The sequence below is a fragment of the Pseudomonas sp. KB_15 genome, assembly GCF_052114525.1.
In the GTDB taxonomy this organism is placed as follows: Bacteria; Pseudomonadota; Gammaproteobacteria; order Pseudomonadales; family Pseudomonadaceae; genus Aquipseudomonas.
Genome location: NZ_JBFREX010000007.1, coordinates 1 through 113,514, shown reverse-complemented (window position 1 = coordinate 113,514; position 113,514 = coordinate 1). Strand labels below are relative to the sequence as shown.

Here is a 113,514-nt window from a genome sequence, read left to right as displayed (position 1 = left end):
CTGGACTACCCGGACCTGGCCCTGATCCTCGCCCTGGTGCGCGGCGGCTCCCTGGCTCGGGCCGCGCAGCTGCAGAAGGTGGATGTCTCGACGGTGTTTCGCGCGGTGCGCCGGCTGGAGGCTGCGCTGGGTCAGCAACTGTTCGAAAAAAGCCGCGCCGGTTACCTGCCCACCACCCTGGCGCAGTCCCTGGCCGAGCAGGCCGAGCGCGCTGAGCAGGCGCTGGAGGCGGCGCGCATCGGTGTGGAGCTGGGCGGTGAAGTGATCAGCGGCATCGTGCGCCTGACCTGTACCGATTCGGTCCTGCAAGAATTGCTGTTGCCGGCGCTGGCGCAGTTCATGCCGAACTATCCGGCGCTGACGCTCGAGCTCAGCACGTCCAATGATTTTGCCAACCTCAGCCGCCGGGATGCCGATATCGCCCTGCGCCTGACCCGCACGCCACCGGAGCATCTGGTGGGACGGCGGCTGGCGGATATTGCCTACCGCGTGTGCGCCAGCGAGCGATACCTGCAATCGGTCAATACCACAGACCTGGCCTCATTGACCTGGATCGCCCCGGATGACTTCCTGCCTGATCACCCGACCGTTACCTGGCGTCGCCAGGCCTTGCCGGGCGTAACGCCGGGCTATCGCTGCAACAGCATGCTTTCGGTTACCGGGCTGGTGAGGGCGGGGCTGGGTGTAGCAGCGTTGCCGGACTTTTTGATCGGCGACGGATTACAGCCGCTGGGCGAGCCGTTGCACGGTTACGACACCGCGCTGTGGCTGCTGACCCGGCCCGACTGCCGCGCCTTGCGCTCGGTGGTCACGTTGTTCGATGAGTTGGGGCGGGCGCTGAAACTGCCGTGAAAGCGCTCAGGCCTGTGGCTCATCCTTGCGCACGAAGTGTTGATGCATTTCCGTGGTCAGGTTTTCGATGTGCTCGGTGAGGGCTTTGGTCATCTCCGTGAGGCGGGTGTTCTGTTCAAGCAGCTCCAGCAGTTGTGCGCTGTTTTTCGCGGCTTCTGCTTGGCGCTCACTGTTGGCGGTCGCCAGCGCTTCGCGGTGCTGCGCATCGGCATCGGATTGGGCTTTGTCCCGCGCAGCCTGACGAGTCTGGGCCAACAGAATCAATGGCGCGGCATAGGCCGATTGCAGGCTGAAAGCCAGGTTGAGCAGGATGAACGGGTACGCATCGAAGTGGGTGACACCGGACAGATTGAGGCACACCCAGACCACCACGATCAGCGTTTGTGCGCCAAGAAAAGTCGGTGTGCCGAAGAACCGCGCAAAGGCTTCGGCGCGCAGGGCAAACTTGTCATTGCCAAAGGTCGGCGCCAGGTGGGCATGAGGGCGATGGAAACGCAGGTGATCAACGTGGGCGGCGGTTTCGTGGCTGGTGGTGGTCATGATGTTCTCTGTCTGGCGCTGGGACTGAGGCTCACTATAGCCTCAGTGTCGGTTTCATTCTGAAACACATGCGCCGTTCAAATCAGAGCTATCAATCGTTCGCCACCGCCGTCGAGATTGTCATTTATTGCAATTGATAGCAGGCCAGAAACATGTCCAGCGCGGACTCGGCCACCTGGCGTTGTTCTTCGGGCGATAAGCCAGGCTTGCCCATGGAAATCTGCGGCCAGAAGGCAAATGACTTGAGCAGCCCCTGCACCTGCTGTGCGGCAAAATCAGGGGTAATGGCTTTGAACCGACCGTCGGCCTGAGCGGCACGAATCCACACCGTCAGCCCTTCTTCGCGTTCGCCCATCCGGGCCACCATGTCCTGCGCCCGTTCCGGGGAATGAATCGTCGCGGCTATCGCCACCCGAGCCAGATCGAGAAAATTGTCATCACCCAACATTTGCAGCTTGGCCATCAGCAATACGCGCAATTGGTCGCGCAACGGCAAGTCGGGACGGTAGGACGTTTCCTGTTCTGCCGTCACCCGGATCCATAACTGATTGAGGATTTCGGTGAACAACTCTTCCTTGCTGGGGAAGTGGTTGTACACCGTGCGCTTCGACACGCCGGCAGTGGCCGCAATCTTGTCCATGCTGGTGATTTCGAAACCGTTGTCACGGAATTCGTTGATCGCGGCTTGAATGATCGCTTGGCGTTTTCGGTCGGTGAGGCGCTGTGGAGCTGTCATAAGTACGCTTCGGCAGGAAGAAGGGGAGAATTACACTCAGCAGTTTACTTGTCATCGACTTTGATGCAACCTAGAAACTACACTGTGCAGTGTAATGTTTTGTTAATCCTGCCCAGTAAAAAATAGAAAGTCCGGCTGATGCGTGCGTGCCTTGGCCATTTATCGTCCCAAAGCGGAGAATCGCGTCATGCGCGGTTTTTCTGGAGTCATTCAGTCATGGCCAATTCAACTTCCTCCCCGGCGGACAACGCCTCCACACCTGAAGCGTCCCGACAGGCTCAAGGGCAGTATCAAAACTTCACGCCGGTTCAACGTTTGAGCTTTGGCAAAACCATGGGCATCCTGTGGAACGCGCTGTTCCACAAACCGCAAAACACCCGCCCGAGCGCCCCCGTCCCGGTGCAAGCCCTGACTCAAGCCGCACTGATCGCTGCGCCCAACCACAGCGTCTATCGTCTGGGCCACTCCACGGTGTTGCTCAAGTTGCGCGACAAATTCTGGATCACCGACCCGGTCTTCGCCGAGCGTGCCTCGCCCGTGCAATGGGCCGGACCCAAGCGTTTCCATCAGCCGCCGATCAGCCTGGAACAATTGCCACCGATTGAAGCGGTGATCCTGTCCCACGACCACTACGACCACCTGGATCATCAGGCCGTGCTGAAGCTCGCGGACAAGACCAAATACTTCCTTACACCACTTGGCGTAGGCGATACCCTGATCAAGTGGGGCATCGACGCCAGCAAAGTCCGCCAACTGGATTGGTGGCAAGGCACGGAAGTCGATGGCATCCAGTTCATCGCCACCCCGTCGCAGCACTTCTCCGGCCGTGGCCTGTTCGACAGCAACAGCACCCTCTGGGCCTCGTGGGTGATGATCGACGGCGACACACGCATCTTCTTCAGCGGCGACAGCGGCTACTTCGACGGCTTCAAACGCATCGGCGAACAGTACGGTCCATTCGACCTGACCCTCATGGAAACCGGTGCCTACAACGTCGACTGGCCGCATGTGCACATGCAGCCTGAACAAACCTTGCAAGCCCACCTCGACCTAAAGGGGCGCTGGCTACTGCCGATCCACAACGGCACGTTCGACCTGTCGATGCACGCCTGGTACGAACCCTTCGATCGCATCCTGGCCCTGGCCTGGGAGCGCAACGTATCGATCACCACACCGCAGATGGGTGAGGCGTTCAACTTGATGCATCCGCAGCGTGGTGGTGCGTGGTGGCTGGCGGTGGAAGGGGAGAGTGATCGGGTGGTAGCTCATAACGCGTAGAGTGATTAGTTGATTTGTAGACCTCAGCTAAAAACCACTTCAATTCGGCCCTCTTTGCGTGAGCGCGGGGCCGACTTGACCACGATTTGCACATCACGCCCGAGAAGTAACAGGCACTCCATCATCTTGGCCTCACTGATCCCACGAAATTTTCCGCGCAACATTTCAGATAGCTTGGGCTGTGACAGACCTAAAATTTCGGACGCCTGAACCTGGGTCAAGTGGCGAGCCTTGATGATTTCGCCAATTTTTGCGGCCAACTGGGATTTGACTCGCATTTCATTGGCGTGGGGTGTCCCGAGGTCTTCGTAGACGTTGCCGCTGCTTTCTTCGATTTCAATCATGTTCTGATCCTTTTGCGTGTTCCTGCGCCGCTTGAAGTCTCTTCCTGATCAAATCGATGTCGCACTGCGCGGTTTTGATTCCCGTAGTCGACTTTTTCTGAAAACAGTGCAGAACATAAACGGCATTGCCAAAACGAACCGTATAAACAGCGCGATAGGTGTTCGTATCGAAGTCCTCAATCAACTCAAGGACTCCGGCACCACCAAAGCCTTTCAGTGGTTTTGCATCTGGGTGCTTCTTGCTGCTTTGGGCCAGATCAAGAGCGTGGCCAAAAACGTCCTGTACATCTGCGGGCATCTGCTTGAGATCTTTTTTACTGCTGCTAACCCACAGGAGTGGCTTCCTTGTACTCATGTGAAAATATACCTATTTTGGTATAATCGTCAATCAATGAATTGGCTCACTCCACCATCGCAAAATCCGCCCGCCCAACCGGATTCGGCGTAGACCCTTTCACATTCATCCCTCGACCCGGCGCAAACCCGGGGAAGAACACCAATCCTTCCGATTCGAACCGATAGGCCAGCGCCAGGCGCGTGACATCCAGCACCTCCTGGCGTGCCTCGAAGCGTTGAATGGCATCTACCGAGACTCGGGACTCCCGCGACAGCTCTTCCACGCTCCAGCCCAGCATCGCTCGGGCCTGGGCGCAGTGGGCCGGGGTGAATTGAAAGAGGGCGATACGTTCCAGGGTGATTTTCATCGCTTGAGAGGCCATGGTGTTCTCCGGGCTCGAGAGTGTTGGTCAAAATATACTGTGTTTTTGTACAGTTGTTTTTGACCCGGATCAAACGCAATTTTTGATGTGTGCTCTCGGCCAGACGGACGGTGATTGTCCTGACTCACCTTGGACTCTGGTTGATCGAATCGAATCATCGTTCGATTTCAGGCTTGGTACAGGCAGGTTTTTTCGCAAGAATAGGTGTTCTTACGGTTCAAGCCTTTATGCAGGAGAACGTTATGTCGATCCCTGAAAGTGACTGGAAGAAATTCAAGGAACTCCACAAACTTGCGCTCGATCGTTTCTGCCAGGGTGTCCTGGCTGATGCCGAGACGATCGCTCAACACAGTGCGCTCTCCGCTCAAGCTAGATATGGAATGCTATATCGCCTGATGCGTGATCGAGACAAAGACATCGTGCGAATTTTCGACCCCTACAGTCGCTCCAGCGCGTTCAGCTCTTTGAGTATGATGGTCAAGTTCGATTTGTTGACCGATGCGGAGTTGTCGGTGCTTAGTGAAGGGATACGGGAGGTGATTGCAGACATTGTTCGCCAGCCCTACGAGCTTGAATGGGCTTATGAGATTGTCCGGCAGAACTGACAATCCCATTACCAAACTTAACAGAGAACCCTGGATGTTGATCTTCAACTGCACCGAAGCGGCCAGCAAATTCTTCAGTCGTGTACATAAGGGCAAAACAATCACATCGGTGGAGAAACCTCCATCGGCCATCATTGAAGACGATGAGCTTGATGAGTCCACCGAACAGTGGCTGGTCCACGCCGTCACTGTTCAACGCAAACATGTGCTGTTCGCCATCCACATCCCGACTCGTTACTGCATGATCTTCGCCGATGCCAAAAAGGCCGACGTCGAGGGGTTTGTTCAACGTTTTGCTGATCGCTGGATTAGCGGGCTGATACGCCATGCAGGGCAGTTCGACATCCTTCAGTGGGTCGATGACGAGCCGATGATGGAACGCTTTCAAGAAAGCTGCGGCCAATTCATCCTGTACCGACGCAGCCATCGCAGTGCGCAAAAACACATAGATGAAATCGCCTGGATTTTTCAGGATGTCGCGGCTGACCGGGGCTCTTTACCGCCGGACGAGTTTTCGGCAGAGCGCTTCGACGGCGATATGAATGACTGCCCAAGAAACAGCAAAGGGCATAAAGACTACTACTTCCCGGACTCGGAAATGATGGCCCACTGGTTACGTCGATACTGCGGCCTCGACGAATCAGGCATCCAGACTGCACTGGATCGACGTATGGAGGTGAAACGGGAGATCTGGGCATTGCAAAGGCAACTCGATTCGCAATGAACCAACGCTACCTTTCGTATTACTTGCCCGCCAACCCCGGCGCCTCCCGCACAATAAAGTGATCCAGATTCTCAATGTTGGCGCTGAATACCCCGAACGTCTGCTCGGGGTTTTTCTTGCTCGGCACCTGCTTCAACTCGGGCGTCACGCCATAAAAGAAGCAATACAGCTCCCGACCACTCTCGATGGCGTGCTTGATCTCTTCGAGGAACGCCTTGCGCTTGCGGTAGCTGTCGATCAGCTTCTTGCTCAGGTAAACATTGACCGAGTACGGCTTTTTCTCGAACCAGACCTTTTTCTCGAAGTCGATGCGAAAGCTCTGGGTGTAGTCCTTGATCTCCTTGATCTTGCCCCAGTAGATCAGCCCCTTGTTGTCTTGCAGGTATTCGATCTTCTTGAAAAACGAGGCGTAAGGCGCGGTGTGCTCGCCAATCTTCAGCGGCACGCGCTTGAGCAAATCCTTGTCGTCGAAGTTTGAAACAAAGCATTCCACCGGGTGGGCAAAGATGCTGGTCTTGTCCGGTGCCGATTCCCTGCCCGGTTGCTCGACATTGCCTGCCACCGACGGCGTTAGCGACTCATCACGCACCCCATCCGCCGCGACCTTCGGACTGGACGGCTTACGCACATACTCACGTCGAACCAGTAACAATTCCGACGGGAAATTTTCCTCGCGACTGTCATCCGTTTCCGCCTCATCCACACCCGACGCCGGCGTCTTCAAGCTGACATAAGGGCAGCCCTCGACATGCCGCGTACTCGGCAGGTTCTTGAAGTGCGGCGTACGCACGTAATTCACATTCTTGGCGTTGAACGTGCCCAGCTCATTGGCCGCATCGAACGCCAGGCGACAGGCATCGTTGGGGCACTGGAAGTGTTCCCTGGCGGAGTCGAAATCCATCGTCTCGTCGAAATTCAGATCCCGAACGTCGTAGATCGACAACTTGTCGTTGAGGCTGAGGCAGTAGGCGAGGTCGAATTTCATGTCGGCTTCCAAATCCTTTAGATGAACAGCTTCCAGTGATGGTGCATTCGAAGCAATAGCTACACTGAGATCACTTCGATATCGCCGAGCCTGCACAGTCCATCAAAGAGGGCGGATCATGAGCGATGGTCGTTAACGATGTAGCGTGTTTACTGACTTAACGCGGCGCTCTTGAGTCCATCGCGAGCAAGCTCGCTCCTACAATATTTTTAAATGAACAGCATTACATCAACGAGGGCGGTTTATGAGCCATTCAGATGCTTCGCCCCCCCTCCCGGAGCCGGGCCGGATAGCCCGCCGGGATGAACAGACCGGTTGGCGCCGCTGGCTACCGGGACTGGGCATGCTGCGCGAATACCAATTGGCATGGTTGCGTTACGACATCGTGGCCGGCCTTGTGCTGACCACGATGCTGGTGCCCGTCGGTATCGCCTATGCGGTGGCATCGGGGGTGCCCGGCATTTATGGCCTCTACGCGACGATCGTTCCGCTGCTGTTCTATGCCTTGTTTGGCCCCAGCCGAATTCTGGTGATGGGGCCGGACTCCTCCCTGGTGGCCGTCATCCTTGCTGTCATCATTCCACTCTCCGGCGGTGACCCGCAGCGCGCCGTCGCCCTGGCAGGGATGATGGCGATCGTGTCGGGAGCGGTGTGTATCCTGGCCGGTATGGCGCGCCTGGGTTTTATTACCGAGCTTCTGTCCAAGCCGATACGCTATGGCTACATGAATGGCATCGCACTGACCGTATTGATCAGCCAGTTGCCCAAACTGTTCGGCTTTTCGATTGAGTCCGCCGGTCCATTGAGAAACCTGGGGGCCATCGCCTCGGCGCTGATGGAGGGAAAAGCCAACTGGACCGCCTTCACGGTCGGCGCGCTCACCCTGGCGGTGATCCTGCTACTCAAAAGATGGCCACGACTGCCGGGCATCCTGATCGCTGTGGTAGGCGCGACGGTCGCCGTGGGTGTACTCGATCTTGCGGCACGCGCCGGTGTGTCGGTCCTCGGTTCGCTCCCGCAAGGCTTGCCCGGGTTCGCCATCCCCTGGATCACCACCGCCGATATCGTCCCGGTTTTGATTGGTGGTTGCGCCGTCGCACTCGTTTCGTTCGCCGACACCAGCGTGCTGTCGCGGGTCTATGCGGCCCGGACCCGAACCTACGTCAACCCGAATCAGGAAATGGTGGGCCTCGGCATCGCCAACCTGGCGGCCGGTTTTTTCCAGGGCTTCCCGATCAGCAGCAGCTCGTCGCGGACGCCCGTGGCCGAGGCCGCCGGAGCCAAGACCCAAATGACAGGCGTCGTCGGCGCATTGGCGGTTGCCTTGTTGCTGGTGATGGCGCCGGACCTGCTGCAACACTTGCCGTCCAGCGCACTGGCGGCAGTCGTGATTGCATCGGCCATTGGCCTGATCGAGGTCGCCGACCTACGGCGGATCTATCGCATCCAGCGCTGGGAGTGCTGGCTATCGATTGTCTGTACGGTCGGCGTGGCCGTGTTCGGCGCGATCGAGGGTATCGGCCTGGCCATCGTGATTGCGATCATCGAATTCCTCTGGGATGGCTGGCGCCCGTACTCCGCGGTATTGGGACGCGCCGACGGGGTCAAGGGCTACCACGACATCAAACGCTATCCCGACGCACGGCTGATCCCCGGCCTGGTCCTGTTTCGCTGGGATGCGCCCTTGTTCTTTGCCAATGCCGAGCTGTTCAACGACCGAGTGCTGGACGCCGTGGCGGCATCGCCCACGCCCGTGCGCTGGCTGGTGGTCGCCGCAGAGCCGGTCACCAGCGTCGACGTGACCTCCGCCGATATGCTCGCCGAACTGGACGACACCCTGCACGCGGCGGGTATCGAGTTGTGCTTTGCCGAGATGAAGGACCCGGTCAAGGACAAGCTCAAGCGGTTCGGGTTGTTTGCGCGATTGGGTGAAACGGCGTTTTTCCCTACGGTCGGGACGGCTGTGGATAGCTATGTCGAGATGTATTCGGTGGATTGGGTGAAAGGATAGGTGCTCCCGCCATTGGACAAGCCCCCATCGCCTGACTAGCGTTGTCTGGCAGATCGAATCGCCGCATGCCTCATGGGCAAGTGCCGGGCCAAGCGGACTCTCCAGCCGTCCAAGCCTTGATTGCGGTGAAACCCGAGAGGTCGAAATCGAGACTTCACAGCAAGGAGCGCACCATGCCGAACAACTGGCCCGCCGGGATTGAGCACGTTGTCGTGTTGATGATGGAAAACCGGTCATTCGATCATTTGCTGGGGGACTACACCCGCATCAACCCGGCGTGTGACGGTATCAACCGTAACGCGCCCAGCACCAATCCATTGAAGCTGGCCAATGGCAATTCGACGGTGATCACCCAGGCGTCGGAGTTCCCGGAAAACTACAGCCTGTGGGCGCCACCGCCCCCTCTACCTCCCGCGCTACCGCCGAGCAACAGTGAGGGTTTCGACCTTGGCCATGAGTTCGTCAACGTAGAGAAACAGTTGGGCGTCTCGTTCAAGACCAGCCCGGCCAACCCCAAGCTCGATGGTTTTGCCCAGGACGCCTACGACAAGGCCCGCACGGACCTGAAGGTGTACAAAACCTGGTCGCAATCCATGGCCCAACGGGCGATGAACTACATTCCGTTCGGTGCCACGCCAGCGGGGGATACGTTGCCGGCAATCCAGGGGCTGGCGCGCAATTTCATCGTGTGTGATCGCTGGTTTTCCTCGGTGCCAGGTCCAACCTGGCCGAACCGTTTTTTTGCCATGCTCGGCAGTTGCAATGGCCACTTGCTGATGCCCTCCACCGGCACGGTACTGGCCGGCATCAAAAGCCTGATCGCACAGTTCGGCAGCGAGAGTATTTTTTCGCTGCTGCGCAACAACGGCCACGACGCGCGCATTTATTCCGACGGTGCGGTACCGCTGGCGGCGCTGGTCAAGGGTGGTTTGCAGCACCTGAGCATCGATGATTTCAAGTCGGACGTCGCCGGTAACAAACTCCCCGAGCTGTCCTGGATCGAGCCGAGCTATGGCCTGCTCAACGGTAAACTCGGGCCCAACGTGTCCCATCATCCACCGGAGGACCTGCGCTTTGGCGATCAGTTTGTCGGTGAGGTGTTCAACGCCTTGTCGGCCAATACCGCGGTCTGGAACAAAACCCTGTTCGTGCTGCTGTACGACGAACATGGCGGCTTCCATGACCACGTGGTGCCACCGACTTGCGTGGCGACCGGTTCAACGGTCGATGTCCCATGGAAAAATCCCTTCACCCGTCTCGGCGTTCGTGTTCCGGCGATCCTCGCTTCGCCGTGGCTCAAGCCAGGCTTGATACCCTGGACGGGCAACGTCCAGGCGCAGCATTACGATCACACCAGCCTGCTGGCGTTTCTTTGCGATCACTTCAAATTGCCACGCAGTGCCCTCGGCCCACGGGTGATCGCGGCGCAGCACTTCGGCAATGCGCCTATCTGGCGCGCCGCACCGGGCGTAACGGCTGCGCCAAAGCTGGCGGCCACCGTGGTGCCAAGCCGTGCTGGCTTGCCATTGATCGAGTCCGAACTGGCGACCCAAAGTCGGCAGGTGGTGGACAGCGCCACCGGTTACCTCGACGGCCTCGATCCAGAGCAGATCTGGAAGAGCAGTGCCCAATGGGTCAGTGGCTTTCTCGGCAACCGCAGCCGTGCCTTGGCTGATCCGGCTCAGGCCGCGCTCACGCCCGCCGCGCCCAGTGCGGACAGCCTTGAGGCGAAACTGCGGCGCTTGCAGGATTTGATGGTCACTGCCCAAGGGCAAGCGGTGCCTCCGGTTGCGGCGCCTGCCAGCAAAGCCTTGGCAGAACCGGGATCGGAAATCGCATCAACGCGGCTGCGCGTCCTGTGCCTGCCCGGTGTGGGGTTCACGCCGGCCAGCCAGGGGCAGGGCGGCATCGATACAAACTGGCAGGACCAATGGCGCACATTGATCCGCAATCAACTGGCGCAGAACGATCGCCTCATTGACGACCAGGACATCGACTTTCTGTGCTTCGATGAGCAACTCAAGGAAGGGCCGGATTTCGCCCAGATCACCCGGGGCCTGGCGATGCTGAGGGCCGACGCCGGGGGCAAGGCCGACGAGAATTTCGGCAGTTGGGGCCTGCCGGTCAATCAGATGCTGCGCACCACGGTTGGCGCCATCGTGCAATGGATCGAAGACGCCGATTTGCGCACTGAGTTGACTCAACATCTGCTGACGAAGATCGAGGCATTCAATCCGCAGATCATCTTCGCCCAAGGGCTGGGCAGCCTGATCGGCTACGACGCCCTGCGCCGGTCGGTAGCGAAAAAAGGTTCGGCACTCAAGCGCATCGATGGCCGCGTGTTCGTCAGCTTCGGCTCACCGATTGCACTGCCACTGGTGATGCGCGAAGTGTGGGGCGGGCGGGTCCTGCGCCTGAGCGAAAACGGCCGAGGCATCCGCCGTTGGTTCCACCTCTACAACCCCAACGACGGCTTGCTGACCCGGCCGATCACCTCGCCGGACTCGGCGCGGGTCGACCTGCAAACCGAGTTCAGCGTGCCGTTGCGCGATGACCTGCTCGACCTCAATCACGCCGCCCAGGCCTACTTGTCGTCACCCACCAGCGAGACCGGCCTCTGGCCACAACTGGCCCGCGACGTGGTGGCCGCACGCGCACTGGAAGTGCCGGCGTTCCTGTCCCGCAGCGGCCAACGCAAACGCCGCGCCCTGGTGGTCGGCATCAACGATTACCCCGACCCGAGCGCACGCCTCGACGGCTGCATCAACGACACCTACCTGATCAGCCGCATGCTCCAGGAAAGCGGCTACGACGCCGGTGATATTCGCTTGCTACACGACGCCCGAGCGACCCGGGCCAACTTCGTCGAACGCCTCGAATGGCTGGTGGAAGGCGCCCGCGCCGGCGACGAGCGCGTGTTGTTCTACTCCGGCCACGGCACCCAACTGCCGGTCTACAGCAGCAGCGGCGAAGCCGACTGCATGGACGAAACCCTGGTGCTCCACGACTTCGACTGGGACGACGAAAGCACCCACTTCACCGACAAACTGTTCCGCCAGTTCTACAGCCACCTGCCATTCGACCCGGACGGCCACGGCGCCAAACTCACCGTCATGTTCGACTGCTGCTACGCCGGCGGCATGACCCGCGGCAACGGCCGCGTGCGCGGCATCACCCCACCCAGCGACATCCGCCACCGCATGCTGCGCTGGGACCCCTACGCCGGCGACTGGGACCGCCGCGTCTACGCCGTCGACGCCGACCGCCGCGACTTCAGCGAACAAGACAACAAAACCCGCGGCCTCACCCGCACCCGCACCACCCAAGGCGCCGCCACCGGCCTGCGCCCCGAGAAAAAAGCCCAACTGCTGCGTCAGGGCAAACTCTATGGTCACCATGGGCCCTACATGCCCCTGATGCTCTACGCCGCGCGGGAAAATGAAAAAGCCAATGAGTATGAGGTGGGTTCGAACAGCTACGGCGCCTTCACTTATGCCCTAGTCGAACAACTGCGCAAATTGCATCAGGAGGATGCCACGTTGGGGTTTGATCAGTTGATTGAACGGGTGGGGAGTGTGCTGAGTGCGAGGTCGTTGGGGCAGACACCGGAGATTGTCGGGCCGAGCGGGGTGAGGGCGGCGGTGTGTCCGTGGCGGATTAGTGGGTTGGGGAAATGATGCTTTAGCGGTATCGCGGGCAAAGAAAAAGGCCGCAGGAAAATCCAGCGGCCCTGATAACACCAACGTTCCCAAGCCAGCCGCCGAACCCCTGTGGGAGCGAGCTTGCTCGCGATTCGCAAGATCAACACAACAACCAAGCCAGCCACCAACCTTGTGGCGAGGGGGCTTGCCCCCGTTGGGCTGCGAAGCAGCCCTAAAATCCGTAACTCGCGGAGTATCAGACAAACCGAATGATGCGGATTGACGACTGCTGCGCAGCCGAGCGGGGGCAAGCCCCCTCGCCACGGGTTCTGTTTTGCTCGGTTATTCGGGTTTCAACCGTTTCACCTTTGTATAAAGCGAAGCGGTGAACTCCTCCCGATCACTCGAATGGTGACAACGGCGATGACAGTTCGGGCATAGCGCTACAGCATTGCTCGGACGGTCCGAACCTTCCTGGGCCAAATGCTTAACGTGGTGAACCTCAAGAAACGGCCTGCCCGACTTTTCAAACGGAGCAGGCTTTCCACATCCTTCGCATTTACCTTCAGCCTGCTGGCGGACCCACGCTCTCACTTCCGGATCGCGAACATACGACTTTCCGCTGGACTGAGTTTGCTCTGGTTTCTCAATCCCCTTCGGCTCGACTTTAATCGGTTGTCGCTCAAGCTTTGCAGCTCGCTGCTCCAGTGTGGCCTCGTCGGCTGTCGGGACGAAGTCTTCGGGAGTCAAAGGGCCTGGAGCATTGAGTGCTTCTCGAATGCTCTTCGCAACATTAGCGCCGACATTTTTAGCGGGCTTGTAGCCCTCAATGCGTTCACGCCCGAGTTCAACTAACACGGTCGAAATGTTCTGCATCCGAAACTCAACCGAACCTTTGGTCCGACCAGCCAAAGCACCCTCGCGCAGGACGCGATTTTCATGCGCCTTGTTGATCGCCTGACCGTTCTGCTCGCGAGTAAGCATGCTGAGATAGGCATCGACCGCAGCCTGAATCTCTACCTCACTCCAATCGCCGTTGCTCTTTTCCGTATCCATACAATCGCCGAGGGTTAAATACCCTCGGACGATACTGAGTGGCCACTACGACTGTCTACGAAAATTCCTACACAAAGAAGAGAAGGTTCTTGCAGGCGGTCCTACAAGCAGGGCACCTAACCCATCGAATGCTTCGACGACTGAAACACCTGCGCAATCTTCCGCCACCAAGGCTTAACCACCGGCATCCGCCGTTGCGTGTGATCGAGCAACAGATAAGGCATGTCCCGAAGCCGAATCCAACCTTCATCCTGCCAGTGCAGCAGGCTCAGCGACATTTCCGGCCAATCCAACAAACTCAACATCGGCCGATCCGTATTGTCCGACTGCTCCGCATCACGTAAGGCTGGCACCACTTGATGGGTGATCCACTCACGCAGCAACCGATTTCCTGGTGCGTAGTGATACACCAACAGCGCATAAACACCGGACTCACTGAGCATCAAATGCTTTTCCGGTCGCCGGTAATACTCAATCCACACCGTTTGGTGCTGGTCTTTGTCTAGCTTGTTGACCATGCGTTCACTCAGATGAAAACCCATCAAGCGGCCGATATCGCGGGCGCAGAACCATGGTTGGTTTTCTAGGAGGAGGGCATGGAGAGAGAGGTTGTGGCGGGTGAAGATTGTTGGATTGAAAGGATCAGCCGTGACTGATCGGTGTTGTGTTTCTGCAGGCATATCCATTCCCCCTACGTGTGAAATTGATGAGGGCCGAACCCGACGTAGAGGATCTAAGAAATCCCAACAAGCTGTTCCTTTCAGACACAGGATTACGCATATTTAGCTGATAACAGCATGCGGTCTGTGTAGCGAAGTTAGCTTCTACGTTGGGCGTTTCTTAGGCACCTGCGGTAGAGCTTAGAGTCGCTTTGAATGGTCATCAATGCGGAAGGAGCTGGAATTTCCGTAGGAGTTTTGGCGATTACTGAAGATGCGAGTAAGAGTTTTCCTACCCCACAAAAAAGCCCCGATCAGATCGGGGCTTTCAGATGTTCGATTTGTCGATTCAAGTCGTCAAATCGCGGTTAGCTTGGGAATTAATCCCAGCTAAGCGCACCACCAGTTTGGTACTCAATTACACGAGTCTCAAAGAAATTCTTCTCTTTCTTCAAGTCCATAATCTCGCTCATCCAAGGGAACGGGTTAGTCGTCCCTGGGTACTCTTCCTTCAAACCAATCTGGCTCAAACGACGGTTAGCGATGAACTTCAGGTAGTCCTCCATCATCGCCGCGTTCATGCCCAACACCCCACGAGGCATGGTGTCACGAGCGTATTCAATCTCCAGCTGAGTACCCTGCAGAATCATCTGCGAAGCTTCTTCCTTCATTTCAGCATCCCACAAATGCGGGTTTTCGATTTTGATCTGGTTGATCACGTCGATGCCGAAGTTCAGGTGCATGGATTCGTCGCGCAGGATGTATTGGAACTGCTCGGCGACGCCGGTCATTTTGTTGCGGCGGCCCATGGAGAGGATCTGGGTGAAGCCGCAGTAGAAGAAGATGCCTTCCAGGACGCAGTAGTAGGCGATCAGGTTGCGCAGCAGTTCTTTGTCGGTTTCGACGGTGCCGGTTTCGAACTTCGGATCGGAGATCGAGCGGGTGTATTTCAGGCCCCAGGTGGCTTTTTTCGCGACCGACGGGATCTCGTGGTACATGTTGAAGATTTCGCCTTCATCCATGGCCAGCGATTCGATGCAGTACTGGTAGGCGTGGGTGTGGATCGCCTCTTCGAAGGCCTGGCGCAGGATGTACTGGCGGCATTCCGGGTTGGTGATCAGGCGGTACACGGCCAGGACCAGGTTGTTGGCAACCAGGGAGTCGGCGGTGGAGAAGAAGCCGAGGTTGCGCATCACGATGCGGCGCTCGTCGTCGGTCAGGCCTTCCGGGTTTTTCCAGAGGGCGATGTCGGCGGTCATGTTGACTTCTTGCGGCATCCAGTGGTTTGCGCAGCCGTCCAGGTACTTCTGCCAGGCCCAGTCGTACTTGAATGGCACGAGTTGGTTGAGGTCGGCGCGGCAGTTGATCATGCGCTTTTCGTCAACGGCGACACGGGCGGAGGCGCCTTCGAGTTCGGCGAGGCCTTCGGCGACGTCGAGGGAATCCAGGGCAGCCTTGGCGCGGGCAACGGCGGCGGAGTCAGACGCGGTCACGGCACGGGCTTCCAGGGCGGCGGCACCGCCAGCGCTGTCGAGACGGTCCATGTTGGCTTCGGTGGCGTGGCCAGCGTTGGCGCTCTTGACTGCTACTTCCGTGTCTTCTTTGTCGAATTCGTCCCAGCTCAGCATGACGTGTCGTCTCCTGCGTGAGGGCCAGTGTGCCCGTGTGAAAATGTATAGGTCGGTTTTTCACACGGCCTTACTGGCCGCGTTGGATCTAAAGGAATCGTTTTTTGCAGCAGCTATACGCAGGCATCAAACAGAATTTTGTACGGGGTTCCGAGAGCCACTGATGGGCGCAGCAAGCTTTGATCGCTTGTGCGGGGCTTCAGACTGGCTTTCATCCCTGTAAGGGAATATTGCAGGCCCGTTTAAGGCCGCATTATAGGGAAGTTTTGCGTGCTGTGGTGCGGCGAAATGGCTCACGGATCGGTCGACGGCGACCGTTTTTCGGTCAGAGTGAGGGTTTACAGGGCTTTGAACGATGTTGGCGGGGGAAGATTTTTTTTCCTGATTTTTTGCCCTGGATTATTTTTGCTCAAGAAATAACCAAAAAAGGCTTTTTTCACTACATCTTGTGTTTCGGTGGGGTTTTCTCAGGCTCCAGACACAACTAAGCCCGACCGAAGCCGGGCTATGAAGTCACGCTGGCGGATCAGCTCAGGCGAGCGGCACCGACGTGATCAGTGCCATCGGCGGCGAGGCGGGCGGCACCGGTGCGATCAGAGCCGTCGGACGCGAGTTTGCCAGCGCCAACGTGGTCTGTGCCATCGGCTGCAAAGGACGCCGAACCTGTGTGGTCGTAACCGTCGGAAGCGACAGAGGCTTCAGTGGTGTAAGCAGCCGAGCCGGTGCGGTCGTAACCATCGGCGGCGAAGGTGTTGGCAGCCAGGACGGAGAGGGTCAGGGCGAGGATCAGTTGGGTTTTCATGGTCATTGCTCCAGTTTCGCAGGCGTTGTTTGTCTTGGGTTGCAATTGATTCTACGCCTGCTAATTCGATTAAAAAGCGCAAATAAATGCTTAAAACAATCGATTAAATCGATCATTAAGGTTCGGCACTTCATCTGCCTGATAGCGGCGGGTGGGTCGAACCTTTTGGGGGAGGGGTGAAGCAGGGAGTCAGCCGTTAGAGCAACCGTTGCCCATCATGCTGTAGCGCAGGATATGCCGTTGACCGTGGGAATCTTCGTATTCCATTTTCATTGGCACAACTTCACAAACGTTCGGGGCTTCGCTCATGGAGATCACTTTGGCGATGTCCAGATTCATTGAGTAAGTGTATTCCTCAACGGGCGGTTGTTGCTGCGCGACATCAGTCGGGACCTCGCTTGCCATGGCGGTTACGCACACGCTGCCGAGGGCCAGAACCAATAAAGCTTTCATTTGAATTTTACCTTTCCAAGGTCGAGAGGGGGCACGCAATCCTTTTGAGATTGCGTGTGGAACTTCAGTGCCAGAGTGTTTGATTAACTGCCTTCGTGGGGGCTGCAACTTGGTTAATCAGATTGCCTTGTTGGCGTGGCAGATTTTAGGCGTCGACGCTTCGTCCATATAGGCGTGGATTTGATAAACACTTTTGACAGATCCTGTAACAATCCCCGAATAGCCTCTTCTTTTGTAGGAGCGAGCTTGCTCGCGATGAGCCAGAGAGCGCCGCGGGGTGTCAGRTTGGGCGCGTTATCGTTGACGACCWTCGCGAGCRRGCTCGCTCCYACAGGTACCGCTTTTGTRGGAGCGAGCYTGCTCGCGATGAGTCAGAGAGCRCCGCGGGGTGTCAGGTYGGGCGCGTTATCGTTGACGACCTYCGCGAGCAGGCTCGCTCCTACAGGTACCGCTTTTGTGGGAGCGAGCTTGCTCGCGATGAGCCAGAGAGCRCCGCGGGGTGTCAGGTTGGGCGCGTTATCGTTGACGACCTTCGCGAGCGAGCTCGCTCCTACAGGTTCCGCGGCGGTAGTGGGTTTGACGGTTTTTCACGACATTTTGTAGGGGCTTGTTACTACCATCGTCGAATGGTTCTATAGGCCCGGCCCGGCTACAACGGGGTCATACAAAAACAACTATTCCACCGAGGTAAGAAAGATGAGTGCGGCTTCCCTGTATCCCGTTCGTCCCGAGGTTTTGGCTAACACGCTGACCGACGAGGCGACCTACAAGGCCATGTACCAGCAGTCGGTCGTCAACCCGGACGGCTTCTGGCGCGAGCAAGCCAAGCGCCTCGACTGGATCAAGCCTTTCACCACGGTGAAGCAGACTTCCTTCGACGATCACCATGTCGACATCAAATGGTTCGCCGACGGCACCCTGAACGTTTCCTACAACTGCCTCGACCGTCATCTGGCCGAGCGCGGCGACCAGGTCGCGATCATCTGGGAAGGCGATGACCCTGCCGAAAGCCGCAACATCACTTACCGCGAACTGCACGAGCAAGTCTGCAAGTTCGCCAACGCCCTGCGTGGTCAGGACGTGCACCGCGGCGACGTGGTGACTATCTATATGCCGATGATCCCCGAAGCCGTGGTCGCCATGCTGGCCTGTACCCGGATCGGCGCGATTCATTCGGTGGTGTTCGGCGGGTTCTCGCCGGAAGCCCTGGCCGGTCGCATCATCGACTGCCGCTCGAAAGTGGTGATCACCGCCGACGAAGGCATTCGTGCCGGCAAGAAGATCCCGCTCAAGGCCAACGTCGACGACGCGCTGACCAACCCGGAAACCAGCAGCATCCAGAAAGTCATCGTGTGCAAGCGCACCGGTGGCGACATCAAGTGGAACCAGCACCGCGACATCTGGTTCGAGGACCTGATGAAAGTGGCCGGCACCGTGTGCGCGCCGAAAGAGATGGGCGCCGAGGAAGCGCTGTTTATCCTTTACACCTCCGGCTCCACCGGCAAGCCGAAGGGCGTGCAGCACACCACCGGCGGCTACCTGCTGTATGCAGCGATGACCCATGAGCGCGTGTTCGACTATCGCCCGGGTGAAATCTACTGGTGCACCGCCGACGTCGGCTGGGTCACCGGCCACAGTTACATCGTCTACGGCCCGCTGGCCAACGGCGCGACCACGCTGCTGTTCGAAGGCGTGCCGAACTACCCGGACATCACCCGGGTGGCGAAGATCGTCGACAAGCACAAGGTCAACATCCTCTACACCGCGCCGACCGCGATCCGCGCCATGATGGCCTCAGGCACTGCCGCTGTTGAAGGTGCCGATGGCAGCAGCCTGCGTCTGCTCGGTTCGGTGGGCGAGCCGATCAACCCGGAAGCCTGGGACTGGTACTACAAGAATGTCGGCAAGTCCCGTTGCCCGATCGTCGACACCTGGTGGCAGACCGAAACCGGCGGCAACATGATGAGCCCGCTGCCGGGCGCTCACGCCCTCAAGCCGGGTTCTGCGGCGCGTCCGTTCTTTGGCGTGGTGCCGGCACTGGTGGATAACCTGGGCAACATCATCGAAGGCGAGGCCGAGGGCAACCTGGTGATTCTCGATTCGTGGCCAGGCCAGGCGCGTACGCTGTTTGGCGACCATGACCGCTTCGTCGACACTTACTTCAAGACCTTCCGTGGCATGTACTTCACCGGTGACGGCGCGCGTCGCGATGCCGATGGCTACTACTGGATCACCGGGCGAGTGGACGACGTGCTCAACGTCTCCGGCCACCGCATGGGCACCGCCGAGATCGAAAGCGCGATGGTCGCGCACCCGAAAGTCGCCGAAGCGGCGGTGGTTGGTGTGCCGCACGACATCAAGGGGCAGGGCATTTATGTCTATGTCACCCTTAAAAACGGTGAAGAGCCGAACGAGCAACTGCGTCTGGAGCTGAAAAACTGGGTGCGCAAGGAGATCGGCCCGATTGCGTCGCCGGATGTCATCCAGTGGGCACCGGGCCTGCCGAAGACTCGTTCGGGCAAGATCATGCGGCGGATTCTGCGCAAGATTGCGACGGCGGAATATGACGGGTTGGGGGATATCTCCACCCTGGCTGACCCGAGTGTGGTGCAGCATTTGATTGATACGCACAAGACTATGAATGTCGCGTAAGCGGCGGTTGTGAGTCACTGAAAGCCCTGTCAGGTGTTGAGCCTGGCGGGGCTTTTTTGTGCCTGAGGTTTTTGTGTTGGCTGGGCTGGCCTCTTCGCGGGCAAGCCCGCTCCCACAGGTATTTGTGGTGTGATTCAGATCGCATATACGCCGCAAATCCCTGTGGGAGCGGGCTTGCCCGCGATGGCGATCTGCTAGGCGCTGCAGCAACATCTACCAATAATTATCGGGTTCCTCTGTCGGCTTTTTCCTACTGTTACCTGTGTTCTTTCAGGTTACTGAATGTGTAACCGCATCGCTTCAATACGGGGCATTGGGAAACGCCAGGCCCCACATCAGGGTTGAAAAGGCACCGCTGAAAAATAAGACCCCACGCTGCGCTTGCCGGATTAGAAGGGTTTGCCAATAATAGGCCCGCAATTTGCAATACAGATCGGTTCAATGTCTTTTGCTCTTGCATGATTTTGCAGGGCTGTCAACGCGCTAAAACGGCTTTCTCGGTGCTTCTGTAATTAGTTGTCGCATTGAAGAAATATCGGCCTCGGGCCTGTCGTTAGAATGCCGATCACTCGCTCGTCGTTGCTCGTGTTGAAATTTCGCACACGCAATGTAGGACGCAGCACTGCTTTCCGGTTCAACTCACTCGCATATTGGGCTGTTGCTCACTCTGCCGTTTTTGCCCATTACCGATGGAGTCCCAAGATGAAGAAACTCGTGCTGCTTGGCGCCCTGGCACTGTCCGTGCTGTCCCTGCCAACCTTCGCCGATGAAAAACCTCTGAAAATCGGTATCGAGGCGGCTTACCCTCCGTTCGCGTCGAAAGCGCCGGACGGCAGCATCGTTGGTTTCGACTACGACATCGGCAACGCTTTGTGCGAAGAGATGAAGGTCAAGTGCGTGTGGGTCGAGCAAGAGTTCGACGGCCTGATCCCTGCCCTCAAGGTGCGCAAGATCGACGCGATCCTGTCGTCCATGTCGATCACTGAAGACCGCAAGAAGTCCGTGGACTTCACCAACAAGTACTACAACACCCCGGCTCGCCTGGTCATGAAGGCCGGCACTCAGGTCAGCGACGGCCTGACCGAGCTCAAGGGCAAGAACATCGGCGTGCAGCGTGGTTCGATCCACGAGCGTTTCGCCCGTGAAGTCCTGGCCCCGCTGGGTGCCGAGATCAAGCCTTACGGTTCGCAGAACGAAATTTACCTCGACGTGGCCGCCGGCCGCCTCGACGGCACAGTGGCAGACGCTACGCTGCTGGATGACGGTTTCCTGAAAACCGACGCCGGTAAAGGTTTCGCGTTCGTCGGCCCTGCGTTCACCGACATCAAATACTTCGGCGACGGCGTAGGTATCGCGGTTCGCAAGGGCGACACGGCTGAGTTGGGCAAGCTCAACGCCGCCATCGCCGCCATTCGCGAGAACGGCAAGTACAAGCAAATCCAGGACAAGTACTTCGCCTTCGATATCTACGGCAAGTAATACGTCCCGGCGACAAGTCCGAAATGGCGCAAGCAACAGGATCTCTGAGGTTTGCGCCATTTTTTCATCCCAACTTTCGAGGACCTGAATCATGTTGAAAGGCTACGGGGCTGTCATCCTCGATGGCGTTTGGCTGACGCTTCAGCTCGCCTTGTCGTCCATGGCCCTGGCCATTGTCCTGGGCCTGATAGGCGTGGCACTGCGTCTGTCGCCAGTGCGCTGGCTGGCCTGGCTGGGCGATCTGTATTCCACGGTGATCCGCGGTATTCCCGACCTGGTGCTGATCCTGCTGATTTTCTACGGCGGCCAGGACCTGCTCAATCGCGTCGCTCCGATGCTCGGTTATGACGAGTACATCGACCTGAACCCGTTGGTGGCCGGTATCGGCACCCTGGGCTTCATCTTCGGTGCGTACCTGTCGGAAACCTTCCGTGGCGCCTTCATGGCGATCCCCAAAGGTCAGGCCGAAGCCGGCATGGCCTACGGCATGAGCAGTTTCCAGGTGTTCTTCCGGGTGTTGGTGCCACAGATGATTCGTCTGGCGATTCCGGGTTTCACCAACAACTGGCTGGTATTGACCAAGGCCACCGCGCTGATTTCGGTGGTGGGTCTGCAAGACATGATGTTCAAGGCCAAGCAGGCGGCCGATGCCACCCGCGAGCCTTTCACCTTCTTCCTCGCAGTGGCGGCGTTGTACCTGGTGATCACCAGTGTCTCGTTGCTGGCATTGCGTCACCTTGAGAAGCGCTACTCGGTAGGCGTAAGGGCGGCTGATCTATGATCTTCGACTACAACGTCATTTGGGAGGCCTTGCCGCTGTACTTCGGCGGCCTGGTGACCACCCTCAAACTGCTCGCGCTGTCGCTGTTCTTCGGCCTGCTGTGCGCATTGCCGCTGGGCCTGATGCGCGTCTCGAAGAACTCGGTGGTCAACATGTCCGCCTGGCTCTATACCTACGTGATCCGCGGCACGCCGATGCTGGTGCAGCTGTTTTTGATCTATTACGGTCTGGCGCAGTTCGAAGCGGTGCGTGAGAGCTTCCTCTGGCCGTGGCTGTCCAGCGCAACGTTCTGTGCGTGCCTTGCGTTCGCGATCAACACCAGCGCCTACACCGCCGAAATCATCGCTGGCAGCCTGCGCGCCACGCCGAACGGTGAGATCGAAGCAGCGAAGGCCATGGGTATGTCGCGCTTCAAGATGTACAAGCGCATTCTGCTGCCGTCGGCCCTGCGCCGGGCACTGCCGCAGTACAGCAACGAAGTGATCATGATGCTGCAGACCACCAGTCTGGCGTCCATCGTGACCCTGATCGACATCACCGGTGCTGCGCGCACGGTCAACGCCCAGTTCTACCTGCCGTTCGAAGCCTACATCACGGCCGGCGTGTTCTACCTGTGCCTGACCTTCATGCTGGTGAAGCTGTTCAAGATGGCCGAGCGCCGCTGGCTGGGCTACCTGGCCCCGCGCAAGCACTGAATACCACTGACTGACTGTTTTTGTGAGAACCGACCGCATGTACAAACTTGAAGTCCAAGACCTGCATAAACGCTATGGCAGTCACGAAGTGCTCAAGGGTGTGTCCCTGAAAGCGGCAGCCGGCGATGTGATCAGCATCATCGGCTCCAGTGGCTCCGGCAAAAGTACTTTCCTGCGCTGCATCAACCTGCTGGAGCAGCCGCACGCGGGCAAGATCCTGCTCAACAACGAAGAGCTGAAGCTGGTGGCGAACAAGGACGGCGCGTTGAAAGCTGCTGATCCGAAGCAGCTGCAGCGCATGCGTTCGCGCCTGTCGATGGTGTTCCAGCATTTCAACCTGTGGTCGCACATGACCGCGCTGGAAAACATCATGGAAGCGCCGGTGCATGTGCTCGGCGTGTCCAAGGCCGAAGCCCGTGAAAAGGCCGAGCACTACCTGAACAAGGTCGGCGTGGCCCATCGCAAAGACGCGTACCCGGGCCACATGTCCGGCGGCGAGCAGCAGCGCGTGGCGATTGCTCGTGCGCTCGCGATGGAACCTGAGGTGATGCTGTTCGACGAACCGACCTCGGCCCTCGACCCGGAGCTGGTCGGCGACGTGCTGAAGGTCATGCAGGCCCTGGCCCAGGAAGGCCGGACCATGGTTGTGGTGACCCACGAAATGGGCTTTGCCCGTGAAGTGTCGAACCAGTTGGTGTTCCTGCACAAAGGTGTGGTCGAAGAAAGCGGCAACCCGCGTGAAGTGCTGGTGAACCCGCAATCCGAGCGTCTGCAGCAATTCCTGTCCGGCAGCTTGAAGTAATCAGGACTGCCGTTGTGCACCGCGATAGTGCATGCTTCGCAGTCTAAAGGCTGGCCCTGATCCCCTGTGGGAGCGGGCTTGCTCGCGAATACGGTGTGACATTCAACACAGATGTCGACTGATCCACCGCTTTCGCGAGCAGGCTCGCTCCCACATTTAGATCTTTGCCGGTTCTGAGATTTGCGTTCATTTACGGGCTAGCATTGGCCCATGCCTTCATCATTGTTCTCCGCTTCGGATTGCCCACCATGACTGCCCATCGAATTGGTTTCCTGATTTGGCCCAGCACTAAAGCACTGACGCTTGCGCTGGCTGAGGAGGCCTTGCGTGTTGCCCAGCGTGTGCATCCGGACGTGGTCTACGAACTGTCGTTCCTGCAGGCCGAACCTCCGAGCGAAAGCGCCTGGCAATTGCCGGGTGAAGCATGGACCGGCAAGCTCGAGAACTTTCAGAAACTGTTCCTGCTCGCTGACGAGCCACCGACTGCACTGGCGCCGGCACTCAGCAGTGCGCTCAAGCAGCTGGTGCGTTCCGGTTGCGTGATCGGTGGTCTGTCGGCCGGCGTGTACCCGTTGGCGCAGCTGGGTTTGCTCGACGGTTATCGCGCGGCCGTGCATTGGCGCTGGCAGGACGATTTCGCCGAACGCTTCCCGAAAGTCATTGCTACCAGCCACTTGTTCGACTGGGATCGCGATCGCCTGACCGCGTGCGGCGGCATGTCGGTACTCGATTTGCTGCTGGCGGTGCTGGCCCGCGACCACGGTGCGGAACTGGCGGGTGCGGTGTCCGAAGAACTGGTGGTCGAGCGCATTCGTGAAGGCGGTGAACGTCAGCGTATTCCGTTGCAGAACCGTCTCGGCTCCAGCCATCCGAAGCTCACGCAAGCCGTGTTGCTCATGGAAGCCAACATCGAAGAACCGCTGACCACCGACGAAATCGCCCAGCACGTGTGCGTGTCCCGTCGGCAACTGGAGCGCATCTTCAAGCAATACCTCAACCGCGTGCCGAGCCAGTACTACCTGGAGCTGCGCCTGAACAAGGCCCGGCAGATGTTGATGCAAACCAGCAAGTCGATCATCCAGATCGGCTTGTCGTGTGGCTTCTCCTCGGGGCCGCATTTCTCCAGCGCCTATCGCAATTTCTTCGGTGCCACGCCGCGGGAAGATCGCAACCAGCGGCGCAGCAGCAGCCCGTTCGAGTTGTCGTCGGTGCCGTCCGAGCGCGGTTGAGGTTCACTCGTCAGGCTCGGAATCTTCCGACGTCGACACCTCCATTTCCACTCGTTGGATGACGGCCTCTACACTAAAATCCGTGGTGGTTTTTTTGCAGTAGGCGATAAGGATTTGCAGGCTCTGTTCGTTTAGCGGATTGCCTCGCAGATTGATGCTTTCGGCGATTTCCAGCGGCAGCTCCAGAATGTCGCTGGGGATGTGAACGATCTGGTTGTCACTTAAGTCCACCAACTCCAATGACTTCAACTGCAATAAGCCAGCGGGCAGTTCACTGATGCCGGAGTCGTTCAGGATCAACGTTGCGAGGTCGGACATCTGGCTGACATCCGGTGCAAGTGCAAGCGGATTGTCACTCAAATCCAGATAGTCAAGGCGTTCCATTCCCGCCAATCCCTGGATGTCGTTCGTGCTCAGGGTGAGATTGCATTCGCTGAGCGTCAGCGCCGTCAGATCGCCCATTTTCAAGATCGCGTCTGGAATTTCCTGCAGTGAGTATTCGCGCACGGTCAGGCTCTTGAGGCGTGAAAAGCGTTGCAGAAACGGTCCGGCACCCGACGTCATTCCAGCGTCGCTGCGCAGGCTCAAGGCCGTGACATGACTGAAGTCGGCGCTCAGTGCGGGTAGATCACCAGTGATGATCGTGTTCAGGGTCATCTCATAAGTGAGTTCGGGCGATTCATTGAAGTCGTCCAGATCGGTTTCCCGGCGCCAGCAGCGTTCCATCAACAGCTTGAACTCATCGCGGTTGAGGTGCTCGAGCAAAAGTTGTTGAGCGGTGAAGGGTTGGCCGCTGTCGGGATGAACAGCCGGGATATCGGCGGTCCAGGCTGCCAGTTCGTTGCGCAAGGTGTCGTACTCGGTTTCCAGGCGTGCGAGATCGGTTCTACCGTCGGCGAGCGTACCGGGCAGGCGATAGATGAAGTCGCTGGCTTGCTCATGGTCCAGCCCTGGATAAAGCACTTGCAGGCGCTGGATGTCGGCCTGGCCGGCAAAGACGCCAAAGTCACGGCGAGTCTGGTTGAAGTGGATTTTTATCCGCTCGCGACCGGCAGCGGAAATCGGGTTGCCACCCAGGTCGAATCCTTCCTGCACGCTGTTCGGCAGACTGAACAGCGCGGCGGGAAGTTCGGTGATCCGGTTGTCGTTGAGCAGCGCGGTACGAAGGCGGGGGCGCGACATCAATCCGGGTGGCACTTCGGACAGGCCGGTACCGGAAACATCGATGTAGTTCAGGTCTGGCATGTTCTCCAGAGCTGGAACCAACCCAAGAGGGTTTTTATAAAGGTCGAGCACCTGAAGATTGTTCAGCGAGGCCACCACGGTCTGGCTGCGTGCGTTGAGGGTGACTGCGCAGTCGCTCAGGATCAGTTCATTGAGCTGTGGCCACTGCTCAATGGCGTCCGGCAGTTGACCGAGGTTGAAATTGCGCAGCGCCAGCCGATGCAGGCCGGTAAATCCCTTGAGGAATTCGTTCACGCCGTGGGTGGTGCGATGACCCTCCAGCATGAAATTGTGAACTTGCGCAAAATCGACGCTCAGCCTGGGTAGCTCCCCCCATATTGGCTGGGAGAACTGGAAGGAAACCTGTGCGTCATTGGCGCTATCCCAGGTGGACTGGCGACGCCAGCAATCCAGCAATTGTCCCATCAGCTGGCGACGGATGTGTTGCTGGTTGCGTATTTGGTCGGCGCTGAAGCTGAATTGCATGTCCGGAGCGAATCGTGGGACTTCAATGAACCAGTTATTGAGCTCTTCAAACAACTGCACGTGCTGGTTGATCAGCCGGTGCAACTGCGCACGGGGGCCGTCGGGATGCTGCTGCAAGCGCTCAACGAAGCGTTGCAGTTGCTCTGGCGTCAAATGCGGAAACAGTGAGTGAGTCCGGGTTTGGAGCGAGGGGGTATTGAGGGGCATCTGCCGATAGCCATCGGTGCCGCCAAGCAAACGCATCACGGTGGGATCGTAGGTGGTTTTAAGGATCGGGTGCTGTGCGAGCAGCAAACGCAATGCGTCACGATCCAGTGCGTGTTCACGAATCATTTGCTGGAGTCTTTCACCCTCGCCGATGTTGACGTTCAAGGCGATTCGCTCGCTGTCGGGCAACGCCTGCAACAGGCTTGAATACAGTGTGTCGGCATTGTTCAGAGGTTCTCCGTCAGCATCAAAGGCTTCATAGGCGCCTTCGGCGTTCAATGCCAGCACCTTGCGCGACGCAGCCTCTGGATTGCCGATGCTGTCGATCAGTGGACCGTCTTTTGTGTAGTTGCGGATTTCCAGCCGGACTTGTCCCGACCAGCCTGGCAGGCGTTCCAGCGAATGCAGGGCCAATCGATGGGTGTCAATGTTGTGGGGTGTCGATGGCAGATCGAGCCCTTCACAGGCGCGTGTAATCCGCACTTGAAGGTTTGCTTGCTGCGCCATCTCACGCAGGCGTATTGGCACTTTCCCATTTTCGATCTGACGCCGCTCTGCGGTATTGGCACTGTCGAGCAGCGCCTCGGCAACACTGGTGGGCAGGCCCGGTTCAGCGTCTTTGATGTGTTGCACCGATGAACTGACGCCATGTTCAAGCCTGCGGTAGCGTTGTTCGAACAAAATGTGCCTTTTTGTCTGCGCCAGCGTTGCCAGGTGGTGACGCAAGGTTCGGGCCCGGTTTGCAAGGCTGGGCGTGGGTGCACCGAACTCCTCCTGCATCAGTGTCCTTGCTTCGCTATCGCTCAGGGTTTGCAACACAGTCTGCAGCAAGTCGTTATCAACCAGTCGTGCCAGGTCGATCTGCACCAAAGGCTGGTCTGCGGCGACGCGCTCCCAAACGGTGTTCGCCCCGTCAACCAGGCGCAGCCCTTGATTCGCCGGCCAGTAACCGTAATCGCAGAGCAGTTCCAGTTGTGTGGCCGGGTCGGCACTGAGGTAGTCGTCGGCGCGTTGGCTGTCGATCCGCTCGATGAAAATCTGAAGATCCTGATCAATCTTGAAACGCTCGAGCGTGTCGGCCAGCAGTGGCGGCAGTTGTCCATTGCCCACATGCATTTTACGCAGGGCATTTTCGTGGCTGCCGCTGATGCTCAACATGCGTTCGCGCTCGCTCGATGAAAAGCGCTGCATGTCGGCACCGATGCGCCGCAGCAGGGTGGTCTTGTCCCAGGTCAGTGGTTGGTCGAGTGCCGTTTGCCAGGCGCCTTGGCCATTGTGCGCCAGGGCAGGTTGATAGGCGTCGGAGCGAGTGGGGTGTTCGATGCGATGCTGGCCGGTCAGCGGATCGTCAGTGACGGAATATTGTTTGCCTTCCAGCGAGAGCACGGTTTTGCCCTGGTGCCGATGCAGTCCCAGCGCATCAGTTTTTGCCTGCTCGGGCAGCGCGATGGATTGCTGGTACGTCGTCAGGTCCGGCTTCCAGTAACGGGCTTCGCCATTCGGCCGTTTGACTGAGTTGAAACGATCGATGAACTGTACGATTTCCCGTGGCAACACTGCACGAAATTCACCTGCTGCGATCACGCCGCCCGCAGCAAAGGTGCCCACTTGCACGGCGGATTCAACGGCGCCGATCAAATGCCCTATGGCTTCCCGGCCCTGGCCTTCGGCCCAGTCGATGATGCCTTCGAAGGTTTCATCGAGTAACTGGTACGCCATGTAAGCCATCATCAGCTCGCCAAGAAACGGTACGAACGGCAGCGCGATAAACGCTGCAATGTTCAGCAGCGCCGAGGCGATTTCGCTGAAGGAGTCCCACAGTGCCCAGCGCGCCTTGCGGTCGACTGTGGCGGTGGAAACGGCGATGACCCGAGCGTCGTTGAGGATCTTGTCGAGTTTGCGCTGGTACAGATGAACCCACAGGTCACCCTCGATCGGTGCCGATCCCAGTCCCAGGTTTGCGCGCGGATTTGTGGACTCTCTCCAGGTCGGGCGTGAATCGCCCGGTTCGACCGGTTGCCATGTAACAGGCGTGAGCGATTGGTTCAATTGCGAGAAAAAATACCCGCGATCTTCATGGTTGATGAAACGACTGAAAAACTGTTGATAGGCCGGGTCACGCAGGCGCTCGCCGAGTTCGAGCGCAAATGCCGCAGAAGAGGGATAGGTCTTGATTGGATGCCGCGGGTCATCGGGAATGTAGGCCACCACACTGACCGTTTCGCGAGCACCCTGCAGATCCGGCGCAAACATCACGATGCCCGTCAGGCGGGCATTCATGAGCGTCAATTCGTGAGCGCCCCATGCTTGACCGTGCAACCGCAAGTTCGGTAGCCCTTCGATCAGGCCCAGGATCAGGCGCTGGATACCGCTGCCCAAAAGTTTTTGCATGTGCGGCATGTGCAAGGCCGCTGTCAGCGCTGTTTTCTGGCTCTCGTGAATTTTGGGCTGCAGGATGGCTGCGACTACCGGGTTGCTGATGCCCAGATTTTCTTCCAGATAGGTTTTATAGCGCTCGCCAATGTCCAGGTCCCGGCACAGGCGGGTAAACGCCACGATGGGCATCTTTTCCAGAATCGTTGGCAGGGTGGTGAACTGCCTGGTGGAAGAGGGTGGTGTGATGTAGGTCGAGGCGGGTTCAAAGGCGTCAGTTTCGGTTTCAGCGTTTTCGAAGTTGTGCAGCGCCGCGTCCAGCAGCGACACGGTCCAGATGCGTGCAGCCCCGGACTTCATGCGCAGCCAGGGGATGTGTGCGGGAATATAAAGGCGCAGAAAGATTTTGCTGACGTCCAGTTCCAGGTCGAAACGACTCTTGAGTGCAGCTTTCAACAGCGGTTCGGCGAAGGCTGAGGGATTCAGCAGATTCGCCAGGGCCCGATCAACCCGACCCTGGCTCAGCGCATGGGTGGAAATCAGTTGGCCGAGTTCAGCGTGTTGATCTTGCGAGGCATCCTTGAGGCTGTCCGCCATTTTCGGATTGACGTTGCCTAGCGCTTCACGACGTTGTGGGGTTGCCTGGCGCAGCCAGGAAGGAATGATATTGAGCAGATGCTGATAATGCGCATCGGGCCTGGAAGCCTCGAGGGTGTCGCTGTGGTCGGTATTCATGGGGATAGGGGTCGTCGATGTTGAGAGGCGCCTAGGAAAACCCGTAAACACGAGCGACGTGCGGTACATATTTACTGCACGGGTCGAATCGGCATCGGTATCGACGATGCAACCTGCCGCAAACCTGCGCCGCCAGTTAAACTGCGCCTTTGCGACCCTATATGTCGCATTGCCGTAAACCCGGGAAAATCCGGGGTTTGCGCTATAAGAAGTTGTCGCTTGGCGGCAAGGCCGGGCTGAAAACTGTCCTTACAATCCTCACCAAGCTCGCCAGTTTCAGGCGAGTGTTTTCTCTTCAGGAGACTCCGATGTCCGTTGAGCACGCTGCGGTACAACGCGCCGATTTCGATCAGGTAATGGTTCCCAACTATGCGCCTGCCGCATTCATTCCTGTGCGTGGCGCCGGTTCCCGCGTCTGGGACCAGTCCGGTCGCGAGCTGATCGACTTCGCCGGCGGGATTGCCGTTAACGTATTGGGCCACGCGCATCCGGCGCTGGTCAGTGCCTTGACCGAGCAGGCGAACAAGCTGTGGCACGTGTCCAACGTGTTCACCAATGAGCCGGCCCTGCGCCTGGCGCATAAGTTGGTCGACGCCACCTTTGCCGATCGCGCCTTCTTCTGCAACTCCGGCGCCGAAGCCAACGAGGCCGCTTTCAAGCTGGCCCGTCGCGTCGGCTTCGACCGTTTCGGCAGCGAGAAGTACGAAATCATCGCGGCGCTCAACAGCTTCCACGGCCGTACCCTGTTCACCGTGAACGTCGGTGGCCAGTCGAAGTACTCCGATGGCTTCGGTCCGAAAATCACCGGCATCACCCACGTGCCGTACAACGATCTGGCCGCACTGAAAGCCGCCATTTCCGACAAGACTTGCGCTGTGGTTCTGGAGCCGATCCAGGGCGAAAGCGGTGTCATCCCGGCCGAACTCGAATACCTGCAAGGTGCCCGCGAACTGTGCACCGCGCACAACGCGCTGCTGATCTTCGACGAAGTGCAAACCGGCATGGGCCGCACCGGCCACCTGTTCGCCTACCAGCATTACGGTGTGATCCCGGACATCCTGACCAGCGCCAAGAGCCTGGGCGGTGGTTTCCCGATCGCCGCCATGCTGACCACCGAAGACCTGGCCAAGCACCTGGTCGTCGGCACCCACGGCACCACCTACGGCGGCAACCCGCTGGCGTGTGCTGTCGCGGAAGCTGTTATCGACGTGATCAACACCCCTGAAGTGCTGGCCGGCGTCAATGCCAAGCACGACAAGTTCAAGGCGCGCCTTGAGCAGATCGGCGAAAAATACGGCCTGTTCACCAAGGTCCGTGGCATGGGCCTGCTGATCGGTTGTGTCTTGAGCGATGCCTGGAAAGGCAAGGCCAAGGACATCTTCAACGCCGCCGAGAAAGAAGGCCTGATGGTCCTGCAAGCCGGCCCGGACGTGGTGCGTTTCGCCCCGAGCCTGGTGGTGGAAGACGCCGATATCGATGCCGGTCTGGACCGCTTCGAACGTGCCGCAGCAAAACTGACGCAAGCCTGATAGACCCTTCGACGCCTGAGTTTTCGGGCGTCGAACCCAATTTTTATGCCGGCCCCGCTTTTCTGTAGGAGCGAGCCTGCTCGCGATGGTGTGTCAGTCGACACCGATGTGGCTGACCCACCATCGCGAGCAAGCTCGCTCCTACAACGGGCCCGGCTTATTTTCCCCGAAGAGTTTTGAAAAGGAGTGACACCATGCTGGTGATGCGCCCCGCGCAAATGGCTGATCTGGGCGAGGTACAGCGTCTGGCTGCGGACAGCCCGATTGGTGTCACTTCCTTGCCGGATGACGTTGAACGCCTGAGCGACAAGATCGCGGCAAGCGAAGCTTCGTTCGCCGCCGAAGTGAGTTTCAACGGTGAGGAAAGCTATTTCTTCGTCCTCGAAGACTCTGCCACCGGCAAGCTGGTCGGTTGCTCGGCCATCGTGGCATCGGCCGGTTATTCCGAGCCGTTCTACAGTTTCCGCAACGAGACGTTCGTGCACGCTTCGCGTGAGCTGAAGATTCACAACAAGATCCACGTGCTCTCCCAGTGCCATGACCTGACCGGCAACAGCKTGCTGACCAGCTTCTACGTGCAGCGCGATCTGGTGGGTTCGCCGTGGTCGGAACTCAACTCCCGTGGCCGTTTGCTGTTCGTGGCCAGCCATCCGGAGCGTTTTGCCGATTCCGTGGTGACCGAGATCGTCGGTTACAGCGATGAAAACGGCGACTCGCCATTCTGGGATGCCATCGGGCGCAACTTTTTCGACCTCAACTACGCTGAAGCCGAGCGTCTGTGCGGCCTGAAGAGCCGTACGTTCCTCGCCGAACTGATGCCGCATTACCCGATCTACGTGCCCCTGCTGCCGGACTCCGCGCAAGAGGCGATGGGCCAGGTGCACCCGCGGGCGCAGATCACCTTCGACATCCTGATGCGCGAAGGCTTCGAGACCGATCACTACATCGACATTTTCGACGGCGGCCCGACCCTGCATGCCCGCGTCTCGGGGATCCGTTCGATCGCCCAGAGCCGTGTGGTGCCGGTGAAGATCGGCGAGCCGGTCAAAGGTGTCGGTCGCCAGTACCTGGTGGCCAATGCCCAGTTGCAGGATTACCGCGCTGTGATGCTCGAACTCGATTACGCGCCGGGCAAACCGGTGACCCTGGATCTGGAAGCGGCCGAAGCCCTGGGCGTCGGTGAAGGTGCCAGCGTGCGCCTGGTGGCGGTTTAACACCTGCTTTAAAGAATGCTTAGAAAGCAGCGAGTTTCACGGGTGGCGCAAGCGGCCCGTTTGAGGAGATAGCATGATCGTTCGTCCCGTACGCAGCAGCGATTTACCCGCTCTGATCGACCTGGCCCGCAGCACCGGCACCGGCCTGACCACCTTGCCGGCCAACGAAGAACGTCTGGCCCATCGGGTTGGCTGGGCCGAGAAGACCTTTCGCGGCGAAGCCGGGCGGGGCGATGCGGACTACCTGTTCGTGCTCGAAGATGACAACGCTCGCGTGGTGGGTATTTCCGCCATTGCCGGCGCCGTCGGCCTGCGTGAGCCCTGGTACAACTTCCGGGTCGGTCTGACCGTTAGCGCCTCCCAGGAATTGAACATTTATCGTGAAATCCCGACGCTGTTCCTGGCCAACGACCTGACCGGTAACTCGGAGCTGTGCTCGCTGTTCCTGCACGCCGATTACCGCAGTGGCCTCAACGGTCGCATGCTGTCCAAGGCGCGGATGCTGTTCATCGCCGAATTCCCGCAACTGTTCGGCAACAAGATCATTGCCGAAATGCGCGGTGTTTCCGACGAAGCCGGGCGTTCGCCGTTCTGGGAAAGCCTGGGGCGACACTTCTTCAAGATGGAATTCAGCCAGGCCGATTACCTGACTGGCGTGGGCAACAAGGCGTTCATCGCCGAACTGATGCCGAAATTCCCGCTGTACACCTGCTTCCTGTCGCCGGATGCGCGCAACGTGATCGGTCAGGTTCACCCGGACACCGAACCGGCGCTGGCCATGCTCAAGAGCGAAGGTTTCAGCTACCAGGGCTACGTCGACATTTTCGACGCAGGTCCTGCGATCGAGTGCGAAACCGGCAAGATCCGCGCAGTGCGCGACAGCCAGGCGCTGGTGCTGGCCGTAGGTACACCGGGTGACGACGCCACGCCGTTCATCATTCACAACCGCAAGCGCGAAGACTGCCGCATCACTGCTGCGCCGGCACGTCTGGCCGCCGGCACCCTGGTGGTCGATCCGCAGACCGCCAAACGTCTTCAACTCAACGCTGGCGATCAAGTGCGCGCCGTGGCGTTGTCCGCAGCTCGGGAGTCGAAATAATGAAGTCGCTTTATATCGCAGGTGAATGGCTGGCAGGTGGGGGCGAAGCCTTCGAGTCGCTGAACCCGGTGACCCAGCAGGTGTTGTGGTCCGGTGTCGGTGCTACCGCCGCTCAGGTCGAATCGGCTGTGCAAGCTGCGCGTCAGGCGTTCCCGGGCTGGGCACGGCGTACCCTGGAAGAGCGTATCTCGGTGCTGGAAGCCTTTGCTGCTGCGCTGAAAAACCATGCGGACGAACTGGCCCGCACCATCGGCGAAGAAACCGGCAAACCCCTGTGGGAAGCCGCGACCGAAGTCACCAGCATGGTCAACAAGATTGCCATCTCGGTGCAGAGCTACCGCGAACGTACCGGCGAGAAGAGCGGCCCGCTGGGCGACGCCACCGCTGTGCTGCGCCACAAGCCCCACGGTGTGGTGGCGGTGTTCGGTCCTTACAACTTCCCGGGTCACCTGCCGAACGGCCACATCGTGCCGGCACTGTTGGCGGGTAACAGCGTGCTGTTCAAACCAAGCGAGCTGACGCCGAAAGTGGCCGAACTGACGGTCAAGTGCTGGATTGAAGCCGGTCTGCCGGCCGGTGTGTTGAACTTGCTGCAAGGTGCTCGCGAAACCGGCATCGCTCTGGCGGCGAACCCGGGCATCGACGGTCTGTTCTTCACCGGCTCCAGCCGTACCGGTAATCACCTGCACCAGCAATTCGCCGGTCGTCCGGACAAGATCCTGGCGCTGGAAATGGGCGGTAACAACCCGCTGGTGGTCGATCAGGTCGCCGACCTCGATGCCGCGGTGTACACCATCATCCAGTCGGCCTTCATCTCTGCCGGCCAGCGCTGCACCTGCGCCCGGCGCCTTCTGGTGCCGCAAGGTGCCTGGGGCGACACGTTGCTGGCACGCCTGGTGGCGGTCAGCTCGACCATTGAGGTCGGTGCCTTCGATCAGCAACCAGCGCCGTTCATGGGCTCGGTGGTCTCCCTTGGCGCTGCAAAAGCACTGATGGATGCCCAGGAACACCTGCTGGCCAATGGCGCCGTGGCGCTGCTGGAAATGACTCAGCCGCAGGCCCGGTCGGCCTTGCTGACCCCGGGCATCCTGGATGTGAGCGCCGTCGCCGATCGTCCTGACGAAGAGCTGTTCGGCCCGTTGCTGCAAGTGATCCGCTACGCTGATTTTGATGCGGCGATCGCTGAAGCCAACGACACCGCATACGGCTTGGCCGCTGGTCTGCTGTCGGACTCCGAAGCGCGCTACCAGCAGTTCTGGCTGGAAAGTCGCGCCGGTATCGTCAACTGGAACAAGCAGCTGACAGGTGCTGCAAGCAGCGCGCCATTCGGCGGCGTCGGCGCCTCGGGCAACCACCGCGCCAGCGCCTACTACGCGGCGGACTACTGCGCGTACCCGGTGGCCTCGCTGGAAACGCCGAGCCTGGTGTTGCCTGCGGCACTCACGCCTGGCGTGAAAATGGCGTAGCGCCCATTCGCGGGCAAGCCCGCTCCCACAGTGGTTGAGTGGAACACAAGATGTGTGAACACCACCGAACCTGTGGGAGCGGGCTTGCCCGCGAAGGCCGCGCCTCGGTCTCAAATCTAGTTACTGAAGCCTATAACAACAGATTCTCGTGGAGCCTCGCTGATGAAATCCTATGAAGTCAATTTTGACGGTCTAGTGGGGCCGACCCATAACTACGGCGGCCTGTCCTACGGCAACGTCGCGTCCCAGAGCAACAGCCAGCAGTCTTCCAACCCCAAGGAAGCGGCGCTGCAAGGCCTGGCGAAGATGAAAGCGCTGATGGAAATGGGTTTCCAGCAAGGCGTGCTGGCACCGCAAGAGCGCCCGGATGTGGCTGCACTGCGTCGCCTGGGCTTTGGCGGCACCGATGCACAGGTGATCGAGCGCGCTGCCAAAGAGGCGATGCCGTTGCTGGTGGCCAGTTGCTCGGCCTCGAGCATGTGGGTGGCCAACGCCGCCACGGTCAGCCCGAGCGCCGACACCGCTGACGGTCGTGTGCATTTCACCGCTGCCAATCTCAACTGCAAATATCACCGCAGCATCGAACACCCGACCACCAGCCGCGTGCTGGGGGCGATGTTCGCTGACCAGAAACACTTCGCTCATCATGCTGCCTTGCCAGCCGTGGCGCAGTTCGGTGATGAAGGCGCGGCCAACCACACGCGTTTCTGCCGTGAATACGGCGAAGCTGGCGTCGAGTTCTTCGTATTCGGTCGCAGCGCATTCGACACCCGCTACCCGGCACCGCAGAAGTACCCGGCACGCCAGACCCTCGAAGCGTCCCAGGCCGTTGCCCGCTTGCACGGCTTGAGCGATGACGGCGTGGTCTATGCCCAGCAGAACCCGTCGGTGATCGATCAGGGCGTGTTCCACAACGACGTGATCGCGGTCGGTAACGGCGAAGTACTGTTCTATCACGAGGACGCGTTCCTCGAGACTGAGCAGATGCTGGCTGAACTGCAGAGCAAACTCGCCAAAGTCGGTGGGAAATTTCAGTCGGTCTGTGTACCGCGTTCCGCAGTAAGCGTGGAAGACGCGGTTCGTTCCTACCTGTTCAATAGCCAACTGCTGTCGCGTCCTGACGGCTCCATGCTGTTGATCGTGCCGGAAGAATGCCGTGGCAACGAGCGTGTCTGGCAGTACCTGCAGGGTTTGACCAGCTCCGGCGGCCTGATCCGCGAAGTGAAAGTCTTCGATCTCAAGCAGAGTATGCAGAACGGTGGTGGCCCGGCTTGCCTGCGGTTGCGCGTCGCACTCAACGAAACCGAACTGGCGGCCGTCAATCAAGGGGTTATCATGACGGCGCCGTTGTACGGCACACTGACCGAATGGGTCGAGAAGCACTACCGCGACCGCATGACCGAAAACGATCTGGCGGACCCGCAATTGCTGCTTGAGTGCCGGACGGCACTGGATGAACTGACGCAAATCCTTAAACTGGGCGCGGTTTATCCATTCCAGATCAATTGATCGACGGCGCGCCGCCCTCTACGGCAGCGCGCTGCTTCATCTCAAACGAGAGCGTAAAGATATGAGCGATACCCTGCAGCTGATCCTTGAAGACACCGACGGCACGCAACTGGAGACGTCCTGCACCCGCGTCGCGGTCATGTGGCAAGGCAAAGAGCTGTGGATCCAGCAGGATGGCCGCGGTCAGCTGCTGATCGGCGTGGACGTCGAAGAGGGCGACGCCGAATACGCCAACCTGCTGTTGCGCCCATTGGCGACTAATCTGGTAAGTCTGCAACTGGAGATGGAACCGGCTGACCTCACCGACGACGAGGAACACGTTCACGGCCCGGATTGCAACCACGACCACTAAGGAAACCGCTCTATGCTCGCCCTCGGCAAACTGCTTGAACTGACCCTCGCCGGCCGCGAACCGGCGGAGAAGACTCAACTGACTGTCGAAGGCGTGCGCATGCGCTGGTTGAGCGAAGGTGCGCTGGAAGTCCGGCCACCTGAAGCGCGTGACAACGGCCTGGACCTGCTGCTGTCGGCGGGGATCCATGGCAACGAAACAGCGCCGATCGAGCTGCTCGATCGCCTGTTGCATGACATTGCCCGCGGCGACCTGAAGCCGCGTGCACGTATTCTGTTCCTGTTCGGCAACCCCGAAGCGATTCGCAAAGGCGAGCGTTTTATCGAGCAGGACGTCAATCGACTGTTCAACGGTCGTCACGAACAAAGCAGCGGTTCCGAAGCCTTGCGTGCTTGTGAACTGGAACGGCTGGCGGCGAGTTTCTTCAGCCTGCCGGACCGCCAGCGCCTGCATTACGACCTGCACACGGCAATTCGTGGCTCGAAAATCGAGCAATTCGCCTTGTACCCGTGGAAGGAAGGCCGCCAGCATTCGCGCCTGGAACTGGCTCGCCTGCGTGCCGCCGGCATGGAAGCGGTGCTGCTGCAGAACAAGCCGTCCATCGTGTTCAGCGCCTACACCTACGACAAGCTCGGTGCCGAGGCCTTCACCCTGGAGCTTGGCAAGGCGCGGCCGTTCGGGCAGAACGCCGGGGTCAATGTCTCGCTGCTGGAGAGGAGCCTCAAGCAGATCATCGAAGGCACCGAGCCGGAACTGACTGGAGAAGCACTGGACGGTTTGCAGCTGTACAGCGTGGCACGGGAAATCATCAAGCACAGCGACAGCTTCCGCCTGAACCTGCCGGCGGACATCGAGAACTTCTCGGAGCTGGAAGTGGGTTACCTGCTGGCGGAAGACATCGCCAACACCCGCTGGATCATCGAGGAAGAGGGCGCCCGGATCATCTTCCCGAACCCCAAGGTGAAGAATGGTTTGCGTGCCGGCATCCTGATCGTGCCGACTACCGACGAAAACCTGGCCTGATCTCGGCCTCAAAATCTACAAAGAACCACTGTGGGAGCGAGCTTGCTCGCGATGGCGATCTATCAGTCGACAACTATGGTGACTGGTCCATTGCTATCGCGAGCAAGCTCGCTCCCACAGGTTATTGCGGTGTTTAGACCGCTACTGCGCGCGGTTCAGTACGACGCAGTGAGCGGATCTTCAGCAGCGTATCCGCACAGGTCTTCGCCGCTTCCTGGCCTTTATGCACGAAATGCTCGAAGAAGAACTTCTGGTGCTCTTCGCCGGCATGGAAGTGGTGCGGGGTCAGGGACACCGAGAACACCGGCACTTCGGTTTCCAGTTGAACCTGCATCAGGCCGCTGACCACCGACTGGGCGACGAACTCGTGACGGTAGATGCCGCCGTCCACCACCAGGGCTGCCGCGACGATGCCGGCATAACGACCGGTCTTGGCCAGCAGCTTGGCGTGCAGGGGCATTTCAAAGGCACCGCCGACTTCGAAGAAATCGATGTCGGATTCCTGATAACCCTGGGCAATCATTTCGGCGACAAAGCCTTTACGGCTTTGATCGACAATATCCTTGTGCCAGCAGGCCTGGATGAACGCAACGCGCTCGCCGTGATGGTGTTTGCTTTTGCTGTCGATTGCGGTGGGTTGCATGTTCTGACTCCTGTTTGTGTGAAAAACAGGGCGTTATGAATCGAAGGGGATTTTAGGGTACGCACGCTCGCACGAATGCCGGCGGACGGCCCTTTGGTGCCAATCCCGTTCTCTCTTCATCCGGACTATGACCGTCGGCCCCGGGATCACACCGGGTCTGCTGACCTTGCCGCCAGGCACCGCCGAAGCCGTGCTGTCACCAAGCGCTCGCGGGCTATGCGCATTGCGCGCAATTACCGCCGGTGGGGAGTTGCACCCCGCCCTGAGAACGTTTTTGCCGCCGGAATGTTTGGCGGCGCAGCGTTTTTATCACATATTTCCAGTATGCGCATGGCCCCTTTTGGATGATTGTCATCGACTTTTCCGTTGGTTTAATCGGCCTTTTCCTGCGCAAGGGTTGATTAATCGTCGCCATGYCCGCAGTAATTCCTTCATGAAAGGGATTTCCCCTGCTAACCGAGGCCAGATTCATGAGTGTTATCGATCTTCGCAGCGACACCGTCACCCAACCCTCCGCCGGCATGCTCGACGCGATGGCCAAGGCCGCCACCGGTGATGACGTGTATGGCGAAGACCCGACGGTCAATCATCTGGAGGCTGAGCTGGCCAAGCGCCTGGGTTTCGCCGCGGCGCTGTTCGTGCCGACGGGCACCATGAGCAACCTGTTGGGTTTGATGGCCCACTGCGAACGTGGTGACGAGTACATCGTTGGCCAGCAGGCTCACACTTATAAGTACGAAGGTGGCGGCGCAGCGGTGCTCGGTTCGATCCAGCCGCAGCCGCTGGAAGTACAGGCCGATGGTTCGCTGGATCTGGCGCAGGTCGCTACTGCCATCAAACCGGATGACTTCCATTTCGCCCGCACCCGCTTGCTGGCGCTGGAAAACACCATGCAAGGTAAAGTCCTGCCGCTGGAATACCTGGCCCGGGCACGCAGTTTTACCCGCGAACATGGCTTGCAGCTGCACCTGGACGGCGCACGTCTGTACAACGCGGCAGTGAAACTGGGTGTGGATGCCCGGGAAATCACCCAACATTTCGATTCTGTCTCGGTGTGCCTGTCCAAAGGGCTGGGCGCACCGGTCGGTTCGGTGCTGTGCGGCTCGGCCGAGCTGATCGGCAAGGCCCGGCGCCTGCGCAAGATGGTCGGCGGTGGCATGCGTCAGGCCGGGATTCTCGCGGCGGCAGGCCTGTATGCACTGGATCACAACGTAGAGCGCCTGGCCGATGACCATGCCAATGCACAATTACTGGCCGAAGGCCTGCGTGCGGCGGGCTTCGAGGTCGAGCCGGTACAGACCAACATGGTTTACGTGCAGATGGGCGACAAGGCTGAGGCCATCAAGGCCTTTGCCGCCGAGCGCGGGATCAAGCTCAGTGCCGCCGCGCGTCTGCGCATGGTCACGCACATGGACGTCAGCCGGGCGCAAATCGAGCAAGTCGTCGCGACATTCGTCGACTTTTCTGGCAAGTGACGGCGTTAACCGTCTAAATGAGTGTTTGCAACGTACAAACACACTGTACCTAGTCACTAACGCCGATATAATGCGGCCCTTTGCCGTCGCTTCGTCTGTTGACGTTTCGAACAGGCCTTTGGCCGCAGTCTCCGTGGAAGAACCTAATGAAAAGCGCAGAAATCCGTGAAGCCTTCCTTCGCTTCTTCGAAGAGCAAGGCCACACCCGTGTAGCCTCCAGCTCTTTGATTCCGGGCAACGACCCAACCCTGCTGTTCACCAACGCGGGGATGAACCAGTTCAAGGACTGCTTCCTGGGCCAGGAAAAGCGCGCGTACACCCGCGCGGTCAGCAGCCAGAAATGCGTGCGCGCCGGCGGCAAGCACAACGACCTGGAAAACGTCGGTTATACCGCCCGTCACCACACCTTCTTCGAAATGCTGGGTAACTTCAGCTTCGGCGATTATTTCAAGCGTGATGCCATCAGCTACGCCTGGAACTTCCTGACTTCCGACAAATGGCTGAACCTGCCGAAGGAAAAGCTCTGGGTCACCGTTTACGCCAGCGATGACGAGGCGTACGACATCTGGACCAAGGAAATCGGGGTTCCGGCCGAGCGTATGGTGCGCATCGGCGACAACAAGGGCGCACCTTACGCCTCCGACAACTTCTGGACCATGGGCGATACCGGCCCGTGCGGTCCTTGCACCGAGATCTTCTATGATCACGGCGCCGACATCTGGGGTGGCCCACCGGGCTCGCCGGAAGAAGACGGCGACCGTTACATCGAAATCTGGAACAACGTGTTCATGCAGTTCAACCGCACCGCCGATGGCGTGTTGCATCCGCTGCCAGCGCCGTCGGTCGATACTGGCATGGGCCTGGAGCGGATCAGTGCCGTGTTGCAGCACGTTCACTCGAACTATGAAATCGACCTGTTCCAGAGCCTGCTGAAAGCTTCGGCCAAGGCCATCGGTTGCACCAACGATGCCCAGGCTTCGCTGAAAGTGGTGGCCGACCACATCCGTTCCTGCGGTTTCCTGATCGCCGACGGCGTGCTGCCGTCCAACGAAGGCCGCGGCTACGTGCTGCGCCGGATCATCCGTCGCGCCTGCCGTCACGGCAACAAGCTGGGCGCCAAGGGCAGCTTCTTCTACCAGATCGTTGCGGCTCTGGTTGCCGAGATGGGCGAAGCCTTCCCTGAGCTGAAATCCCAGCAGGCGCACATCGAGCGCGTGCTGAAAGCCGAAGAAGAACAGTTCGCCAAGACCCTGGAGCAGGGCCTGAAGATCCTCGAGCAGGATCTGGCTGAACTGAAAGGCGACGTAGTGCCGGGCGACGTGGTGTTCAAGCTCTACGATACCTACGGCTTCCCGATGGACCTGACCGGCGACATCGCTCGCGAGCGCAGCCTGACCATCGATGAAGAAGGTTTCGAGCGTGAGATGGAAGCCCAGCGCGTCCGTGCCCGTTCCGCCAGTTCCTTCGGCATGGACTACAACAGCCTGGTCAAGGTCGATGTGGACACCGAATTCACCGGTTACACCGCTCACAGCGGTTCCGCCAAGATCGTTGCGCTCTATAAAGACGGGCAATCGGTTGACGTACTGAGCGAAGGCGAAGAGGGCGTGATCGTCCTCGATAAGACGCCGTTCTATGCGGAGTCCGGTGGCCAGATTGGTGATTGCGGTTTCCTCCAGGCTGGCGCTGCACGTTTTGACGTGCGCGACACCACCAAGACCGGTGGTGCGTTCCTGCACCACGGCGTGCTGGATTCGGGCAGCCTGATCGTAGGTACTCCGGTGGAGACTCATGTCGACGCCGAAGTGCGTCACGCGACTTCGCTGAATCACTCGGCGACTCACTTGCTGCACGCTGCATTGCGCCAGGTACTGGGCGACCACGTTCAGCAGAAAGGTTCGTTGGTCGACAGTCAGCGCCTGCGCTTCGACTTCAGCCACTTTGAAGCGATCAAACCTGAGCAACTCAAAGCGCTGGAAGACATCGTCAACGCCGAGATTCGCAAGAACTCCGAAGTTGAAACCGAAGAAACCGATATCGAAACCGCCAAGCAAAAAGGCGCGATGGCGCTGTTCGGCGAGAAATACGGCGACAACGTGCGCGTACTGAGCATGGGCGATTTCTCCGTCGAGCTGTGCGGCGGTATCCACGCCAACCGTACCGGCGACATCGGCCTGCTGAAAATCATCAGTGAAGGCGGTGTTGCATCGGGTGTGCGTCGTATTGAAGCCGTCACCGGTGCGCAAGCGTTGGCCTACTTGAATGCGGCCGAAGAACAACTCAAGGAAGCGGCCAGCCTGGTCAAGGGCAGCCGCGACAACCTGATCGACAAGCTGTCGGCTGTGCTGGAGCGCAACCGTCTGCTGGAGAAGCAACTCGAGCAGTTGCAAGCCAAGGCTGCCAGTGCCGCAGGCGACGATCTGTCGGCCCAGGCGCTGGACGTCAAGGGCGTGAAAGTGCTGGCCGTGCGTCTGGACGGTCAGGATGGCAAGGCGCTGCTGGCGCTGGTCGATCAACTGAAAAACAAACTCGGCCGCGCAGTGATCCTGCTCGGCAGTGTCCATGAGGAAAAGGTCGTTCTGGTTGCAGGCGTAACCAAAGACCTGACTGGCCAACTCAAAGCCGGTGATTTGATGAAGCAAGCCGCTGCGGCAGTGGGCGGGAAGGGCGGTGGTCGTCCAGACATGGCGCAAGGCGGCGGTACCGACGCTGGCGCACTGGATGCGGCACTGGCGCTGACCGTTCCGTTTGTAGAGCAGGGTCTATAAGGCAGTACTTGCGGCTCGTAGTCTAGTGGCGGGCCGCAACGCTGTTTGAGTGATTATTTGGGCGCCCTTCATGGGCAGAGGCGGCTTTGAAATGGCTTTGATCGTACAGAAATTTGGAGGCACCTCGGTCGGCACTGTCGAGAGAATCGAGCAGGTCGCCGACAAGGTTAAGAAATTCCGCGATGCCGGCGATGACCTGGTGGTTGTGCTGTCTGCAATGAGCGGCGAAACCAACCGTCTGATCGATCTGGCCAAGCAAATCAGTGGCGACGGTCAACCGGTTCCGCGCGAGCTGGACGTGATCGTCTCCACCGGTGAGCAGGTGACGATTGCCCTGTTGGCCATGGCGCTGATCAAGCGTGGCGTGCCGGCGGTGTCGTACACCGGCAACCAGGTGCGGATTCTGACGGATAGCGCGCACAATAAAGCGCGTATCTTGCAGATTGATGACCAGAAGATTCGCGGTGACCTGAAGGCAGGTCGTGTGGTGGTTGTCGCCGGTTTCCAGGGCGTCGACGAGCACGGCAACATCACCACCCTCGGTCGTGGCGGTTCCGACACCACCGGCGTGGCGCTGGCGGCAGCCCTGAAGGCTGACGAATGCCAGATCTACACCGACGTCGACGGCGTCTACACCACCGACCCGCGTGTGGTGTCCGTGGCTCAGCGCCTGGACAAGATCACCTTCGAAGAGATGCTGGAAATGGCCAGCCTCGGTTCCAAGGTGCTGCAGATCCGCGCGGTCGAGTTCGCCGGCAAGTACAACGTTCCGCTGCGCGTACTGCACAGCTTCAAGGAGGGTCCGGGCACCCTCATTACTATTGATGAAGAGGAAACCATGGAACAGCCGATCATTTCCGGTATCGCTTTCAACCGCGATGAAGCCAAGCTGACCATCCGTGGCGTGCCAGACATCCCGGGCGTTGCATTCAAGATTCTCGGCCCGATCAGTGCTGCGAACATCGAAGTCGACATGATCGTGCAGAACGTCGCGCACGATAACACCACCGACTTCACCTTCACCGTGCACCGCAACGACTACCAGGCGGCGCAAGCCGTGCTGGAAAAAACCGCTGGCGAGCTGGGTGCCCGTGAAGTCGTGGGCGACACCAAGATCGCCAAGGTGTCGATCGTTGGCGTTGGCATGCGTTCTCACGCAGGTGTGGCCAGCCGCATGTTCGAATCCCTGGCCAAGGAAAGCATCAACATCCAGATGATCTCGACTTCGGAAATCAAAGTCTCCGTAGTGATCGAAGAGAAGTACCTGGAACTGGCTGTGCGCGCTCTGCACACGGCTTTCGAACTGGACGCACCGGCCCGCCAGGGCGAGTGATGCGTTTGCCAAAAGGCGCGGTCTGACCGCGCCTTTTGTTTTTTTGAATGGCGGGGCTCCCGAGACTGTTCTTTTGCTCGCGCTAGTCAATACTCAGGCATGTAGGGCTGCGACCGCTCCGGTTGTGGGTCGAGTGCCTTTTTTTTGCAGACTGTTGTCCCTGAAATGAAATGCGTGAGGAGAAAGGTATGCTGATTCTGACTCGTCGGTGCGCAGAAAGCCTGATTATCGGTGATGGCGAAATCACCGTGACCGTGCTCGGCGTCAAAGGAAATCAAGTGCGCATCGGTGTTAATGCTCCCAAAGAGGTGGCTGTTCACCGGGAAGAAATTTACCTGCGTATCAAGAAAGAGAAGGACGAAGAACCAAGCCATTAATTTTTATCGTTTTTTATGTTTGCAAACGGGGAAGAAGCTGGTTAATATACGCCCCGTGTTGCGGAGAGCTGGCCGAGTGGCCGAAGGCGCTCCCCTGCTAAGGGAGTACACCTCAAAAGGGTGTCGGGGGTTCGAATCCCCCGTTCTCCGCCATTATTTGCGTAGTACGTTGTAATCTGGCTTTTTCGGTAAGTTGTTGAAATTACTAGAAAAAGTGTTTGACATAGAGATTAGACGGCCTATAATGCGCGGCAACAAATGCACTCGTAGCTCAGCTGGATAGAGTACTCGGCTACGAACCGAGCGGTCACAGGTTCGAATCCTGTCGAGTGCACCATTTAAGAGTTAGTTACAGCAATGTAAGTGACTTGGCTTCAACCAGTTGTGGTCTGGTCTAAAAACACAAAATGCACTCGTAGCTCAGCTGGATAGAGTACTCGGCTACGAACCGAGCGGTCACAGGTTCGAATCCTGTCGAGTGCACCATACAACAGAAAGCCCGCATTTAATGCGGGCTTTTTGCCGTCCGGGATTTGGCTTTTCCTTTCGTGCATCCCCTCTCGTCGAACTCCACCTGTGCGCTGCGACCTCGCTGGGCGTCGTAACGGTAGCTTGTCGCCGAATTGCGAATACTGATCTTGTCTGGCTTGCCGAGGGCGCTTTCGACGTCTTGCTGGCTCATGCCGGCGACCACTCGCTGATTGATGATCGCCTCTCGGCGCTCCCTGGCGCTGATCAGGTTTCCACACTTGTCCTGCGTCTGACCAACTACGGTCGGCTCTCTCCTTTTGATTTTCATGCCTGATGTTTCACTGGGTCCGGCTTCCGGCATAAGCGCCATCGTGCTGCCAGGTGTAAAGGTACGGACATCCTGAAGTGAAACGTTTTCTCCTGCGGCACAGCTCAGCGTGGTGAAGGTAATGCGCCCATTGGCCGCCTCGCAGCGGTGAACGGTGGTGGCGAGCGCCAGGGGCAGGGGGCTGAGCAGGCTGAACAGTAAAAGGAGTGGTGGAATGGATGGCATCAGGCGTCCTCCATGACGTTGCTTTTCAAGGGTAGCGGCTACAATTTTCGAAGGGGGGTGTGTTTTCTTTTCAGAATGCGTCGTCGCATTTTCATGGATCAGGACGATGCTCAAGTTTGTTGTGCAAGCGCTTGTTTCAGCCAAGATTTTTTAACGTTTAAAACCGTCAGGCGGTGTATCATTGCGCCCGTCAGCCCCGCCGGGGCTTGTGGAATATCTCCATGGACTTACCCAGTAGTTACTCAGTACCCCGTTTTACCAATCATGAATTGACTGATTGATCCTTCCGGCGTGCCCCGCTGCTGGGAGTGGAGTTCGCCTATGTCCGAAGTTGAAGTAAAGAAAACGCAGGAAAGCTTGCAGGATCGCCTGGCTCAGGTGGTTGAATTGCTGCAGCGCCAGCGAGTAGTAGAAGACCTGACTCACCGCCAGGAAGGCCCGCATCATGACCGGGTCGAGAACCTGGTCCACCGGCAGAACCTTGTCGAGTTGCAACGCAAGCTCGATGACCTGCACTCCGCCGACGTCGCCTACATCCTTGAAGCCTTGCCGCTGGACGATCGTCTGACGCTCTGGCAACTGGTCAAGGCCGATCGCGACGGCGACATCCTCCTTGAAGTATCCGATTCGGTCCGTGAATCGCTGATCGCCGACATGGACGATCACGAGCTCCTGGCAGCGGCCAAGGACATGGATGCCGACGAACTCGCTGACCTGGCCTCCGAGCTGCCGCGAGACGTCGTCCATGAGCTCATGGAGACCCTCGATCAGCAACAACGCGAGCGCGTGCGTTCGGCACTGTCCTACGATGAGGAACAGGTCGGTGCGTTGATGGACTTCGAGATGGTGACCATCCGCGAGGATGTCAGCCTTGAAGTGGTCTTGCGTTATCTGCGCCGTCTCAAGGAGTTGCCGGGCCATACCGACAAACTGTTCGTGGTCGATTACGACGGCGTCCTCAAGGGCGTGTTGCCGATCAAGCGTTTGCTGGTCAACGATCCGGACAAACAGGTTTCCGAGGTGATGGCCAGCGATCCGGTGAGTTTTCACCCGGACGAAGACGCCTACGATGCCGCCCAGGCGTTCGAACGTTACGACTTGATCTCCGCGCCCGTGGTCGACAAGAACGGCAAGCTGATCGGCCGTCTGACCATCGATGAAATGGTCGACCTGATCCGTGAAGAGAGCGAAAGCGAAGTTCTCAACATGGCGGGTCTGCGTGAAGAAGAAGATATTTTTGCGTCGGTCTGGAAATCCCTGCGTAACCGTTGGGCCTGGTTGGCGATCAACCTGATTACCGCGTTCGTGGCTTCCCGGGTCATCGGTTTGTTTGAAGGTTCGATCGAGAAGCTTGTGGCGCTTGCGGCTTTGATGCCGATCGTGGCGGGGATCGGTGGTAACTCGGGCAACCAGACCATCACCATGATTGTTCGGGCCATGGCGCTGGACCAGGTGAGCACCGGCAATACCTCGCGCCTGATGCGCAAAGAGTTGGCGGTAGCGCTGATCAACGGCGTGATCTGGGGCGGGGTGATCGGTGTGGTTGCCTATCTGCTGTATGGCAGTTGGTCTCTTGGCGTGGTGATGACCGCCGCGATGACGCTCAACCTGTTGCTGGCGGCATTGATGGGGGTCTTGATTCCGATGACCCTGGCGAAGATGGGGCGCGATCCTGCGATGGGTGCCAGTGTGATGATTACTGCCATGACCGACAGTGGCGGCTTTTTCATCTTCCTTGGGTTGGCGACAATCTTCCTGCTCTGATGTCCTGCTCACTGAAACCCGCCTTTTGGCGGGTTTTTTGTGCCCGGATTTCAGGCAAAAAAAGGTTGTTCAGGCAATCCCGGGAAACTGTAGGAGCCAGCCTGCTGGCGACGGACTCAAGTGCGCCACGTTCATCTAGTTCATACGCGTTATCGTTAACGACCATCGCTGGCAAGCCAGCTCCCACAGAGACCGCGTCTGTAGGAGCCGTGCCCATGCTTAAACCAATGAAATAATCAAAAAAAAAGCCAGCGATCAGGCTGGCTCGAGCTTTCTGGCTGAATCAGGACGCGTCGGCGGCCATTTCAGCGTCATGAGCGATCAGCGAAACCAGGGCGTTCTGCTGTCGATGGGAAAGTTGGCGGAAGCGTTGCAGCAGCTCCCGTTCGTGCAAGGAAAGCTCCGGGCTGTCCAAGCGCATGCTCAACTCTTCTCCCAGTGCGCCTTCCTGAATGAGACTCTGCTCAAGGCGCGCAATGATTTCGGAGTTCATGCTGCGATGATGATTGCGAGCCACCTCGGCAATGCGTTCACGCATTCCGTCTGGCAGACGTACGACGAACTTGTCAGCCGTACGGCTGGAATAAATTGCCTGTTTCAATGGGCGCATATATTTAACCGGTTAGTTCAGGGGAGCGGTTTTCGGGATTGGCCGCAGGATGTCTGGTAGGACAAGCGCTCTGACCAAATGTTCAACCTGAATTGATAGAGGCGCGCATCATGCCTCAAGCAAGCCAGATCCTTGGCGTCAATTCTGTGACAAATATTGAACTGTATAAAGGCTTTCTGCCAGCACCAATTATCAGAAATGCAGACTGGTTTGAAAAGTTCGACCGGGCCGTATCGCTTGGTGCTTTCTCCGCCCGGCGAAAGGTTTCTGATGGGCAGCAAATGCGGACTCGATCCCTCTCTCCTTGCCCTTACAGAATAGTGGCAAATGGCCGATTTACTAGGGGAAGTCGTATTGAGGGGCTGAATTCAGGATGGATGGCGAATGGCAGGCCCTTGCACTGAATCTGCCAAGCCAGGATTAACGCAGTACCGGATCGAACTTGATCTTGCGTCCGGCTATCAATGCGAGCACGAACAGCGCGGTGAATAAACCGCAGGCGATCAGGGGAAGGGTGACGACCAGGTGCTGGGTCAATGACAGATGAAGAATGCCGCTCAACAAGGCGAGGATGAAGAAACTCGCGGCTGATCTGGACATGCGGTGCTCCTGGTGGGGGATTCAAAATACCAAACGTTCGGATGAAGGCGCCTGTAGCAGGATGTTTTCCTGGCTCACTTGCTGACTGGCCAATCCGTGCCGATCACTCGATTGCGCCATTTGCGGTGTCTTCTGCAACTGAAGGTAATGCGGCATATGTTGGGCAACCTGCGTAGCGCTGCTCTCGGGAACAAAATGAAATGCCAGTAAAACTGCCAGTGCGATCGCATTCGAGAGTAAAAGGGTGCATTTCATGGCGCGGACCTCGGTTGTTCTGTGAGAACAGTAGAAGCAGCTCGCATGCCAGAGTCTATCGGCAATTAAATTCTTTAAAAACAATGAATTAAGTTATTTTTGGTAAAGCTTCATATTGCATTTTGCAATGATGGCTTTTTGCATTGATGCAATTTGCACGGTAAACAAGTCCGCGCCCGACAGAGGCATCTGCCTACACTTAAAAAAACCATGGACGACATGACAAAAGCAGGCTCGGCCGTTAACATGCACGCCGTCCATCGCGCCGCGTTTCTTGGCGGCCGACTTGTGTCTCAGTAGCTCAATTGGATAGAGCATCCCCCTCCTAAGGGGAAGGTTGGCAGTTCGAACCTGCCCTGGGACACCATCATTCATCAGCGTTTTGCTGTCCAAAAAGCCCCGCCGGAAAATTGATTCCGGCGGGGCTTTTTTGTGCGCTGCGTCTCGTTTTCAGTAACACCTTCACCTATTCAGAGGGAGCGTTGGGGCAGGTTCTCAAGGGAATGCCATGGCTGGCCGATAACCCGGACAGTTACGAGCTTCTTCGTCTCTGGCGGTCAGTGCGTGTGCTGATTGGCGATGAGAAACTGTTTGATGGCTAATGGCTACCAGCTATCATCTGCGCGCCAAATCAAGGGCTGCGAAGCTGAGTCCGTCTGTGTATTTGCCTTTGGGTTCTTCTTCTTAAATTGCCTGGAAATCTTCGATGCTGTCGTATCACCAAAAGCGTTTTCTGATCGTCGATGATTTTTCGGACTTCCGCAGTTCGGTTCGGTCGATGCTGCGTGAACTGGGCGTCAAGGAAGTGGACACTGCCGATACCGGCGAACAGGCGCTGAAAATGTGTTCGCAGAAGCAGTACGACTTCATCCTGCAGGACTTTCATCTGGGCGACGGCAAGAAGAATGGCCAGCAGGTGCTCGAAGACCTGATGGAAGAAAAGCTGATCAGCCATGAAGCGGTATTCGTCATGGTCACCGCCGAAACCAGCCAGGCCATGGTGCTCAGTGCGCTGGAGCATGAGCCCGATGCCTATCTGACCAAGCCGTTCAACCGTTCCAGCCTGGCCCAGCGCCTGGAGCGCCTGGAGCAGCGCAAGACCCTGCTCAAGCCGATCCTGCAGGCCCTCGATCGCGGCAAGCCGATGGAGGTGCTCAACGCCTGCATCGCCCTGTGCAAGCAAGACATCCGCTATTCGCCACTGTGCCTGCGCTATCGCGCCGATGCCCTGCGCGACCTCAATCAGAACGAAGCGCTGGAGCGGCTGTACGACGGCATCATCGCCGACCGTCCATTGCCATGGGCGTTTGCCGGGTTGGGCAAGTTGCTGTTCAAGCGCGGCCAGATCGGGCAGGCCAAAGGCATTTACGAAAAAGCCCTGAAGGTTTTCCCGATGATGCCGTCGCTGTATGACGGCATGGCCGACGTACTGGTCGCCGAAGGGGACACCAAGGGTGCACAGCGCGTTCTCGAAGAAGCGATTCGCCTGTCGCCGCTGGCGGTGCGCCGGCAAGCGTTGCTAGGCAAGCTGGCAATGACCAACGAGGACTTCGATACCGCTTCCAAAGCCTATCGTCAGGCTGTAGCCCAAGGCGCGCAGTCACGTTTCAAGGATCCTGAAAGTAACCTCGGCCTGGCTCACGCCTTGATCAGCAAGGGCAGCGCCAGAGGGCTGGATACCCGCACCCGACTGGAAATCAATACCACGCTGAGCGCAGTGGCCAAGGACAACCCTGGCGACCCTGGCCTGCAAATTCGTGCGCGCTTGATGAAGGCCACCAGTCTGCTGATCAACGATGCGGAAACGGCTGACAAGCTCACAGAGCAAGCCTTGTTGCGCCTCGATGGCATGGAGCAATTCATGAGCGCCGAAGCGGCATTGCTGGTGGCCAAGCAACTGAAAATGCTCGGGCAGACCGAGGCCGGCACCGCGATGCTGAAAAACTGCGTGGAAATCTACGGCGACGATCCGACGGTCATGAAGGACATCGCCAAGCAGACCGACGACCCGACCATCCTCAATTCCGGCAACGCCGCCGCGGAACTCAACCGTCAGGGCGTACGCGTGTACAAGACCGGCAACCTGGTGGAGGCCCGGCAGGTATTCCGCAAAGCCCTGGCGATGCAACCGAAGAACATCAGTATCGCCCTGAACATGGCGCAGTCGTTGTTGCATGGCACTGATACCGGCGTTCCTTCGGCGGAGCTGGAAGAATGCCGGGTCTGCCTGAAAATGGTCGGCCTGATGCCCGATACCGACGCGCGTTATCCGCGTTACCAGAAGTTGAAAAGCAAGGCGTTTGGCCAATGAACGACAACGAACAGGCACTGGATTTCTCCACGGTGATCGCCTCTACCGTGCACGACATGAAGAACTCGCTGGCCATGCTGATGCAGGCCCACAGTCAGTGGCTGGCGCGATTGCCGGAGTCGGCGCAGCAGACGCCGGAGCAGGGCGTGATCGACTTCGAGTTCGCCCACCTCAACGGCATGCTGGTGCAGTTGTTGGGGCTGTACAAGCTCGGCGTCAACCAGATGCCGTTGCAGCCGGCCTACCATGAACTGGACGACTTCATCGAGGCGCAACTGGCTTGCCATCAGGAAGTGTTCGCCAGCCGCGGCATCATGGCCACCTATGAAGTGGATCCGCTGAGCCCTTTGGGTTTCTTCGATCGTGAGTTGATCGCGTCGGTATTGGCCAACTGCATCAACAACGCCATTCGCTTTGCACGGCATGCGGTTTTGATCAGTGTCAGCGACGAAGCCGGGCAACTGGTGTTGACCATCAATGACGATGGCGAAGGCTATCCGGCGCAGATGATCGAGCGTCAGGCCGATTACGTGCAGGGCATCAATCAGAGCACCGGCAGCACCGGGCTGGGCCTTTATTTTGCCGGGCGAATTGCCGCGCTGCATCAACGCAACGGTGTGGGCGGACGCACCGAAATCAGCAATGGCGGTCCGTTGGGCGGTGGGGTGTTCCGCCTTTACCTGCCCTGACAGGTAGCATATTTATCGACGCTGCTTGAAATTCCGAACACGCGGAGCCTATTTTGTACGGTCGCCGTTCGCGGCCCGCACAATAACAAGGATAGCGTCATGAGGACCGTTGGCCTGAGTTCACTCGCGCAGCGATTGACGGGCATTGATGAAGTTGAATGTGTGACGCCGGATTTGAACGGCGTACCACGGGGCAAAGTGATGACCTGCGAGGGCTTTCTCGACGGTCGACGCTTGCAGATGGCGCGGGGTGTGCTGCTGCAATGCATCATGGGCGGATACCCGCCGGCGCGGTTTTACGGCAGCGATGATGGCGACCTGGCGCTGATCCCGGACCCTGCGCAAATCCACCGCTTGCCCTGGAGCAATCCACCGCGGGCCTTCGCCATTTGCGACGCGAATGAACTGGGGACTACCACCAGCTCCAGTCTGTCGACCCGTGGCCAGCTCAAGGCCGTGATTGCCCGTTACGCGGCCCGCGGCCTGGCGCCAGTCGTGGCGACCGAGCTCGAATTTTTTGTCTTCGCCCCCAACACTGATCCGACCCAGGCATTTCAACCGCCACTGGGGCTGGACGGTCGTCGAGAGGATGGGCGGTCGGCGTTCAGCGTCAGCTCCAACAATGGGCTGCGCCCCTTCTTCAATGAAGTCTACGAATGCATGGCGGCGTTGGGCTTGCCTCGCGATACCTTCATGCACGAAATGGGCGTCAGTCAGTTCGAGATCAATCTGCTGCATGGTGATCCGCTGTTGCTGGCCGACCAGACGTTCCTGTTCAAGCACTTGCTCAAGGAGGTTGCGCTCAAGCACGGGCTGAGTGTGGTGTGCATGGCCAAGCCGTTGGCGCATACACCGGGCAGTTCGATGCATATTCACCAGAGCGTCGTCGAGATCGATTCGGGACGTAACGTGTTCAGTGATGAGGCAGGGCAGGAGACGGCAACCTTCCGCCATTTCATTGCCGGCCAGCAGGCTTGCATGGCCGACTTCACCGCGTTGTTTGCGCCGAACGTGAATTCCTATCAGCGCTTGTGCCACCCTTACGCCTCACCGAATAATGCCTGCTGGTCCTATGACAACCGGGCGGCCGGCTTGCGCATTCCAGCCAGTTTGCCGGTGGCCCGTCGGGTCGAGAACCGCTTGCCGGGCGCCGATGCCAATCCGTATCTGGCACTTGCCGCAAGCCTGGCGGCGGGGTTGCATGGCATCGAGAACGCGTTGGAGCCGAGCGCGCCGATTCAGGGTGAATTCGAAGTACCGGAAAATCTTTCGTTGCCGTGTACCTTGCATGCGGCACTCGAGCGTCTGAAACGTAGCCAGTTGGCCAGGGAACTGTTGGGCACGGAATTCATCGAAGGCTACATCGCTTCGAAGACCCTGGAGCTGAGCAGTTTTTATGATGAAATTACTCCCTGGGAACGGCGTGTTTTAGCAGCCCAGGCCTGACGATCCGTCGACATCCGGCTATCGTTTAGCGGTAGCCGATTCTCACTGCAAGGAGCCGCTCGGAACGCCGATGCGCCAAATCTGGAAATCCTTTCGAGCGCTGTATTTCGCCTCGCTGATGATGTTGATCGGCTCGGGCCTGTTGAGTACTTACCTGGGCCTGCGCCTGGCGGCCGACCATGTCGACAGCCTGTGGGTGGGTGCGTTGATGGCCGCCAACTACTTCGGCCTGGTGCTGGGGGGCAAGATCGGTCACCGGTTGATTGCCCGGGTCGGGCATATCCGGGCCTATTCGGCCTGTGCCGGGATCGTCGGCGCGGCGGTGTTGGGCCATGGCCTGGTCGATTGGCTGCCGGCCTGGCTGTTCCTGCGGGTGATCGTCGGCCTCGGCATGATGTGCCAGTACATGGTGATCGAGAGCTGGCTGAACGAACAGGCCGAAGCCAGGCAGCGCGGGTTGGTGTTCAGCGGTTACATGATCGCCTCCTACCTGGGCCTGGTGATGGGGCAATTGATTCTGGTCATGCACCCGGCGCTGGGGCTGGAGCTGCTGATGTTGGTTGCCCTGTGTTTCGCCCTGTGTCTGGTGCCCGTGGCCCTGACCCGGCGGATCCACCCGGCACCGCTGCACCCGGCACCGATGGAGCCACGGTTCTTTATCAAGCGCGTGCCGCAGTCATTGAGTACGGTGCTCGGGGCAGGCCTGATCGTGGGGTCGTTCTATGGTCTGGCGCCGCTGTATGCCTCGCAGCAAGGGTTGTCCACGGAACAGGTCGGCCTGTTCATGGGTAGCTGCATTTTTGCCGGGCTGCTGGTGCAGTGGCCGTTGGGCTGGTTGTCCGACCGCTACGACCGGGCGGTGTTGATCCGCAGTTTCGCGTTCAGCCTGGCACTGGCCGCACTGCCGCTGGCGATCATGCCGCAGGTGCCGCTGGAGGTTCTGTTTCTCGCCGGTTTTGTCTGTTCGCTGGTGCAGTTCTGCCTGTATCCGTTGGCGGTGGCGTTCTCCAATGACCACGTCGAAGGTGATCGCCGGGTGTCCCTGACGGCGATGTTGTTGGTGACCTATGGTGTGGGTGCGAGCATTGGGCCGCTGGTGGCCGGGGTGCTGATGAAGCTGTTCGGCAGCCAGATGCTCTATGCGTTTTTCAGCTTCTTTGCGTTGGTACTGGTGTGGCGAATTCGTCCGAAAGCGGTGACCAACCTGCATCAGGTGGAAGATGCGCCGCTGCATCACGTGGCCATGCCGGACAACATGACGAGTTCGCCGCTGGTAGCCTGCCTCGACCCGCGGGTCGATGAGCAGGTGGTGCAGGATCAGATGACCGGTCCGGTCGGTCACGGCCCGGAGCCAGAACCTGAATCCGAAGCTGCGCCTGAAGCCGATCAGCCGCCAGAAGACCCGGATACAGGACGAGATCCCAACTTGAGCGAGGCCAGGCCTTAAATCCAGGGCACAAAAAAACGGGCAGTCACCGCAAGGGACTGCCCGTTTTTTGTTGACGCTCTGTCAGAGGTCGTCTTTGTCGAAGCGACGCGCTTCGCGTTGCAACTGGTAGACGAAGCGTTCGACCTGACGCTGCACCAGCCCGCTCATGTTGTGGAAGCGAACGCCGGCGAAGGTGGTGGAGATCTTTTCTTCGAAGTGCAGATAACGCAACTCGACCGGAGCGGTCATTTTGCCGAAGGGCAGTTCGGCGCTGAAACGGTCGTAAACCTGACCCAGTTGCAAGCTGCTGGTGATGTCGCCGTCGAAGCGCAGTTTGCAGCCGGTAGCGGAAATATCCAGCAGTTTGCCGCTGATCGAAGTCTTGAGCTTTTCGCCGTCCAGGTTGACGTTGACCAGTTGTGCCAGCTTCAGCGCGGCGCGGAACGCATTACGACGCTGGTGGTACACCACYTCATCGGGCAGGCTGCCGCGGTAGCAACGGCTGYCGCCGGAYTCGTCGATGGTCAATTGGCCGTTGCTTTCCCAGGCGATGCGCACGCCTTCGTGGAAGCCTTCGACCTTGAACGGTTCGCCCGCCAGCAGGTAGCGCTCGCCATCGCGGGGGATCATTTCGTCCAGGGCAATCATGTTGCTTTCACGGTCCAGCTCCACCAGATAGCTCTGGAAGCGCTGGCTGCGCTCGTGGAACGTGATGATCAGCGGGTCATGGCTTTCGAGCAGCTGGCGCAGGTTGCCGGAGATTTCCAAGGGCGTGGAGAGCACCTTGGGTGGCTGCGGAGCATCATCCACGGATAAGGCATTGGACACGGTTAATCAATCTCCAGACAAAATTTGACTACGACTAGCCAGCATTTTGCCAGCATCTTTCGCGTCTTGGATAGAGCGGGCTCATCGACCGGCCTAAGCCTGACTGAGCGGGCGTGGCTTAGCAAGCTTGGAGAAGGTTCCGCTGGCATCGTAAAGCGCCGGGGTTTCACCGCCGTTAAGGATTTTCAGCTGGGTGGCTGTAGCGGCTTGCTGAGTGAGAATCGACTGGCCGTTGTTGGCATTGATGGCCTGGCACTGGGCCAGGAGATTGGTCAGCACGTCACTTTGCGCCAGCAACTGGTCACCGATGCTCGACTGGCTGGCCAGTTGCTCCAGGCCGGTACGGTTGGTCGGCAGGTTGAGGCTGGCGAGAATTTCACTGCGCTTGCGGCCATGCTGTTCGAGCAGAACGACCAATGCCTGTTTCTGCGCCAGGATGCCCTCGAGCAATGGCATGTCGCGGCCATGCAAGGCGAGGGATTCGGTCTGCAGTAACTCCAGCAAGTGTTGCGCTGGAGCAAAGTCGTCGGTGATCAGTTGCAGTAAATGAGTGTCGTGCATGGCTGGCCTTGGGTTTTAAGCGTCCAAAAGCCTGGCGCCGGCGATGGCCTAGCGCTGGGCTTCGAAGTTGAGCAGTTTGCTGGCTACACGGTTGCTGTCGACTTTATAGCTGCCATCGGCAATCGCTGCTTTCAACTCTGCCACGCGGGCTTTGTCGACGGCAGGCTGATCGCGCAGCTTGTCAGTGACCTTCTGCAACTGTTGAGCCTCATTGCTGAGATGTACCGATTCCCCGCTTTTGACGGTACCGGCCTGTTCGGCCGCGGACTCCAGCGGCGCGGATTTGTCGGCTTCGGCGCTTTCCTTGCTGGCGCTGGTACGTGTACTGCCCGTAAGGGACGAGGAGCTGTTCAAACGGCTGAAATCGATGACCATGATAAAAAACCTCTGGGAATTTGGACGCTTGCCATGGTTTCGGCCATTCCCTGGAAAACTTTAGGCTCATTTATCAATGAACCTCGCGCGCGTCAGCGCTTGCCCTGCATGGAGCACAGTCTAGGGAACCGCCGCGGCAAGCGCCACATTCCGATGAACAGTGAGCTTTACATGGACACTTCCACCTGCCCCGGCGCCATCACCTGCGCCTTGATGACTCGCTGGGAATTGAGGTTTTTCACCCGGATCTGTTCGCTCAGGCTGCCGTTCGACAGGGCTTCGCCCGGCATGCGCACGCTGAGCGTACCGCTGCGGGCGGTAATCACCACCTGATCACCCTTGCGGATGACCTCGGCCTGTTCGATATGTACCAGGGTAATCACCTGGTCGGCGACCATTGGTCGGGTCAGTCGCTGTCCAACCGCCTGGTCGAGGGTGGTCAGGTAGCCCTGGCCGATCAGGCTGATATCGCGCTCGCGCAGGATTACATCCCCAGGCTCGACAATGGCGGCGCGGCGCAGTGGCCGGGCGGTGGTCACGACATCGCGAAACAGGCGGACTTGAGCGGGTACGAACACTGTCCAGGGGGAAGCGCCCTCGCAGCGGACCTTGACCGTGACCCGTCCCAGCGGCTTGGGACTCTCAAGGGTCGCTGTCAATTCCTTGTCGCACATGGGCATGTGCATGCGCGGGTCGAGCGGGTTGACCTGGATTTCGTAGCGACCTTCCGTTTGACTGGTGGCCAGATAGTCTTCTACGGTGAATTCAAGAAAGCCCTGAGTGACGCCGATAAGCATGTCAGGCAAGGTAACCGCGTCAGCAAGGGCAGGGCTGCCAGCGTTGAACAGGCAAACGGCCGCCAGCACGCCGAGCAATTTTCGGCAGGGTGTGGTCAAGTGTCGGAAAAATGTCGGTTCTGTGTTCATAACGATTAAAAAAGCAAGCGCCGTGCCGTTCAGTGATGAAGGCGCGTCGCAACAACACTTGGCGTTGGTGTAGGAGTCTGGGCATGGCTGGTGTAATGGATTCGGTGAACCAGCGCACGCAACTGGTGGGGCAGAATCGCCTTGAGCTGTTGTTGTTCCGTCTCGACGGCCAGCAGCTGTACGGGATCAACGTTTTCAAGGTTCGGGAGGTGCTGCAATGCCCCAAACTGACTCTGATGCCCAAGTCCAGTCCTGTCGTGTGCGGCGTGGCGAATATCCGGGGGGCGACCATTCCGATCCTTGATCTGGCGATGGCGACCGGCTCCGGTGCTTTGAAGGACAAGAACAATCCCTTCGTGATCATCACGGAGTACAACACCAAGACCCAGGGTTTCCTGGTTCGCTCGGTGGAGCGCATCGTCAACATGAACTGGGAGGAGATCCATCCGCCACCCAAGGGCACTGGACGCGATCACTACCTGACGGCGGTGACGCGAGTCGACAATCAGCTGGTTGAAATCATCGACGTCGAGAAAGTGCTGGCGGAAGTGGCACCGACGCCGGAAGCGATCTCCGTGGGTGTGGTGGATGTCGAAACCCAACACAAGGCGCTTTCGTTGCGTGTGCTGACGGTTGACGACTCGTCGGTGGCGCGCAAGCAGGTCACGCGTTGCCTGCAAACGGTCGGTGTCGAAGTGGTGGCGTTGAACGACGGTCGGCAAGCGCTGGATTACCTGCGCAAACTGGTCGACGAGGGCAAGAAGCCGGAAGAAGAGTTCCTGATGATGATCTCCGATATCGAAATGCCGGAGATGGACGGGTACACCCTGACGGCGGAAATCCGCAACGACCCGCGCATGCAAAAGCTTCATATCATCCTGCATACTTCGTTGTCGGGAGTGTTCAATCAGGCGATGGTCAAGAAGGTCGGTGCCGATGACTTCCTGGCCAAGTTCCGTCCTGATGACCTGGCATCCCGGGTGGTCGACCGGATCAAGGCAGCAGATATCAGCCAGGGGCCTGCACCCCTGGCAGTCAACACGATTTAAGAGGCGGCATCATTGTCTACGGGTAATTTGGATTTCGAACAGTTCCGGGTATTCCTGGAAAAAGCCTGTGGCATTTTGCTCGGTGAAAACAAGCAGTACCTGGTCTCCAGCCGTCTCAACAAACTGATGGAACAGCAAGGCATCAAGTCTTTGGGTGAGCTGGTTCAGCGCATGCAGACCCAGCCGCGTAGCGGTTTGCGCGAACAGGTGGTGGATGCCATGACCACCAACGAAACCCTGTGGTTTCGAGACACCTACCCGTTTGAAGTCTTGAAGAACAAGGTACTGCCCGAAGCGATCAAGGCCAGTCCCGGCCAGCGCCTGCGCATCTGGTCGGCGGCGTGCTCGTCGGGGCAGGAGCCGTATTCGCTGTCGATGTCCATCGACGAGTTCGAGCGGGTCAACCTGGGCCAGTTGAGGATGGGCGTGCAGATCGTTGCCACCGACCTGTCCGGGACCATGCTGAACAACTGCAAGACCGGCGAATACGACAGTCTGGCCATCGGTCGCGGTCTGTCGCCTGAGCGCCTGCAGCGTTATTTCGACCCGAAAGGGCCGGGGCGCTGGGCGATCAAGGCACCGATCAAGAGCCGGGTGGAATTCCGTTCGTTCAACCTGCTGGACAGCTACGCGAGCCTCGGCAAGTTCGACATCGTGTTCTGCCGCAACGTGTTGATCTACTTCTCCGCCGAGGTGAAGAAGGACATCCTGTTGCGCATCCACAGCACGTTGAAGCCGGGCGGTTACCTGTTCCTCGGTGCTTCCGAAGCACTGAACGGTTTGCCGGATCATTACCAGATGGTCCAGTGCAGCCCGGGGATCATTTACCAGGCGAAGTGATTTCGCTGGCGTCGGCAAAAAAAACGGGAGTCCTCAGGGGCTCCCGTTTTTTTGTGCCTGCTGATTTCTCACGGGTACCACCTACTCCCTGTGGGAGCGGGCTTGCCCGCGAAAGCGGTAGATCAGAAAAGTCATATCGGCTGACACGACGCCTTCGCGGGCAAGCCCGCTCCCACAGGGTCAAGTGTTGTCCTCCAAATCAAGTAAGGCGGCAGAAAAGCGACATCCGGCGGAAAACCGTTGCCGCTTTTCTGGCATTGCCGCGTTGCCATGGCCGGCAAAGCCCCGGTTTCCGGGCTTTTTTGAATTGGCATGGGGCTTGCTAAGTTGATCCTACGAAAAATCAGGTCACCCGAAGGTTTCCCGACATGAGCATCAGCTTCGATAAAGCGCTCGGTATCCACGAACAAGCCCTGGGCTTCCGCGCCCAGCGTGCCGAAGTCCTGGCCAATAACATCGCCAACGCCGATACCCCGAACTACAAGGCTCGGGACCTGGACTTCTCGAAGGTACTCGCCGAGCAGAACGAGAAAACCAAAAACGGCACCTTCGCCTTGAACATGACCAACAGCCGTCACATCGAAGCTGAAGGCCTGGGCAATGGCGACGAGTCGTTGCTGTATCGCACGCCGATGCAACCGTCGATCGACCAGAACACCGTGGACGCTCAGCTGGAACAGTCGAACTACGCGGAAAACGCGATCGGCTTCCAGGCCAGCTTCACCCTGCTCAACAGCAAATTCAAAGGGCTGGTGTCAGCCCTGCGCGGAGAGTAAGCCATGTCTCTATCCAGTGTTTTCAACATTGCCGGTAGCGGCATGAGTGCGCAGACCACGCGTTTGAACACCGTCGCTTCGAACATCGCCAACGCCGAGACCGTCTCGTCGAGCATCGACCAGACCTACCGCGCGCGTCACCCGGTGTTCGCCACCATGTTCCAGGGCGGCCAGAGCGGCGGCAGCGACTCGCTGTTCCAGAGCCAGGACGCGGCCGGTCAGGGCGTGCAGGTGTTGGGTGTAGTCGAAGACCAGAGCAACCTCGAGGCGCGCTACGAGCCGAACCATCCGGCGGCCGATGCCAAGGGTTACGTCTACTACCCGAACGTCAACGTGGTGGAGGAAATGGCCGACATGATTTCCGCGAGCCGTTCGTTCCAGACCAACGCCGAAATGATGAACACCGCCAAAACCATGATGCAGAAAGTCCTGACCCTCGGTCAGTGATAAGGGGCGACTCAGATGAGTGTTACCGATTCCACCAGCGGTTTGAGCCTCAACGACATCCTGGCCAATTCCTCGATCAAGACCAACCCCACAACTGATGGTCTGGCGTCGGCAACCGGCAAGTCTACGGGCAGCCAGGCCCTGGGCAAGGATGCGTTCCTGCAGTTGCTGGTSACCCAGCTGAAAAACCAGAACCCGCTGGAGCCTCAGGACAACGGCGCGTTCGTGGCCCAGTTGGCACAATTCAGCAGCCTGGAAGGTATTACCACGCTCAACGACACCGTGAGCGGCCTGGCCAGCAACTACAACTCGTCCCAGGCCTTGCAGGCGTCGTCGCTGGTGGGTCGTTCGGTTATCGCTCCGGGCGACAAGGCCGTGGTCGACACTACCAAGAGCCTCAGCGGCACGGTGGTCGTGCCGACTTCGGTGGCGTCCGCCACCCTGAAAATCACCGACGCAACCGGCAAGACCGTGCGCACCATCGACCTGGGTTCGCAGAAGGCCGGCAACGCCAGCTTCATCTGGGACGGCAAGAACGATGCGGGTGAGACGGTACCTGCGGGCACCTTCGCCTTCGGCGCCACGACCACCATCGATGGCAAGTCCGTCGCGTTGATCACCAACCTGCCCGCGACCGTCAACAGCGTGACCATCAGCCAGACCGGCGGGGAGTTGATGCTCAACCTGGCCGGGCTGGGCAGCGTTGCTCTGTCCAAAGTACAAACCATTGGTATGTAAAGCCGACTAATACGGCACAAAGGAGTGGATGATGTCTTTCAATATCGGCCTTAGCGGTCTCTTTGCAGCCAACAAGCAACTGGACGTGACCGGCAACAACATCGCCAACGTTGCGACCACCGGTTTCAAGTCGTCCCGTGCAGAATTCGAAGACGTGTACTCGGCGACCCGCCTGGGTACCGGCAGCAAGACCGTCGGCAGCGGCGTGCGTCTGGCCAACGTTTCCCAGCAGTTCACCCAGGGTGACGTGAGCAACACCGGCAACGTGCTCGACATGGGTATCCAGGGCAACGGTTTCTTCGTCCTGAACAACAATGGTTCGCTGACCTACACCCGTGCCGGTACTTTCAAGACTGACAAAGAAGGTTACGTTACCAATAGCGACGGTACGGCCCGTTTGCAGGGTTACGGTGTAGATGCCAATGGCAAGATTCTCAATGGCGTGTTGACCGACCTGCAAATCGACACCTCCAACCTGGCCCCGAAGGCCACCAACACCGTTTCGTCGACGATCAACCTGAACTCCACGGCTGCGGTGATCGATCAGACTGTGGCTACCAACAAGTTCGATCCGAGCAAGCCCGCCACTTACACCAAGCAGTTCACTACCCCGGTTTTCGATACGCAGGGTAACCAGCACCCCATGGACCAGTACATGGTCAAGACGGGTCCGAACACCTGGGATACCTACACCCTGATCGATGGTCGCAACCCGGATGGCAGCGACCCTGCTGTGACGGCTCCGATCCCTTCGACCATGACGTTCGATTCGAGCGGCAAACTGGTTTCGGTCAGCACGCCGGTACCGCCGACTGTTCCGCCGACCGTTCCGACACCTGCACCGGTTATCGGCAATGACCTGAAAATCACTGGCTGGACTCCGGGCTCCGTGACCGGCGGCGTCTGGACCCCCAACGGGGCAAGTGCCGACCCGGCAGGTGTGACCATTTCAATGGCCAATACCACGCAGTTCAACGCCGACACCGCGCGTTCGATTCCTGCGCAGAACGGCTACGCGACTGGCCAGATCACCAACCTGACCATCGACGGCAGCGGTGTGCTGCTGGCCAACTTCAGCAACAACCAGACCAAGGCGATCGGCCAGATTTCCCTGGCCAGCTTCACCAACGAACAAGGTTTGCAGCCAGTAGGCGGCACCAGCTGGAAGGAAACCTATGTGTCGGGTATTCCTGGTTACGATGCCCCGGAAACCGGCACCCTGGGTTCGATCGTTTCCAACTCCCTGGAAGAGTCCAACGTCAACCTGACCAACGAACTGGTCGACCTGATCAAGGGGCAGAGCAACTACCAGGCGAACGCCAAGACTATCTCCACCCAGAGCACCATCATGCAGACCATCATTCAGATGACCTGATGCTGGAATGTGCTGTGCAAGGAGCCCCTCATCAGAGGGGCTTTTTTGTGGCCTGAGGTTTTGTGTTGGATATGATGGCCTCTTCGCAAGCTTGCCCGCGAAGAGGTCATCACAGACTACACAGACCTCAACGCTTCTCCTGATTGCGCGGCCAGCTCAGGCTGAAACACGCCCCACCCAGACTCTTGCTCTTGCCGATCAACGCACGCCCGCCGTGCCAATGGATGATGCGCCGCACGATCGACAACCCCAGTCCATGCCCGCCCGACGCACGGGTGCGGCTGTCGTCGAGGCGCAGGAACGGCGTGAAGATCTTCTCCCACGCCGACTCCGGCACCCCCGGCCCGTCATCCTCGATATCCACCCGGCAGCGCTGCTGCCCCACCTGATAGCTGATGGTCACCCGTGATTGCGCATGGCGCATGGCATTGCTCACCAGGTTCTGGATCGCCCGGTGCAGATAACGCGGTTCGGCCTCGACCCAGGCATCGTCGTTATCGGCAGCCGACAGACACAAACCCCGCTGTACCGTGACGTCGGCACGCAACGGGGCCAGTTCTTCAATCACTTGATTGACCAAGGCATCCAGATCGATCCGCTGAAAATTCAGCGCCGGTGAGCCCTGCTCCAGCCGCGCGTAGGTCAGCATCTCGTCCACCAGCCGGTCGAGATCCTCGATGTCGTTGTCCATGCCCTGGCAGTATTTTTCCAGGGCTTGCGGCGTGGTGGCCGAGCCGATCATTTCCAGGCCAAAGCGCAGACGCGCCACCGGTGTGCGCAACTCGTGGGACACCGCGCGCACCAGTTCGCGTTGAATCGCCAGCAACTGTTGCAAGTGCTCGGCCATGCCGTTGAACGCCGAGGCCAGCCGCCCGACCGAGTCCGCGCCGCGCGCCGGCACGCGGGTTTCCAGGCTGCCCTTGGCAATGCGCGTGGCCGCCGCTTCCAGGCCACGCAAGCGCCGCTCCAGCTGACGCACCAGCAGATAGACGATCAAACCGATCAGCGTCAGGCCCAGCGCAGCAATCAGTACCAGCCACTCCGGCGGGTAAGGATTCATCTGGTACAACGGGCCGATTTCCAGGACCCACGGCGTGCCGACCATGCCGGCAAACACCCGGATCGAATCGCCTTCCTTGCCCAGCGCCATCACGGTGTCACCCTCGGACACCCGGCGGCTCTGGTCTTCGTCCATGTCCGCCTCGTCAACCGTGACCAAGCGCAGGTCGAAGCCAAAGCCCTTGTCTTGCTTCAATTGCGCCAGGCGCAAGGGCTGGTCGGCTACCGGGGTGCGCACCAGTTCATCGGTCAACAGGTAGATGGTCGCCCGGGCCAGTTGCTCGCTGATCTGTTGCACTTCCCCGGTGAGCATCAACTGCTCCTTTTCGCTGACCAGCTTGTAGACCTTCGCCGCGTGCGGTCCGGTCTGCTCCACCAATGCCTGGCCGCGCAACACACGAGTGCGTTGAGTCAGGTCAAGGTCAGTCTCGGCAAAGGTTTTCAGCGCCAGCGGAATCCCCAGCAGCCGCTCCCACACCAGCAAGGCCCGGTGGCGCTCGGTCTGGTTCATCGGCTGCAGGTTGTCGGCCATCAGCGAAAACGTGCCGTGGGCCAGGCGCTCGCGGTATTGCTCGCTGCGCACCTGATTGAGCAGGTGCAACGCCAGCACACCGAGCACCGCCACCAGAATCAGCGCGGCGCACATGCCGCCATAGATACGCAGGAAGATCGAGTTCACAGGGTCTGGTCTACGCAGGCCTCGGGAACGAACAGATAGCCTTTGCTGCGTACGGTCTTGATCAGCCGTGGATGCTCCGGGTCATCGCCGATCTTCGGGCGGATGCGCGAGATGCGCACATCGATGGAACGGTCCTGGCCGTCATAGCCGATGCCCCGCAGCGCGGTGAAGATCTCTTCCCGCGAGAGGATACGCCCGGCATTGGCCACCAATAGCCAGAGCAAGTCGAATTCGGCACTGGTCAGCTCGATGCCGTTGCCCTGCAGCCAGGCTTCGCGCAAGGCGTTGTCGACGATCAGCGGGCCGAACTGCAGACGCCGCTGTTTTTCCGGGGCGACTTCGGGCGTTTCACTACGGCGCAACAGGGCCTGGATGCGCGCCAGCAGCAGGCGCGGGCGCACCGGTTTGCACACATAGTCGTCAGCGCCCAGGTCCAGGCCGAGAATCTGGTCGGTGTCGTCGGTGCGGGCGGTGAGCATCAGGATCGGGCCGTCATAGCGGGCGCGGACCTTGCGGCAAATGCTCAGGCCATCTTCACCGGGGAGCATCAGGTCGAGGATCACCAGGTCCGGTTGTTCCTTGATGATGCGGTTCGCAGCGAGCGCACCATCTCCTTCGATCGATACACGCAGGCCATTGGCTTCCAGGTAATCGCGGGTCAGTTCGGCCAGTCGCTGGTCGTCCTCCACAATCAATACCTGCCAGGCTTCTTGCTCCACGGGTGACCTCTGCTTGCCAAAACCACTAATAAGGAAGGATCCACCCGTCTTTTTGTAATGATTCGGGGGGACAAATATGTATACACGCTGGGCCGATTGTATAAACGCCGCCCGTCGAGAACACAAGCGGGGAAATACGTTCGGACGACACGGTTTTTTGTGATAGGGTTCGCGCCCTTAAAAATCCGCCCGAGCGTTTTCGATCGCAGAAAATTGCTGAAAAAAGGTCCGGTCCAGCAGCATCGCGGCCTACACGCCGGTTCCCTCTTTCACACACAATTTACGCACAGGTTTATCCACAGGCAGTACGTTGCAATCGCCCCCCAAAACGCATTATCTTGTAGCCCGGCGCTAAAAAAACCCTAGATATAGGGTTTTGCGCGAAAAACCAAACACAAACCAGACATCAATTTCAAGCGCTTTTATTGCCTCTGTCCGGTTGAGCCAAACGTATTTTCGAAAGACCAAACCGCGCGTGCGGATGGCTACTGTATTTCGGCCCCGAGTGGTGAAAACGGTACGGGTGTTGCAGTCCCAACTGTCACCTATAACGGACCCCGGTTTCAGGCCCAAGGCGTGAGACCAAAGACTTCGGCATGGAAGCGGCGCCCGATAAAGCCCCCTTCCTACTGTCCCGAAGTTGTTATGCCCGGCGCTCGCCGGTTGTAGTGCTTCAGGACGGAACGGTGGGCACCGTGATGGTGCCCAAACAAACATAGAGAATGTGGAGACACTCCCCCATGCAAACCGACACAACTCGCGAGAACCCGCAGGGCACCTTGCCGCAGGCCGCTGATTCGAATTCGGATCTGTCCGCCACCGCGCCTGGCCAACTGCGCGTGATCAAGCGTAACGGCACTGTCGTTCCCTACACCGATGACAAAATCACCGTCGCCATCACCAAAGCGTTTCTCGCAGTTGAGGGTGGCACCGCTGCTGCCTCGTCGCGAATCCACGACACCGTTGCCCGCCTGACCGAACAGGTCACCGCGACCTTCAAGCGTCGCATGCCATCGGGCGGCACCATCCACATCGAAGAAATCCAGGACCAGGTCGAACTGGCCCTGATGCGTGCCGGCGAGCAGAAAGTCGCTCGCGACTACGTGATCTACCGTGATGCCCGTTCCAAGGAACGTGCCGTTCGTACCACCGAAGAGCCGGTACAAGCGCACCCGTCGATCCGCATCACCCGTGCCGACGGCAGCCTGGCGCCGCTGGACATGGGACGCCTGAACACCATCGTCACCGAAGCGTGTGAAGGCCTGGAAGAAGTCGACGGCGACCTGATCCAGCGCGAAACCCTGAAGAACCTGTACGACGGCGTGGCCCTGACCGACGTCAACACCGCCCTGGTGATGACTGCCCGTACCCTGGTCGAGCGCGAGCCGAACTACTCGTTCGTGACCGCGCGCCTGCTGATGGACACCCTGCGTGCCGAAGGCCTGGGCTTCCTCGGCGTCGCCGAAAGCGCCACTCACCACGAGATGGTCGACCTGTACGCCAAGGCGCTGCCGGCCTACATCGCCAAGGGTATCGAATACGAGCTGCTGAACCCTGAGCTGGCCTCCTTCGACCTGGAAAAACTGGGCAAGGCGATCAACCACGAGCGCGACCAGCAGTTCACCTACCTGGGCCTGCAAACCCTGTACGACCGTTACTTCATCCACAAGGATGGCGTGCGTTTCGAACTGCCGCAGATCTTCTTCATGCGCGTGGCCATGGGCCTGGCGATCGAAGAGAAAGACCGCGAAGCCCGTGCCATCGAGTTCTACAACCTGTTGTCGTCCTTCGACTACATGGCTTCGACCCCGACCCTGTTCAACGCCGGTACCCTGCGTCCACAGCTGTCGAGCTGCTACCTGACTACCGTGCCGGATGACCTGTCGGGCATCTACCACGCAATCCACGACAACGCCATGCTGTCGAAATTCGCTGGCGGCCTGGGCAACGACTGGACGCCGGTTCGCGCGTTGGGTTCGTACATCAAGGGCACCAACGGCAAATCCCAGGGCGTGGTGCCGTTCCTGAAAGTAGTGAACGACACCGCCGTTGCAGTTAACCAGGGTGGCAAGCGCAAAGGCGCTGTGTGTGCCTACCTGGAAACCTGGCACATGGACATCGAAGAGTTCATCGAGCTGCGCAAGAACACCGGTGATGACCGTCGTCGTACCCACGACATGAACACCGCCAACTGGATCCCTGACCTGTTCATGAAGCGTGTCTTCGATGACGGCAAGTGGACCCTGTTCTCGCCATCCGAAGTACCGGACCTGCACGACCTGACCGGCAAGGCCTTCGAAGAGCGCTACGAGTACTACGAAGCCCTGACCGAGTACCCGGGCAAGGTCAAGCTGTTCAAGACCATCCAGGCCAAAGACCTGTGGCGCAAAATGCTGTCCATGCTGTTTGAAACCGGCCACCCGTGGCTGACCTTCAAGGACCCGTGCAACCTGCGCAGCCCGCAGCAGCACGTCGGCGTGGTCCACAGCTCGAACCTGTGCACCGAGATCACCTTGAACACCAACAAGGACGAGATCGCCGTTTGCAACCTGGGCTCGATCAACCTGCCGAACCACATCGTCGACGGCAAGCTGGACACCGCCAAGCTGCAACGCACCGTGAACACCGCCGTGCGCATGCTCGACAACGTGATCGACATCAACTACTACTCGGTGCCGCAAGCAAAGAACTCCAACTTCAAGCACCGTCCGGTCGGTCTGGGCATCATGGGCTTCCAGGACGCTTTGTACCTGCAGCACATCCCTTACGGTTCCGATGCTGCCGTCGAGTTCGCCGACAAGTCGATGGAAGCGGTCAGCTACTACGCGATCCAGGCTTCCTGCGACCTGGCCGACGAGCGCGGCGCCTACGAGACGTTCCAGGGTTCGCTGTGGTCCAAGGGCATTCTGCCGCTGGATTCGCAACAGATCCTGATCGAGGCCCGTGGCCAGAAGTACATCGATGTCGACCTGAACGAAACCCTGGACTGGGCACCGGTTCGCGCCCGTGTACAGAAAGGCATTCGTAACTCCAACATCATGGCCATCGCACCGACCGCGACCATTGCCAACATCACCGGCGTATCGCAGTCGATCGAACCGACCTACCAGAACCTGTATGTGAAATCGAACCTGTCGGGCGAATTCACCGTGATCAACCCGTACCTGGTTCGCGACCTCAAGGCTCGCGGCCTGTGGGACTCGGTCATGATCAACGACCTGAAGTACTACGACGGTTCGGTGCAGCAGATCGAGCGCATCCCGCAAGAGCTCAAAGAGCTCTACGCGACTGCCTTCGAAGTGGACACCAAGTGGATCGTCGACGCCGCCAGCCGTCGTCAGAAGTGGATCGACCAGGCTCAGTCGCTGAACCTGTACATCGCTGGCGCTTCGGGCAAGAAACTGGACGTGACGTACCGCATGGCCTGGTACCGTGGCCTGAAAACCACTTACTACCTCCGTGCCCTGGCTGCGACCAGCACCGAGAAGTCGACCATCAACACCGGCAAGCTGAACGCTGTTTCCAGCGGCGGCAACCACGGTGAAGATTCGGTCCTGGCAGCGCCTGCCGGCCCTGCTCCAGTGCCGAAGGCTTGCGCCATCGACGAGCCGGATTGCGAAGCTTGCCAATAAGCTGAGCCGGTAAGCGCCGCAAGGCGCTTACTAAAAACCCCCGATCAGCCTCTGGCGGGTCGGGGGTTTTCTTTTGCTTCAAGGAAAGCGGTGACCGATCTGACGCTTTCGCGGGCAAGCCCGCTCCCACAGGGGACCGAGTCTTTCCAGATAAACACGATCAACTGTGGGAGCGGGCTTGCCCGCGATGGGGCCATACCAAACACCGAAAATCGTCAGGCCTTGATGCTGACCAGACTCAGCAACTGTCCGTCCTTGACCCCGAACTGCGCATCCAGCTCGGTGCCGCTGCGCCATTCGCTGGACAAATCAGTGAGCAGTCGCAACCGCACCTCACCCGACTCACTCCACTCCAGCACTTCAGCGTGTTCGAAATAAAAGCGTTGCTGAACGATCGGATAGAGCGCCTTGAACAGACTTTCCTTGACCGAGAAAGTCAGGGTGACCAGCATCGCCCGTTGATCGTGATCACCGGCCGCCATGCGCTGTAGCTCCGGCGGATTGAGGATTTCCCCGGCCAGGCGTTCAGCCCGTTCGGGGTTGAGCAGGTTTTCCAGGTCCATGCCCAGGCCGCGCCAATGGCTTTTGTTCGCCACGATCGCCGCGGCCCGGCCAGTGCTGTGGGTGATCGAACCAGTGATGTGCGCAGGCCAGACCGGTGCCCGGTCTTCACCGATGGCCGGGCTGAAGTCCAGGCCTTCCAGCTGTAGCAGCGCGGCCCGTGCACAGACTCGCCCGGCGAGAAACTCCGCCTGCCGTTTGGCCACCGAGCGCTGGATGCTCGCTGGCGCCTCGACGGCGCTGCGCTGAAAATCATCGCTGGCCAGTCGGGCGCTATCGAAGTGAGTACTCAGCAGGACCGTATCGGGCAGCACAAACGGCAGCGGCCAATGGTCATCGAGGGGCGTGCAGCAGACGGGCAGGGCGGGGGAGGCATTCATGTCGGGCATTTTGCCGGGTTGCCTTGGGACTGGGTAGTAGCAGATGGCTTTTGTGGCGAGGGAGTTTGCTGTGGCGAGGGGACTTGTCGGAATGCCCCCTCGCCACAGATGTCAGGGTTAACCAAAGATCTTTTTGAAGAAAGCCTGCATGTCCGCCCAGGACTTTTCATCCGCAGCCTTGTTGTAGCCAATGTCGGGCCCGCCATGACCGCCATGCCCCAACCGATCGGCATCCGGATTGGTGAAGCCGTGCTTGGCGCCGTCGAGACTGACGAATTTATAGTCGGCCCCGGCCTTGTCCATCTCGCTCTTGAAGGCGCTGATGGTCTCCGGGGTGACGATGCTGTCCAGCGCCCCGTGCTCCACCAGGATCTTCGCCTTGACGCTGCCCGGCGTTGCCGGCGTATTGGTTGCCAACGCACCATGGAAACTCACCACACCTGCCAGCGGCACACCCTGGCGCGCGGCGTTGAGCACCACGCCACCACCGAAGCAGTAGCCGATGGCGGCGATTTTGTTCGGGTCGGTTTGTGGCTGTTTCTTCAGCAAGTCGAGCCCGGCGTTAAACCTCGCGCTGCCCACGGCACTGTCTTTCGTCACCGCTTGCATAAAGGCCATGGCGTCTTTGGGGTGTTCGGTATTTTTGCCGTCACCGTACATGTCGATGGCCAGGGCGCTGTAGCCCAGGCCGGCGAGATCCCGGGCGCGACGCTTGGTGTAGTCATTCAGCCCCCAGAACTCATGCACCACCAAGACCCCGGGGCGCGGGCCTTTGATGGCATCGTCAAAAGCGTAATAGCCGATCATTTTCGTGCCGTCGGCACTTTGGTAGGGAATTTCCTGAGTCTTGATGGCGGCCTGACTGAGCCCGCTCAGGGCCAGTAGGAGGACGGCTAAGAACATGCGCATGGTCGGAACTCCTTTTGAAACGTGTCGAAACATTCGGGAGGGGGCGGTTCAGCCCAGGTTCAGATTGCGTTCAGGGGGAGTTCAGGGCGCGGTGCGTAACCTTGCCCCGTACCCAAAAAACAAACGGCACATGAGGAACTCCCCAATGACTGGATTCAAAAAACTGCTTCTGGCGTTCACCGTTCTGGGCGCGAGCACCGCGGCCTTCGCGTCTGACGACAACTTCGCCAGCCTTACTCTTGGACAGACCAGCGACAAAGTCAAAAAGTCCCACGCCCTGAATGACAACCTCAATCACCCGAACGCCGATGGCGTGATCGGCAAGGACACCACCTGGGGTGTGCGTCTGGGCCAGCAGAATAGCCAGGGCCGTTACTACGCCACTTACGACAACGTCTCGGGCTCGCACAACGGCATTAAACTGCGTCAGGAAAACCTCCTGGGCAGCTACGATCTGTTCTACCCGGTGGGCGGCAGCACCAAATTGTTCGGCGGCGCCACGGCCGGCCTGACCAAAATGACCCAGGAGTCGCCAGGCTTCAGCCGCGACAGCGATATCGGCTACGCCATCGGTGGCCAGGTGGGTGTGCTGCAACAGGTTTCGCAGAACACTTCGGTTGAACTGGGTTACCGTTACCTGCGCAGCAACGCCAGCACCGAGATGAGTGAGCGCGGTGGCAGCAAGCAGGGTTCGCTGGACCTGACCAGCAGCGCCCAGACTTACCTGTCGGCAAACTACGCTTTCTGACAAGGGTATGCGCCAACGCGAAGTCTGTAGGAGCGGGCTTGCTCGCGAAAGCGGTGTGTCAGGCAACATCAATGTTGGCTGTGCCGCCGTCTTCGCGAGCAAGCTCGCTCCTACAGTGAGCGTTGCAATGTTAGCTATTGAGGTGCGACGTTGTGCCTCTGGAGATGTTGATTTGCCCGGGAGAGCGTTATGAAACTGCTGGTCGTCGAAGATGAAGCGCTACTGCGTCATCACCTGAAAACCCGCCTGACGGAGAGCGGCCACGTGGTCGAGTCCGTGGCCAACGCCGAGGAGGGGCTGTACCAGACCGCGCAGTTCAACTTTGACCTGGCGGTGATCGACCTCGGTCTGCCAGGCATGAGCGGGCTCGACCTGATCCGCCAGTTGCGCTCAAGTGGCAAAACCTTCCCGATCCTCATCCTCACTGCGCGCGGCAACTGGCAGGACAAGGTCGAAGGCCTGGCCGCCGGCGCCGACGATTACGTGGTCAAGCCGTTTCAGTTCGAAGAACTGGAGGCCCGCCTGAATGCCTTGCTACGCCGCTCCAGCGGTTTTACCCAATCGACTATCGTTGCCGGTCCCTTGCTGCTGGACCTCAATCGCAAGCAGGCGTCCCTCGACGACCAGCCGCTGGCACTGACCGCGTACGAATACCGCATTCTCGAATACCTGATGCGCCATCATCAGCAGGTGGTGCCCAAGGACCGCTTGATGGAACAGCTCTACCCGGATGACGACGAGCGTGATCCGAATGTGATCGAGGTGCTGGTCGGCCGTCTGCGCCGCAAGCTGGAGGGGCCGGGTGGGTTCAAACCGATCGACACCGTACGCGGCCTGGGCTACCTGTTCAATGAGCGTTGCACTTGATCCGTTCGCTGCGCATTCGCTTGATGCTCGCCGCCACGCTGTTGGCGGTGTTGTTCATGCTGGCGTTGCTGCCGGCGATGCAGGGAGCCTTCAGCCTGGCGTTGCAGGACTCCATCGAGCAGCGCCTGGCATCGGACGTGACCACGTTGATCTCTGCCGCCCGGGTGGATAACAACAGCTTGCAGATGCCGGCGCAATTGCCCGACGAACGCTTCAACCTCACCGACAGCCGATTGCTTGGCTACATCTATGACCGTGAAGGGCATCTGGTCTGGCGTTCGAGGGCGACCCGGGAAGAACAGATCAATTACACGCCGCGCTACGACGGACGTGGCAACGAGTTCGCGCGGATCCGAGAAGCCAATGGCCAGGAGTTCTTCGTCTACGACGTCGAGGTCAAGTTGCTCGGCGGTAAAAGCGCGGCGTTCAGCATCGTGGCGCTGCAACCGGTTCGCGAGTACGAACTGACCCTCGAAGGCCTGCGGGAAAATCTCTATCTGGGTTTTGGCGCGGCACTGCTGGTGTTGCTGGCGTTGCTGTGGATCGGTCTGACCTGGGGCTTGCAGGCATTGCGGCGCTTGAGCCAGGAGCTGGACCAGATCGAAGGTGGCACCCGCGAAAGCCTTAGTGAAGAACATCCCCGGGAATTGCTGCGCCTGACCGGTTCCCTCAACCGCTTGCTGCACAGTGAGCGTGAGCAGCGCAGTCGCTACCGTGATTCTCTCGATGACCTGGCTCATAGCCTGAAAACGCCGTTGGCGGTGTTGCAAGGCGTCAGTGAAGACATGGCCCAGCGTCCTGAGGAACGCGATCAAGCCTGGGTGCTGCAAACCCAGATCGAACGCATGAGCCAGCAGATCGGCTACCAGTTGCAGCGCGCCAGCCTGCGCAAAAGTGGTCTGGTACGTCATCAGGTGCACTTGCGGCCGGTGCTGAAAAGCCTGTGCGACACGCTGGACAAGGTCTATCGCGACAAGCGCGTGCACGTCGCGTTCGATTTGCCCGACCCGTGTTACGTACCGATAGAGCAGGGCGCTCTATTGGAGATGATGGGCAATCTGCTGGAAAACGCCTATCGCCTGTGCCTCGGCGAAGTACGCATCAGCGTGCGCGAAACCCTCGGCGGCACCGAGTTGTGTGTCGAGGACGACGGCCCCGGCGTGCCACAGGATCAGCGCGCACGGATTCTCGAGCGCGGAGAGCGCCTGGACCGCCAGCACCCGGGGCAGGGCATCGGCCTGGCGGTGGTCAAGGACATCATCGAAAGCTACAGCGCCCAGCTGACGCTGGGGGATTCGCCAATGGGCGGGGCGGCGTTCCGGATTCACTTTCCGGTGGTTTAGTGGTGTTTTATCGGACGCCATCGCGAGCAAGCTCGCTCCCACAAAGGGTTGCGATAAACCTGTGGGAGCGAGCTTGCTCGCGATGAGGCCAGTGAATACTTCAAAAAAATTCGGCCTTGGAAATCAGTTCTCCTGCGCCCGATAGGCTCCCGGTGTCAATCCGGTCCACTTCTTGAACGCCCGGTGAAACGCCGACGGCTCGGAAAACCCCAGCTGCTCGGCGATCTGTTGCAACGACAGGTCGGCGCGGCTCAGGTGATAAATCGCGATGTCCCGGCGCAGCTGGTCCTTCAATTCCTGAAAGCTCGAACCCTCTTCCCGCAAATGCCGGCGCAAGGTTTGCGGGCTGATGTGCAAGTGGGCGGCCACGGCTTCGAGGTCGGGCCAGCGAGAACTGTCGCGGCTGAGCAAGCGCCGCAAGCGGCTGCTCAAACTGTCGCCGTCATCCGGGCGCGAGAGCAGGTCGGCGGGGGAGCGTTCGAGGAAATGCTTGAGGGTGCGTTCGTCCTGCAACAGCGGCATGACCAGGTAGCGGCTGTGGAACAACAGGCTGCTCTGGGGCCTGGAAAACTCAAGCGGACAGGAAAACAGCAGGTCGTACTCGGCGCCGTGTTCGGGCCTGGGGTAGCTGAATGTGGCCTGCTCCAGGCGAATGCGCTGGCCGATCAGCCAACTGCCGAATCGATGCCAGATCACCAACAGAGCCTCGCTCAGAAAGTGGTCCGGGTCCCAAAGTTGCGCGTCGTCCAGGCTCAGGCGGACCCATTCGTCCTCGCGGCTCAGGGTCAAACGCGGAGCCCCGGGGAATAGGCTATAAAACAATAAGCCACGATTGAGTGCCTTATCCAGATTGCGGCAGTGGATCACGGCATGACCCATCATCGCGAAGCTACCCGGTTTGCTCGGGGCTTGCCCGAACCCCAGGTACTCGTCGTCCAGTGCCAGCCATAAGGCCTGGATCAGTTGGGTGAATTGCTCCGGAGCGATGCGCGCCCGCGGTTCGTCCAGCAACTCGGGGCTGATGCCCAATTGCTGGAGCAGGCCCGAATAGTCGTAGCCATGCCGACGCGCACCACCCAGGGCGGCGCGGGCGAAATGACTGGCAATGGTGCGTTCGCGCATGGCAGCAGATCTGACCGTTGATCGACGGATGGTAGCTGCGCACTGCGGGCATGAACAGGGCGGATATCCGCCAAATTGCAGGGCGACTATTAGTGGAAGGGCGGAAACCCGCCACATGCTTGTAACCGTTCGCTGACAAGGAATTCGCTGCAACCCCTGATATCAAAAGGCTTGCAGGGTTTTTACGGAAGGTGGCACGGGCCTTGCGATACAACGAGCAGATGCCTGCCGTTGCGCAGCTCGAAAAAACAAATCCCTCCAGTGCAGGAGGGTTCGCAATTGCGGTGTTGCGGGCAACAGATGGATGTTGTCACCGGGCACCCTTGAGGAACTTTGCAATGACGACTCGTCAGCCACTGTACAAATCCCTGTATTTCCAGGTGATCGTTGCAATTGTCATCGGTATCTTGCTCGGTCACTTCTATCCGCAGCTCGGTGTGGCGGTAAAGCCGCTGGGTGACGGGTTCATCAAACTGATCAAAATGATCATCGCCCCGATTATCTTCTGCACCGTCGTCAGCGGTATCGCCGGCATGCAGGACATGAAAGCGGTCGGCAAGACTGGCGGTTACGCACTCCTTTACTTTGAAATCGTTTCGACCATCGCTTTGCTGGTGGGTCTGGTCGTGGTCAACGTCGTGCAGCCAGGCGCTGGCATGCACATCGACGTGAGCACACTGGACGCTTCCAAAGTCGCTACCTACGTCGCGGCCGGTGCCGATCAAAGCGTGGTCGGCTTCCTGCTCAACGTGATCCCGACCACCATCGTCGGCGCGTTTGCCACGGGCGACATCCTGCAAGTGCTGATGTTCTCGGTGATCTTCGGTTTCGCCCTGCATCGCCTGGGTGCCTATGGCAAGCCGATCCTCGACTTCATCGATCGCTTCGCCCATGTGATGTTCAACATCATCAACATGATCATGAAGCTCGCGCCAATCGGTGCCTTCGGTGCCATGGCATTCACCATCGGTGCCTATGGTGTCGGCTCGCTGGTGCAGTTGGGTCAGTTGATGGCGTGCTTCTACATCACCTGCCTGCTGTTCATCCTGATCGTGCTGGGCTCCATCGCTCGCATGCATGGCTTCAGCGTGCTGAAGATGATCCGCTACATCCGTGAAGAATTGCTGATCGTACTCGGCACTTCCTCTTCGGAATCGGTGCTGCCACGCATGCTGGTCAAGATGGAGCGTCTGGGCGCGCAGAAATCTGTCGTGGGTCTGGTGATCCCGACCGGTTACTCGTTCAACCTCGACGGTACCGCCATCTACCTGACCATGGCGGCCGTGTTCATTGCCCAAGCCACCGATACCCACATGGACATCACGCACCAGATCACCCTGCTGGTGGTGTTGTTGCTGTCCTCCAAAGGCGCCGCCGGTGTGACTGGCTCGGGCTTCATCGTACTGGCAGCCACCCTGTCCGCTGTTGGCCACCTGCCGGTTGCCGGCCTGGCGCTGATCCTCGGCATCGACCGCTTCATGTCCGAAGCCCGTGCCCTGACCAATCTGGTCGGTAACGCCGTGGCCACCATCGTTGTGGCCAAGTGGGTCAAGGAACTGGACACCGACGTGCTGCAAGCGGAGCTGGCCTCGGGCGGTCGCGGCATTGCCGACGAGCCTAAAGACGATGTTCTGGGCCACGTCGAAGGGGCAACCCCGACGAACGCCAAGTAAGCCTTGTTGTAATGAAAAACCCGCTTCGGCGGGTTTTTTGTTGCCTGTGATTTGAGCGCAACGGTCAGCGTGACTGGCGCATTAGGTGATTGCTGCAATGCGTTCGGCTGCCTAGTCTGGGGGCATCGTATAGGGAGAACGCTCATGCTCGGTCCACTGGCATCACTCAAGGTTCTGGATTTCTCGACACTGCTGCCGGGGCCGTTCGCCTCGTTGTTGCTGGCGGACATGGGCGCCGAAGTGCTGCGCATCGAATCACCGACCCGCCTGGACCTGTTGCGGGTGTTGCCGCCCCACGATCAAGGAGTGTCGGCCAGTCATGCCTACCTCAACCGCAACAAGCGCAGCCTCGCCCTGGATCTCAAACAGCCTGAGGCGCTGGAGGTGATCGGGACGTTGCTGCAGGACTACGACATCGTGCTCGAGCAGTTCCGTCCGGGTGTCATGGAGCGTCTGGGCCTGGGCTACGAAGCCCTGAAGGCGATCAATCCGAAACTGATTTATGTGTCGATCACCGGCTACGGCCAGACCGGCCCCTACAAGGACCGCGCCGGCCATGACATCAACTACCTGGCCCTGTCCGGGCTGGCGAGTTACACCGGCCGTGCCGACAGTGGGCCGCTGCCGTTGGGCATGCAGGTGGCGGATGTCGCCGGTGGCTCGCTGCACGGGGTGATTGGCTTGCTGGCGGCGGTCATTGCCCGGCAGCAAACCGGTCAGGGCCAGCACCTGGATGTCAGCATGACCGACTGCGCGTTCAGCATGAATGCGATGGCGGGTGCCGGGTATCTGGCCTGTGGCATCGAACCGGGTCCGGAAAATCAGGTGCTCAATGGCGGCAGCTTTTACGATTACTACCGCTCCCGGGATGGGCGCTGGCTGTCGGTGGGCAGCCTGGAACCGGTATTCATGAAACAGTTGTGCACGGCGTTGGGGCTGGAGGAACTGGCCGGCCTCGGCCTGTCACCGCAACCGGCAGATCAGAAACAGCTTAAAGACGCGCTGAGGGGCGAATTTGAAAAGCATGACTTTGCCGAGTTGCGCGCGCTGTTCGCCGAACTGGATGCTTGTGTCGAGCCGGTGTTGAACCTGGGAGAAGCGCTGCGTCATCCGCAGTTGCAGGCGCGGGAGCTGGTGGCCGATGTGCCACGGGGCGATGGTTCAACCCAGGCGCAGATGGCGTGCCCGCTGAAGTTTTCGCAAGGGTTGCCTGAGCATAGGCATATTGGCGCGGTGCTGGGGCAGCATACGGATCAGGTGTTGGGGGAGTTGGGGTTCAGTGCGCAGCGGATTGAGGCGTTGCGGCGGGCCAAGGTGATTCTCTAGTGCCTCAGAGGCCGCCATCGCGAGCAAGCTCGCTCCCACAGGGGATATTTGGCGAGATGCAAATCCAGTGTGGGAGCGAGCTTGCTCGCGATGAGGCCAGTGCAGTCACCAAAAAAACAACTACTCGACCCGCATCTCCCCACTGAACACCAAGGTGTGGCGACACCGCCGGCACAAATACCGCCGCCCTTGCCGAACCAGGCTGTGGCGCTGGGCCGAGAACGGGAAGTCGCTGTCGGCGCATGGGCACTTGTAGATGTAGCGGGTCACGCTGCGGCGTTTGACGTCATAGGTGTGGCAGCGGTTAGGCGGCAGTTCGTACACGCCGCGCATGATCAGTTGCCACTCTTCGCCATGGGGCTGGATGCGCTCGCCGAACAGCTGGTGGGCGATCAGGTGCGCGACTTCATGGGCCACGGTCTGCTTGAGGAAATCTTCGGTGTTTTCCCGGTACAGCTGCGGATTGAAGCGCAGCAGGTTCTCGTGCAAATGCGCGACCCCGGCTTTCTGCCCGCGCAGCTTGAGGCTCACCACGGGGCGCTTGAAAGGTCGTTTGAAAAAGGATTCGGCTAGTTGGAAACAGTCTTCGACGCGGGTATTGAGTTGCTCGGGCATGCTTGATGGATCTCCAGAGCGCTCGAGTATGCCGCAACCCTCGGGCCTTGCGAATCACCAGGTTGCCGAATGGTCGTGTGCCTTCTCGTTGCTGAAGATGAAAAGGCCGCCTTGCGGCGGCCGTTGTCGGCAGTTCTGATTTTCAGTGATGTGCGGCTAACTGGTGTAGACCGGCCCCACGCCGAGTCCCCAGACAATCACGGTGAACGCCATGATGGCGACCAGCACCACCAGGCCTACGGCGAGCACCGAACTTGAAAACAGGAAGCCCTCGTCAGATGGAATGTTCATGAATGTCGGTAATCCCACATACAGCAGGTACACCGTGTAGCAGATGGCTGCGGTGCCGACGATCATCCCCAGCCACAAGTGCGGGTACAAGGCGGCGAGGCCGCCGATGAACAGCGGTGTAGCGGTGTAGGTTGCAAACGCAATGCAGCGGGCGAGGCTTGGGTTGGCGTCATAGGTGCGGGCCATCCAGTGGATGAATGCGCCCATTACCGCTACACCACCGAGCATCGCCAGGTACGACATGATTGTCATCCATACCGCGCTTTCTACGGTAAGCATCACGGGAGGCCGATTGCCGATGACCCAGCCGACCTGTGTGGTGCCAATAAAGGCAGACACGGCGGGGATCGCCGCCAGGATCAGCGTATGGGTCAGGTACATGTGGCTGATGCTTTCCTCCTGGTCGCCACGGATTTCTTTCCATTCTTGGTCAGGGTGGGTGAAGAGCCCCACTACGTGATGGATCATGCCAGTCACTCCTCTTGTTTTTACCGTCGCCCCCCAGTGGAGCGCCTACAGGCCAATGCGGCCAAGCAAGTCATAGGTCTGAAGATAATATGCGACCTTATGTCGCAGTATAGGGAGGAGTTTCCCCAGAGGGAGTAGGGGCATTAGAGCAAATCGTGCTGTAAACCCGGTTGTTAATCGCCGCGGGGTCTGTGCGGTATGACACCTGTGGCGAGGCACTTCGCCCCTGAAGCGTTTTTGCGTAAAATGCGGGCCTTTCGTCACACCTCACGGATTTCGCGTCATGGGCACTCTCACGGTCAACCAGAACAAACTGCAAAAGCGCCTTCGCCGACAGGCCGGTGAGGCGGTTGCCGATTTCAACATGATTGAAGACGGCGACAAGGTCATGGTCTGCCTGTCCGGTGGCAAGGACAGCTACACCATGCTCGATGTGCTGATGCACTTGCAGAAGGTCGCGCCGATCAAGTTCGAGATCGTGGCCGTGAACATGGACCAGAAGCAGCCGGGTTTCCCGGAACACGTGCTGCCGGCCTACCTGAAAGAACTGGGTATCGAGTACCACATCGTCGAGAAAGACACTTACTCGGTGGTCAAGGAGCTGATCCCGGAAGGCAAGACCACATGCTCGCTGTGCTCGCGCCTGCGTCGCGGCACGCTCTACACCTTCGCCGATGAAATCGGCGCGACCAAGATGGCCCTCGGTCATCACCGCGACGACATCGTCSARACSTTCTTCCTGAACATGTTCTTCAACGGTTCGCTCAAGGCCATGCCGCCAAAACTGCGCGCCGACGATGGCCGCAACGTGGTGATCCGCCCGCTGGCCTACTGCAACGAAAAAGATATCCAGGCTTACTCGGACTTCAAGCAATTCCCGATCATTCCGTGCAACCTCTGTGGTTCCCAGGAGAACCTGCAGCGTCAGGTGGTCAAGGAAATGCTCCAGGACTGGGAGCGCAAGACCCCGGGCCGTACCGAGAGTATTTTCCGCAGTCTGCAGAACGTCATCCCGTCGCAACTGGCGGACCGCAACCTGTTCGACTTCACCAGCCTCAAGATCGACGAAAGCGCGGCTTCGCGCTTCGTCAATGTGGTCAACCTCTGATTAAAACTGTGGGAGCGGGCTTGCTCGCGAATGCGTAGTGTCAGTCGGCATCAATGTTGAATGACGCACCGCCTTCGCGAGCAAGCCCGCTCCCACTTTGGTTTTTGTTTCAATCCTCAGGAGAGGGCATGCGCGATTACAAGTGGCTCAATGAATACTGTCTGAACCGCTTCGGTTCGGCGGCTGAACTGGAAGCCCATCTGCCCGTTCCCAAGACTCCCGCGCAACTGCGCAATATCAGCGATGATCGCTACCTCTCGATGATGGCGCTACGGGTATTCCGCGCCGGGCTCAAGCACAGCCTGGTGGATGCCAAGTGGCCGGCTTTCGAAGAAGTGTTCTTCAAGTTCGACCCGGAAAAAGTCGTGCTGATGAGCGCCGAACACCTTGAGCGCCTGATGCAGGACACGCGGATCATCCGTCACCTGGGCAAGCTCAAGAGTGTGCCGCGCAATGCACAGTTCATACTCGATGTGGCCCATGAAAAGGGCAGCTTCGGCGCGCTGATCGCCGACTGGCCGGTGACCGATATCGTCGGGCTCTGGACGTTCCTGAAAAAACGCGGCCATCAGTTGGGCGGGCTGTCAGCCCCGCGCTTTCTGCGCATGATCGGCAAGGACACTTTTGTACCGAGCTATGACGTGGTGGCGGCGCTGAATGCGCAGGACATCATCGACAAGGTGCCGAGCAGTCTGCGCGACCTGGCGTTGGTGCAGGACGTGTTCAACCAGTGGCATGAGGAAAGTGGCGGGCGGCCGATGAGCCAGATTTCGATGATGCTGGCTTATACCGTCAATCATTGAGACCGCGTCGCCCCCTTCGCGAGCAAGCCCGCTCCCACAAGGACCGCGTGAACCCTGTGGGAGCGGGCTTGCTCCGGGCGGCGTTCCGACGAAGGCGTCGGATCAGGCGACAGAGATTTCGCCTTCGCCAGCCAGCTTACGGTTCAACTGGTACCGCCAGCGCACATACAACAGCGCCGAGCAGAACACCGCCAGGCTCGCGCCCATCTCCAGCAAGCCGAAGATTTGCCGGTTCGGGTCATAGGCAGCCAATGCGCCCTTGATGAAATACAGGTTCACCACAAAGCACATCCATGAATGCCCGCGCGGGCTGCCGACGATCATCCCCGGCGCCAGAATCAGCAGCGGCACCAGCTCGATCAACAGAATCACCCAAGGGCGTGCACCGTGCAGGTCGGCGACCGCCAGGTAGTAAACGCAAAGCAGCCCCACCAGGCCGAAAAAACACAGCAGGCTGATGACGCGCATCGCCTTGACGCGTGGTTCGAGCCATTCGAGGGCGGGCAGGATCTTCGGCTTCTTGGCCACCTCAGCTCTCCAGTTTCTGTGCAGTCTTGGCCAGGCGCATACCGAGTGCCCGGCATAGCGCCACTTCATGGGAGTCCAGGCCGCTTTTGCCGTCGGCACCGGCGTGGTGGCTGGCGCCGTATGGCGTACCGCCGCCCTGGGTTTCCAGCAATGCCGATTCGCTGTACGGCAGGCCGGTGATCAGCATGCCGTGGTGCAACAACGGCAACATCATCGACAGCAGCGTGGTTTCCTGGCCGCCGTGCAGGCTGGCCGTAGAGGTGAACACACCGGCCGGTTTACCGACCAAAGCGCCGGTCAGCCACAGGTTGCTGGTGCCATCGAGAAAGTACTTGAGCGGCGCCGCCATGTTGCCGAAGCGGGTCGGGCTGCCGAGCGCCAGGCCGGCGCAGTTCTTCAGGTCGTCGAGGCTGGCATACAGCGCACCTTCGTCGGGAATTTCCGGCGAAACGGCTTCGCACTCGGTGGAGATCGCCGGCACGGTGCGCAGGCGGGCTTCAAGCCCGGCCTGTTCGACGCCACGGGCAATCTGCCGGGCCATTTCGTTGGTCGAGCCGCTGCGGCTGTAGTACAGAACCAGAATGTACGGTGCACTCATGGCAACAGTTCCAGGATCTGCTCCGGTGGGCGGCCGATGACGGCTTTGTCACCGACTTCGAGAATCGGTCGCTCCATCAGTTTCGGGTGGGCGGCGATGGCGGCGATCAATTGCGCTTCGCTCAGGCTGCTGTTGGCCAGGTCGAGGGTTTTGTACTCGTCCTCGCCGGTGCGCAGCAATTGCCGGGCGCTGATTCCGAGTTTGCCCAGCAGACTCTGGATTTGCGTGGCGTCCAGCGGAGTCTCCAGGTAACGGACCACGGTCGGCGTCAGGCCACGGGCTTCAAGCAGTTCGAGCGCACCGCGGGATTTCGAGCAGCGCGGGTTGTGATAAAGCGTCAGATCGGTCATGAGCGGGTCGCATCTTGCGTAAGGTGGCGGCTATTCTAACTGTGCAGCGCGCAATCCAGAACCGTGAGAGGCGATGGGTCGCAGGCGCATTCAATTTTTGACAAGGAACACGACATGACAAGGCGACTGGCAGCGGCATTGGCGATCATCGGGACGTTGATGCTGGGGGGCTGCGGTAATGACTATGGCATCGATCAGAATGGTCAGAAGGTCGTCGCCGATCGGCTGGACGGCAAATGGCTGGTGCTCAACTACTGGGCAGAATGGTGCGGACCGTGCCGTACCGAGATTCCGGAGTTGAACACTTTGGCCGAGCAGCTCAAGGACAAGAAAATCGGTGTGTTCGGGGTCAACTTCGACAACGTCCAGGGGCAGGAGCTGAAGGGCGCGAGCGAGAAACTGGGGATCAGGTTCACGGTGCTGGCCCAGGACCCTTCCGAACTGTTCGAGCTGCCGCGCAGCGAGGCGTTGCCGGTGACGTACATCATCGATGACAAGGGCAAGGTGCGTGAGCAGTTGATGGGTGAACAGACGGCGGCGGGGGTGCTGGCGAAGCTTGAGGCGTTGCAGGCTAAAAACTGATCAGGTGATCGTTGTCACTGTGGTGATCGGGCTTTTTGTGGCGAGGGGGCTTGCCCCCTCGCCACAGGTTTGACTTGAATGGAAATGAGGGGTTTATCACCCCTCCTCAAGCCACCAACGCAACGGCTTGCCTTCGGCTGGCCAGAAGCGTATCTGCTCGATCGGGGAGACGTCCCAGCGCTGGACATTTTCCAGCGCCTGGAGGAAGCGTTTTTCCTGTTCCATCAGCGCCGGCGCGCACAGTTTGCGGGTGCTGCCGATTTTGCCGAAGCTCAGTTTTTCACCCTCAAGGGTGTACGGCGCGAACCAGTGGTTGCAGCCACCGTTGCCGTAGGCCCGGCCATCTTCGCCGAGGGTGATGGTCAGGTGGCTGTAGTCCATCAACGGCCGCTCGCCGATCCATTCCAGAATATAGCTGCGATTGTGTTCAAGCTGCACCGGCTCGGCGGCGCAGCCCAGCAGGCTGGCGCCGACCGTGGCGGTCAGAGCGAGGCGTTTCATCACGCAGGCTCCTGGCATTTCGGGCACAGGTGTTTCTCGCCGACGGTGGTCCAGCCCAGCTCGGCAATCCGCGCGGTGGCGGCAGGTTTTTCGGCCTTGTTGCCCAGCTTGGCGTCGACCGCGAACTCGAAACTCAGCTCCTTGGCGCAGCTGTCGCAGTTCACTTGCCAGGTGTGGATGGCCAGTTCGCCGAACACCGGGCCACTGGCCACCGCGACCCATTGCCCGGGCGGGTTGATCAGGTGGCGAACCGTTTCGACGGTCAGGCGCATGGACAAGTCCTTGGCGCCCTTGAGGGTGACCACCAGCACGTCGTTATTGCGAATCGAGCCGCCGTTGCCGGTCACTTGATAACGCCCCGGCACCAGGGCGCGGCATTCGGTGAGGGTGTGTTGCGGGTTCATCAGGCTGTAGCGGAAATCGTGTTCGACCATGGGTCCTCCAAATATGCGCGATATGCTAGCACGGGCTTGCGCGCAGCATGGGGCGGGCATACGACCTTCGATCAGGTTCAGTCGTCCGCCACGCGATTCTCTGGCTTGCCTGCCATCCACGACGCGATATTGTGCAAGGTGGTTGCGGCAATCGCGCCCAGGGCTTCGCGGGTCAGGAAGGCCTGGTGTGCGGTGACGATCACGTTGGGGAAGGTCAACAGCCGCGCGAGCACATCGTCCTGCAAGGGCAGGTCGGAGCGGTCTTCGAAAAACAGCTGTGCCTCCTCTTCATAGACATCCAGCCCCAGATAACCCAGCTGACCGTCCTTCAGAGCGTCGATCAGCGCCGGCGTATCCACCAGACCGCCGCGACCGGTGTTGATCAACATGGCACCCGGTTGCATGTGCGCCAGGGATTCGCGGTTGATCAAATGCTTGCTCTGTTCATTGAGCGGGCAATGCAGGCTGATGATCTGTGATTCGGCCAGCAGTTGAGGCAAGCTCATGTAGCGAGCACCCAACGCTTCGACCTGAGGGTTGGGGTAAGGGTCGTAGGCCAGCAACTGACAGCCGAAGCCGTTCATGATCCTGGCGAAAGTCGCGCCGATCTGCCCGGTGCCGACCACGCCGACGGTCTTGCCCACCAGATCGAAACCGGTCAGTCCATGCAGGCTGAAATCGCCTTCACGGGTCCTGTTGTAGGCACGGTGCAAGCGTCGGTTGAGCGCCAGGATCAACCCCACCGCGTGCTCGGCCACGGCATGGGGCGAGTAGGCCGGGACCCGCACAATCGCCAGTCCCAGTCGTTTCGCCGCTGCCAGGTCGACATGGTTGTAACCGGCCGAACGCAGGGCGATCAAACGTGTGCCGCCGGCAGCCAGGCGTTCGAGCACCGGGGCGCCGAGATCATCGTTGATAAAGGCGCAGACCACCTCGTGATGTTCCGCCAGTGCCGCCGTATCCAGGCTCAGTCGCGCCGCTTGAAAGTGCAGCTCGATGCCGGCGGGCAGCTCGGCGGCGAGAAAACTGTCGCGGTCGTAGGTCTGGCTGCTGAAAAGAATCGTGCGCATGCTGTTCCCCTGAGAGTTGAAGCTTTATGTAGCAGCTGCCGAAGGCTGCGTTCGGCGGCGAAGCCGTCGTAAAACCCGTATCCGCGGCTAACCTGCAGAACTGCGGCGGCTTGTTTGGCGACGGCTTCGCCGCCGAACGCAGGCTTCGCCAGCTGCTACATTAGCTTTCATGCAACCTGGCAGGGTTGCGCTGAATCAAGCATTGATACGTGCCTGGGCGGCCAGGCGATTGATCGCCCGGTCGAGATCTTCCAGTGCAACACTGGCTTTCGGGTCCTGTTGCTTGAGCAGGGTTTCGCTGCGTTGGCAGGCTGCGCGCAATTGCGGTACGCCGCAGTAACGTGTCGCGCCATGCAGGCGATGGACCCGTTCGATCAGGGCGTTGTGATCGTTGCTTTGCTGAGCGAGGCGGATGGCTTCGCGGTCAGCTTCCAGGGATGCGAGCAGCATCGCCAGCATGTCCGCGGCCAGATCAGCCTTGCCGGCGGCCAGGCGCAATCCTTCCTCGTGGTCGAGCACCAACAGGTCATGGGCGCCACCATGCATATCGCCGGAGCGCTCCGGGCTGTGATTGCGCAGCGCCAGGCCGCTCCACTTCAGCACCACCTGCGCCAATTGCCGTTCGCTGATCGGTTTGGTCAGGTAGTCGTCCATGCCGCTTTGCAGCAGCGCGCGTTTTTCGTTGGCCATGGCGTGGGCGGTGAGGGCCACGATTGGCAGCGGTGTGCAATGCCGTTCGCTTTCCCACTGGCGGATCGCCTCGGTGCTCTGGCGGCCGTCCATGCCGGGCATCTGCACGTCCATCAACACCAGATCGAATGTCTCGTTCTGCACCGCCTTGACGGCGGCATAACCGCTTTCCACCGCGAGCACCTTGGCGCCCATGTCTTCGAGCAGGGTCTGCACCAGCATCAGGTTGGCCGGATTGTCGTCGACGCAAAGCACCTTCGGTGCACGGCTGGACACCGGTTCACCCGGCTCGCTGCGCATCGGGCGCGGGCTGACCAGGTCAGACAGAGAGCGTCGCAGCTTGCGGGTGCAGGCCGGTTTTGCCTGGAGCTGGCTGTGGGGGTTGGGCACGGAAAGATGGAACAGCGTCTGTTCCGTGGTCGGGCACAGCACCAACACCTTGCAGCCAAGATGCTCGAGGTCCCAGATATGCTGGTTGAGGCGTTCCGGCGGCATGTCGTTGCTGGTGATGCCGAGCACGGCGAGGTCGATTGCCTGATCGGTCTGGTGAGCGGCGGTCACGCCATTGGTCAGGCTTTCCAGGGTATTGAACGGTGTGGCGCTGAGGCCGCAATCTTCCAGTTGATGCTGCAACGCCTGCCGGGCCAGTTCGTGGTTTTCCAGCACCGCCACCCGACGTCCGAGCAAGGGCGCGGCGGGCAGGTCTTCGGCATCGTCGCGGGCTTTCGGCAGGCTCAGGCTGATCCAGAATTCCGACCCTTCCCCCGGCGTGCTGTCGACGCCGATCTCGCCGCCCATCTGTTCGATCAGGCGCTTGGAAATCACCAGACCCAGGCCCGTGCCGCCGGGTTGCCGCGACAGCGAGTTGTCGGCCTGGCTGAAGGCCTGGAACAGGGCGCGCACGTCCTGGTTCGACAGGCCGATACCGGTGTCCTGAATGCTGATGCGCAATTGCACAGTGTCTTCGTGTTCTTCTTCGAGCATGGCACGGGCGGCGATGGTGCCTTCGCGGGTGAACTTGATCGCGTTGCTCACCAGGTTCGTCAGGATCTGCTTGAGTCGCAGCGGGTCGCCCACCAGTGACAGCGGCGTGTCCCGATACACCAGGCTCACCAGTTCCAGCTGCTTGGCGTGGGCGGCCGGGGCGAGGATGGTCAGGGTGTCTTGCAGCAGGTCGCGCAGGTTGAACGGAATGTGGTCGAGCACCAGTTTGCCCGCCTCGATTTTCGAGAAGTCGAGAATCTCGTTGATGATGCCCAGCAGGCTGTCGGCGGATTTTTCGATGGTGCCCAGGTAGTCGAGCTGGCGCGGGGTGAGCTCGCTTTTTTGCAACAGGTGGGTGAAACCGAGAATGCCGTTGAGCGGCGTGCGGATTTCATGGCTCATGTTGGCCAGGAATTCGGACTTGATCCGGCTCGCTTCCAGGGCCTCCTTGCGCGCCAGGTCCAGCTCGATGTTCTGGATCTCGATGGTTTCCAGGTTCTGGCGCACGTCTTCGGTGGCCTGGTCGATGCTGTGCTGCAATTCTTCCTGGGCGTTTTGCAGGGTGCCGGCCATGCGGTTGATGCCGGAAGCCAGTTCATCCAGTTCCTGGCTGCCGAGGGGCGGCAAGCGGGTTTCCAGATGGCCGTCCTTGAGTTGAGCCACGGCTTGCTTGATCTGGCTCAACGGCCGATTGATCGTGCGGCCCATGCGCAAGGCCAGCAGTGCCGCACCGATCAGTCCCGCACTGATCAACATCAGGCTGGCGAACAGGCTGCGGTAACCGCGCAACAGCATGCTGTTATGGGACAGTTCAAGTTCGACCCAGCCCAGCAGGCGGTCGGCTTCTTCGGGAATCACGTCCCCGGCCAGGTTGCGGTGTTTGCCGAATACCGGCAGCAGGTAGCGGGTCGCATCGCTGCCGCTGCGGCGCAGCATTTGCGTGCCGCTGCCGGAGGGCGTCTGATTGAGCATGGTCGGGCCGGCGTGGGCCAGCAGCGTGCGATCGGGAGCCAGGAAGGTCACGGCCCGTACGTCGGTTTGTTCCAGGGCCTGGGTGGCGATGCGTTCGAGCAGTTCGTTGTCCTGATGACCCATGGCTGGCGCTGCCAGCGGAGCCAACTGCTCGGCGATCATTTCGCCGCGCTGCATGAGTTGGGCTTGCAGGTCAGCCTGTTGCATCCAGGTAAAATAACCTCCCAGCACCAACGCCATCAGGCTGGTTGGCAACAGGGTCAGCAACAGCACGCGGCCTTTGATTCCCAGTTTCTTGAGCACGCATCTCTCCTGCACCCGCTATTTATCGACCGGCACATGCATCCGCCATGCACCACTTGCGCAGTGTAGCGATTTGCTCGCGGGCAATCCTGGTAAAAATGGTGCCGTCATTCGTCGGCCCGGGCGACTCATTGTCGATACGGACAAACCGTGGGTTGCCCCTGGCGAGGCAATCTTGAATAATCGCTCAACTGAGAATTATTTGCAGATAGTCATGACTCCCATCACTGCCGACCTCCCCCGAATCCTGTCCATCGAAGACGACCTTGTGCTCGGAGCCTACGTTCATGAGCATCTGGACCGTAGCGGCTTCCAGGTGACCTGGTGCCAGAATGGCCAGGAAGGCCTGGACATTGCTCGCCGGCAACCTTTCGACGTGGTGCTGATGGATATTCTGCTGCCGGGCATGGACGGCCTGGCGGTACTGACCCAATTGCGCCAGAGCCATTCCACCCCGGTGTTGCTGATGTCGGCCCTCGGTGCCGAGGCCGATCGCATCAGCGGCTTTCGCCTGGGGGCCGATGATTACCTGCCAAAACCCTTCAGCATGGTGGAGTTGCGTGTGCGCATCGAAGCCATTCTGCGGCGGGTGGCACTCGACCGCCGACCTGCGCCCACAGTGCCAGCCCCGTCGATGGACAGCCTGCGTTTCGACGATGAAAGTTTAGAGGTTTTTTATGGCGAACAGTCTGCCGGCCTGACCCGTAGCGAGTATCGGCTACTGGAAACGCTGCACCGCAGCGCCGACGAAGTATTGAGCAAAGCCTTCCTTTATCAACAGGTGCTGCAGCGCGGCTATGCGGCCCATGACCGCAGCCTGGACATGCACATCAGCCAGATCCGCCGCAAGCTCAAGGCCATTGGCTACACCGAGCGCGAAGTGCGTACGGTCTGGGGCAAGGGCTACATCCTGAGCGCCGCCGATGAAATGTAACTTGCCGGGCAGGCRTTCGTTGTTCTGGAAGCTTGCTTGCCTATTGGTGGCGTTCTGTTTGCTGATGATCTGGCTCAGTTGGTCCTGGGGACGCTATATGGAGGAGCGCAACCAGTTCCTCTCGGATGAAGCCCGAGGCACCCTGACGCGCTATGCCGCCGAGGCTGAGCAAGCATGGCACCGGCGACAGAGCGCCGGTGTCGATGACTGGCTGCAAGGCATGTCTCAGCGGGAAAAAGGCTGGGTCGGTGTCATCGGCGGTGATTTGCAGTCCTTGAGCAACCAGTCGCTGACGGACAAGGAAGTCGAACGCCTGACTTTTTTGCGTGGCCTCGATTGGCCAGTCCACAAGAAAGGCCGGCCGTGGATGCGCGTACCGTTTCCCGGCGACCCTTCCGCCGGCAGCCTGGTGATCGAGTTACCCGAGCGCTTCGTACCCGGGCATTACCGGGTGTTCTGGCGGGTGATCACTAACGGCGTGATTCCGGGATTGTTCACCTTGCTATTGTGCGTCGGGCTGTATCGCCTGTTGGTGGTGCCACTCAACCACCTGCGTGCGCAGGCCAACGCCTGGCGTGCCGACCAACTGAACGTACGGCTGTCGACCCGAACCACCAATCGATCGGATGAGTTGGGTGAATTGGGCCGGGCGTTCGATCACATGTCTGAACGCCTGCAAAGCACCGTGGCCTTACAGCAGCAATTGCTGCGCGACTTGTCCCACGAATTGCGCACACCTTTGAGCCGCCTGCGGGTGGCCAGTGAAAGCGAGCAGGGGCTGCAGCCATTGCGCGAACGCATCGGCCGTGAGGTCGATGGCATGCAGCGCCTGGTGGAGGACACGCTGCAACTGGCGTGGCTGGACACCGAACGCACCCGATTGCCCGACGAAGCGATCCAGATCCAGGCGTTGTGGGAAATGCTCACGGAAAATGCCTGCTATGAAAGTGGCTGGCCCGACACTCAGTTGCAATGCACGGTGGATACATCCTGCTGGGTTCGCGGTCACCTCAACACCCTGGCCCAGGCATTGGAAAACATACTGCGCAATGCGATTCGACATTCACCCTGCGGCGGCGTTGTTCATCTCGGCGGACGGCGTGATGGTGATTACTGGCACCTGTGGCTGGAAGATCAGGGCGGTGGGGTGGCGGAAGCTGACCTGGAGCGGATCTTCCTGCCGTTCACGCGCCTCGACGGCTCACGACCTGGTGATGGCGGGTTTGGCCTGGGGCTGAGCATCGCCAGGAACGCGGTGCAGCGTCAGGGCGGAAAGCTTTGGGCGCAGAACACCGGGAGCGGGTTGCGGATGAATATGCGCTTGCTGGCGGATGTTGATAGCGCCAGTGCCGACGCCTTCGCGAGCAAGCCCGCTCCCACATTGGCCGTGTTTCAGCCGCAAAACGTATGACCATCCCGGTACCCTGTGGGAGCGGGCTTGCCCGCGAAGAGGCCCTCACTCCCACCACAACAATCCCTGTTTTTCATACTCCGAGTGGCACCGCCACTTGCCGCTTGCAGCTCGAAGCTTGTCGCTTATTCCCATAAGCCATAAGCACCACACTTTGCGTGATATGGCCTGGGAACGTTTGCCGGTATGATAGGTGCCCCCGCAGTCTGGATTGCGAATACGCCATGACCTTGCAGTACCCAACCATCGCCGATTGCGTCGGCAACACTCCGCTGGTCCGTTTGCAGCGCCTGCCCGGCGCCACCAGCAATACCCTTTTGCTCAAGCTCGAAGGGAACAACCCGGCGGGCTCGGTCAAGGACCGTCCGGCGCTGTCGATGATCACCCGCGCCGAACTGCGTGGGCAGATCCACGCTGGCGATACGCTGATCGAAGCGACCTCGGGTAACACCGGGATCGCCCTGGCCATGGCCGCTGCGATCAAGGGTTACAAGATGATCCTGATCATGCCGGACAACTCCAGCGCCGAGCGCAAGGCCGCCATGACCGCCTATGGCGCCGAGCTGATTCTGGTCAGCCAGGAGCAGGGCATGGAAGGCGCCCGTGACCTCGCGCAGAAGATGGAAGCCGAAGGTTGCGGCAAGGTACTGGATCAGTTCGCCAACGGTGACAACCCCGAGGCGCACTACACCACCACCGGCCCGGAAATCTGGCGTCAGACCCAGGGCACCATCACCCATTTCGTCAGCTCCATGGGCACCACCGGCACCATCATGGGCGTGTCGCGCTACTTGAAAGAGCAGAACGACAATGTGCAGATCATCGGCCTGCAACCGATGGAGGGCTCGGCGATCCCGGGTATCCGCCGCTGGCCTCAGGAGTACCTGCCCAAGATCTACCAGGCTGACCGCGTGGACCGGATCGTCGACATGGCGCAAAGCGAAGCCGAAGACGTGACCCGTCGTCTGGCCCGCGAAGAAGGCATTTTCTGTGGCGTGTCCTCGGGCGGTGCCGTGGCGGCAATGCTGCGCCTGTCCAAAGAAGTTGAAAACGCGGTGATCGTCGCGATCATCTGCGACCGTGGCGACCGTTACCTGTCGACCGGTATTTTCGACGCGCCCAACTGATGGCCAAACATGAAAGAGGCCTGCGCTTCCAGCCCACCGGCGGCAGCAAGGCCCCGCAAATCCCGACCGGCAAAAAGCAGCGCCTGAGCATCGAGCGCCTGGCCAATGACGGTCGCGGCATCGCGTTTTTCGAAGGTCGCACCTGGTTCGTCATCGGCGCGTTGGCCGGTGAGGAAGTCGAGGCGCGGGTGCTCGGTGCCCACGGCAAAGTGGTCGAGGCGCGCACCGAACGGGTATTCAAGGCCAGCGAAATGCGCCGCCCGGCACCGTGCGCCCATGCCGGCCGTTGCGGCGGTTGCAGCGTGCAGCATTTGCCTCACAACGAACAACTCGCCCTGAAACAGCGCATGCTCGCCGAGCAATTGTCCAAAGTCGCCGGTGTCGAGCCCGAGGAATGGGCCGCGCCATTGAGTGGTCCGGAGTTCGGCTACCGTCGTCGCGCCCGCGTCGCAGTGCGCTGGGACATGAAGGCGAAAAAACTCGAAGTCGGTTTCCGTGCCGCCGGCAGCCAGGACATCGTGGGCATCGATGACTGCCCGGTGCTGGTACAGCCCTTGCAACCGATCATGGCCAGCTTGCCGGAGATGCTGCGGCGCTTGAGCAAACCCCAGGCACTCGGGCATGTGGAGTTGTTCAGCGGCTCGACACTGGCCGTGTTGCTGCGGCACATGGCGCCGTTGTCCGACGCCGACCTGAGCATCCTCAAGGATTTCTGCGCGTTCCATGAAGCCCAGTTGTGGCTGCATGGCGACGGTGAACCGCAACCGGTCGAGGCCGATCAGTCGTTGGGCTATCGTCTTGAACAGTGGGATCTGGAATTGGCTTACCGGCCAGGGGATTTCATCCAGGTCAACGCCGGGGTCAACGAAGCGATGGTCGCCCAGGCACTGGACTGGTTGAAGCCGACAGCGGATGAGCGCGTACTCGATCTGTTCTGCGGCCTGGGCAACTTTGCCCTGCCATTGGCCAAGGCCGCTCGTGAAGTGGTGGCGGTCGAAGGCGTGCAGGTGATGGTCGATCGGGCAGCGGCAAATGCGGCTAGCAATAATCTGCATAACGCGAAGTTTTTTCAGGCCGATTTATCCCAGCCTTTGTCGGGCGCTGAATGGGCCGCCGAAGGCTTTTGTGCGGTACTCTTGGACCCACCGCGAGACGGTGCTTTCGAGGTTGTGCGCAAGCTCAAGACCCTGGGCGCCGAACGGTTGGTGTACGTGTCGTGCAACCCGGCAACTCTGGCGCGCGACACAGTCGAATTGATCAAGCAGGGCTACCGGTTAAAACGTGCCGGGATTCTCGATATGTTTCCTCAAACGGCACATGTCGAGGCCATGGCGTTATTTGAAGCGAGCTAGGATGCTCGTCTGGTCCGACTGGCCCGCCCGTGCAGCCGCGCACCCAGCCCGACGTGGGCGCACGGGCAACGAAGGTCAGCGATTTGACGCATTGAATCTGCGTCGTAGGGAAGGTAAGCAAGATGGTACAGGTGAGAGCACACCAGCCGATCAACACCGACGGCAGTATCAATCTCGAGGCTTGGCTCGATCATGCGGTGAGTGTCGATCTGGCACTGGATCGCGAAGCCTTGAAAGAGGCCTGCGAGTACGCTCGCGAGGCTGAGCAGCAAGCCAATGCGGCACAGAATCTGTGGTCGGAAGGGAACTCCACGTTCCGTACCGGCCTGGAGATCGCCGAGATTCTCGCCGATCTCAAACTCGATCAGGATTCACTGGTCGCCGCGATCCTGTATCGAGGCGTGCGCGAAGGCCAGATCAAGTTGCCGGCCGTCAGCCAGCGCTTCGGTCCGGTGGTGGCCAAACTCATCGACGGCGTGCAGCGCATGGCCGCGATCAGCGACAGCCTGAGCCCGCGCAAATCCCTGGTGCTGGGCACACAGGGCCAGGTGGAAAACCTGCGCAAGATGCTGGTGGCCATGGTCGACGACGTTCGCGTCGCCCTGATCAAACTGGCCGAGCGTACTTGCGCAATCCGTGCGGTGAAAACCGCCGACGACGAAAAGCGCAACCGCGTGGCCCGTGAAGTCTTCGACATCTACGCACCACTGGCCCATCGCCTGGGTATCGGTCACATCAAGTGGGAACTGGAGGACTTGTCCTTCCGTTACCTGGAGCCGGACCAGTACAAGCAGATCGCCAAGTTGCTCCATGAGCGGCGACTGGATCGCGAGCGTTTTATCAGCGATGTGATGAGCCAGCTGAAAAACGAATTGCAGGCCACCGGCGTCGACGCCGACATCAGCGGCCGGGCCAAACACATCTATTCGATCTGGCGCAAAATGCAGCGCAAGGGTCTGGAGTTCAGCCAGATCTACGACGTGCGCGCCGTTCGTGTGCTGGTGCCGGAAATGCGCGATTGCTACACCGCGCTCGGCATCGTCCACACCCTGTGGCGACACATTCCGAAAGAGTTCGACGACTACATCGCCAACCCCAAGGAAAACGGCTATCGCTCGCTGCACACGGCGGTGATCGGGCCCGAGGGCAAGGTGCTGGAAGTGCAGATCCGCACCCACTCGATGCACGAAGAAGCCGAGCTCGGCGTATGCGCGCACTGGCGCTACAAGGGCACCGACGTCAAGTCCGGTTCCAATCACTACGAAGAGAAAATCTCCTGGCTGCGTCAGGTGCTCGAATGGCACGAAGAGTTGGGCGACATCGGTGGCCTGGCAGAACAGCTGCGGGTCGATATCGAGCCTGACCGGGTCTACATCTTCACCCCGGACGGTCACGCCATTGACTTGCCGAAGGGCGCGACCCCGCTGGACTTCGCCTACCGCGTACACACCGAAATCGGTCACAACTGCCGTGGCGCCAAGATCAACGGGCGTATCGTACCGCTCAACTACAGCCTGCAAACCGGTGAACAGGTCGAGATCATCACCAGCAAGCATGGCACCCCGAGCCGCGACTGGCTGAACCCGAACCTGGGTTACATCACCACGTCGCGGGCGCGGGCGAAGATCGTTCACTGGTTCAAGTTGCAGGCTCGTGACCAGAACGTCGCGGCCGGTAAAACGCTGCTTGAGCGCGAGCTCAGTCGCCTCGGTCTGCCGACGGTGGATTTCGACAAGCTGGCTGACAAGGCCAACATGAAAACCGCCGAAGACCTGTTCGCCGCCCTCGGCGCCGGGGATTTGCGCCTGGCGCAACTGGTCAACCTGGCGCAGCAACTGGTCGAGCCGGAGCGTGGCAACGAACAGCTGGAACTGATTCCACGCAAGGCCACCGGCTACAAACCGGGCAAGCGCGGCGATATCCAGATCCAGGGCGTCGGCAACCTGATGACCCAGATGGCCGGCTGCTGCCAGCCATTGCCGGGCGATGCCATCGTCGGTTACATCACCCAGGGCCGCGGCGTGAGCATTCATCGCCAGGACTGCGCCTCGGTGCTGCAACTGGCCGGGCGTGAGCCCGAGCGAATCATTCAGGTCAGCTGGGGGCCGGTACCGGTGCTCACCTATCCGGTGGACATCGTCATCCGCGCCTACGACCGTTCCGGTTTGCTGCGTGACGTCTCGCAGGTGCTGCTCAATGAGCGGATCAACGTGCTGGCGGTCAACACCCGCTCGAACAAAGAGGACAACACCGCGCTGATGTCCCTGACCATCGAGATTCCAGGGCTGGATGCATTGGGGCGGCTGCTGGGGCGGATTTCCCAGTTGCCGAACATCATCGAAACCCGGCGTAACCGGACACCTTGATGAACAGCGCGATCCACTGTGGGAGCGGGCTTGCTCGCGAAAGCGGTCGATCAGCCAACACATATGTTGGATGTGAAACCGTCTTCGCGAGCAAGCCCGCTCCCACAGGGTTCAGTAGAGTTTGATAAATGTATTCACTTGAAGACCTGTTGCACCTGATGAACCGCCTGCGCGACCCGCAGTACGGTTGCCCATGGGACATCAAGCAAACCTACGCCACCATCGTCCCGCACACCCTTGAAGAAGCCTACGAAGTCGCCGACGCCATCGAGCGCGGCGACTTCGATCACTTGCAGGGTGAGTTGGGCGATCTGCTGTTCCAGGTGGTGTATTACAGCCAGCTGGCTCGCGAAGAAGGGCGCTTCGAGTTCGCCGGCGTGGTCGACAGCATCACCCGCAAGCTGATCCGCCGTCACCCTCATGTGTTCCCCACCGGTGACCTGTATGCGCCACTGGATGTCCCGCGCCTGAGTGAAGAGCAGGTCAGGCAGCGTTGGGAAGAGATCAAGGCCGAGGAGCGCGCGGAGAAATCCTCGGCACCTGAACAGCTGTCATTGCTCGATGATGTTCCGGCCGCACTGCCGGCGCTGTCCCGCTCGGCAAAATTGCAGAAGCGCGCAGGGCAGGTCGGCTTCGACTGGCCGGACGCCTTGCCGGTACTCGATAAAGTGCGTGAAGAGCTCGATGAAGTCCTCGAAGCCATGTCGGAAAACGATCCCGAGGCCGTGGCCGACGAGATCGGCGACCTGCTGTTTTCCGTGGTCAATCTGGCGCGGCATCTCAAGGTCGATCCGGAAACCGCATTGCGTGGCGCCAACGGCAAGTTTGAAAGACGCTTTCGTTTTATCGAACAGGCATTGCGCGACACCCGTCGTCCCATGGAAGATTGCACCCTCGAAGAGTTGGACGCCTTGTGGGGCGAAGCCAAACGTCAGGAAAAGAATTTGCCCAGCTGCGGTTGAGCCGTGGCCTAAGTGAGTAATAAGCACCATGAGCATTTCCCTTCGCGACCAGTTGCTCAAAGCAGGGCTGGTCAACCAGAAGCAGGCCAAGCAGGTCAGCAAAGACAAGCAGAAACAACAACGCCTGGCCCACAAAGGCCAGATCGAGCTGGATGACTCCCAGCAGCGCGCGGCGCAGGAAGCCATGGCCGAGAAGGTCAAGCGCGACCAGGAACTCAACCGCCAGCAGCAGGAAAAAGCCGAGGCCAAGGCTCGTGCCGCGCAGGTCAAGCAATTGATCGAAGTCTCGCGCCTGCCGAAGCTGACGACCGAGGATTACTACAACTTCGTTGACGACAAGAAGGTCAAGCGCATCTCCGTCAACACCCTGATGCGCAACAAGCTCAGCAGCGGTTCGCTGGCCATCGTGCATCACGCTGGCGGCTACGAAGTAATTCCGCGCGAGGCGGCGTTGAAGATTCAGGAGCGCGATCCGCAGCGCATCGTGCAACTGAACGTCAAGACAGAAGAGGTAAGCACCGAGGATGATCCTTACGCGGCCTATCAGATTCCTGATGATCTGATGTGGTAACAGATTCAATGCTCTAGCGGGCTTACATGTTTGCTAGTAATTTGCATGATTTATACATTGAGCCCGAAAGATTGTATCGATACGATCTTTCGGGTTTTCTTTTGCCAGGAAATAATATCCTTTTATAAGGGTGTTTGTGTCTGGGGAAAATAAATGGAATGACCTTTAGTATCTAAGGATGGAATAAATGCTTGTAAGTATCGCTTCGTTACGCCAACCCACTTTCAAGTCACAGTTTTCACAGCCGCGACTGCCCGGACAATCCATTCGCGATTATCTTGACGATGAACTTGTCGCTCGTGCCGAGCTTGTACTCCGAAAAATCAAGATCGCTGCAAAAGCTGCTCGCGAGGATCATGGCGCGACCGCTTGTGTTTTCTTTACCCTGCCTGAGTTCTTCTGGAACATTCCCTGGCGAGAGGTTCGCAATGAAGAGGAACTCCATGAGTTGAACTCTGCCTATCTGGAGAAAGTACCAGCCTGTATAGCTTCATTGAGGACCGAACTGCCAATGGAACGCTATGGCAAGATCGTATTGCTGGCGGGAAGCTGTGCGACACTCATCAAAGTCGGAGAAGGTGAATCAAGTTATTACGATGTTATTAATTACTTGCTGGCGATCACCAATAAAGAATTTGAAGTCGATATGCCTTTGATGTCGATGTGGCCAAAGCGCCATGTATCAGGTATCGATTTTGGCAAGCACCTGGCTTCGGATGGAGACTTTTGGCTGTTCAAGATTTCCGAGGAAGTCGAAGTCAGGGTGAAGAAGCTCAGCAGCGTGCGGGCTGAACACAGTTATTTCGGTGGTTATGAAGGGAGGTTCATCAATAGCCTCGTCTATGGCTGTCCTTTTGCAATCAACTTGTGCCTGGATTACTACAGTCTGAAAGAAGGCGAGCGCGACATTCAAGTTGAGCTGACGGAGGCAAAAATCGATTTCCTGATCGCCTGCGGCATGAGTTTCGATTATGCCAAGCGTCATCCGTCATCGCTGCAGTATTCGATCCGTAATGACGGAATGGGCGATGGCGAGGTCGAGGTGGTCAGGCTTCAAGCGGGCTGGATTGTTGAAAGTGTCCCCTCGGTGCCAATCGAAGACGACCTTCATTTGACGTTGATCGAGGTTGTCTGATGTGGATGCAGCCTGCCCGGCAGGAAGGGGCAGGCTGCACGGTGGTGGAGTCTGTTCTCAACCGGTTGCGAGCTGGCGTTTACGCTCGAGCATTTCCAGCTCGGCCTTGTAGTTTTGTGCGTCGGTTTCGGAATGGAACATCCCGACCAGCAGGTCTTGTTGATGCACGTCCCAGATCCGGATACCGGCGGCTACACCCTCGTGGGATTTATGTGAATCGTCGCGTTCAGTTACTTTTACAGTCATCTGCTAGCTCCAATCTCTGTTATCTGCAGCAAGGCATGTGCAGGCCTCTGTTATAAAGTTTGGTAGCTTGCTAAGTAAATAACCGAGTTTGGTAACGGTTTTTTGCAAAAACGGAAACAGTCATGCAGCCCGCTAAATACGCGACATTCGGTCGCAGGTCATTGAGTTTCATGACAAACGTTTCATGTTTGTGACGATGAAACTGCAGGCTGAATGCAAAACCTGTGGGAGCGGRCTTGCTCGCGAAAGCGATTTAACATTCAACATGGATGTCGGCTGACTCACCGCTTTCGCGAGCAAGCCCGCTCCCACAAGGATGTGGTGTTGCCCTATTTTCAGACGAAAAAAAACGCCCCGAACCAGTCGGGGCGTTTTCATGTGCGGCTTGGCAGCGGAAAATTACTTACCTTCCCAGCGCTTCAGTACCAGCGTGGCGTTAGTGCCACCGAAACCGAAGCTGTTGCTCATCACGGTGTTGATGGTGGCGTTTTCGCGGGTCTTGGTCAGCACCGGCAGGTCGGCCACTTCAGGGTCCAGCTCGTCGATGTTGGCGGAACCGGCAATGAAGTTACCTTCCATCATCAGCATGCAGTAGATCGCTTCGTGAACGCCGGCGGCGCCCAGGGAGTGACCGGACAGGCTCTTGGTGGAGCTGATGGCCGGAGCCTTGTCGCCGAACACTTCACGCACACCTTTCATTTCCGCGACGTCGCCGACCGGAGTCGAAGTGCCGTGGGTGTTCAGGTAGTCGATCGGGGTGTCGACGGTGGACAGCGCCTGCTGCATGCAGCGGATCGCACCTTCACCGCTTGGGGCAACCATGTCGTAGCCGTCGGAGGTCGCGCCGTAGCCAACGATTTCCGCGTAGATCTTCGCACCACGGGCCAGAGCGTGTTCCAGCTCTTCGACCACGACCATGCCGCCACCGCCGGCGATGACGAAGCCGTCACGGTCAGCGTCGTAGGCACGGGAGGCTTTTTCCGGGGTGTCGTTGCGCTTGCTGGACAGGGCGCCCATGGCGTCGAACAGGAACGACTGGCTCCAGTGTTCTTCTTCACCGCCACCGGCGAAGACGATGTCCTGCTTGCCCATCTGGATCTGTTCCATGGCGGTACCGATGCAGTGAGCACTGGTGGCGCAGGCAGAAGCGATGGAGTAGTTCAGGCCCTTGATCTTGAATGGAGTGGCCAGGCACGCGGAAACGGTGCTGCTCATGGTCCGCGTGACGCGGTATGGGCCGACGCGCTTGACGCCTTTCTCGCGCAGGATGTCCAGCGCTTCCATCTGGTTCAGGGTCGATGCGCCACCGGAACCGGCGATCAGGCCGGTACGCGGGTTGGAGACCTGCTCTTCGGTCAGGCCCGAGTCGGTGATGGCGTCTTTCATGGCCAGGTAGGCATAAGCTGCCGCGTGGCCGACGAAGCGATAGATCTTGCGATCGATCAGTTCTTCAAGGTTGAGGTCAATGGAGCCGGAAACCTGGCTACGCAGACCCATTTCGGCATATTCCGGGTTGAACCGGATGCCAGGGCGGCTTGCACGCAGGTTAGCGGAGACGGTCTCTTTGTCATTGCCCAGGCAAGAAACGATGCCCAGACCAGTGATAACGACGCGGCGCATGCGGATAACCCTTAGAAGTTGTCAGTGGAGGTGAACACGCCGACCCGGAGGCCTTCGGCGGTGTAGATTTCGCGGCCGTCGACAGTGACCGAACCGTCGGCGATGGCCAGGTTCAGCTTGCCCTTGAGGACGCGCTTGATATGAATGTTATAGGTGACTTTCCTGGCGGTCGGCAGGACCTGGCCGAAGAATTTCACTTCGCCCGAACCCAGCGCACGGCCACGGCCCGGCAGGCCTTGCCAGCCCAGGAAGAAACCGACCAGTTGCCACATGGCGTCGAGGCCCAGGCAGCCCGGCATCACCGGATCGCCTTCGAAGTGGCAGGCGAAGAACCACAGGTCCGGATTGATATCCAGCTCGGCGACCAATTCACCTTTGCCGTACTTGCCACCTTCTTCGCTGATCAGGGTGATGCGATCAACCATCAGCATGTTCGGGGCGGGCAGTTGCGCGTTACCAGGGCCGAACAGCTCACCGCGACTGCAGCGCAGCAGGTCTTCCCGGGTAAAGGCGTTTTGTTTGGTCATGCGAGCTCCTCAATAGTCCCATGCGGCAGGTGGGGCAAATCTTCCCGGCCGATCGAAGCGTTCATGCCTCGAACCGGCAGCCTACTCATAGACTATTGCGTTGTGGTGAAAGTCACAGCACCAAGGACATGAATGTACACTTGTGCACTGAAATTATTATTCAAGCCCCTTTTCGGGCCAGTTCGGGTGCCTAAGACTGCCGCACTTTCGCCTTTCACGCCAGTCGCAGATGCTCGAAAGGCCTGTACTACTGCACCCATCGTTGCAGAATTTGCTGCAAATCAGTTCGTTTGAACGGCTTCGCCAGGTAATCGTTCATCCCCGCCGACAGACAGGCTTCGCGGTCGCCCTGCAAGGCGTTGGCGGTCAACGCGATGATCGGCAGGTCGGTGCAACCGGGCAGCTTGCGGATTTGTCGGGTAGCTTCATAGCCATCGATGATCGGCAAGCGGCAATCCATCAGGATCGCTTCGAAAATCAGGCTCTCGGCACTGCGAACAGCCTGCGCGCCGTCGGCCGCGAGACTGACCTTGAAGCCCAGACTGCGCAACATGGCTTCGATGACCGTCTGGTTGACCGGGTTGTCTTCGACCAACAGCACATTGCGCCCATCGCCGCCACTGTTGCCGGATTGCGCGCGGGGGGGCAACAGTGGCTGCGTCTGCTGGTGCAGTGCGAGGGGGATTTCCAGGGTGAACACCGAACCGCGACCTTCCTCACTCTGCGCGCGCAAGGTGCCCCCCATGCGTTCGGCCAGGGTACGGGCAATCGGCAGGCCCAGCCCGGTGCCGCCATAACGTCTCGAAATGGAGCTGTCGGCCTGCTGGAAAGCGTTGAACATCAATTCCAGGCTTTGCGCCGGGATGCCGATGCCGCTGTCGCGCACGGTGCAGGTGAACCACAGCAACTCGTGGTCCAGCGACTGCCACTGCGCCTCGATGGAGACGCGGCCCTGTTCGGTGAACTTCAGCGCATTGCCGATCAGGTTGACCAGTATCTGCCGGATACGCGTCGGGTCGCCCTTGACCTGCAAGCCGCGCATGTCATCGGGGATCATCAGTTGCAGGTCGAGACCGCGTTGCGCGGCGCTGTGCTGGAACGACTGGGCACAACTGCCGATCAGGTCGACGAGGTGGAACGCAATGTGTTCCAGTTCCAGCTCCGAACGTTCGATCCGCGAGAAATCCAGGATGTCGTTGATGACCTTGAGCAAGTGCTCGGTGGATTCGGAGGCCAGCGCCGCGTATTCCACCTGTTCCTCGGTCATGTCGGTGGTTTCCAGCAACTGCAGCATGCCCAGTACGCCATTCATTGGCGTGCGCAGTTCATGGCTCATCATGGCGAGGAAGTCGGATTTGGCGTTGTTGGCCTTTTCCGCCTCTTCGCGGGTCTGGATCAATTGCGCCATGGCCTGATGCTGTTCGCGGCTGGCCTGTTCGAGACCGCTGGCGAGGTTGTTGATGTGTTGCGACAGCGCCCCCAGCTCGGTGTCGTCGACAATCGGCAGCGGTGTTTTGTAGTCGCCGTCCTGGATCGCCTTGACCGCATTGCCGATATCACGGATCGGTTGCGACAGGCTGCCCGCCAGACGCCGGGCCACGAGGAAGGTAAACAGCAGGGCAAACAGCGCCAGAATGGCGGCCTTGAGCACGATTTCCTGCTGACGCTGGCTGAAGGCATCGTTGGACAGCCCGACGATCACCCGGCCGAGATAGTCTTCAGTGGGGGCCGCTTTGGCGGTTTTGCTGCTCTGGAAAAAATCATTGTGCAACGCGATTCGCTGGAGCCGTATCGGTGCCTGGAACACTTCGAGCTGTTGCGCGCGATTGTGGTGTTCGCTCGGTTGTTCGACGTATACCAGAACCCGGTTGGCGCTGTCCTGGATTTCCAGAAAGCTCACGTTGGGCGTGGCCAGCGTCGCCTTGAGCAAGGTTTCGAGCACTTCGATGTCGCCCGAAATCACTCCGTACTCGGTCGCCGGCGCCAGTTGATTGGCGATCAACTGGCCGGTGTGGGTGATTTCCTGACGCAGATCCTGGATGCGCACGAACGTGAAGAAGCTGATCAGCAACAAGGTCAGCAGCAGAGCAGGGCCGAGGCTGATGAGTTGGGTGCGAGTGTTGATGTCCCAGCGACGGCGCAAGTTCATGGGCGGCGTTCTCCTTCAGCCAGCAACGTGGTGACAGACGCTTCGTTTATCTGTTCGATACCCAATGAACGCGCCACCTGCGGATTGCTCGCGACCTTGAATCGATGGGGGTAGTGCGTGCGCGGCCAAGTGGCCGGTGGCCGGTCGAGCAATTCGTTGAGGATCGCCAGCCAATCGCTCTGATCGCTGTAGGTGCTGGCCAGGCTCCCGGCCTTGACGAATCCGGCGTTGGGTCCGACCAGCGCCATTTGCCGTGAGTAGCTGCTCAGCAGCAGGTTCTTGGCGGTTTGCGGGTTGTACAGGTCGGCGTCGTCCAGGCCCAGCAACACGTCGCTGTTTTTCAGCAGGGTCTGTAACGGGCGACTGTCGTGAATGTTGTCCCAGCGCTGGGTGACCACCTCAAGACCCAAGGGGAGGGCGGCCTGACGCAGCTCATTCAACAGGAATTCACTGTGGTAGTCGTAGAGCACACCGATGCGTTTGGCTTGGGGTAACAGGGTGCGGGTCAAGCGCAACTGGCGGTCCAGTGGTGGATCGCTCCATAGCAGGGACAGGCGCGCAGGGAGCGTGTTGTTCAAGCGTTGCCGGGCTTGCAGGCGGCTGATGCGCAACACCAGAGTCGCCGGGCCCTGGGTGTCCTGCAGGCGCCAGTCGAGGCTGGGCAAGTCGAGCAATATCAAGCGGATGTTTTCAGGCAGCTTGTCTGGTATCGGTAAACTGGCCAGTGTCTGGAATCGTACGTTATCGCGTGGTCGCAATTCGCTCAGGGCCTGGGTAAACGCCCGCACACCGGGGCTGTCTTCGGCCCCCGTGAGCAAAATGTCGGCCGCGTTACTCGCCAGGCTGCCCAGCATGCCGATTGACAACAGGCAAAGTCCGGCCAGCAGCCGGCCCAGGGTCGGCATTCTGCAGGCTGGACGATACGGCATCTTAAAGCTCCAGCTCCGCGCTGAAAAACATCACGTGGCGCTGGTCATAATTGTTATCGATGAGGGTGGTCGGCTGATTGTCCAGCCGTTGCTGGAGCACCCCGGCCAGTTCCAGGCTGGCCTTGCCCACGGCGATACGCTTGGCGATGCGCACATCGACCCGTTCGAAACGATAGCCGTTGAGGGCGTCATCTCCATAGTAGAAAAGCGCACTATTCCAGCCCCGGCCCCAATCGCGCATCCACCCGGCGGAACCGCTGTTGCGTGCATCCCGGCCCACGCCCTGGCTGGCGTAAAAGTCGTCGATGCCGCGCTGGCCCTGGGTGACCTTCAGGCGCGTGGCCGTGAGCACTTGCGGCAGCGGTTCGCTGTCCAGGAACAAGTCGTCGGCCAGCAATGGCGAGCTGAAAATCAGCGCCAGTACCAGCGGCGAACGCGGTGAAGGAGCACCCGGAGACACAACACATTCCAGTCAGTGATTGATGGCGCGCATGTTAACCGAGCCGAATGACTTTTCCATTCACGATGTCCGCATTTTCCTCGGATTTGTTGGTCTGCTTCCCACGGCTAGCAGTATTTGAAGTCGGGGCTGGCCGCCAAGGGGCTGCCCCGTATAATGCCGACATCGCCACTGGTATGGATTAACGGATTGCATATGACTGAACAGCGCCCGATTGCGGTCCTGGGAGGCGGAAGTTTTGGAACCGCCGTGGCTAATCTGCTGGCCGAGAACGGGCATCAGGTCCTTCAGTGGATGCGTGACCCCGAACAGGCCGAGGCCATTCGGGTCAATCGCGAGAACCCGCGTTACCTCAAAGGCATCAAGATTCTGCCCGGCGTGACGCCGGTCACCGACCTGCAAGCCACCCTGGATGCCTGTGACCTGTGTTTCGTCGCATTGCCCTCCAGCGCGCTGCGCTCGGTGCTGATGCCGCACGCCGAACGCTTGACTGGCAAAATGCTGGTGAGCCTGACCAAGGGCATCGAAGCCCACACGTTCAAGTTGATGAGCGAGATCCTCGAAGAGATCGCCCCGCAGGCGCGCATCGGCGTCCTGTCCGGACCCAACCTGGCCCGTGAAATCGCCGAACACGCGCTGACCGCCACTGTGGTCGCCAGTGAAGACGAAGAGCTGTGCCAGCAGGTTCAGGCCGCGCTGCACGGCCGCACCTTTCGTGTCTACGCCAGCGCCGACCGTTTCGGCGTGGAACTGGGCGGGGCGTTGAAAAACGTCTACGCGATCATCGCCGGCATGGCGGTGGCGCTGGGCATGGGAGAAAATACCAAAAGCATGCTGATCACCCGGGCATTGGCGGAAATGACCCGCTTTGCGGTGAATCAGGGCGCCAACCCGATGACCTTCCTGGGCCTGGCGGGCGTGGGCGATCTGATCGTGACCTGTTCGTCGCCCAAGAGCCGCAACTATCAGGTCGGTTTCGCCCTCGGCCAGGGCCTGAGCCTGGACGAGGCCGTTACGCGCCTGGGCGAAGTCGCCGAAGGGGTCAACACACTTAAAGTGCTCAAGGCCAAGGCCCAGGAGGTTGGCGTGTACATGCCGCTGGTCGCCGGGCTGCACGCGATCCTGTTCGAGGGGCGCACGCTGGAGCAGGTCATCGGTCTGTTAATGCGTGGCGAGCCGAAAACCGACGTCGACTTTATTTCCACCAGTGGTTTCAACTAATCACGTTTGCCAGAAAAGCAGGGAGTTGCGCATGAACGATCCGAAAGTAGAAGCCAGGTACGAATCCATCCTGCTGCGCGTGTTGTGGATGATCCTCTTCGTGCTGGTGTGGCAAGTGGCGCAGTTCATCCTTGGCGCCGTCGTGCTCGTGCAGTTGATCTATCGTTTGTTCTATGGCGCCCCGAGCGCCAGCCTGATGAACTTCGGCGACAGCCTGAGCCAGTTCCTGGCGCAGATCGGTCGTTTCGGCAGCTTTCACAGCGACCAGAAACCCTGGCCGTTCGCCGATTGGCCGATGYCGCGTACGCCGGAAGGTGAAGCGCCGCATGTCGTGGCACCGGCACCGCATCCGGCCCGAGATGAGGAACCCAAGCTATGAAACTCTGGGTATTGCGTCATGGTGAAGCCGTTCCGCACGGTGCCCGTCCCCACGATTCGGAGCGGGAACTGACCGACCACGGTCGTGAGGAGGTGCTGCGCAGCGCGGCGTTACTGATGGGCCAACCGCTGACGGCGATCTACGCCAGTCCGTACCTGCGAGCGCAGCAGACGGCGCAACTGGTGCGCGAAACACTGGGATTCGAACCGGAAATCCGCACCGTCGAATGGCTTACCCCGGAAACCGATCCGGACAAAGTGGCCGAGCAACTGGTGTCGGTGAGCAACGTCCTTTTGGTCAGTCACAACCCGCTGGTGGGGAATTTGTTGAGCTACCTGCAACATGGCGCCGGGCATCCGCCGGAAAAAGTCAGCACCGCCACCCCACGCTCCCACAGGGATGTCATCGCCTGGAAAGTTTTGAATGAAATAGTCAACCAAGCACTTGCTTGGTTGACTACGCTTGCTCCAGACCAAAAACACAGGAGCGAGTCATGTCTGCTGCTTTTCGTTTGCCTCTGGACGTTTTCTACGAGCGTGAGGCCCGTCATCCCCGCCAGCGCTTCCTGGTCCAGCCTGTCGGAGGTGGCGAGGTCGAGACCTTGACCTGGGCGGATGTCGGTCACCAGGCCCGTTGCGCGGCCCATTGGTTGCGAGCGCGGGAACTGCCGCACGGCAGCCATATCGCCCTGATCTCAAAGAACTGTGCCCACTGGATCATTGCCGACCTGGCGATCTGGATGGCCGGGCATGTGTCGGTGCCGTTGTACCCCAACCTCACCGCCGAATCGGCTTCCCAGGTACTTGAACACTCGGAAGCGGCGCTGGCGTTCATCGGCAAGCTCGACGACTGGCCAGGCATGTCCCGTGGCGTCAGCCCCGACCTGCCGACCATCAGCCTGCCCCTGCATCCGCCGGGTACGTTCGATTTCAGCTGGGCCGACCTGCAACGCAGCTCGCCGATTCAGGACGATCCCAAACCTGCCGCCGATCAACTGGCGACCATCATTTACACCTCCGGCACCACTGGCATGCCCAAGGGCGTGATGCACAGCTTCGGCACTCTGGGGTTCGCCACCACTCGCGGCACTTCGTTGTTCGGCCTCAACGAGTCGGACCGGCTGTTGTCCTACCTGCCGCTGTGCCACGTTGCCGAGCGCATGTTCGTCGAGCTGGCGTCGATCTATACCGGCCAGACGGTATTTTTCGCCGAGAGCCTGGACACCTTTCTCACCGACCTGCAGCGTGCACGTCCCACCGCACTGTTTGGCGTGCCGCGTATCTGGACCAAATTCCAGATGGGCGTGTACAGCAAGATCCCGGCGAAACGTCTCGACTTCCTGCTCGGCCTGCCGATCATCGGCAAACGGGTCGGGCATAAGGTCCTGGCCGGGCTCGGGCTGGATGCGTTGCGCATTGCGTTGTCCGGCGCTGCGCCGGTGCCGCAGACCTTGTTGTTGTGGTACCGCAAACTGGGGCTGGATGTGCTGGAGGTCTACGGCATGACCGAGAGTTGCGGCTATTCGCACATTTGCATGCCGGGCCAGAACAAACCGGGCTGGATCGGCAAGCCGTGCCCGGAAGTCGAAGTGCGGATCGCCGAGACGGGGGAGGTCATGGTGCGCAGTGGTGCGACCATGCTCGGGTATTACAAGGAACCGGAAAAAACCGCCGACACCATTACCGGGGACGGCTTCCTGCGCACCGGCGACAAGGGCGAGGAGGATGCGGAAGGCAATCTGCGCCTGACCGGACGTCTGAAGGAAATCTTCAAGACCAGCAAAGGCAAATACGTAGCCCCGGCACCGATTGAAAACCGCCTGGCCGTGCACTCGCGCATCGAACAGGTCTGTGTCGTGGGCGATGGCTTGGGTGCACCGTTGGGCTTGTGCGTGTTGTCGGCGGTTGGCCAACAGGATGCCGGCGGGGCCGCGCGCGCCGGCTTGCATTCCAGCCTTGAAAAACTGCTGGAAGAGGTCAACGGCGCCCTCGACAAACATGAGCGGTTGCGGCGCCTGGTGGTGGTCAAGGACAGTTGGGCCGTGGAAAACGGCTTTCTCACCCCGACCCTGAAGATCAAGCGCAATGTGATCGAAGCGGCTTATGGTGAGCGCTTTGAAGAATGGAGCGAGCATAGCGAAGCGGTGCTGTGGCAGGATTGATCCACGAACAAAACCAACAAGGAAACTCTGCGATGAGCCTGTGGCGCACCACTCCCAACATCGAACAGTTGAACGCAATCCAGAAAAACACCATCGGCGAAGTGCTGGACATCCGTTTCGAAGCCTTCGACGACGAGTCCCTGACCGCCAGCATGGTCGTCGATCACCGCACCCATCAGCCTTACGGCTTGCTGCATGGTGGCGCCTCGGTGGTACTGGCCGAATCGGTCGGCTCCATGGCCAGTTACCTGTGCATCGATGCCAGCAAGTTCTATTGCGTGGGCCTGGAAATCAACGCCAACCATTTGCGCGGCCTGCGCAGCGGGCGGGTGACGGCGGTGGCCAAGCCGATCCACATCGGCCGCACGACCCATGTCTGGGACATTCGCCTGACCAGCGATGAGGGCAAGGCCAGCTGCGTGTCGCGACTGACCATGGCGGTGGTGCCGTTGGGTGAGAATCCGCCGACGCGTTGAACCAAAGCCATGGCTTTGACCGGACTGTCATCATTCCTGTCAGTTACGGTCATTGCTGCAGGACGCGGTCTTGCGGACAATCAACGCCTGTTCTCGCTTATGGATTTGCAGGTATGTCGCAACAGATCTTTTTCGCCCACGCCAATGGTTTTCCTTCGGGGACCTACGGCAAGTTGTTTGCGGCGCTGGCACCCGAGTTTCAGGTGACGCATCTGGAGCAGCACGCCCACGACCCGCGTTACCCGGCGGACGACAACTGGTACAACCTGGTGGATGAGCTGATCCATCACCTGCAACAACAGGCCGAGCCCGTGTGGGGCGTCGGTCATTCCTTCGGTGGGGTGTTGCACCTGCATGCGGCCTTGCGCTGCCCTGAACTGTATCGCGGGGTGGTGATGCTCGACTCGCCAGTGCTGACCCGAACCGATCGATGGGTGATCCGTGCAGCCAAGCGTTTCGGCTTCATCGACCGCTTGACCCCGGCCGGGCGTACCCTGGGCCGCCGTGAAGAGTTTGCCGACCTGGAAAGTGCACGGAAGTATTTTGCCGGTAAAACCCTGTTCCGCGGTTTTGACCCGGAATGCTTCGATGCCTACCTGCAACATGGTTTGCACCAGGTTGGCGACAAGCTGCGCCTGCGGTTCGACCCGGCCACGGAAATCAGCATCTATCGCGGCGTGCCGCACACCAGCCCGGGTAGCACCCGGCAGTTGCAAGTGCCGTTGGCGGTGGTTCGCGGGCACAACAGTCGTGTGGTGATGCGCCATCACGCCAGTTCGGTCGACCGCCTGCCGTTGGGCGAGTCGTTGACCATGCCCGGCGGCCACATGTTTCCGCTTGAACGTCCCCTTGATACCGCTGAAATGCTCAAAGGCCTGTTCTACCGCTGGGGCGGCCGTCGACAACAGGATTGCGCATGAGCCACGTCGTCGAAGAGGTCCGCCTGAGTCTGCCGCACATCGAGCTGGCGGCGCACCTGTTCGGTCCTGAAGACGGTGTGCCGGTCATTGCCCTGCACGGCTGGCTGGACAACGCCAACAGCTTTGCCCGCCTGGCCCCCAAACTCAAAGGCCTGCGCATCATTGCTCTGGACATGGCCGGTCACGGTCATTCCGGGCATCGCCCGCCGGGAGCCGGTTACGCCATGTGGGACTATGCCCACGATGTGCTGCAAGTCGCCGAACAGCTTGGACTGAAGAAATTTGCGCTGATGGGGCATTCGATGGGCGCTATCGCTTCGCTGATCATCGCCGGGTCGATGCCCGAGCGGGTCACCCACCTGGCGTTGATCGACGGCATCATTCCTCCTACAGACAAAGGTGAAAACGCTGCCGAGCGCATGGGCATGGCCCTGCAAGCGCAACTGGATCTGCGGGAAAAGCGCAAACCGGTCTATGACACCCTCGACCGAGCCATCGAAGCGCGCATGAAGGGCCTGGTGGCGGTCAGCCGTGAGGCTGCCGAACTGCTGGCACAACGTGGTCTGATGCCGGTATCGGGCGGTTATACCTGGCGCACCGACAACCGCCTCACGCTGCCATCGCCGCTGCGTCTTACAACTGAACAGGCAATGGCCTTCGTCCAGCGGGTCAAATGTCCCGCAACACTGGTTGTCGCTGCTGACGGCATGCTCGCCAAACACCCGGAATTGCTCGAGCGTCTACCCTTTAGCCGGGAACAGCTGCCAGGCGGCCACCATTTGCACCTGAATGACGAGTCCGGTGCCGATCTTGTCGCAGACTGTTTCAATCGGTTCTTCGCCATTCCTTGACTTGCGCCTGGCAACTGTCGAGGCTTGGCGGGTTGAAATGGGAGACAACCATGATAGATCTCTACACCGCTGCGACCCCGAATGGCCACAAGGTCTCTATCGTGCTCGAGGAACTCGGCCTGCCCTACACGGTGCATGCCTTGAGTTTCGACAAAAAGGAGCAGAAGTCCGCGGACTTCCTCAAGATCAACCCCAATGGCCGGATTCCGGCGATTGTCGACCGCGCCAACGGCGATTTCGCTGTGTTCGAATCCGGCGCCATCCTGATTTACCTCGCAGAAATGACCGGCAAACTGATGCCTTGCGACCCGAAGGGACGTTCGGTGGTACTGCAGTGGCTGATGTTCCAGATGGGGGGGATCGGCCCGATGCAGGGCCAGGCCAATGTGTTCTTCCGCTACTTTCCGGAAAAACTCCAGGGTGCCATCGACCGCTATCAACATGAAACCCGTCGCCTCTACGAAGTGCTCGACACGCGTCTGCAAAGCGTGGAGTTCCTCGCCGGCGAATACAGCATTGCCGACATCGCCACCTTTCCTTGGGTGCGCGGTTACGAGTGGTCGGGCGTCTCGGTGGAGGGCTTGACGGCGTTGCAACGCTGGATGGCCACCCTGGAGGCTCGGCCGGCGGTGCAGCGTGGTCTGCAGGTACCGCAGCGCGCTGATGAAGCCAGTGTCATCAAGGGCGCCCAGGCCATGCTGATCCGATGAGTCTATCCATGCGTTCATTCAGTTTGCTGGTGCTGTGCAGTTTCAGTCCCTTGTTGTTCGCCGCCGATCTTCCGGGCAGTCAGGACCTGCCGATAGTGCCGCGTATGGCCGACGCCCAGATTGTCGACTATCGCCCGGCCGCCGAGCTGGAGCGGATCTACCCGTTGGGCTCGATCCGCAAGATCAGTGGCCAGTTACGTTTCGACGGTCAGGTCAGTGCCCGCGGCAACGTCACTTCGGTGACCTACGAGTTGCCACCGGAGCATTCATCCACCGAGGCGTTCACCGCTGCCCGCGAGGCTTTGCAACAGCAGGGCGCCGGGTTGCTCTTTTGGTGCCAGGCGCGCGATTGCGGCGAAAGCAGCCTCTGGGCCAATCAAGTCTTCGGCAACGCCAAGCTGTACGGCGCCGATGATCAACAAGCCTATTTGCTGCTGCGACTTGCCGCTCCACGGGACAACACGCTCGTCGCGCTGTACAGCATCACCCGCGGTAATCGCAAAGCCTACCTGCATGTCGAACAGTTCGACGCTTCGGCGCCGCTGGGTGAGTTGTTGCCGACCTCCGCGACCTTGCTGCGTGAACTCAAGAGCACCGGCGAGCTCGATTTTTCCATGTTGAGCGGCGCACCTGACGAGACCTGGCTACGCCTGATTTCTCGCGGACTGAATCTGGACACCACCTTGCGGGTCAGTATTTCCGGAGCGAACGCCGAAGCCTGGCGTCAGGCAATGATTGCCCAGGGCGTACGTGCCGCGCGGATGGAAACCGGCAGTGCCGAGGGCTCTGGCCTGCACATCGAGCTATTGCGCTAGGCTGTACCGGGCGAACGTGCACGCTGCGTTCGCCTACTCTTTTGCTGACTGACTTTTTCGAGACTTTTGATGATCAATAACGATCGCCTGTTGGTGCAGATCCTGCTCGTGGTGCTGTTCGGCGCGAGCTTCTGGGTGATGGCGCCATTCTGGTCGGCGATGTTCTGGGGCGCGGTCCTGGCATTTGCCAGTTGGCCACTGATGCGCTTGCTGACCCGTTGGCTCAATGGCCGCGAGTCTCTGGCGGCAGCCTTGTTGACGCTGGGCTGGATGGTGCTGGTAGCGGCACCGCTGGTGTGGCTGGGTTTCAACCTCGCCGATCATGTGCGCGATGCCACGGCATTCATCAAGGATGCGCAGGTCGAGGGGCTGCCCGAAGCGCCGGCCTGGCTGGGTTCGATTCCCCTGGTGGGCGAGCGGCTGGTCGGGATCTGGAACAGCATCGATGAGCAGGGCGCGGCGATGATGATGTCGCTCAAGCCTTATCTGGGGCAGGTGGGTAACTGGTTGCTGGCGCGCAGCGCGCAGATCGGCGGCGGTATTCTCGAGCTGACCCTGAGCATCGTCTTCGTGTTCTTTTTCTATCGTGACGGGCCGCGTCTGGCGGCGTTTGTACACACTTTGCTGGAGCGGCTGATCGGTCAACGGGCCGGCTACTACATTGAACTGGTAGCGGGCACGGTACAGCGGGTGGTGAACGGTGTGATCGGCACGGCGGCGGCCCAGGCGATCCTGGCGCTGATCGGGTTCCTGATTGCCGGTGTACCGGGTGCGTTGGTGCTCGGCATTGTGACGTTCATGCTCAGCCTGATACCGATGGGCCCACCGTTGGTATGGATTCCGGCAACCGCGTGGCTGGCCTGGAAAGGCGAGTACGGGCTGGCCATATTCCTCGGGATCTGGGGCACATTCATCATCAGCGGTGTCGACAACGTGCTCAAGCCGTACCTGATCAGCCGTGGCGGTAATCTGCCGCTGGTCATTGTGCTGCTTGGGGTGTTTGGCGGGTTGATTGCCTTTGGCTTTATCGGTCTGTTCATTGGCCCGACATTGCTGGCGGTGGCCTACAGCCTGTTGATCGACTGGAGCAAGACTCAGGCACGGGTTGAAGATCGCCGGCCCTGAAGGTCCAGGATCCGTAGCCCACTGAGCCGCTGAGGGTCAGTGGGCTTTTTGTTGCGGTACAGGGCCTCATCGCGAGCAGGCTCGCTCCCACAAAGGGTCAGTGTGGCTTTCAAATACGTGGTAGACGGATAACTGCAGTCAGGCCAACACCTGCCAGGCAGGCTGCCAACCACAAAGATGGGCTGCGAGGTTGTGGTTCCAGCATAGGCGTCCGACCCTGAGGCGGGAAGTGCTGATGTAGGGACCCATTGCGGGGGCTGAGGGTAGCCGGCCCGGGTGTTGCGGGCGTGTCGTGTGTGTATCGAACTCGACACAATGGCCTCGGGGGCTAGTCTTGCCTGAACCGTCTCGACGATTTACCGATCATCGGGTCCCGCAGCGGCGCTGGTTCCGCTACAATGCGCGCCGATTTCGACTTGCCTGAGAGCCCACTCATGTCCGCCTGCCAGACTCCTATCATCGTCGCCCYGGATTTCCCTACCCGTGACGCCGCACTGAAGCTGGCCGATCAGTTGGACCCGAAGCTGTGCCGGGTCAAAGTCGGTAAAGAGCTCTTCACCAGCTGCGCCTCGGAAATCGTCGGGACCCTGCGCGACAAGGGTTTCGAAGTGTTCCTGGACCTCAAGTTCCACGACATCCCGAACACCACCGCGATGGCCGTCAAGGCGGCTGCGGAAATGGGCGTGTGGATGGTCAACGTACATTGCTCCGGCGGTCTGCGCATGATGGCCGCGTGCCGTGAAGTGCTGGATCAGCGCAGCGGTCCGAAACCATTGCTGATCGGCGTGACCGTGCTGACCAGCATGGAGCGTGAAGATCTGGCGGGCATCGGGCTGGACATCGAGCCGCAAGAGCAGGTGCTGCGCCTGGCCGCCCTGGCAGAAAAAGCCGGGATGGACGGTCTGGTGTGCTCGGCCCTGGAAGCCCAGGCGCTGAAATCGGCGCATCCGTCGCTGCAACTGGTGACCCCGGGGATTCGTCCGGCGGGCAGCGCCCAGGACGATCAGCGTCGCATCCTGACGCCACGTCAGGCACTGGATGCCGGTTCCGACTATCTGGTGATCGGCCGTCCGATCAGCCAGGCGGCGGATCCGGCCAAGGCGTTGGCGTCGGTAGTGGCTGAACTGGCTTAACCCGACACCGAAGATCAAAATGTGGGAGCGGGCTTGCTCGCGAAGAGGGTGTATCAGTCAATAAATATGTCGACTGATACACCCTCTTCGCG

At 59.5% G+C, this 113,514-nt stretch carries 101 protein-coding genes, 4 tRNA genes, 2 pseudogenes and 1 riboswitch (1 of these 108 only partly in view); of the genes and pseudogenes, 66 read left to right on the top strand and 41 right to left on the bottom strand.

The genetic code is table 11. The features are described from left to right. Positions 1–852: the 3' portion of a LysR family transcriptional regulator gene (locus tag AB4Z35_RS10615; RefSeq protein WP_442096947.1), read on the top strand. The gene continues 90 nt to the left of window position 1, outside the view; only the last 852 of its 942 coding nucleotides appear in the window; its start codon lies beyond the left edge, outside the window; its stop codon occupies positions 850–852. 6 nt (positions 853–858) lie between these two features. Here the strand turns inward: AB4Z35_RS10615 and AB4Z35_RS10610 are convergent, their stop codons facing one another. Both AB4Z35_RS10610 and AB4Z35_RS10605 read right to left on the bottom strand, forming a co-directional pair. After that, positions 859–1,392, bottom strand: a complete 534-nt coding sequence (locus AB4Z35_RS10610; RefSeq protein WP_442096945.1) for a DUF1003 domain-containing protein — start codon at positions 1,390–1,392, stop codon at positions 859–861. 124 nt (positions 1,393–1,516) lie between these two features. Continuing rightward, positions 1,517–2,128, bottom strand: coding sequence for a TetR/AcrR family transcriptional regulator (locus AB4Z35_RS10605; RefSeq protein WP_442096943.1), 612 nt, complete (start codon positions 2,126–2,128; stop codon positions 1,517–1,519). A 216-nt stretch (positions 2,129–2,344) separates the two neighbouring features. Here AB4Z35_RS10605 and AB4Z35_RS10600 point away from each other — a divergent pair, with 216 nt between their 5' ends. Further along, complete coding sequence (locus AB4Z35_RS10600) at positions 2,345–3,406, top strand: MBL fold metallo-hydrolase (RefSeq protein WP_442096941.1); 1,062 nt, start codon at positions 2,345–2,347, stop codon at positions 3,404–3,406. Between the two features lie 23 nt (positions 3,407–3,429). On the opposite strand, the gene AB4Z35_RS10595 is transcribed toward AB4Z35_RS10600, so the two are convergent. From AB4Z35_RS10595 to AB4Z35_RS10585, 3 genes are read right to left on the bottom strand one after another with little or no spacing between them, the layout of a single operon-like run. Then, on the bottom strand, positions 3,430–3,750 hold the full coding sequence (locus AB4Z35_RS10595; RefSeq protein ID WP_032829830.1) for a helix-turn-helix domain-containing protein: 321 nt from the start codon (positions 3,748–3,750) through the stop codon (positions 3,430–3,432). Continuing rightward, a complete protein-coding gene (locus tag AB4Z35_RS10590) occupies positions 3,743–4,105 on the bottom strand; it encodes a type II toxin-antitoxin system RelE/ParE family toxin (RefSeq protein WP_116261923.1) in 363 nt (120 codons plus the stop codon). Before AB4Z35_RS10590 ends, AB4Z35_RS10595 begins: the two co-directional genes overlap by 8 nt. A 46-nt stretch (positions 4,106–4,151) precedes the next feature. Continuing rightward, positions 4,152–4,469 carry a helix-turn-helix transcriptional regulator gene (locus AB4Z35_RS10585; protein ID WP_007998876.1) on the bottom strand — a complete coding sequence of 106 codons (318 nt, stop codon included), beginning with the start codon at positions 4,467–4,469 and terminating at the stop codon, positions 4,152–4,154. Positions 4,470–4,711: 242 nt separating this feature from the next. Between AB4Z35_RS10585 and AB4Z35_RS10580 the strand changes: the two genes are divergently transcribed. Beyond that, positions 4,712–5,074, top strand: a complete 363-nt coding sequence (locus tag AB4Z35_RS10580; RefSeq protein ID WP_442096939.1) for a hypothetical protein — start codon at positions 4,712–4,714, stop codon at positions 5,072–5,074. A 34-nt stretch (positions 5,075–5,108) separates the two neighbouring features. Beyond that, positions 5,109–5,798: a DUF6933 domain-containing protein gene (locus AB4Z35_RS10575; RefSeq protein WP_442096938.1), complete on the top strand. Its 690-nt coding sequence runs from the start codon at positions 5,109–5,111 to the stop codon at positions 5,796–5,798. A 19-nt stretch (positions 5,799–5,817) separates the two neighbouring features. Here AB4Z35_RS10575 and AB4Z35_RS10570 read toward each other — a convergent pair whose 3' ends face one another. After that, positions 5,818–6,783: a hypothetical protein gene (locus AB4Z35_RS10570; RefSeq protein ID WP_442096936.1), complete on the bottom strand. Its 966-nt coding sequence runs from the start codon at positions 6,781–6,783 to the stop codon at positions 5,818–5,820. A 244-nt stretch (positions 6,784–7,027) separates the two neighbouring features. Here AB4Z35_RS10570 and AB4Z35_RS10565 point away from each other — a divergent pair, with 244 nt between their 5' ends. Continuing rightward, on the top strand, positions 7,028–8,794 hold the full coding sequence (locus tag AB4Z35_RS10565; RefSeq protein WP_442096935.1) for a SulP family inorganic anion transporter: 1,767 nt from the start codon (positions 7,028–7,030) through the stop codon (positions 8,792–8,794). A gap of 173 nt (positions 8,795–8,967) precedes the next feature. Next, on the top strand, positions 8,968–12,471 hold the full coding sequence (locus AB4Z35_RS10560) for an alkaline phosphatase family protein (protein WP_442096934.1): 3,504 nt from the start codon (positions 8,968–8,970) through the stop codon (positions 12,469–12,471). A gap of 306 nt (positions 12,472–12,777) precedes the next feature. On the opposite strand, the gene AB4Z35_RS10555 is transcribed toward AB4Z35_RS10560, so the two are convergent. The 5 genes from AB4Z35_RS10555 to AB4Z35_RS10535 all read right to left on the bottom strand — a co-directional run bounded on the left by AB4Z35_RS10555 (position 12,778) and on the right by AB4Z35_RS10535 (position 17,033). Further along, positions 12,778–13,491 carry an HNH endonuclease gene (locus AB4Z35_RS10555; RefSeq protein WP_442096933.1) on the bottom strand — a complete coding sequence of 238 codons (714 nt, stop codon included), beginning with the start codon at positions 13,489–13,491 and terminating at the stop codon, positions 12,778–12,780. A gap of 116 nt (positions 13,492–13,607) precedes the next feature. Beyond that, positions 13,608–14,171: a BRO-N domain-containing protein gene (locus tag AB4Z35_RS10550; RefSeq protein WP_442096931.1), complete on the bottom strand. Its 564-nt coding sequence runs from the start codon at positions 14,169–14,171 to the stop codon at positions 13,608–13,610. Positions 14,172–14,530: 359 nt separating this feature from the next. Further along, on the bottom strand, positions 14,531–15,778 hold the full coding sequence (locus AB4Z35_RS10545; protein WP_007992761.1) for a ribonucleotide-diphosphate reductase subunit beta: 1,248 nt from the start codon (positions 15,776–15,778) through the stop codon (positions 14,531–14,533). Between the two features lie 526 nt (positions 15,779–16,304). Further along, the gene (locus tag AB4Z35_RS10540; protein WP_442096930.1) at positions 16,305–16,580 is read right to left on the bottom strand and encodes a hypothetical protein; all 276 of its coding nucleotides are present in this window, start codon (positions 16,578–16,580) and stop codon (positions 16,305–16,307) included. A 189-nt stretch (positions 16,581–16,769) separates the two neighbouring features. Then, positions 16,770–17,033 (bottom strand): DUF2790 domain-containing protein, encoded by a 264-nt coding sequence (locus tag AB4Z35_RS10535; protein WP_116261909.1) that lies wholly within the window; start codon positions 17,031–17,033, stop codon positions 16,770–16,772. A gap of 696 nt (positions 17,034–17,729) precedes the next feature. On the opposite strand from AB4Z35_RS10535, the gene acs reads away from it, so the two are divergent. The 6 genes from acs (at position 17,730) to argR (ending at position 24,671) form a co-directional block, all read left to right on the top strand. Further along, the gene (acs, locus tag AB4Z35_RS10530) at positions 17,730–19,685 is read left to right on the top strand and encodes an acetate--CoA ligase (protein WP_007992764.1); all 1,956 of its coding nucleotides are present in this window, start codon (positions 17,730–17,732) and stop codon (positions 19,683–19,685) included. A gap of 702 nt (positions 19,686–20,387) precedes the next feature. Beyond that, positions 20,388–21,164 carry an ABC transporter substrate-binding protein gene (locus AB4Z35_RS10525; protein ID WP_442096928.1) on the top strand — a complete coding sequence of 259 codons (777 nt, stop codon included), beginning with the start codon at positions 20,388–20,390 and terminating at the stop codon, positions 21,162–21,164. 91 nt (positions 21,165–21,255) lie between these two features. Beyond that, positions 21,256–21,945 (top strand): ABC transporter permease, encoded by a 690-nt coding sequence (locus AB4Z35_RS10520; RefSeq protein ID WP_007992766.1) that lies wholly within the window; start codon positions 21,256–21,258, stop codon positions 21,943–21,945. Continuing rightward, complete coding sequence (locus tag AB4Z35_RS10515) at positions 21,942–22,640, top strand: ABC transporter permease (RefSeq protein WP_008004231.1); 699 nt, start codon at positions 21,942–21,944, stop codon at positions 22,638–22,640. The genes AB4Z35_RS10520 and AB4Z35_RS10515 overlap by 4 nt, the downstream gene beginning before the upstream one ends. A 37-nt stretch (positions 22,641–22,677) precedes the next feature. Further along, entirely contained in the window at positions 22,678–23,442 is a 765-nt protein-coding gene (locus AB4Z35_RS10510; protein WP_007971015.1) for an ABC transporter ATP-binding protein, read from the top strand. Between the two features lie 248 nt (positions 23,443–23,690). Next, positions 23,691–24,671: a transcriptional regulator ArgR gene (argR, locus tag AB4Z35_RS10505; RefSeq protein WP_008004229.1), complete on the top strand. Its 981-nt coding sequence runs from the start codon at positions 23,691–23,693 to the stop codon at positions 24,669–24,671. Between the two features lie 3 nt (positions 24,672–24,674). Here argR and AB4Z35_RS10500 read toward each other — a convergent pair whose 3' ends face one another. Further along, complete coding sequence (locus AB4Z35_RS10500) at positions 24,675–29,696, bottom strand: dermonecrotic toxin domain-containing protein (protein WP_442096927.1); 5,022 nt, start codon at positions 29,694–29,696, stop codon at positions 24,675–24,677. Positions 29,697–30,004: 308 nt separating this feature from the next. Between AB4Z35_RS10500 and AB4Z35_RS10495 the strand changes: the two genes are divergently transcribed. The 7 genes from AB4Z35_RS10495 to astE all read left to right on the top strand — a co-directional run bounded on the left by AB4Z35_RS10495 (position 30,005) and on the right by astE (position 37,888). Further along, the gene (locus tag AB4Z35_RS10495; protein WP_008004227.1) at positions 30,005–31,225 is read left to right on the top strand and encodes an aspartate aminotransferase family protein; all 1,221 of its coding nucleotides are present in this window, start codon (positions 30,005–30,007) and stop codon (positions 31,223–31,225) included. Positions 31,226–31,419: 194 nt separating this feature from the next. After that, complete coding sequence (gene aruF / locus AB4Z35_RS10490) at positions 31,420–32,439, top strand: arginine/ornithine succinyltransferase subunit alpha (RefSeq protein ID WP_442096925.1); 1,020 nt, start codon at positions 31,420–31,422, stop codon at positions 32,437–32,439. 73 nt (positions 32,440–32,512) lie between these two features. Then, the gene (astA, locus tag AB4Z35_RS10485) at positions 32,513–33,538 is read left to right on the top strand and encodes an arginine N-succinyltransferase (protein ID WP_007992775.1); all 1,026 of its coding nucleotides are present in this window, start codon (positions 32,513–32,515) and stop codon (positions 33,536–33,538) included. Then, the gene (astD, locus tag AB4Z35_RS10480) at positions 33,535–35,004 is read left to right on the top strand and encodes a succinylglutamate-semialdehyde dehydrogenase (RefSeq protein ID WP_442096988.1); all 1,470 of its coding nucleotides are present in this window, start codon (positions 33,535–33,537) and stop codon (positions 35,002–35,004) included. The genes astA and astD overlap by 4 nt, the downstream gene beginning before the upstream one ends. A gap of 162 nt (positions 35,005–35,166) precedes the next feature. Beyond that, complete coding sequence (astB, locus tag AB4Z35_RS10475; protein ID WP_218427269.1) at positions 35,167–36,513, top strand: N-succinylarginine dihydrolase; 1,347 nt, start codon at positions 35,167–35,169, stop codon at positions 36,511–36,513. Positions 36,514–36,574: 61 nt separating this feature from the next. After that, on the top strand, positions 36,575–36,865 hold the full coding sequence (locus tag AB4Z35_RS10470; RefSeq protein ID WP_007992779.1) for a hypothetical protein: 291 nt from the start codon (positions 36,575–36,577) through the stop codon (positions 36,863–36,865). Between the two features lie 12 nt (positions 36,866–36,877). Further along, positions 36,878–37,888 carry a succinylglutamate desuccinylase gene (gene astE, locus AB4Z35_RS10465; protein WP_008004223.1) on the top strand — a complete coding sequence of 337 codons (1,011 nt, stop codon included), beginning with the start codon at positions 36,878–36,880 and terminating at the stop codon, positions 37,886–37,888. Positions 37,889–38,021: 133 nt separating this feature from the next. On the opposite strand, the gene AB4Z35_RS10460 is transcribed toward astE, so the two are convergent. After that, a complete protein-coding gene (locus AB4Z35_RS10460) occupies positions 38,022–38,531 on the bottom strand; it encodes a 6,7-dimethyl-8-ribityllumazine synthase (RefSeq protein WP_442096923.1) in 510 nt (169 codons plus the stop codon). A gap of 103 nt (positions 38,532–38,634) precedes the next feature. Beyond that, a riboswitch (FMN riboswitch) is annotated at positions 38,635–38,805 on the bottom strand. A 196-nt stretch (positions 38,806–39,001) separates the two neighbouring features. On the opposite strand from AB4Z35_RS10460, the gene ltaE reads away from it, so the two are divergent. The 7 genes from ltaE to AB4Z35_RS10425 all read left to right on the top strand — a co-directional run bounded on the left by ltaE (position 39,002) and on the right by AB4Z35_RS10425 (position 44,970). Beyond that, positions 39,002–40,006: a low-specificity L-threonine aldolase gene (gene ltaE / locus AB4Z35_RS10455; protein WP_442096921.1), complete on the top strand. Its 1,005-nt coding sequence runs from the start codon at positions 39,002–39,004 to the stop codon at positions 40,004–40,006. Positions 40,007–40,152: 146 nt separating this feature from the next. Continuing rightward, positions 40,153–42,774, top strand: a complete 2,622-nt coding sequence (gene alaS / locus AB4Z35_RS10450) for an alanine--tRNA ligase (RefSeq protein WP_442096920.1) — start codon at positions 40,153–40,155, stop codon at positions 42,772–42,774. Positions 42,775–42,865: 91 nt separating this feature from the next. Then, positions 42,866–44,107: an aspartate kinase gene (locus tag AB4Z35_RS10445; protein WP_007971040.1), complete on the top strand. Its 1,242-nt coding sequence runs from the start codon at positions 42,866–42,868 to the stop codon at positions 44,105–44,107. A gap of 188 nt (positions 44,108–44,295) precedes the next feature. Then, entirely contained in the window at positions 44,296–44,484 is a 189-nt protein-coding gene (csrA, locus tag AB4Z35_RS10440) for a carbon storage regulator CsrA (protein ID WP_002554426.1), read from the top strand. A 62-nt stretch (positions 44,485–44,546) separates the two neighbouring features. Next, positions 44,547–44,637 (top strand) — tRNA-Ser (locus AB4Z35_RS10435). Between the two features lie 107 nt (positions 44,638–44,744). After that, positions 44,745–44,821 (top strand) — tRNA-Arg (locus AB4Z35_RS10430). Between the two features lie 72 nt (positions 44,822–44,893). Then, positions 44,894–44,970: transfer RNA gene (locus AB4Z35_RS10425), tRNA-Arg, on the top strand. A gap of 19 nt (positions 44,971–44,989) precedes the next feature. On the opposite strand, the gene AB4Z35_RS10420 is transcribed toward AB4Z35_RS10425, so the two are convergent. Then, complete coding sequence (locus AB4Z35_RS10420) at positions 44,990–45,508, bottom strand: cell envelope protein SmpA (protein ID WP_442096986.1); 519 nt, start codon at positions 45,506–45,508, stop codon at positions 44,990–44,992. Between the two features lie 321 nt (positions 45,509–45,829). On the opposite strand from AB4Z35_RS10420, the gene mgtE reads away from it, so the two are divergent. Continuing rightward, positions 45,830–47,272, top strand: a complete 1,443-nt coding sequence (gene mgtE / locus AB4Z35_RS10415; protein ID WP_007971042.1) for a magnesium transporter — start codon at positions 45,830–45,832, stop codon at positions 47,270–47,272. A gap of 283 nt (positions 47,273–47,555) precedes the next feature. Here the strand turns inward: mgtE and AB4Z35_RS10410 are convergent, their stop codons facing one another. The 3 genes from AB4Z35_RS10410 to AB4Z35_RS10400 all read right to left on the bottom strand — a co-directional run bounded on the left by AB4Z35_RS10410 (position 47,556) and on the right by AB4Z35_RS10400 (position 48,737). Then, positions 47,556–47,882 carry an Arc family DNA-binding protein gene (locus tag AB4Z35_RS10410; protein WP_003178899.1) on the bottom strand — a complete coding sequence of 109 codons (327 nt, stop codon included), beginning with the start codon at positions 47,880–47,882 and terminating at the stop codon, positions 47,556–47,558. A 420-nt stretch (positions 47,883–48,302) separates the two neighbouring features. Beyond that, complete coding sequence (locus tag AB4Z35_RS10405) at positions 48,303–48,482, bottom strand: PA3371 family protein (RefSeq protein ID WP_442096918.1); 180 nt, start codon at positions 48,480–48,482, stop codon at positions 48,303–48,305. Positions 48,483–48,503: 21 nt separating this feature from the next. Continuing rightward, positions 48,504–48,737 carry a hypothetical protein gene (locus AB4Z35_RS10400; RefSeq protein ID WP_442096917.1) on the bottom strand — a complete coding sequence of 78 codons (234 nt, stop codon included), beginning with the start codon at positions 48,735–48,737 and terminating at the stop codon, positions 48,504–48,506. A 290-nt stretch (positions 48,738–49,027) separates the two neighbouring features. Here AB4Z35_RS10400 and AB4Z35_RS10395 point away from each other — a divergent pair. The 5 genes from AB4Z35_RS10395 to AB4Z35_RS10375 all read left to right on the top strand — a co-directional run bounded on the left by AB4Z35_RS10395 (position 49,028) and on the right by AB4Z35_RS10375 (position 54,630). Next, positions 49,028–49,104 (top strand) — tRNA-Arg (locus tag AB4Z35_RS10395). Positions 49,105–49,443: 339 nt separating this feature from the next. Beyond that, on the top strand, positions 49,444–51,048 hold the full coding sequence (locus AB4Z35_RS10390; protein WP_442096915.1) for a response regulator: 1,605 nt from the start codon (positions 49,444–49,446) through the stop codon (positions 51,046–51,048). Beyond that, positions 51,045–51,737, top strand: a complete 693-nt coding sequence (locus AB4Z35_RS10385; RefSeq protein WP_442096913.1) for a sensor histidine kinase — start codon at positions 51,045–51,047, stop codon at positions 51,735–51,737. Before AB4Z35_RS10390 ends, AB4Z35_RS10385 begins: the two co-directional genes overlap by 4 nt. A gap of 201 nt (positions 51,738–51,938) precedes the next feature. Then, complete coding sequence (locus AB4Z35_RS10380; RefSeq protein WP_442096984.1) at positions 51,939–53,183, top strand: glutamine synthetase family protein; 1,245 nt, start codon at positions 51,939–51,941, stop codon at positions 53,181–53,183. A 70-nt stretch (positions 53,184–53,253) separates the two neighbouring features. Then, positions 53,254–54,630: an MFS transporter gene (locus AB4Z35_RS10375; RefSeq protein WP_442096912.1), complete on the top strand. Its 1,377-nt coding sequence runs from the start codon at positions 53,254–53,256 to the stop codon at positions 54,628–54,630. 63 nt (positions 54,631–54,693) lie between these two features. Here AB4Z35_RS10375 and AB4Z35_RS10370 read toward each other — a convergent pair whose 3' ends face one another. From AB4Z35_RS10370 to flgA, 4 genes are all read right to left on the bottom strand, one after another. Continuing rightward, on the bottom strand, positions 54,694–55,440 hold the full coding sequence (locus tag AB4Z35_RS10370; RefSeq protein WP_442096911.1) for a flagellar brake protein: 747 nt from the start codon (positions 55,438–55,440) through the stop codon (positions 54,694–54,696). Between the two features lie 93 nt (positions 55,441–55,533). Further along, a complete protein-coding gene (locus AB4Z35_RS10365; RefSeq protein WP_116261887.1) occupies positions 55,534–56,001 on the bottom strand; it encodes a flagella synthesis protein FlgN in 468 nt (155 codons plus the stop codon). A gap of 48 nt (positions 56,002–56,049) precedes the next feature. Then, positions 56,050–56,376 (bottom strand): flagellar biosynthesis anti-sigma factor FlgM, encoded by a 327-nt coding sequence (gene flgM, locus AB4Z35_RS10360; protein WP_007994591.1) that lies wholly within the window; start codon positions 56,374–56,376, stop codon positions 56,050–56,052. Between the two features lie 167 nt (positions 56,377–56,543). After that, positions 56,544–57,302: a flagellar basal body P-ring formation chaperone FlgA gene (gene flgA, locus AB4Z35_RS10355; protein WP_442096910.1), complete on the bottom strand. Its 759-nt coding sequence runs from the start codon at positions 57,300–57,302 to the stop codon at positions 56,544–56,546. 83 nt (positions 57,303–57,385) lie between these two features. Here flgA and AB4Z35_RS10350 point away from each other — a divergent pair, with 83 nt between their 5' ends. From AB4Z35_RS10350 to flgE, 6 genes are all read left to right on the top strand, one after another. After that, entirely contained in the window at positions 57,386–58,351 is a 966-nt protein-coding gene (locus AB4Z35_RS10350) for a chemotaxis protein CheV (protein WP_007994596.1), read from the top strand. Between the two features lie 12 nt (positions 58,352–58,363). After that, positions 58,364–59,191, top strand: coding sequence for a protein-glutamate O-methyltransferase CheR (gene cheR, locus AB4Z35_RS10345; protein WP_007994597.1), 828 nt, complete (start codon positions 58,364–58,366; stop codon positions 59,189–59,191). Between the two features lie 368 nt (positions 59,192–59,559). Next, a complete protein-coding gene (flgB, locus tag AB4Z35_RS10340; RefSeq protein WP_007988729.1) occupies positions 59,560–59,967 on the top strand; it encodes a flagellar basal body rod protein FlgB in 408 nt (135 codons plus the stop codon). 3 nt (positions 59,968–59,970) lie between these two features. Continuing rightward, positions 59,971–60,414 carry a flagellar basal body rod protein FlgC gene (gene flgC, locus AB4Z35_RS10335; protein WP_007980123.1) on the top strand — a complete coding sequence of 148 codons (444 nt, stop codon included), beginning with the start codon at positions 59,971–59,973 and terminating at the stop codon, positions 60,412–60,414. A gap of 15 nt (positions 60,415–60,429) precedes the next feature. Continuing rightward, complete coding sequence (flgD, locus tag AB4Z35_RS10330) at positions 60,430–61,152, top strand: flagellar hook assembly protein FlgD (RefSeq protein ID WP_442096908.1); 723 nt, start codon at positions 60,430–60,432, stop codon at positions 61,150–61,152. Positions 61,153–61,183: 31 nt separating this feature from the next. Beyond that, on the top strand, positions 61,184–62,527 hold the full coding sequence (gene flgE, locus AB4Z35_RS10325; protein WP_442096907.1) for a flagellar hook protein FlgE: 1,344 nt from the start codon (positions 61,184–61,186) through the stop codon (positions 62,525–62,527). A 127-nt stretch (positions 62,528–62,654) separates the two neighbouring features. Here flgE and AB4Z35_RS10320 read toward each other — a convergent pair whose 3' ends face one another. Together AB4Z35_RS10320 and AB4Z35_RS10315 are read right to left on the bottom strand one after the other, a co-directional pair. Further along, the gene (locus AB4Z35_RS10320) at positions 62,655–64,265 is read right to left on the bottom strand and encodes an ATP-binding protein (RefSeq protein ID WP_442096906.1); all 1,611 of its coding nucleotides are present in this window, start codon (positions 64,263–64,265) and stop codon (positions 62,655–62,657) included. Further along, entirely contained in the window at positions 64,262–64,984 is a 723-nt protein-coding gene (locus AB4Z35_RS10315; protein WP_007980115.1) for a response regulator, read from the bottom strand. Before AB4Z35_RS10315 ends, AB4Z35_RS10320 begins: the two co-directional genes overlap by 4 nt. A gap of 740 nt (positions 64,985–65,724) precedes the next feature. On the opposite strand from AB4Z35_RS10315, the gene AB4Z35_RS10310 reads away from it, so the two are divergent. Beyond that, positions 65,725–68,616, top strand: coding sequence for a ribonucleoside-diphosphate reductase subunit alpha (locus AB4Z35_RS10310; RefSeq protein ID WP_442096905.1), 2,892 nt, complete (start codon positions 65,725–65,727; stop codon positions 68,614–68,616). A 215-nt stretch (positions 68,617–68,831) separates the two neighbouring features. Here the strand turns inward: AB4Z35_RS10310 and AB4Z35_RS10305 are convergent, their stop codons facing one another. Together AB4Z35_RS10305 and AB4Z35_RS10300 are read right to left on the bottom strand one after the other, a co-directional pair. Next, on the bottom strand, positions 68,832–69,557 hold the full coding sequence (locus AB4Z35_RS10305) for a 4'-phosphopantetheinyl transferase family protein (RefSeq protein ID WP_442096903.1): 726 nt from the start codon (positions 69,555–69,557) through the stop codon (positions 68,832–68,834). Between the two features lie 117 nt (positions 69,558–69,674). Beyond that, positions 69,675–70,466, bottom strand: coding sequence for a dienelactone hydrolase family protein (locus AB4Z35_RS10300; protein WP_442096901.1), 792 nt, complete (start codon positions 70,464–70,466; stop codon positions 69,675–69,677). A gap of 145 nt (positions 70,467–70,611) precedes the next feature. Between AB4Z35_RS10300 and AB4Z35_RS10295 the strand changes: the two genes are divergently transcribed. The 3 genes from AB4Z35_RS10295 to AB4Z35_RS10285 all read left to right on the top strand — a co-directional run bounded on the left by AB4Z35_RS10295 (position 70,612) and on the right by AB4Z35_RS10285 (position 73,424). Further along, positions 70,612–71,214: a membrane protein gene (locus AB4Z35_RS10295; RefSeq protein ID WP_008003549.1), complete on the top strand. Its 603-nt coding sequence runs from the start codon at positions 70,612–70,614 to the stop codon at positions 71,212–71,214. A gap of 189 nt (positions 71,215–71,403) precedes the next feature. Next, positions 71,404–72,081: a response regulator gene (locus tag AB4Z35_RS10290; RefSeq protein ID WP_108231731.1), complete on the top strand. Its 678-nt coding sequence runs from the start codon at positions 71,404–71,406 to the stop codon at positions 72,079–72,081. Further along, the gene (locus AB4Z35_RS10285) at positions 72,078–73,424 is read left to right on the top strand and encodes an ATP-binding protein (RefSeq protein WP_116261878.1); all 1,347 of its coding nucleotides are present in this window, start codon (positions 72,078–72,080) and stop codon (positions 73,422–73,424) included. Before AB4Z35_RS10290 ends, AB4Z35_RS10285 begins: the two co-directional genes overlap by 4 nt. Before the next feature lie 123 nt (positions 73,425–73,547). Here AB4Z35_RS10285 and AB4Z35_RS10280 read toward each other — a convergent pair whose 3' ends face one another. Beyond that, a complete protein-coding gene (locus tag AB4Z35_RS10280) occupies positions 73,548–74,546 on the bottom strand; it encodes an AraC family transcriptional regulator (RefSeq protein ID WP_442096898.1) in 999 nt (332 codons plus the stop codon). Between the two features lie 338 nt (positions 74,547–74,884). On the opposite strand from AB4Z35_RS10280, the gene AB4Z35_RS10275 reads away from it, so the two are divergent. Both AB4Z35_RS10275 and AB4Z35_RS10270 read left to right on the top strand, forming a co-directional pair. Further along, entirely contained in the window at positions 74,885–76,219 is a 1,335-nt protein-coding gene (locus AB4Z35_RS10275; RefSeq protein WP_442096896.1) for a dicarboxylate/amino acid:cation symporter, read from the top strand. Between the two features lie 144 nt (positions 76,220–76,363). Continuing rightward, positions 76,364–77,545, top strand: coding sequence for a CaiB/BaiF CoA transferase family protein (locus AB4Z35_RS10270; RefSeq protein ID WP_442096894.1), 1,182 nt, complete (start codon positions 76,364–76,366; stop codon positions 77,543–77,545). A gap of 120 nt (positions 77,546–77,665) precedes the next feature. On the opposite strand, the gene AB4Z35_RS10265 is transcribed toward AB4Z35_RS10270, so the two are convergent. Beyond that, entirely contained in the window at positions 77,666–78,160 is a 495-nt protein-coding gene (locus AB4Z35_RS10265) for a SprT family zinc-dependent metalloprotease (protein WP_108231725.1), read from the bottom strand. A 156-nt stretch (positions 78,161–78,316) separates the two neighbouring features. Further along, positions 78,317–78,919, bottom strand: coding sequence for a Yip1 family protein (locus AB4Z35_RS10260; protein WP_008003560.1), 603 nt, complete (start codon positions 78,917–78,919; stop codon positions 78,317–78,319). Between the two features lie 283 nt (positions 78,920–79,202). On the opposite strand from AB4Z35_RS10260, the gene ttcA reads away from it, so the two are divergent. Both ttcA and AB4Z35_RS10250 read left to right on the top strand, forming a co-directional pair. Further along, complete coding sequence (gene ttcA, locus AB4Z35_RS10255) at positions 79,203–80,027, top strand: tRNA 2-thiocytidine(32) synthetase TtcA (RefSeq protein WP_442096892.1); 825 nt, start codon at positions 79,203–79,205, stop codon at positions 80,025–80,027. A 128-nt stretch (positions 80,028–80,155) separates the two neighbouring features. Next, positions 80,156–80,830, top strand: a complete 675-nt coding sequence (locus tag AB4Z35_RS10250; RefSeq protein ID WP_442096891.1) for a DNA-3-methyladenine glycosylase I — start codon at positions 80,156–80,158, stop codon at positions 80,828–80,830. Between the two features lie 102 nt (positions 80,831–80,932). Here the strand turns inward: AB4Z35_RS10250 and AB4Z35_RS10245 are convergent, their stop codons facing one another. Genes AB4Z35_RS10245 through arsC form a run of 3 tightly spaced genes read right to left on the bottom strand, consistent with a single transcriptional unit; the run spans position 80,933 to position 82,306 of the window. After that, positions 80,933–81,358, bottom strand: coding sequence for a DUF2069 domain-containing protein (locus AB4Z35_RS10245; RefSeq protein ID WP_008003643.1), 426 nt, complete (start codon positions 81,356–81,358; stop codon positions 80,933–80,935). A 1-nt stretch (position 81,359) separates the two neighbouring features. Continuing rightward, positions 81,360–81,956, bottom strand: a complete 597-nt coding sequence (gene wrbA, locus AB4Z35_RS10240; RefSeq protein WP_085724785.1) for an NAD(P)H:quinone oxidoreductase — start codon at positions 81,954–81,956, stop codon at positions 81,360–81,362. Then, the gene (gene arsC, locus AB4Z35_RS10235) at positions 81,953–82,306 is read right to left on the bottom strand and encodes an arsenate reductase (glutaredoxin) (protein ID WP_108231721.1); all 354 of its coding nucleotides are present in this window, start codon (positions 82,304–82,306) and stop codon (positions 81,953–81,955) included. The genes wrbA and arsC overlap by 4 nt, the downstream gene beginning before the upstream one ends. Before the next feature lie 114 nt (positions 82,307–82,420). Here arsC and AB4Z35_RS10230 point away from each other — a divergent pair, with 114 nt between their 5' ends. After that, a complete protein-coding gene (locus AB4Z35_RS10230) occupies positions 82,421–82,888 on the top strand; it encodes a TlpA disulfide reductase family protein (protein ID WP_008003648.1) in 468 nt (155 codons plus the stop codon). Between the two features lie 96 nt (positions 82,889–82,984). Here the strand turns inward: AB4Z35_RS10230 and AB4Z35_RS10225 are convergent, their stop codons facing one another. The 4 genes from AB4Z35_RS10225 to AB4Z35_RS10210 form a co-directional block, all read right to left on the bottom strand. Next, the gene (locus tag AB4Z35_RS10225) at positions 82,985–83,389 is read right to left on the bottom strand and encodes an META domain-containing protein (RefSeq protein ID WP_442096889.1); all 405 of its coding nucleotides are present in this window, start codon (positions 83,387–83,389) and stop codon (positions 82,985–82,987) included. After that, a complete protein-coding gene (locus AB4Z35_RS10220) occupies positions 83,389–83,823 on the bottom strand; it encodes a hypothetical protein (protein WP_007988765.1) in 435 nt (144 codons plus the stop codon). Before AB4Z35_RS10220 ends, AB4Z35_RS10225 begins: the two co-directional genes overlap by 1 nt. Before the next feature lie 77 nt (positions 83,824–83,900). Then, positions 83,901–84,893 carry a 2-hydroxyacid dehydrogenase gene (locus tag AB4Z35_RS10215; RefSeq protein ID WP_008003652.1) on the bottom strand — a complete coding sequence of 331 codons (993 nt, stop codon included), beginning with the start codon at positions 84,891–84,893 and terminating at the stop codon, positions 83,901–83,903. A gap of 195 nt (positions 84,894–85,088) precedes the next feature. Then, entirely contained in the window at positions 85,089–87,842 is a 2,754-nt protein-coding gene (locus tag AB4Z35_RS10210; protein ID WP_008000861.1) for a response regulator, read from the bottom strand. Positions 87,843–88,056: 214 nt separating this feature from the next. Between AB4Z35_RS10210 and AB4Z35_RS10205 the strand changes: the two genes are divergently transcribed. From AB4Z35_RS10205 to AB4Z35_RS10170, 8 genes are all read left to right on the top strand, one after another. Beyond that, positions 88,057–88,776 (top strand): response regulator transcription factor, encoded by a 720-nt coding sequence (locus tag AB4Z35_RS10205; RefSeq protein WP_442096887.1) that lies wholly within the window; start codon positions 88,057–88,059, stop codon positions 88,774–88,776. Further along, positions 88,766–90,187 carry a histidine kinase sensor domain-containing protein gene (locus AB4Z35_RS10200; protein ID WP_442096886.1) on the top strand — a complete coding sequence of 474 codons (1,422 nt, stop codon included), beginning with the start codon at positions 88,766–88,768 and terminating at the stop codon, positions 90,185–90,187. Before AB4Z35_RS10205 ends, AB4Z35_RS10200 begins: the two co-directional genes overlap by 11 nt. 224 nt (positions 90,188–90,411) lie before the next feature. Continuing rightward, positions 90,412–91,314: a cysteine synthase CysM gene (gene cysM, locus AB4Z35_RS10195; RefSeq protein WP_007997169.1), complete on the top strand. Its 903-nt coding sequence runs from the start codon at positions 90,412–90,414 to the stop codon at positions 91,312–91,314. Next, positions 91,314–92,666, top strand: a complete 1,353-nt coding sequence (gene rlmD / locus AB4Z35_RS10190; RefSeq protein ID WP_442096885.1) for a 23S rRNA (uracil(1939)-C(5))-methyltransferase RlmD — start codon at positions 91,314–91,316, stop codon at positions 92,664–92,666. The genes cysM and rlmD overlap by 1 nt, the downstream gene beginning before the upstream one ends. Before the next feature lie 122 nt (positions 92,667–92,788). Then, entirely contained in the window at positions 92,789–95,032 is a 2,244-nt protein-coding gene (gene relA / locus AB4Z35_RS10185; protein ID WP_442096884.1) for a GTP diphosphokinase, read from the top strand. A gap of 128 nt (positions 95,033–95,160) precedes the next feature. Beyond that, on the top strand, positions 95,161–95,994 hold the full coding sequence (gene mazG / locus AB4Z35_RS10180) for a nucleoside triphosphate pyrophosphohydrolase (protein ID WP_442096883.1): 834 nt from the start codon (positions 95,161–95,163) through the stop codon (positions 95,992–95,994). Positions 95,995–96,022: 28 nt separating this feature from the next. Then, positions 96,023–96,565: a DUF2058 domain-containing protein gene (locus AB4Z35_RS10175; protein WP_108231709.1), complete on the top strand. Its 543-nt coding sequence runs from the start codon at positions 96,023–96,025 to the stop codon at positions 96,563–96,565. Between the two features lie 187 nt (positions 96,566–96,752). Then, complete coding sequence (locus AB4Z35_RS10170) at positions 96,753–97,700, top strand: hypothetical protein (protein WP_442096882.1); 948 nt, start codon at positions 96,753–96,755, stop codon at positions 97,698–97,700. A gap of 57 nt (positions 97,701–97,757) precedes the next feature. On the opposite strand, the gene AB4Z35_RS10165 is transcribed toward AB4Z35_RS10170, so the two are convergent. The 6 genes and pseudogenes from AB4Z35_RS10165 to AB4Z35_RS10140 all read right to left on the bottom strand — a co-directional run. Then, entirely contained in the window at positions 97,758–97,946 is a 189-nt protein-coding gene (locus tag AB4Z35_RS10165; protein ID WP_007997162.1) for a hypothetical protein, read from the bottom strand. 399 nt (positions 97,947–98,345) lie between these two features. Next, positions 98,346–99,566, bottom strand: a complete 1,221-nt coding sequence (gene fabB, locus AB4Z35_RS10160; RefSeq protein WP_007974551.1) for a beta-ketoacyl-ACP synthase I — start codon at positions 99,564–99,566, stop codon at positions 98,346–98,348. An 11-nt stretch (positions 99,567–99,577) separates the two neighbouring features. Further along, positions 99,578–100,093: a 3-hydroxyacyl-[acyl-carrier-protein] dehydratase FabA gene (gene fabA / locus AB4Z35_RS10155; protein ID WP_015096438.1), complete on the bottom strand. Its 516-nt coding sequence runs from the start codon at positions 100,091–100,093 to the stop codon at positions 99,578–99,580. Positions 100,094–100,340: 247 nt separating this feature from the next. Further along, positions 100,341–102,242 (bottom strand): ATP-binding protein, encoded by a 1,902-nt coding sequence (locus AB4Z35_RS10150; protein WP_442096881.1) that lies wholly within the window; start codon positions 102,240–102,242, stop codon positions 100,341–100,343. Beyond that, positions 102,239–103,171 (bottom strand): ABC transporter substrate-binding protein, encoded by a 933-nt coding sequence (locus AB4Z35_RS10145; protein WP_442096880.1) that lies wholly within the window; start codon positions 103,169–103,171, stop codon positions 102,239–102,241. Before AB4Z35_RS10145 ends, AB4Z35_RS10150 begins: the two co-directional genes overlap by 4 nt. 1 nt (position 103,172) lies before the next feature. Next, positions 103,173–103,439: pseudogene (locus tag AB4Z35_RS10140) on the bottom strand (TonB-dependent receptor); the annotation flags it as partial. Between the two features lie 387 nt (positions 103,440–103,826). On the opposite strand from AB4Z35_RS10140, the gene AB4Z35_RS10135 reads away from it, so the two are divergent. From AB4Z35_RS10135 to pyrF, 11 genes and pseudogenes are all read left to right on the top strand, one after another. Next, entirely contained in the window at positions 103,827–104,852 is a 1,026-nt protein-coding gene (locus AB4Z35_RS10135) for an NAD(P)H-dependent glycerol-3-phosphate dehydrogenase (RefSeq protein WP_442096879.1), read from the top strand. A gap of 31 nt (positions 104,853–104,883) precedes the next feature. Continuing rightward, positions 104,884–105,231, top strand: coding sequence for a DUF4389 domain-containing protein (locus AB4Z35_RS10130; protein WP_442096878.1), 348 nt, complete (start codon positions 104,884–104,886; stop codon positions 105,229–105,231). Then, positions 105,228–105,611: pseudogene (sixA, locus tag AB4Z35_RS10125) on the top strand (phosphohistidine phosphatase SixA); the annotation flags it as partial. The gene AB4Z35_RS10130 and the pseudogene sixA, both read left to right, overlap by 4 nt. A gap of 113 nt (positions 105,612–105,724) precedes the next feature. Continuing rightward, the gene (locus tag AB4Z35_RS10120) at positions 105,725–107,392 is read left to right on the top strand and encodes an AMP-binding protein (RefSeq protein ID WP_442096877.1); all 1,668 of its coding nucleotides are present in this window, start codon (positions 105,725–105,727) and stop codon (positions 107,390–107,392) included. Positions 107,393–107,424: 32 nt separating this feature from the next. After that, complete coding sequence (locus AB4Z35_RS10115) at positions 107,425–107,868, top strand: hotdog fold thioesterase (RefSeq protein WP_090457267.1); 444 nt, start codon at positions 107,425–107,427, stop codon at positions 107,866–107,868. A gap of 113 nt (positions 107,869–107,981) precedes the next feature. Continuing rightward, complete coding sequence (locus AB4Z35_RS10110) at positions 107,982–108,788, top strand: alpha/beta fold hydrolase (RefSeq protein WP_442096876.1); 807 nt, start codon at positions 107,982–107,984, stop codon at positions 108,786–108,788. After that, positions 108,785–109,639 (top strand): alpha/beta hydrolase, encoded by an 855-nt coding sequence (locus AB4Z35_RS10105; protein WP_008003272.1) that lies wholly within the window; start codon positions 108,785–108,787, stop codon positions 109,637–109,639. The genes AB4Z35_RS10110 and AB4Z35_RS10105 overlap by 4 nt, the downstream gene beginning before the upstream one ends. A gap of 50 nt (positions 109,640–109,689) precedes the next feature. Then, positions 109,690–110,349 carry a glutathione S-transferase family protein gene (locus AB4Z35_RS10100; RefSeq protein WP_277530880.1) on the top strand — a complete coding sequence of 220 codons (660 nt, stop codon included), beginning with the start codon at positions 109,690–109,692 and terminating at the stop codon, positions 110,347–110,349. A gap of 8 nt (positions 110,350–110,357) precedes the next feature. Then, on the top strand, positions 110,358–111,164 hold the full coding sequence (locus AB4Z35_RS10095) for a DUF4892 domain-containing protein (protein WP_442096875.1): 807 nt from the start codon (positions 110,358–110,360) through the stop codon (positions 111,162–111,164). A gap of 69 nt (positions 111,165–111,233) precedes the next feature. Beyond that, a complete protein-coding gene (locus AB4Z35_RS10090) occupies positions 111,234–112,289 on the top strand; it encodes an AI-2E family transporter (protein ID WP_442096874.1) in 1,056 nt (351 codons plus the stop codon). Positions 112,290–112,723: 434 nt separating this feature from the next. Further along, on the top strand, positions 112,724–113,422 hold the full coding sequence (pyrF, locus tag AB4Z35_RS10085; RefSeq protein WP_442096873.1) for an orotidine-5'-phosphate decarboxylase: 699 nt from the start codon (positions 112,724–112,726) through the stop codon (positions 113,420–113,422). The last annotated feature ends 92 nt before the right edge of the window (positions 113,423–113,514 follow it).

What these genes read in the sequence shown, in the direction of transcription:
- AB4Z35_RS10610 (WP_442096945.1), bottom strand. Translation starts at nt 1,392, where the DNA reads ATGACCACCACCAGCCACGAAACCGCCGCCCACGTTGATCACCTGCGT.
- AB4Z35_RS10605 (WP_442096943.1), bottom strand. Translation starts at nt 2,128, where the DNA reads ATGACAGCTCCACAGCGCCTCACCGACCGAAAACGCCAAGCGATCATT.
- AB4Z35_RS10600 (WP_442096941.1), top strand. Translation starts at nt 2,345, where the DNA reads ATGGCCAATTCAACTTCCTCCCCGGCGGACAACGCCTCCACACCTGAA.
- AB4Z35_RS10595 (WP_032829830.1), bottom strand. Translation starts at nt 3,750, where the DNA reads ATGATTGAAATCGAAGAAAGCAGCGGCAACGTCTACGAAGACCTCGGG.
- AB4Z35_RS10590 (WP_116261923.1), bottom strand. Translation starts at nt 4,105, where the DNA reads ATGAGTACAAGGAAGCCACTCCTGTGGGTTAGCAGCAGTAAAAAAGAT.
- AB4Z35_RS10585 (WP_007998876.1), bottom strand. Translation starts at nt 4,469, where the DNA reads ATGGCCTCTCAAGCGATGAAAATCACCCTGGAACGTATCGCCCTCTTT.
- AB4Z35_RS10580 (WP_442096939.1), top strand. Translation starts at nt 4,712, where the DNA reads ATGTCGATCCCTGAAAGTGACTGGAAGAAATTCAAGGAACTCCACAAA.
- AB4Z35_RS10575 (WP_442096938.1), top strand. Translation starts at nt 5,109, where the DNA reads ATGTTGATCTTCAACTGCACCGAAGCGGCCAGCAAATTCTTCAGTCGT.
- AB4Z35_RS10570 (WP_442096936.1), bottom strand. Translation starts at nt 6,783, where the DNA reads ATGAAATTCGACCTCGCCTACTGCCTCAGCCTCAACGACAAGTTGTCG.
- AB4Z35_RS10565 (WP_442096935.1), top strand. Translation starts at nt 7,028, where the DNA reads ATGAGCCATTCAGATGCTTCGCCCCCCCTCCCGGAGCCGGGCCGGATA.
- AB4Z35_RS10560 (WP_442096934.1), top strand. Translation starts at nt 8,968, where the DNA reads ATGCCGAACAACTGGCCCGCCGGGATTGAGCACGTTGTCGTGTTGATG.
- AB4Z35_RS10555 (WP_442096933.1), bottom strand. Translation starts at nt 13,491, where the DNA reads ATGGATACGGAAAAGAGCAACGGCGATTGGAGTGAGGTAGAGATTCAG.
- AB4Z35_RS10550 (WP_442096931.1), bottom strand. Translation starts at nt 14,171, where the DNA reads ATGCCTGCAGAAACACAACACCGATCAGTCACGGCTGATCCTTTCAAT.
- AB4Z35_RS10545 (WP_007992761.1), bottom strand. Translation starts at nt 15,778, where the DNA reads ATGCTGAGCTGGGACGAATTCGACAAAGAAGACACGGAAGTAGCAGTC.
- AB4Z35_RS10540 (WP_442096930.1), bottom strand. Translation starts at nt 16,580, where the DNA reads ATGAAAACCCAACTGATCCTCGCCCTGACCCTCTCCGTCCTGGCTGCC.
- AB4Z35_RS10535 (WP_116261909.1), bottom strand. Translation starts at nt 17,033, where the DNA reads ATGAAAGCTTTATTGGTTCTGGCCCTCGGCAGCGTGTGCGTAACCGCC.
- acs (WP_007992764.1), top strand. Translation starts at nt 17,730, where the DNA reads ATGAGTGCGGCTTCCCTGTATCCCGTTCGTCCCGAGGTTTTGGCTAAC.
- AB4Z35_RS10525 (WP_442096928.1), top strand. Translation starts at nt 20,388, where the DNA reads ATGAAGAAACTCGTGCTGCTTGGCGCCCTGGCACTGTCCGTGCTGTCC.
- AB4Z35_RS10520 (WP_007992766.1), top strand. Translation starts at nt 21,256, where the DNA reads ATGTTGAAAGGCTACGGGGCTGTCATCCTCGATGGCGTTTGGCTGACG.
- AB4Z35_RS10515 (WP_008004231.1), top strand. Translation starts at nt 21,942, where the DNA reads ATGATCTTCGACTACAACGTCATTTGGGAGGCCTTGCCGCTGTACTTC.
- AB4Z35_RS10510 (WP_007971015.1), top strand. Translation starts at nt 22,678, where the DNA reads ATGTACAAACTTGAAGTCCAAGACCTGCATAAACGCTATGGCAGTCAC.
- argR (WP_008004229.1), top strand. Translation starts at nt 23,691, where the DNA reads ATGACTGCCCATCGAATTGGTTTCCTGATTTGGCCCAGCACTAAAGCA.
- AB4Z35_RS10500 (WP_442096927.1), bottom strand. Translation starts at nt 29,696, where the DNA reads ATGAATACCGACCACAGCGACACCCTCGAGGCTTCCAGGCCCGATGCG.
- AB4Z35_RS10495 (WP_008004227.1), top strand. Translation starts at nt 30,005, where the DNA reads ATGTCCGTTGAGCACGCTGCGGTACAACGCGCCGATTTCGATCAGGTA.
- astA (WP_007992775.1), top strand. Translation starts at nt 32,513, where the DNA reads ATGATCGTTCGTCCCGTACGCAGCAGCGATTTACCCGCTCTGATCGAC.
- astB (WP_218427269.1), top strand. Translation starts at nt 35,167, where the DNA reads ATGAAATCCTATGAAGTCAATTTTGACGGTCTAGTGGGGCCGACCCAT.
- AB4Z35_RS10470 (WP_007992779.1), top strand. Translation starts at nt 36,575, where the DNA reads ATGAGCGATACCCTGCAGCTGATCCTTGAAGACACCGACGGCACGCAA.
- astE (WP_008004223.1), top strand. Translation starts at nt 36,878, where the DNA reads ATGCTCGCCCTCGGCAAACTGCTTGAACTGACCCTCGCCGGCCGCGAA.
- AB4Z35_RS10460 (WP_442096923.1), bottom strand. Translation starts at nt 38,531, where the DNA reads ATGCAACCCACCGCAATCGACAGCAAAAGCAAACACCATCACGGCGAG.
- ltaE (WP_442096921.1), top strand. Translation starts at nt 39,002, where the DNA reads ATGAGTGTTATCGATCTTCGCAGCGACACCGTCACCCAACCCTCCGCC.
- alaS (WP_442096920.1), top strand. Translation starts at nt 40,153, where the DNA reads ATGAAAAGCGCAGAAATCCGTGAAGCCTTCCTTCGCTTCTTCGAAGAG.
- AB4Z35_RS10445 (WP_007971040.1), top strand. Translation starts at nt 42,866, where the DNA reads ATGGCTTTGATCGTACAGAAATTTGGAGGCACCTCGGTCGGCACTGTC.
- csrA (WP_002554426.1), top strand. Translation starts at nt 44,296, where the DNA reads ATGCTGATTCTGACTCGTCGGTGCGCAGAAAGCCTGATTATCGGTGAT.
- AB4Z35_RS10420 (WP_442096986.1), bottom strand. Translation starts at nt 45,508, where the DNA reads ATGCCATCCATTCCACCACTCCTTTTACTGTTCAGCCTGCTCAGCCCC.
- mgtE (WP_007971042.1), top strand. Translation starts at nt 45,830, where the DNA reads ATGTCCGAAGTTGAAGTAAAGAAAACGCAGGAAAGCTTGCAGGATCGC.
- AB4Z35_RS10410 (WP_003178899.1), bottom strand. Translation starts at nt 47,882, where the DNA reads ATGCGCCCATTGAAACAGGCAATTTATTCCAGCCGTACGGCTGACAAG.
- AB4Z35_RS10405 (WP_442096918.1), bottom strand. Translation starts at nt 48,482, where the DNA reads ATGTCCAGATCAGCCGCGAGTTTCTTCATCCTCGCCTTGTTGAGCGGC.
- AB4Z35_RS10400 (WP_442096917.1), bottom strand. Translation starts at nt 48,737, where the DNA reads ATGAAATGCACCCTTTTACTCTCGAATGCGATCGCACTGGCAGTTTTA.
- AB4Z35_RS10390 (WP_442096915.1), top strand. Translation starts at nt 49,444, where the DNA reads ATGCTGTCGTATCACCAAAAGCGTTTTCTGATCGTCGATGATTTTTCG.
- AB4Z35_RS10385 (WP_442096913.1), top strand. Translation starts at nt 51,045, where the DNA reads ATGAACGACAACGAACAGGCACTGGATTTCTCCACGGTGATCGCCTCT.
- AB4Z35_RS10380 (WP_442096984.1), top strand. Translation starts at nt 51,939, where the DNA reads ATGACCTGCGAGGGCTTTCTCGACGGTCGACGCTTGCAGATGGCGCGG.
- AB4Z35_RS10375 (WP_442096912.1), top strand. Translation starts at nt 53,254, where the DNA reads ATGCGCCAAATCTGGAAATCCTTTCGAGCGCTGTATTTCGCCTCGCTG.
- AB4Z35_RS10365 (WP_116261887.1), bottom strand. Translation starts at nt 56,001, where the DNA reads ATGCACGACACTCATTTACTGCAACTGATCACCGACGACTTTGCTCCA.
- flgM (WP_007994591.1), bottom strand. Translation starts at nt 56,376, where the DNA reads ATGGTCATCGATTTCAGCCGTTTGAACAGCTCCTCGTCCCTTACGGGC.
- flgA (WP_442096910.1), bottom strand. Translation starts at nt 57,302, where the DNA reads ATGAACACAGAACCGACATTTTTCCGACACTTGACCACACCCTGCCGA.
- AB4Z35_RS10350 (WP_007994596.1), top strand. Translation starts at nt 57,386, where the DNA reads ATGGCTGGTGTAATGGATTCGGTGAACCAGCGCACGCAACTGGTGGGG.
- flgB (WP_007988729.1), top strand. Translation starts at nt 59,560, where the DNA reads ATGAGCATCAGCTTCGATAAAGCGCTCGGTATCCACGAACAAGCCCTG.
- flgC (WP_007980123.1), top strand. Translation starts at nt 59,971, where the DNA reads ATGTCTCTATCCAGTGTTTTCAACATTGCCGGTAGCGGCATGAGTGCG.
- flgE (WP_442096907.1), top strand. Translation starts at nt 61,184, where the DNA reads ATGTCTTTCAATATCGGCCTTAGCGGTCTCTTTGCAGCCAACAAGCAA.
- AB4Z35_RS10310 (WP_442096905.1), top strand. Translation starts at nt 65,725, where the DNA reads ATGCAAACCGACACAACTCGCGAGAACCCGCAGGGCACCTTGCCGCAG.
- AB4Z35_RS10305 (WP_442096903.1), bottom strand. Translation starts at nt 69,557, where the DNA reads ATGAATGCCTCCCCCGCCCTGCCCGTCTGCTGCACGCCCCTCGATGAC.
- AB4Z35_RS10300 (WP_442096901.1), bottom strand. Translation starts at nt 70,466, where the DNA reads ATGCGCATGTTCTTAGCCGTCCTCCTACTGGCCCTGAGCGGGCTCAGT.
- AB4Z35_RS10295 (WP_008003549.1), top strand. Translation starts at nt 70,612, where the DNA reads ATGACTGGATTCAAAAAACTGCTTCTGGCGTTCACCGTTCTGGGCGCG.
- AB4Z35_RS10290 (WP_108231731.1), top strand. Translation starts at nt 71,404, where the DNA reads ATGAAACTGCTGGTCGTCGAAGATGAAGCGCTACTGCGTCATCACCTG.
- AB4Z35_RS10280 (WP_442096898.1), bottom strand. Translation starts at nt 74,546, where the DNA reads ATGCGCGAACGCACCATTGCCAGTCATTTCGCCCGCGCCGCCCTGGGT.
- AB4Z35_RS10275 (WP_442096896.1), top strand. Translation starts at nt 74,885, where the DNA reads ATGACGACTCGTCAGCCACTGTACAAATCCCTGTATTTCCAGGTGATC.
- AB4Z35_RS10270 (WP_442096894.1), top strand. Translation starts at nt 76,364, where the DNA reads ATGCTCGGTCCACTGGCATCACTCAAGGTTCTGGATTTCTCGACACTG.
- AB4Z35_RS10265 (WP_108231725.1), bottom strand. Translation starts at nt 78,160, where the DNA reads ATGCCCGAGCAACTCAATACCCGCGTCGAAGACTGTTTCCAACTAGCC.
- AB4Z35_RS10260 (WP_008003560.1), bottom strand. Translation starts at nt 78,919, where the DNA reads ATGATCCATCACGTAGTGGGGCTCTTCACCCACCCTGACCAAGAATGG.
- AB4Z35_RS10250 (WP_442096891.1), top strand. Translation starts at nt 80,156, where the DNA reads ATGCGCGATTACAAGTGGCTCAATGAATACTGTCTGAACCGCTTCGGT.
- wrbA (WP_085724785.1), bottom strand. Translation starts at nt 81,956, where the DNA reads ATGAGTGCACCGTACATTCTGGTTCTGTACTACAGCCGCAGCGGCTCG.
- arsC (WP_108231721.1), bottom strand. Translation starts at nt 82,306, where the DNA reads ATGACCGATCTGACGCTTTATCACAACCCGCGCTGCTCGAAATCCCGC.
- AB4Z35_RS10230 (WP_008003648.1), top strand. Translation starts at nt 82,421, where the DNA reads ATGACAAGGCGACTGGCAGCGGCATTGGCGATCATCGGGACGTTGATG.
- AB4Z35_RS10225 (WP_442096889.1), bottom strand. Translation starts at nt 83,389, where the DNA reads ATGAAACGCCTCGCTCTGACCGCCACGGTCGGCGCCAGCCTGCTGGGC.
- AB4Z35_RS10220 (WP_007988765.1), bottom strand. Translation starts at nt 83,823, where the DNA reads ATGGTCGAACACGATTTCCGCTACAGCCTGATGAACCCGCAACACACC.
- AB4Z35_RS10215 (WP_008003652.1), bottom strand. Translation starts at nt 84,893, where the DNA reads ATGCGCACGATTCTTTTCAGCAGCCAGACCTACGACCGCGACAGTTTT.
- AB4Z35_RS10205 (WP_442096887.1), top strand. Translation starts at nt 88,057, where the DNA reads ATGACTCCCATCACTGCCGACCTCCCCCGAATCCTGTCCATCGAAGAC.
- cysM (WP_007997169.1), top strand. Translation starts at nt 90,412, where the DNA reads ATGACCTTGCAGTACCCAACCATCGCCGATTGCGTCGGCAACACTCCG.
- rlmD (WP_442096885.1), top strand. Translation starts at nt 91,314, where the DNA reads ATGGCCAAACATGAAAGAGGCCTGCGCTTCCAGCCCACCGGCGGCAGC.
- relA (WP_442096884.1), top strand. Translation starts at nt 92,789, where the DNA reads ATGGTACAGGTGAGAGCACACCAGCCGATCAACACCGACGGCAGTATC.
- mazG (WP_442096883.1), top strand. Translation starts at nt 95,161, where the DNA reads ATGTATTCACTTGAAGACCTGTTGCACCTGATGAACCGCCTGCGCGAC.
- AB4Z35_RS10175 (WP_108231709.1), top strand. Translation starts at nt 96,023, where the DNA reads ATGAGCATTTCCCTTCGCGACCAGTTGCTCAAAGCAGGGCTGGTCAAC.
- AB4Z35_RS10170 (WP_442096882.1), top strand. Translation starts at nt 96,753, where the DNA reads ATGCTTGTAAGTATCGCTTCGTTACGCCAACCCACTTTCAAGTCACAG.
- AB4Z35_RS10165 (WP_007997162.1), bottom strand. Translation starts at nt 97,946, where the DNA reads ATGACTGTAAAAGTAACTGAACGCGACGATTCACATAAATCCCACGAG.
- fabB (WP_007974551.1), bottom strand. Translation starts at nt 99,566, where the DNA reads ATGCGCCGCGTCGTTATCACTGGTCTGGGCATCGTTTCTTGCCTGGGC.
- fabA (WP_015096438.1), bottom strand. Translation starts at nt 100,093, where the DNA reads ATGACCAAACAAAACGCCTTTACCCGGGAAGACCTGCTGCGCTGCAGT.
- AB4Z35_RS10150 (WP_442096881.1), bottom strand. Translation starts at nt 102,242, where the DNA reads ATGAACTTGCGCCGTCGCTGGGACATCAACACTCGCACCCAACTCATC.
- AB4Z35_RS10145 (WP_442096880.1), bottom strand. Translation starts at nt 103,171, where the DNA reads ATGCCGTATCGTCCAGCCTGCAGAATGCCGACCCTGGGCCGGCTGCTG.
- AB4Z35_RS10135 (WP_442096879.1), top strand. Translation starts at nt 103,827, where the DNA reads ATGACTGAACAGCGCCCGATTGCGGTCCTGGGAGGCGGAAGTTTTGGA.
- AB4Z35_RS10120 (WP_442096877.1), top strand. Translation starts at nt 105,725, where the DNA reads ATGTCTGCTGCTTTTCGTTTGCCTCTGGACGTTTTCTACGAGCGTGAG.
- AB4Z35_RS10115 (WP_090457267.1), top strand. Translation starts at nt 107,425, where the DNA reads ATGAGCCTGTGGCGCACCACTCCCAACATCGAACAGTTGAACGCAATC.
- AB4Z35_RS10110 (WP_442096876.1), top strand. Translation starts at nt 107,982, where the DNA reads ATGTCGCAACAGATCTTTTTCGCCCACGCCAATGGTTTTCCTTCGGGG.
- AB4Z35_RS10105 (WP_008003272.1), top strand. Translation starts at nt 108,785, where the DNA reads ATGAGCCACGTCGTCGAAGAGGTCCGCCTGAGTCTGCCGCACATCGAG.
- AB4Z35_RS10100 (WP_277530880.1), top strand. Translation starts at nt 109,690, where the DNA reads ATGATAGATCTCTACACCGCTGCGACCCCGAATGGCCACAAGGTCTCT.
- AB4Z35_RS10095 (WP_442096875.1), top strand. Translation starts at nt 110,358, where the DNA reads ATGCGTTCATTCAGTTTGCTGGTGCTGTGCAGTTTCAGTCCCTTGTTG.
- AB4Z35_RS10090 (WP_442096874.1), top strand. Translation starts at nt 111,234, where the DNA reads ATGATCAATAACGATCGCCTGTTGGTGCAGATCCTGCTCGTGGTGCTG.